107 protein-coding genes, 2 tRNA genes, 2 pseudogenes and 1 riboswitch (1 of these 112 cut by a window edge) are annotated in these 113,107 nt (G+C 62.6%); of the genes and pseudogenes, 42 read left to right on the top strand and 69 right to left on the bottom strand.

Annotation, left to right across the window (positions count from 1 at the left end; genetic code table 11):
- From CWB41_RS09325 to CWB41_RS09295, 7 genes are all read right to left on the bottom strand, one after another.
- Positions 1-737, bottom strand: partial view of a hypothetical protein gene (locus CWB41_RS09325; RefSeq protein ID WP_115836974.1) — the 5' portion only. Its footprint begins 196 nt before the window's first position; only the first 737 of its 933 coding nucleotides appear in the window; it begins with the start codon at positions 735-737; its stop codon lies beyond the left edge, outside the window.
- A gap of 139 nt (positions 738-876) precedes the next feature.
- Positions 877-2,031, bottom strand: a complete 1,155-nt coding sequence (locus CWB41_RS09320) for an alpha/beta fold hydrolase (RefSeq protein ID WP_115836975.1) — start codon at positions 2,029-2,031, stop codon at positions 877-879.
- On the bottom strand, positions 2,031-3,440 hold the full coding sequence (locus CWB41_RS09315) for a DUF4403 family protein (protein ID WP_115836976.1): 1,410 nt from the start codon (positions 3,438-3,440) through the stop codon (positions 2,031-2,033). Before CWB41_RS09315 ends, CWB41_RS09320 begins: the two co-directional genes overlap by 1 nt.
- Before the next feature lie 304 nt (positions 3,441-3,744).
- Positions 3,745-4,257, bottom strand: coding sequence for a hypothetical protein (locus CWB41_RS09310; protein WP_129396453.1), 513 nt, complete (start codon positions 4,255-4,257; stop codon positions 3,745-3,747).
- Positions 4,257-5,942 (bottom strand): phage portal protein, encoded by a 1,686-nt coding sequence (locus tag CWB41_RS09305; protein WP_115836978.1) that lies wholly within the window; start codon positions 5,940-5,942, stop codon positions 4,257-4,259. The genes CWB41_RS09310 and CWB41_RS09305 overlap by 1 nt, the downstream gene beginning before the upstream one ends.
- Before the next feature lie 81 nt (positions 5,943-6,023).
- Positions 6,024-7,325, bottom strand: coding sequence for a phage terminase large subunit (locus CWB41_RS09300; RefSeq protein WP_115836979.1), 1,302 nt, complete (start codon positions 7,323-7,325; stop codon positions 6,024-6,026).
- A gap of 472 nt (positions 7,326-7,797) precedes the next feature.
- A complete protein-coding gene (locus CWB41_RS09295) occupies positions 7,798-8,175 on the bottom strand; it encodes a hypothetical protein (RefSeq protein ID WP_181902970.1) in 378 nt (125 codons plus the stop codon).
- A gap of 103 nt (positions 8,176-8,278) precedes the next feature.
- Between CWB41_RS09295 and CWB41_RS09290 the strand changes: the two genes are divergently transcribed.
- Positions 8,279-8,965 (top strand): S24 family peptidase, encoded by a 687-nt coding sequence (locus CWB41_RS09290; protein WP_115836980.1) that lies wholly within the window; start codon positions 8,279-8,281, stop codon positions 8,963-8,965.
- Between the two features lie 63 nt (positions 8,966-9,028).
- Complete coding sequence (locus tag CWB41_RS09285) at positions 9,029-9,343, top strand: hypothetical protein (RefSeq protein WP_115836981.1); 315 nt, start codon at positions 9,029-9,031, stop codon at positions 9,341-9,343.
- On the opposite strand, the gene irrA is transcribed toward CWB41_RS09285, so the two are convergent.
- Positions 9,332-9,823, bottom strand: coding sequence for an iron response transcriptional regulator IrrA (gene irrA, locus CWB41_RS09280; protein WP_115836982.1), 492 nt, complete (start codon positions 9,821-9,823; stop codon positions 9,332-9,334). The genes CWB41_RS09285 and irrA overlap by 12 nt on opposite strands.
- 167 nt (positions 9,824-9,990) lie before the next feature.
- Between irrA and ahcY the strand changes: the two genes are divergently transcribed.
- Positions 9,991-11,397, top strand: a complete 1,407-nt coding sequence (ahcY, locus tag CWB41_RS09275) for an adenosylhomocysteinase (protein ID WP_115836983.1) — start codon at positions 9,991-9,993, stop codon at positions 11,395-11,397.
- 12 nt (positions 11,398-11,409) lie between these two features.
- Here the strand turns inward: ahcY and CWB41_RS09270 are convergent, their stop codons facing one another.
- The gene (locus CWB41_RS09270; protein WP_115836984.1) at positions 11,410-12,387 is read right to left on the bottom strand and encodes a glycosyltransferase family 8 protein; all 978 of its coding nucleotides are present in this window, start codon (positions 12,385-12,387) and stop codon (positions 11,410-11,412) included.
- A 303-nt stretch (positions 12,388-12,690) separates the two neighbouring features.
- Here CWB41_RS09270 and CWB41_RS09265 point away from each other — a divergent pair, with 303 nt between their 5' ends.
- The 3 genes from CWB41_RS09265 to CWB41_RS09255 all read left to right on the top strand — a co-directional run bounded on the left by CWB41_RS09265 (position 12,691) and on the right by CWB41_RS09255 (position 17,556).
- Positions 12,691-15,102 (top strand): sensor histidine kinase, encoded by a 2,412-nt coding sequence (locus CWB41_RS09265; protein WP_115837129.1) that lies wholly within the window; start codon positions 12,691-12,693, stop codon positions 15,100-15,102.
- 114 nt (positions 15,103-15,216) lie between these two features.
- Positions 15,217-16,770 carry a tRNA (adenosine(37)-N6)-threonylcarbamoyltransferase complex ATPase subunit type 1 TsaE gene (gene tsaE, locus CWB41_RS09260; RefSeq protein WP_181902971.1) on the top strand — a complete coding sequence of 518 codons (1,554 nt, stop codon included), beginning with the start codon at positions 15,217-15,219 and terminating at the stop codon, positions 16,768-16,770.
- Positions 16,771-16,842: 72 nt separating this feature from the next.
- Positions 16,843-17,556, top strand: a complete 714-nt coding sequence (locus CWB41_RS09255) for a nucleotidyltransferase family protein (RefSeq protein ID WP_245411301.1) — start codon at positions 16,843-16,845, stop codon at positions 17,554-17,556.
- A 261-nt stretch (positions 17,557-17,817) separates the two neighbouring features.
- On the opposite strand, the pseudogene CWB41_RS16375 reads toward CWB41_RS09255, so the two are convergent.
- From CWB41_RS16375 to CWB41_RS09235, 4 genes and pseudogenes are all read right to left on the bottom strand, one after another.
- A pseudogene (locus tag CWB41_RS16375) lies at positions 17,818-18,447 on the bottom strand (GNAT family N-acetyltransferase); the annotation flags it as partial.
- Between the two features lie 409 nt (positions 18,448-18,856).
- Positions 18,857-19,186, bottom strand: coding sequence for a divalent-cation tolerance protein CutA (gene cutA, locus CWB41_RS09245; RefSeq protein WP_181902972.1), 330 nt, complete (start codon positions 19,184-19,186; stop codon positions 18,857-18,859).
- Positions 19,183-20,199, bottom strand: a complete 1,017-nt coding sequence (locus tag CWB41_RS09240; protein WP_115836986.1) for a patatin-like phospholipase family protein — start codon at positions 20,197-20,199, stop codon at positions 19,183-19,185. Before CWB41_RS09240 ends, cutA begins: the two co-directional genes overlap by 4 nt.
- Positions 20,200-20,217: 18 nt before the next feature.
- Positions 20,218-21,003, bottom strand: a complete 786-nt coding sequence (locus CWB41_RS09235; RefSeq protein WP_115836987.1) for a 3-hydroxybutyrate dehydrogenase — start codon at positions 21,001-21,003, stop codon at positions 20,218-20,220.
- Between the two features lie 124 nt (positions 21,004-21,127).
- Here CWB41_RS09235 and CWB41_RS09230 point away from each other — a divergent pair, with 124 nt between their 5' ends.
- The 3 genes from CWB41_RS09230 (at position 21,128) to CWB41_RS09220 (ending at position 23,781) form a co-directional block, all read left to right on the top strand.
- Entirely contained in the window at positions 21,128-21,637 is a 510-nt protein-coding gene (locus tag CWB41_RS09230) for a Fur family transcriptional regulator (protein WP_342633311.1), read from the top strand.
- A gap of 143 nt (positions 21,638-21,780) precedes the next feature.
- Complete coding sequence (ispG, locus tag CWB41_RS09225; RefSeq protein WP_115836988.1) at positions 21,781-23,073, top strand: flavodoxin-dependent (E)-4-hydroxy-3-methylbut-2-enyl-diphosphate synthase; 1,293 nt, start codon at positions 21,781-21,783, stop codon at positions 23,071-23,073.
- Positions 23,074-23,256: 183 nt separating this feature from the next.
- Positions 23,257-23,781, top strand: a complete 525-nt coding sequence (locus CWB41_RS09220; RefSeq protein WP_115836989.1) for a hypothetical protein — start codon at positions 23,257-23,259, stop codon at positions 23,779-23,781.
- Positions 23,782-23,790: 9 nt separating this feature from the next.
- Here CWB41_RS09220 and CWB41_RS09215 read toward each other — a convergent pair whose 3' ends face one another.
- Positions 23,791-24,513, bottom strand: a complete 723-nt coding sequence (locus CWB41_RS09215) for a DUF1345 domain-containing protein (RefSeq protein ID WP_115836990.1) — start codon at positions 24,511-24,513, stop codon at positions 23,791-23,793.
- A complete protein-coding gene (locus tag CWB41_RS09210; protein WP_115837134.1) occupies positions 24,510-25,436 on the bottom strand; it encodes a polyprenyl synthetase family protein in 927 nt (308 codons plus the stop codon). Before CWB41_RS09210 ends, CWB41_RS09215 begins: the two co-directional genes overlap by 4 nt.
- A gap of 71 nt (positions 25,437-25,507) precedes the next feature.
- On the opposite strand from CWB41_RS09210, the gene mtgA reads away from it, so the two are divergent.
- Positions 25,508-26,206: a monofunctional biosynthetic peptidoglycan transglycosylase gene (mtgA, locus tag CWB41_RS09205; RefSeq protein ID WP_115837135.1), complete on the top strand. Its 699-nt coding sequence runs from the start codon at positions 25,508-25,510 to the stop codon at positions 26,204-26,206.
- Positions 26,207-26,369: 163 nt separating this feature from the next.
- Positions 26,370-26,558: a 50S ribosomal protein L32 gene (gene rpmF, locus CWB41_RS09200; protein ID WP_115837136.1), complete on the top strand. Its 189-nt coding sequence runs from the start codon at positions 26,370-26,372 to the stop codon at positions 26,556-26,558.
- Positions 26,559-26,608: 50 nt separating this feature from the next.
- Here the strand turns inward: rpmF and phbB are convergent, their stop codons facing one another.
- Both phbB and CWB41_RS09190 read right to left on the bottom strand, forming a co-directional pair.
- Positions 26,609-27,334 (bottom strand): acetoacetyl-CoA reductase, encoded by a 726-nt coding sequence (gene phbB / locus CWB41_RS09195; RefSeq protein ID WP_115836991.1) that lies wholly within the window; start codon positions 27,332-27,334, stop codon positions 26,609-26,611.
- 144 nt (positions 27,335-27,478) lie between these two features.
- On the bottom strand, positions 27,479-28,654 hold the full coding sequence (locus tag CWB41_RS09190) for an acetyl-CoA C-acetyltransferase (protein ID WP_115836992.1): 1,176 nt from the start codon (positions 28,652-28,654) through the stop codon (positions 27,479-27,481).
- A gap of 228 nt (positions 28,655-28,882) precedes the next feature.
- Between CWB41_RS09190 and phaR the strand changes: the two genes are divergently transcribed.
- A complete protein-coding gene (phaR, locus tag CWB41_RS09185; RefSeq protein ID WP_115836993.1) occupies positions 28,883-29,488 on the top strand; it encodes a polyhydroxyalkanoate synthesis repressor PhaR in 606 nt (201 codons plus the stop codon).
- 13 nt (positions 29,489-29,501) lie between these two features.
- On the opposite strand, the gene CWB41_RS09180 is transcribed toward phaR, so the two are convergent.
- Together CWB41_RS09180 and gloB are read right to left on the bottom strand one after the other, a co-directional pair.
- A complete protein-coding gene (locus tag CWB41_RS09180; RefSeq protein WP_115836994.1) occupies positions 29,502-31,220 on the bottom strand; it encodes a bifunctional diguanylate cyclase/phosphodiesterase in 1,719 nt (572 codons plus the stop codon).
- A gap of 110 nt (positions 31,221-31,330) precedes the next feature.
- Positions 31,331-32,101: a hydroxyacylglutathione hydrolase gene (gene gloB, locus CWB41_RS09175; protein WP_115836995.1), complete on the bottom strand. Its 771-nt coding sequence runs from the start codon at positions 32,099-32,101 to the stop codon at positions 31,331-31,333.
- A gap of 104 nt (positions 32,102-32,205) precedes the next feature.
- Here gloB and CWB41_RS09170 point away from each other — a divergent pair, with 104 nt between their 5' ends.
- Genes CWB41_RS09170 through CWB41_RS09160 form a run of 3 tightly spaced genes read left to right on the top strand, consistent with a single transcriptional unit; the run spans position 32,206 to position 33,600 of the window.
- Positions 32,206-32,946: a methyltransferase domain-containing protein gene (locus tag CWB41_RS09170; protein WP_115836996.1), complete on the top strand. Its 741-nt coding sequence runs from the start codon at positions 32,206-32,208 to the stop codon at positions 32,944-32,946.
- A 53-nt stretch (positions 32,947-32,999) separates the two neighbouring features.
- Positions 33,000-33,293: a type II toxin-antitoxin system RelE/ParE family toxin gene (locus tag CWB41_RS09165; RefSeq protein WP_115836997.1), complete on the top strand. Its 294-nt coding sequence runs from the start codon at positions 33,000-33,002 to the stop codon at positions 33,291-33,293.
- Position 33,294: 1 nt separating this feature from the next.
- Positions 33,295-33,600, top strand: a complete 306-nt coding sequence (locus CWB41_RS09160; protein ID WP_115836998.1) for an addiction module antidote protein — start codon at positions 33,295-33,297, stop codon at positions 33,598-33,600.
- 47 nt (positions 33,601-33,647) lie between these two features.
- Here the strand turns inward: CWB41_RS09160 and CWB41_RS09155 are convergent, their stop codons facing one another.
- Entirely contained in the window at positions 33,648-34,343 is a 696-nt protein-coding gene (locus CWB41_RS09155; protein ID WP_115836999.1) for an alpha/beta hydrolase, read from the bottom strand.
- A 186-nt stretch (positions 34,344-34,529) separates the two neighbouring features.
- On the opposite strand from CWB41_RS09155, the gene gluQRS reads away from it, so the two are divergent.
- The 3 genes from gluQRS (at position 34,530) to CWB41_RS16280 (ending at position 37,840) form a co-directional block, all read left to right on the top strand.
- Positions 34,530-35,426 (top strand): tRNA glutamyl-Q(34) synthetase GluQRS, encoded by an 897-nt coding sequence (gene gluQRS / locus CWB41_RS09150; protein ID WP_181902973.1) that lies wholly within the window; start codon positions 34,530-34,532, stop codon positions 35,424-35,426.
- A gap of 102 nt (positions 35,427-35,528) precedes the next feature.
- Positions 35,529-37,145: a fumarate hydratase gene (locus tag CWB41_RS09145; RefSeq protein WP_115837000.1), complete on the top strand. Its 1,617-nt coding sequence runs from the start codon at positions 35,529-35,531 to the stop codon at positions 37,143-37,145.
- A gap of 185 nt (positions 37,146-37,330) precedes the next feature.
- Entirely contained in the window at positions 37,331-37,840 is a 510-nt protein-coding gene (locus CWB41_RS16280; protein WP_115837001.1) for a hypothetical protein, read from the top strand.
- A gap of 52 nt (positions 37,841-37,892) precedes the next feature.
- Here the strand turns inward: CWB41_RS16280 and greB are convergent, their stop codons facing one another.
- Positions 37,893-38,435, bottom strand: coding sequence for a transcription elongation factor GreB (gene greB, locus CWB41_RS09135; RefSeq protein WP_115837002.1), 543 nt, complete (start codon positions 38,433-38,435; stop codon positions 37,893-37,895).
- A gap of 128 nt (positions 38,436-38,563) precedes the next feature.
- On the opposite strand from greB, the gene pheS reads away from it, so the two are divergent.
- Complete coding sequence (gene pheS, locus CWB41_RS09130) at positions 38,564-39,646, top strand: phenylalanine--tRNA ligase subunit alpha (protein WP_115837003.1); 1,083 nt, start codon at positions 38,564-38,566, stop codon at positions 39,644-39,646.
- A gap of 90 nt (positions 39,647-39,736) precedes the next feature.
- Here the strand turns inward: pheS and CWB41_RS09125 are convergent, their stop codons facing one another.
- Positions 39,737-39,940, bottom strand: coding sequence for a DUF1674 domain-containing protein (locus CWB41_RS09125; protein ID WP_115837004.1), 204 nt, complete (start codon positions 39,938-39,940; stop codon positions 39,737-39,739).
- 185 nt (positions 39,941-40,125) lie between these two features.
- Between CWB41_RS09125 and CWB41_RS09120 the strand changes: the two genes are divergently transcribed.
- On the top strand, positions 40,126-41,493 hold the full coding sequence (locus tag CWB41_RS09120; protein WP_115837005.1) for an RsmB/NOP family class I SAM-dependent RNA methyltransferase: 1,368 nt from the start codon (positions 40,126-40,128) through the stop codon (positions 41,491-41,493).
- 94 nt (positions 41,494-41,587) lie between these two features.
- Positions 41,588-43,312: a heparinase II/III family protein gene (locus CWB41_RS09115; protein WP_245411302.1), complete on the top strand. Its 1,725-nt coding sequence runs from the start codon at positions 41,588-41,590 to the stop codon at positions 43,310-43,312.
- Here CWB41_RS09115 and CWB41_RS09110 read toward each other — a convergent pair.
- The 8 genes from CWB41_RS09110 to purC form a co-directional block, all read right to left on the bottom strand.
- Positions 43,309-43,914, bottom strand: coding sequence for a thiamine phosphate synthase (locus tag CWB41_RS09110; protein ID WP_115837006.1), 606 nt, complete (start codon positions 43,912-43,914; stop codon positions 43,309-43,311). The genes CWB41_RS09115 and CWB41_RS09110 overlap by 4 nt on opposite strands.
- Positions 43,907-44,707, bottom strand: a complete 801-nt coding sequence (locus tag CWB41_RS09105) for a thiazole synthase (RefSeq protein ID WP_115837007.1) — start codon at positions 44,705-44,707, stop codon at positions 43,907-43,909. The genes CWB41_RS09110 and CWB41_RS09105 overlap by 8 nt, the downstream gene beginning before the upstream one ends.
- A gap of 133 nt (positions 44,708-44,840) precedes the next feature.
- Positions 44,841-45,038, bottom strand: coding sequence for a sulfur carrier protein ThiS (gene thiS, locus CWB41_RS09100; protein WP_115837008.1), 198 nt, complete (start codon positions 45,036-45,038; stop codon positions 44,841-44,843).
- Positions 45,007-46,032, bottom strand: a complete 1,026-nt coding sequence (locus CWB41_RS09095) for an FAD-dependent oxidoreductase (protein WP_115837139.1) — start codon at positions 46,030-46,032, stop codon at positions 45,007-45,009. Before CWB41_RS09095 ends, thiS begins: the two co-directional genes overlap by 32 nt.
- A riboswitch (TPP riboswitch) is annotated at positions 46,021-46,144 on the bottom strand. Its footprint overlaps the gene before it by 12 nt.
- Before the next feature lie 47 nt (positions 46,145-46,191).
- Entirely contained in the window at positions 46,192-47,448 is a 1,257-nt protein-coding gene (locus tag CWB41_RS09090) for an aminopeptidase (protein WP_115837140.1), read from the bottom strand.
- Positions 47,449-47,479: 31 nt separating this feature from the next.
- Positions 47,480-48,166, bottom strand: a complete 687-nt coding sequence (purQ, locus tag CWB41_RS09085) for a phosphoribosylformylglycinamidine synthase subunit PurQ (RefSeq protein WP_115837009.1) — start codon at positions 48,164-48,166, stop codon at positions 47,480-47,482.
- Positions 48,167-48,172: 6 nt separating this feature from the next.
- Entirely contained in the window at positions 48,173-48,412 is a 240-nt protein-coding gene (gene purS / locus CWB41_RS09080) for a phosphoribosylformylglycinamidine synthase subunit PurS (protein WP_115837010.1), read from the bottom strand.
- A gap of 107 nt (positions 48,413-48,519) precedes the next feature.
- Positions 48,520-49,317, bottom strand: a complete 798-nt coding sequence (gene purC / locus CWB41_RS09075) for a phosphoribosylaminoimidazolesuccinocarboxamide synthase (protein WP_115837011.1) — start codon at positions 49,315-49,317, stop codon at positions 48,520-48,522.
- Between the two features lie 401 nt (positions 49,318-49,718).
- On the opposite strand from purC, the gene CWB41_RS09070 reads away from it, so the two are divergent.
- The 3 genes from CWB41_RS09070 (at position 49,719) to CWB41_RS09060 (ending at position 51,676) form a co-directional block, all read left to right on the top strand.
- Positions 49,719-50,045, top strand: coding sequence for a DUF1476 domain-containing protein (locus tag CWB41_RS09070; protein ID WP_115837012.1), 327 nt, complete (start codon positions 49,719-49,721; stop codon positions 50,043-50,045).
- A gap of 70 nt (positions 50,046-50,115) precedes the next feature.
- On the top strand, positions 50,116-51,090 hold the full coding sequence (locus CWB41_RS09065; protein WP_115837013.1) for a tyrosine recombinase XerC: 975 nt from the start codon (positions 50,116-50,118) through the stop codon (positions 51,088-51,090).
- 82 nt (positions 51,091-51,172) lie between these two features.
- Positions 51,173-51,676, top strand: coding sequence for a ferritin-like domain-containing protein (locus CWB41_RS09060; protein ID WP_115837014.1), 504 nt, complete (start codon positions 51,173-51,175; stop codon positions 51,674-51,676).
- A gap of 6 nt (positions 51,677-51,682) precedes the next feature.
- On the opposite strand, the gene CWB41_RS09055 is transcribed toward CWB41_RS09060, so the two are convergent.
- The 5 genes from CWB41_RS09055 to gap form a co-directional block, all read right to left on the bottom strand.
- Entirely contained in the window at positions 51,683-52,627 is a 945-nt protein-coding gene (locus tag CWB41_RS09055; RefSeq protein WP_115837015.1) for a tetratricopeptide repeat protein, read from the bottom strand.
- Positions 52,624-53,244 carry a thiamine phosphate synthase gene (locus CWB41_RS09050; RefSeq protein ID WP_115837016.1) on the bottom strand — a complete coding sequence of 207 codons (621 nt, stop codon included), beginning with the start codon at positions 53,242-53,244 and terminating at the stop codon, positions 52,624-52,626. Before CWB41_RS09050 ends, CWB41_RS09055 begins: the two co-directional genes overlap by 4 nt.
- A gap of 94 nt (positions 53,245-53,338) precedes the next feature.
- Positions 53,339-54,361 (bottom strand): class I fructose-bisphosphate aldolase, encoded by a 1,023-nt coding sequence (locus CWB41_RS09045; RefSeq protein ID WP_115837017.1) that lies wholly within the window; start codon positions 54,359-54,361, stop codon positions 53,339-53,341.
- A 153-nt stretch (positions 54,362-54,514) separates the two neighbouring features.
- The gene (locus tag CWB41_RS09040; RefSeq protein WP_115837018.1) at positions 54,515-55,738 is read right to left on the bottom strand and encodes a phosphoglycerate kinase; all 1,224 of its coding nucleotides are present in this window, start codon (positions 55,736-55,738) and stop codon (positions 54,515-54,517) included.
- A complete protein-coding gene (gene gap, locus CWB41_RS09035) occupies positions 55,735-56,742 on the bottom strand; it encodes a type I glyceraldehyde-3-phosphate dehydrogenase (protein ID WP_115837019.1) in 1,008 nt (335 codons plus the stop codon). Before gap ends, CWB41_RS09040 begins: the two co-directional genes overlap by 4 nt.
- Before the next feature lie 587 nt (positions 56,743-57,329).
- On the opposite strand from gap, the gene CWB41_RS09030 reads away from it, so the two are divergent.
- The 7 genes from CWB41_RS09030 to queD all read left to right on the top strand — a co-directional run bounded on the left by CWB41_RS09030 (position 57,330) and on the right by queD (position 66,227).
- On the top strand, positions 57,330-57,611 hold the full coding sequence (locus CWB41_RS09030; RefSeq protein WP_115837020.1) for a DUF4164 family protein: 282 nt from the start codon (positions 57,330-57,332) through the stop codon (positions 57,609-57,611).
- Between the two features lie 17 nt (positions 57,612-57,628).
- Positions 57,629-57,997, top strand: a complete 369-nt coding sequence (locus tag CWB41_RS09025; RefSeq protein WP_115837021.1) for a cell division protein ZapA — start codon at positions 57,629-57,631, stop codon at positions 57,995-57,997.
- A 130-nt stretch (positions 57,998-58,127) separates the two neighbouring features.
- Positions 58,128-61,250 carry a double-strand break repair protein AddB gene (gene addB, locus CWB41_RS09020; protein WP_115837022.1) on the top strand — a complete coding sequence of 1,041 codons (3,123 nt, stop codon included), beginning with the start codon at positions 58,128-58,130 and terminating at the stop codon, positions 61,248-61,250.
- Positions 61,247-64,690 (top strand): double-strand break repair helicase AddA, encoded by a 3,444-nt coding sequence (addA, locus tag CWB41_RS09015; protein WP_115837141.1) that lies wholly within the window; start codon positions 61,247-61,249, stop codon positions 64,688-64,690. Before addB ends, addA begins: the two co-directional genes overlap by 4 nt.
- A gap of 100 nt (positions 64,691-64,790) precedes the next feature.
- Positions 64,791-65,111: a thioredoxin gene (gene trxA / locus CWB41_RS09010; protein WP_115837023.1), complete on the top strand. Its 321-nt coding sequence runs from the start codon at positions 64,791-64,793 to the stop codon at positions 65,109-65,111.
- A 79-nt stretch (positions 65,112-65,190) separates the two neighbouring features.
- Positions 65,191-65,823 carry a 7-carboxy-7-deazaguanine synthase gene (queE, locus tag CWB41_RS09005; RefSeq protein WP_115837024.1) on the top strand — a complete coding sequence of 211 codons (633 nt, stop codon included), beginning with the start codon at positions 65,191-65,193 and terminating at the stop codon, positions 65,821-65,823.
- A gap of 47 nt (positions 65,824-65,870) precedes the next feature.
- Entirely contained in the window at positions 65,871-66,227 is a 357-nt protein-coding gene (gene queD, locus CWB41_RS09000; RefSeq protein WP_115837025.1) for a 6-carboxytetrahydropterin synthase QueD, read from the top strand.
- Positions 66,228-66,229: 2 nt separating this feature from the next.
- On the opposite strand, the gene CWB41_RS08995 is transcribed toward queD, so the two are convergent.
- Entirely contained in the window at positions 66,230-67,024 is a 795-nt protein-coding gene (locus CWB41_RS08995) for an SDR family NAD(P)-dependent oxidoreductase (RefSeq protein WP_115837142.1), read from the bottom strand.
- A 102-nt stretch (positions 67,025-67,126) separates the two neighbouring features.
- On the opposite strand from CWB41_RS08995, the gene CWB41_RS08990 reads away from it, so the two are divergent.
- Positions 67,127-68,125, top strand: a complete 999-nt coding sequence (locus CWB41_RS08990; RefSeq protein WP_115837026.1) for an NAD(P)-dependent oxidoreductase — start codon at positions 67,127-67,129, stop codon at positions 68,123-68,125.
- Between the two features lie 14 nt (positions 68,126-68,139).
- Here the strand turns inward: CWB41_RS08990 and CWB41_RS08985 are convergent, their stop codons facing one another.
- The 18 genes and pseudogenes from CWB41_RS08985 to rpsA form a co-directional block, all read right to left on the bottom strand.
- A complete protein-coding gene (locus tag CWB41_RS08985) occupies positions 68,140-68,433 on the bottom strand; it encodes a hypothetical protein (RefSeq protein WP_115837027.1) in 294 nt (97 codons plus the stop codon).
- 119 nt (positions 68,434-68,552) lie between these two features.
- Positions 68,553-69,188: an RdgB/HAM1 family non-canonical purine NTP pyrophosphatase gene (gene rdgB / locus CWB41_RS08980; protein WP_115837028.1), complete on the bottom strand. Its 636-nt coding sequence runs from the start codon at positions 69,186-69,188 to the stop codon at positions 68,553-68,555.
- Position 69,189: 1 nt separating this feature from the next.
- Entirely contained in the window at positions 69,190-69,873 is a 684-nt protein-coding gene (gene rph / locus CWB41_RS08975) for a ribonuclease PH (RefSeq protein ID WP_245411313.1), read from the bottom strand.
- Positions 69,874-70,171: 298 nt separating this feature from the next.
- Positions 70,172-71,044: an SDR family oxidoreductase gene (locus CWB41_RS08970; RefSeq protein ID WP_115837030.1), complete on the bottom strand. Its 873-nt coding sequence runs from the start codon at positions 71,042-71,044 to the stop codon at positions 70,172-70,174.
- A 41-nt stretch (positions 71,045-71,085) separates the two neighbouring features.
- Positions 71,086-72,222, bottom strand: coding sequence for a pyrroloquinoline quinone biosynthesis protein PqqE (gene pqqE, locus CWB41_RS08965; protein WP_115837031.1), 1,137 nt, complete (start codon positions 72,220-72,222; stop codon positions 71,086-71,088).
- Positions 72,219-73,274: pseudogene (gene pqqC, locus CWB41_RS08960) on the bottom strand (pyrroloquinoline-quinone synthase PqqC). Before pqqC ends, pqqE begins: the two are co-directional and overlap by 4 nt.
- Complete coding sequence (gene pqqB / locus CWB41_RS08955) at positions 73,271-74,170, bottom strand: pyrroloquinoline quinone biosynthesis protein PqqB (protein ID WP_115837032.1); 900 nt, start codon at positions 74,168-74,170, stop codon at positions 73,271-73,273. Before pqqB ends, pqqC begins: the two are co-directional and overlap by 4 nt.
- A 48-nt stretch (positions 74,171-74,218) precedes the next feature.
- On the bottom strand, positions 74,219-74,308 hold the full coding sequence (gene pqqA, locus CWB41_RS08950; RefSeq protein ID WP_245441016.1) for a pyrroloquinoline quinone precursor peptide PqqA: 90 nt from the start codon (positions 74,306-74,308) through the stop codon (positions 74,219-74,221).
- Between the two features lie 191 nt (positions 74,309-74,499).
- Positions 74,500-75,843, bottom strand: coding sequence for a bifunctional folylpolyglutamate synthase/dihydrofolate synthase (locus CWB41_RS08945; RefSeq protein ID WP_115837033.1), 1,344 nt, complete (start codon positions 75,841-75,843; stop codon positions 74,500-74,502).
- Complete coding sequence (gene accD, locus CWB41_RS08940; RefSeq protein WP_115837034.1) at positions 75,840-76,709, bottom strand: acetyl-CoA carboxylase, carboxyltransferase subunit beta; 870 nt, start codon at positions 76,707-76,709, stop codon at positions 75,840-75,842. Before accD ends, CWB41_RS08945 begins: the two co-directional genes overlap by 4 nt.
- Positions 76,710-76,787: 78 nt before the next feature.
- Positions 76,788-77,624, bottom strand: a complete 837-nt coding sequence (gene trpA / locus CWB41_RS08935) for a tryptophan synthase subunit alpha (protein WP_115837035.1) — start codon at positions 77,622-77,624, stop codon at positions 76,788-76,790.
- Positions 77,624-78,835, bottom strand: a complete 1,212-nt coding sequence (trpB, locus tag CWB41_RS08930; protein WP_115837036.1) for a tryptophan synthase subunit beta — start codon at positions 78,833-78,835, stop codon at positions 77,624-77,626. Before trpB ends, trpA begins: the two co-directional genes overlap by 1 nt.
- 92 nt (positions 78,836-78,927) lie before the next feature.
- Positions 78,928-79,599: a phosphoribosylanthranilate isomerase gene (locus CWB41_RS08925; RefSeq protein ID WP_115837144.1), complete on the bottom strand. Its 672-nt coding sequence runs from the start codon at positions 79,597-79,599 to the stop codon at positions 78,928-78,930.
- A gap of 138 nt (positions 79,600-79,737) precedes the next feature.
- Positions 79,738-80,022 carry a lipopolysaccharide assembly protein LapA domain-containing protein gene (locus tag CWB41_RS08920; RefSeq protein WP_115837037.1) on the bottom strand — a complete coding sequence of 95 codons (285 nt, stop codon included), beginning with the start codon at positions 80,020-80,022 and terminating at the stop codon, positions 79,738-79,740.
- A gap of 84 nt (positions 80,023-80,106) precedes the next feature.
- Positions 80,107-80,397 (bottom strand): integration host factor subunit beta, encoded by a 291-nt coding sequence (locus CWB41_RS08915; RefSeq protein WP_115837145.1) that lies wholly within the window; start codon positions 80,395-80,397, stop codon positions 80,107-80,109.
- Between the two features lie 144 nt (positions 80,398-80,541).
- Positions 80,542-81,525 carry a signal peptide peptidase SppA gene (sppA, locus tag CWB41_RS08910; protein WP_115837038.1) on the bottom strand — a complete coding sequence of 328 codons (984 nt, stop codon included), beginning with the start codon at positions 81,523-81,525 and terminating at the stop codon, positions 80,542-80,544.
- Positions 81,526-81,556: 31 nt separating this feature from the next.
- Positions 81,557-82,870: an Hsp70 family protein gene (locus tag CWB41_RS08905; RefSeq protein WP_115837039.1), complete on the bottom strand. Its 1,314-nt coding sequence runs from the start codon at positions 82,868-82,870 to the stop codon at positions 81,557-81,559.
- A gap of 81 nt (positions 82,871-82,951) precedes the next feature.
- The gene (gene rpsA / locus CWB41_RS08900) at positions 82,952-84,706 is read right to left on the bottom strand and encodes a 30S ribosomal protein S1 (RefSeq protein WP_115837040.1); all 1,755 of its coding nucleotides are present in this window, start codon (positions 84,704-84,706) and stop codon (positions 82,952-82,954) included.
- Positions 84,707-84,985: 279 nt separating this feature from the next.
- Between rpsA and CWB41_RS08895 the strand changes: the two genes are divergently transcribed.
- Complete coding sequence (locus CWB41_RS08895) at positions 84,986-85,921, top strand: restriction endonuclease (RefSeq protein WP_115837041.1); 936 nt, start codon at positions 84,986-84,988, stop codon at positions 85,919-85,921.
- A 7-nt stretch (positions 85,922-85,928) separates the two neighbouring features.
- Here CWB41_RS08895 and cmk read toward each other — a convergent pair whose 3' ends face one another.
- Together cmk and aroA are read right to left on the bottom strand one after the other, a co-directional pair.
- A complete protein-coding gene (gene cmk / locus CWB41_RS08890) occupies positions 85,929-86,570 on the bottom strand; it encodes a (d)CMP kinase (RefSeq protein WP_115837042.1) in 642 nt (213 codons plus the stop codon).
- Positions 86,567-87,913, bottom strand: coding sequence for a 3-phosphoshikimate 1-carboxyvinyltransferase (gene aroA / locus CWB41_RS08885; protein WP_245411314.1), 1,347 nt, complete (start codon positions 87,911-87,913; stop codon positions 86,567-86,569). The genes cmk and aroA overlap by 4 nt, the downstream gene beginning before the upstream one ends.
- 294 nt (positions 87,914-88,207) lie before the next feature.
- On the opposite strand from aroA, the gene CWB41_RS08880 reads away from it, so the two are divergent.
- From CWB41_RS08880 to pdxR, 6 genes are all read left to right on the top strand, one after another.
- Positions 88,208-88,567: a TIGR02300 family protein gene (locus CWB41_RS08880; protein ID WP_115837044.1), complete on the top strand. Its 360-nt coding sequence runs from the start codon at positions 88,208-88,210 to the stop codon at positions 88,565-88,567.
- 132 nt (positions 88,568-88,699) lie between these two features.
- Positions 88,700-88,775 (top strand) — tRNA-Ala (locus CWB41_RS08875).
- A 118-nt stretch (positions 88,776-88,893) separates the two neighbouring features.
- Positions 88,894-90,240, top strand: coding sequence for an NAD(P)/FAD-dependent oxidoreductase (locus CWB41_RS08870; RefSeq protein WP_181902974.1), 1,347 nt, complete (start codon positions 88,894-88,896; stop codon positions 90,238-90,240).
- 139 nt (positions 90,241-90,379) lie between these two features.
- Positions 90,380-91,267: a DUF4436 family protein gene (locus CWB41_RS08865; RefSeq protein ID WP_115837045.1), complete on the top strand. Its 888-nt coding sequence runs from the start codon at positions 90,380-90,382 to the stop codon at positions 91,265-91,267.
- Positions 91,268-91,474: 207 nt separating this feature from the next.
- Positions 91,475-92,137: a pyridoxamine 5'-phosphate oxidase family protein gene (locus CWB41_RS08860; protein ID WP_115837046.1), complete on the top strand. Its 663-nt coding sequence runs from the start codon at positions 91,475-91,477 to the stop codon at positions 92,135-92,137.
- A 67-nt stretch (positions 92,138-92,204) separates the two neighbouring features.
- Positions 92,205-93,722: a MocR-like pyridoxine biosynthesis transcription factor PdxR gene (gene pdxR, locus CWB41_RS08855; RefSeq protein WP_115837047.1), complete on the top strand. Its 1,518-nt coding sequence runs from the start codon at positions 92,205-92,207 to the stop codon at positions 93,720-93,722.
- 72 nt (positions 93,723-93,794) lie between these two features.
- Here the strand turns inward: pdxR and CWB41_RS08850 are convergent, their stop codons facing one another.
- Both CWB41_RS08850 and bioB read right to left on the bottom strand, forming a co-directional pair.
- Entirely contained in the window at positions 93,795-94,010 is a 216-nt protein-coding gene (locus tag CWB41_RS08850; RefSeq protein ID WP_115837048.1) for a CsbD family protein, read from the bottom strand.
- 96 nt (positions 94,011-94,106) lie between these two features.
- Positions 94,107-95,108, bottom strand: coding sequence for a biotin synthase BioB (bioB, locus tag CWB41_RS08845; protein ID WP_115837049.1), 1,002 nt, complete (start codon positions 95,106-95,108; stop codon positions 94,107-94,109).
- Between the two features lie 68 nt (positions 95,109-95,176).
- Between bioB and CWB41_RS08840 the strand changes: the two genes are divergently transcribed.
- Positions 95,177-95,905 (top strand): EI24 domain-containing protein, encoded by a 729-nt coding sequence (locus CWB41_RS08840; protein WP_245411304.1) that lies wholly within the window; start codon positions 95,177-95,179, stop codon positions 95,903-95,905.
- Here CWB41_RS08840 and CWB41_RS08835 read toward each other — a convergent pair.
- Positions 95,902-96,219, bottom strand: coding sequence for a DUF167 family protein (locus CWB41_RS08835; protein ID WP_115837051.1), 318 nt, complete (start codon positions 96,217-96,219; stop codon positions 95,902-95,904). The two genes, CWB41_RS08840 and CWB41_RS08835, sit on opposite strands and share 4 nt — an antisense overlap.
- A 7-nt stretch (positions 96,220-96,226) precedes the next feature.
- Positions 96,227-96,517, bottom strand: a complete 291-nt coding sequence (locus tag CWB41_RS08830) for a YggT family protein (protein WP_115837052.1) — start codon at positions 96,515-96,517, stop codon at positions 96,227-96,229.
- A 140-nt stretch (positions 96,518-96,657) separates the two neighbouring features.
- On the opposite strand from CWB41_RS08830, the gene CWB41_RS08825 reads away from it, so the two are divergent.
- Together CWB41_RS08825 and CWB41_RS08820 are read left to right on the top strand one after the other, a co-directional pair.
- Positions 96,658-96,733: transfer RNA gene (locus tag CWB41_RS08825), tRNA-Ala, on the top strand.
- A gap of 237 nt (positions 96,734-96,970) precedes the next feature.
- On the top strand, positions 96,971-97,327 hold the full coding sequence (locus tag CWB41_RS08820; protein WP_245411305.1) for a site-specific integrase: 357 nt from the start codon (positions 96,971-96,973) through the stop codon (positions 97,325-97,327).
- An 862-nt stretch (positions 97,328-98,189) separates the two neighbouring features.
- On the opposite strand, the gene CWB41_RS08815 is transcribed toward CWB41_RS08820, so the two are convergent.
- From CWB41_RS08815 to CWB41_RS08775, 9 genes are all read right to left on the bottom strand, one after another.
- Positions 98,190-99,887, bottom strand: coding sequence for an OprO/OprP family phosphate-selective porin (locus tag CWB41_RS08815; protein WP_165204195.1), 1,698 nt, complete (start codon positions 99,885-99,887; stop codon positions 98,190-98,192).
- Between the two features lie 367 nt (positions 99,888-100,254).
- Complete coding sequence (locus CWB41_RS08810) at positions 100,255-100,737, bottom strand: hypothetical protein (protein WP_129396452.1); 483 nt, start codon at positions 100,735-100,737, stop codon at positions 100,255-100,257.
- A gap of 224 nt (positions 100,738-100,961) precedes the next feature.
- Positions 100,962-102,389 carry an efflux transporter outer membrane subunit gene (locus CWB41_RS08805; RefSeq protein ID WP_115837055.1) on the bottom strand — a complete coding sequence of 476 codons (1,428 nt, stop codon included), beginning with the start codon at positions 102,387-102,389 and terminating at the stop codon, positions 100,962-100,964.
- Positions 102,390-102,408: 19 nt separating this feature from the next.
- Positions 102,409-103,611, bottom strand: a complete 1,203-nt coding sequence (locus CWB41_RS08800) for an efflux RND transporter periplasmic adaptor subunit (RefSeq protein WP_115837056.1) — start codon at positions 103,609-103,611, stop codon at positions 102,409-102,411.
- 8 nt (positions 103,612-103,619) lie between these two features.
- Positions 103,620-106,805, bottom strand: a complete 3,186-nt coding sequence (locus tag CWB41_RS08795) for an efflux RND transporter permease subunit (RefSeq protein ID WP_115837057.1) — start codon at positions 106,803-106,805, stop codon at positions 103,620-103,622.
- A gap of 207 nt (positions 106,806-107,012) precedes the next feature.
- Entirely contained in the window at positions 107,013-108,395 is a 1,383-nt protein-coding gene (locus CWB41_RS08790; RefSeq protein WP_115837058.1) for a sensor histidine kinase, read from the bottom strand.
- Complete coding sequence (locus CWB41_RS08785) at positions 108,382-109,005, bottom strand: response regulator transcription factor (protein WP_245441014.1); 624 nt, start codon at positions 109,003-109,005, stop codon at positions 108,382-108,384. The genes CWB41_RS08790 and CWB41_RS08785 overlap by 14 nt, the downstream gene beginning before the upstream one ends.
- 405 nt (positions 109,006-109,410) lie before the next feature.
- Positions 109,411-111,171 carry a hypothetical protein gene (locus CWB41_RS08780; RefSeq protein WP_129396451.1) on the bottom strand — a complete coding sequence of 587 codons (1,761 nt, stop codon included), beginning with the start codon at positions 111,169-111,171 and terminating at the stop codon, positions 109,411-109,413.
- Positions 111,172-111,408: 237 nt separating this feature from the next.
- Positions 111,409-112,998, bottom strand: a complete 1,590-nt coding sequence (locus tag CWB41_RS08775) for a hypothetical protein (protein ID WP_115837060.1) — start codon at positions 112,996-112,998, stop codon at positions 111,409-111,411.
- Between the last annotated feature and the right edge of the window lie 109 nt (positions 112,999-113,107).

Genomic DNA, 113,107 nt, shown 5'->3' with positions numbered 1-113,107 from the left:
ATGTCGGCTGCCATTTTTTCGAGATTTTTATACCCCAGATCGAGTCCGTTCGAAAACCTTCTGTCGACCTTTAAGACAATCGTAGCTCTGAGCGCGTCAGGCGTAACATCATTCGGCTTCTCCAAAAAAGCTTTCACGAATTTTCCGACCGCTCCTATAGTTCCAGCCATTTGGGCTTTGCGAGATTCGTAATCGGCTGTCGCCTTGTAAAGCGTACCCCTGATCTCAAGCTCCTTTACCCCTTGGCTGTGAAGCAGCTTCAATTTGGTTATGTCCGCCGCCTTCATCAATTCGAACTTTGTTGAGTCACTTCTGATGCGAGCTTTCCTGAAAAGTTCACGCAGGAAATAGCCGATCGCTCCGTCACGCATTCCCGTTGTACAAAGACATACGTGGTCGTGCCGAATAAATAGCAACGCGTCGCCGTCAAGCCATTCTGCGTCTTGAGGTGGCTTTTGAACTCTTAAATCCAATTCCGCCGCGCCAGGAGCCGCCTTCGGGACAACCGAAGCAGGTTCTCCGGGCGTATCAGACGTGATGTGCAAGAATAGGCCGCCGCTGGAGCCATCTTTGTGTTTTGCGATGCGAGTGATCTGACCGCCGTTGACTATCTCCCTGTCGCTCACGGTCGGCAGCTTTTTCAGGGCGTCGCGAACACACTTTTCAAGAGTAGTGTTAGCTTCATCCAGCCACTCCGCTCGGCGATAGCTTATTGTTTTTTCGCGCTTTGCTGCCATGCCAAGTCCCGTCCGCATGCGTCAAAAAGAGCATATTACGGAACTGCAGCGTGGCTATATTGATTATCGGGCGAGATCACAAGATTTCTAGCGCCCAAAAAATTGGTAAATTATCAAGTCAATTGAATGCGTTACATGCCTATTTCCCGCAATCGCTTGGCGGCGTCTCCCCGGCAAACCGGGCCGTCATCCAGGCAATGGCTTCAAGCGCGCTCTTCATCGCCGCGCCGCCGTGGCCGACGCCCGGCATCAGGTAAAGCCGCGCCTTGCTGCCGCCCTTGCAGAGTCTGTCGAAATAATTCTGCGTCACCGCGGGCCGGATGATCGCATCATCGAGGCCTTGCGCGAGAAACACCGGAATGTCGCGCGGGACGGGCCCCGGCGTGTTCTTCGCCAAGAGATCGCGCCAGGGTTCGACGTCGGCCGGGTGCGCGACGGTCAGAAAATGCTGTTCCAGCGGCCGCGTCGTCCGGTTGCGGACCGAAATATCCCACGGCCCTTCGATACATTCCCGCGCGAGCTTGTCGATCGCCGGCATGGCGCGCGGATCGACGACTTTATCCATCGGCGCATCATAGACGCGCTGCCAGGACCACAGCGTCATCGCGGTGATGTTCTTGCCCGCAGGTGTCGAAAGATCGTCGTCCATTAAATCCGCAAGCTCGCTCGCCGGCGCGGCCGCGGCGACGCCGAGCAACGTCAGCTCCGGCGCGTAGCTCTTGGCGATGAGGCCGGTGAAGAGCGCCGCATGGCCGCCCTGCGAATGGCCCCAGACGATGAAGCGACTGCCGCCGCCCGCGCCCGGCAGGCTGCGTGCGACGCGCACGCTGTCGATGACGGCGCGGGCCTCGCTGAGCCCGACGAGATAGGGATGCGGCCCAGGCGTGCCGAGGCCGGGATAATCCGTCGCCGCGACCACATAGCCATTCCGTACCATCGTGCGCAGGCCCTGCACCTGCTGGAAGAAGAACAGCGCGAGCGAGGGCGCGCAAGGCGGCACGATGCCGGACGTCGGATGCGCCCAGGCGACGATGGGTCTACCGCCGGGCGGCGGCGCGCCTTGCGGCACGATGACGACGCCGGAAACGAGGATCGGCCTGCCGTCGAAACTCGTCGAGCGATAGAGCACGCGATAGGCGGCGGCATTAAGCGGCGCGCCTTCCATCGCCTGCGCACGCACGAGCGTGCCGGGCTTGCCGCGCGCATCGACGCGTGGCGCGTCATAGAAAGCTGTCTGCGCGGCGGCCGATACCGCGAGAAGGACAAAGGCCAGCAACCAGGCGAGCCGCATCATCACAGGCCGTAGAGAATCTTGAGGTCGCCGCTGGCGCGCAACGCGATGCTGAGGCCGTTCTGCAACAGCGCAATATGATCGAGCGTGGCCGAGTCGAGATGGCCTTCCATGCGGAAGCCGTCCTTCAAAGGCCGCGTCAGACTTTTGTTCGCGGCCGCGAGCAGCCGTTGATACGCCTCTTGATAGAGGATTTTCGCCTGCCGCAGCCGATCGATAAGATCGGCATTGCCGCTTTCTTGCGCCAGCGCCTGGGTTTTGGCAGCGAGGGTCGCGAGATCGGGAAGCTGCAAGGTCTGCGTGTCGGGATCGATCTTCGGCGTCGCGGAGAGATAATACCAGGTGCCGGCATCAGGCGCGGTCTCGGTGCTCTTCGCGATTTTCAAGCCGACGATGAGCTTGCCGTTCGACGGATAGATCTTGACATCCTCCAGCGTAAGTTTGCCCTTCAATTCCGCGGCGGCGACCTCCTTGATCTTCTGGCTCAGGAAATCATAGCCAATGTTCACCGGCAGGATGACTTCGAACTTGCCGGGCGCCTCGATATCGCGGCCGAGCGCCGGCAAAGGCGTGGCGGCAACCGGCGCCGGCGCGACGCCGACACTGGTTGCGGCATTGCCTTCAATCTGCATCACACCCCACAGCACGCGCCGGTCGGCGCGCACGCCGGCGAAGGCGGCGCTTTGCGGCGTAAGCTGCAACCAGACGGGCGGATTGTCCGCAAGCTCGATCGGCGTGAAGGCATGGCGCCAGACGGTCGCGGCCTTGTCGTGCAGATCGAGCCGGCGCACGGCCTCGGCGGCACGCACGCGCACGCGGGCGAGTTGCTCGCGGATGCGCGGTTCGACATACCGCGCGAGCTGGATGTCGCGACCGAGCACATGAAGCACCGGCGGCTCGGTCCAATGGTAGCTGTCGCTCAAACGCAGATCGAGCGACCAGTCGTGCCGGAGCATCGGCCGCGCCTCCGCCTCGACCGAGACGCCGGCCTCGGCGTTGCCGTGGATGCGCCGTGTGAACCTGTTCGCGCCCTGCCCGCTCACCGCGCCGAAGATCGGCGTCGAACCGATGAGGGCGTCACCGCGGCCGTAAAGCGAAATGGGGCCGGTGCGCTCGACATAACCTTCTATGTCGCAATTGGCCCGGACGCGAAAGAAAAGAACACGCCGGTGAACGCACTGGACGCGCTCATCAAAGGTCGCAAGCCGGCGCGGCACATCACGCTCAATGTCGCGGGCAAGCGTCGGAATGCTGAACTCGATCGTCGCCGAAACGCGGGATGGCGTGACATAGGCCGCTGCGGGCTTGTCGGGGCTGACGGGCGGCGCCTCATCGGCGCGGACGGATGGACATAAAACTGTTGCAAAGAGAAGTGCAGTCACCCCGCGAAGACACGCCGCCGCTTTACCCATCACCACGCTCCGCGCTCAACACCTCTGCAATTAATCCGGCTTAAAGGGACTGGCGTCAAGGTTGAAGGACGTTATCCTCGTCGAACTTTAGCGCCTGCTCTAGGTCGCTTTCGCAAGCATCTTTGGCGCGTCGACTATGACACCGGTGCGATTGAACTGTGCCTCATGAACTGCCATCCCCGATTCGCCTTGATAATTCGTGCCTGCGAAAGATCGAAGTCGAGGGCCGAGGCAGGAACCGCAGCATCGGGCACCTCGATTCAGACGGCCCGGGTAAGTCCTGAGAGAAGGCGACGAATGTCGATCACGGCTGATTTGAAGTTCGATTCAGCAAAGCGACGAGGTCTGCTTTCGTCAAAAACTTTCCGCCCATGGTGATGTGACGGTAATCATCCGGAATTTCGGAGAGTTTGTTCCTCACGGAACGATCGCCAGTCTTCGCGAGCAAATAGAAATAGAGGAACTTGGTATCGATCGCGAGGCCATAAAAGTCTTCCATCTCCTGTTCAATGGGTGCGCCGCTCAACTCACGCAAAGCACCTTGATCGTCGCCAATTTTATCGAGGATCTCGGCAATGATCTTGAGCGGAAGACATTGGCTATTAAAGAGCGCGCCATCTTTGCGCAAAAGATCAATTGCCTCCTGATATCGGCCCTGCTTTATGAGAGCCATCGTTCTCCAATAAATTTCGCTAGCTTTGTCTTCCTGCGTCACGGCATGGTCGCGTGCGCTGTCAAGCAATGAGTAGACGGAGGCCCAAGCCTTCTCGCGCATGAGCTTTTGAATGTTTCTAACTTCTTCGGCGCTAAATCGCATTAGACAGGATTTCCCCCGCAACGTTCGCTCACAAACCCTTTCGCGCAGCCGTCGACGGTTTTATGGCTGCCAAGCTTGGCTCGATCTGGATGAAATGGGTGCAACTCTAATAGCCTAAGACAATACTCTCGCGCGCTTTCCCATTCCTCGTCGCATCCGTCGTCATCGATAAGAGCAGTTCTCCCCGATGACGACGCCGGTTCTTTGCCATTTGGCGCAAACCGACCGCCGTGATGATCGCCTGATCCCGCAGGCCAGCGCGGATGCTGATCTTCATCCCAGCTCGCTGATTTATCAATCCTTGATACGATGGACGATTTTGAAACATCGTCGTCAGTCCCCTGTCCCAGCGCCACATAGCCGCCGCCCGTGAGCGTCATCGGCGTGCTCGCGGCGGCATCAGGAAACGGATCGCGGCCGAGCGCGGCGCGCGCCTCATTGATCGTGATGATGCCTTTCGCCGTATAGCTCGAAAGGATTGCTTCCTGCGCCTGCGGATCAATCGAGGGCTCAGCGCTCCAGGAAAATTCGAGATCGGGCGCGTCGAATTCCTGCGCGATAATCTGGTCGATGAGATCCTTCACCCAGGCGAGAATGGGGGCGAGGCCCTCCTCTTCCGCGATCTCTTTCTGCGTCTCCGCCGTGGCGCGGTTCGTCTGCTGCGTCAGCGCCTGCGGCGAGATCGAGAAGGCGAAGCAGACGATGCGCGCCAGCCATTCGTCGAACGGGCCTTTGAGATCCGGCTCCTTGGTCTGGATGAACGTTTTGGCGACGCCGCCAGGCACAAACTTGGCGCGCCGCCGGCGGCCGAGATCGCCATCGAAATAAGCGTCCCAATATTTCTGATAGGAGGCGATCTGGTCCGGCGTCCAGTTCTCCGGCACGCCGATGAGGCTGTCGGGAATATTGCCCTGCGTGAAATAGTCGAGCAGATACATCTGCCGGCGCAGCGCGATGTTGACGCTCGTGACGATCTGCTCGACCGGGCTGAAGCCATAGGCGCGATTGACGCGGACGTTGCGCGGCCGGTAGATGATGTCGCGCAGCGAATAATCGACAGCCGGGTAGCCCTTCAGCACTTGCTGATAGGCGACCGGATAGATCATCGTGCCGTCCGCGGCATAGGGCTGCGGCGTGCGGCCCCAATCGTCGATCACCGGCTTGATCGTCGCGCCGTCGAGCGGCAGCAGCGCGGCGAGGCGGCCGGCACGATCGCGTTGCAGATAGAGCGTCGGCGCGTCGATGACGAACAATTCTTCCAGCAGCAGCCGCAGCCAGTCGCCGAACGTGTGCAACCCGTCCGGCCGGGCGAAGAACTGGCGCAACGCCGCGATGCGCGGATCGGCACCGGGCTGCTTGCTGCGCGGACCGATGTTCCAGACGAGGCGCGCGACCTGATCCTTGCGCGTCTCGATCACGAGGCGCAGCAAATCATAGCCTTCGGCGAGTCCGCGCAAGGTGTGGAACGAGATAGGCTCGTAGATGCGCGGCGTCGTCGCGAGATTATAGCCGGAGGGATAATCCCACTGCCGCCCCGAGACCTCCGGCGGCGCCAGCGGCGTAATCGGCGCGAGCGGGCCGAACCAATCCGCCCCCTGCCCGGCCGCCCCGGGCTGGCCATAGCTCACGCTCACTTCATAGGGACTGAGCGGCCAGCTCCGCTGGCCTTCGCCGCGTTGACTCATGAACATTCCTTTTTGCTCCGAGCGTCCGCGCTCTTCGCGCCGGTGTTGCTGGCTTTCGTCATCTCCCGGACGACGAGAACGCTACTTTCGCGCACCGGTCGCGCGGCGATAGAATTCGATGATGCCGGTGCCGTCGGTCAGCTCGAAAAGATAGGTCAGCGCCCAGATCGCCGCATCGGCGTGATCGGGGCTGCCGGGGCCGTTAAAGCCTGCGGCGGTGAAAGCGCAGAGCTGATCCTCGAGCTTCGGAAACCGCCCGGCGTGATGGACCTGCCGCTGCGCATAACGCACCGAGATCGGTTCGGCCCGCACAGCCTTGCCGCGGCTCGCAGTGACGAGCCGCACCGGCACGCCCGGATCGGCCGCCTGGATGGTCGCGCGCACCATCTCGCCGCCGAAGTTCGATTCGGCGACAATGCAATCGGCGCGAAATTCGTGAAATGCTGTCACCGCGCGGCGGCCCCAGACCGCGGGCGCCTCGCGGCAGGAACGGTCGGCGAGAATGTAGCACTCGCCGTCCATGCCTCGCGCCGCGACGATAAGGCCGATCTCGTCGGCGCCAAGATCGTCGCGCCCCGCCGCACCGGAAGGATCGAGCGCGACGACGACGCTGGCGCGGGCCGGTTCGCAGATGTCGGCGGGATCGCAGCGCGCCGCCTCGATGATTTCATAGCTCCACAGCGCTGCCTCTATCTCGTCGAGATAGACGCCTTCATAAAAACGCTTGCGCTGGCGCTCCGGCAGATTGGCGAGGCTCTCTAGAAATTCCGGCGCGAGATTTTCGGTATTGTCGACGGGGTTGAGAAAAGAGCGCGCGTAATTCTTCGGATCTTTCAGCTTCTGCATCGAAACCGGATCGCGCTTCTCACCGAAGAGCAGATTGGTCCAGTGCGATTTCGCGACCGGGTTCAGATCGACATAAGCGCGCTGCTTCAAGCCCTCGACTTTCTGCGCCAGCCGCGTGAAGGCAACGAGTGCGGAAGCGTAGGGAATCTGCGACGCCTCGTTGAGGAAGATACTGACATATTCGAGGCCGAGAATTTTCTCGACACGTTCCTTGTCGTCGAGGCCGCCGATCCAGATGCGAGACTTGTTCGGCAGTTCGAAGAAGCCGTCCTGGCGCGCGTGCCGCAGTTTGAGTTTCGGAAAGCAAAGCCGCGCCACATTCGGCAGCGTATCGAGCGTGATCGAGGCGCGCGCGGCATTGGCGTGAAAGCGCAGAATGGCATGGCGCGAACCCGGCGCCTTCAACGCGCGGGCGAGGATGGCGCGCGTGATGAGAAAGGTCTTGCCCGAGCGCGTGCCGCCGGCAAGGCATGTATAGCGTTGCGGCCCTTCGAGGAGACGGCGCGCCGCCTCCTGCCCCGGGCTGAATGACGGCATCGATTTCCCTTGGGAATTGCTACAGGCCAAAACAAAAGGCCACCGCGTTGCGATGGCCTCGAAACTTCTTTGTGACGCGTTTTCTTTACGCGAACCGGTATCCACTTCGCTCGAAAACGCTTTCAGCAGCAGGCATAGGTCCGGCGCTGCAATGCGCGTGTTATGCCTCACAAACTGTCGCGCGGTCAATGGATCGGCGGGGTGCGGTTTTGCGAGTTCGTACAATGCTCAAGACAGGCGAAAGCCTCTCCGTCATGGCCGTGCTCGTCACGGCCATCCACGCCAAAGGCATTGTTCAAGGATGATGAAGATGCGGCAGCGTCAACACACGGATGCCGGATCAAGTCCGGCCATGACGCGCACGAAGACGTCTGCCAATCGGGAGCGAAATCAGCGCGCAGATCGGGTGCTGCAATGCGCGTGTTATCGCTCGCAAATTGTCGCGCGGTCAAGAACGGCGCGAAAGTCGATTTCAGTATTTCATACTCGCGCGCAGCGAGGAATTGTCGTCATTGCGCGCGAAGCGAAGCAATCCAGAATTGCAGCCTGGATTGCTTCGACGCTTCAGCAGCCGGATCAAGGCTTCGCGTGTGAGACCACGCTTGATGGCGGCGGCGTCGTAGCGCGCCGCGGCCTCCGGCGTCAGGCGCAGGCTGGTCGCCGTCGCGTCGCGGAAGGCAAGTCCGAAGCGCTGCGCCTGGCGATGCACATTGTTCGGCGTCGAAGCGATCAGCGGATCGTCGGCGATGCGCTTGGCGCCGAATCCCTGCCCTACGAGAAAGCCAAGCCGCGCGACGCGCGCGCTCGTCCAGGAGGTTTTTTCAGACTGAGATATTTTCTCAGATTGCATGACGGTCTTCCTCTTTGCTGAGGCAACTATTAGGTAATTATACCTTCATGTCAACGGTAAAATTACATAATGCAGATCGCAGAAAATCGGTCAATCTACCGTTATGGAACTCGAAGACATTCTGGGCCGCGTCGAGACGCGCCTGCAGGCTCTGGGGCTCTCCGCCCACGCCGCCTCGCTCGCGGCCAGGAAGCCGGATGCGATCCGCAATCTGAAGCGGGCGGTGAAGAACGGCGATCGCCGCGGCATCACGACCGAGACGCTGGCTGCCCTCGCGCCGGTGCTGAAGACGAGCGCCTCCTGGCTCCTCGAAGGCGCGAGCGCCTCCTGGCTCCTCGAAGGCGTCGGCGATCCCAATGCCGGAACTGAGGTGAAAGTCGCCGGGCGGATCGGCGCCGGCGCCGAGATCCTGCCGGAATACGAGCAAATTCCGGAGGATGGGCTTTTCGAGATCAGCGTGCCCTTCGCCACGCCGGCGGATACGATCGCCTTCGAGGTTGAAGGCGACAGTATGTGGCCCCGCTATGATTCCGGTGATGTCGTCATCTGCTGGCGGCAGAGCGAAGATGCGGAGAATGTCGTCGGCCGCGAGGCGGCGGTGCGCACGCGCGACGGCCGGCGCTATCTCAAACGGGTGCGGCGCGGCGCTGTCGCCGGCACCTACGACCTCGAAAGCCACAATGCGGCGCCGATTCGCGGCGTCGAAATCGTCTGGGCGGCGGCCATTCAGGCCGTGGTCCGGGCTGGCCAATGGCAGCGGATCGCATCAAGTGCCCGCTCCGGCATGTAAGGTAATATTACCTTTATAAGGTATAATTACCCATTACAATGCGTCTTCTTACCGGAGGACGCCATGCTCATTCCACACGACCCCGTCGAAGCCCTGCGCCTGCAAGCCCGGCGCACCGCCGCTTTTCTGGTGAAAGCCCGCGCCCGCGATTACGCGCGGCGGCCGATGCTGATGGAAATTCTGTATCCCGGGCTTGGCGCCGCCGATCCGGCGGTTCTCATCGCCGTCGCCGAACATCTGCTGCGGCGCGAGCGAAAAAATCCGCGCCGCTGGTTCGGTTTTGGTGGCGAAGTCTGCGCGCTGAACGCGAAGGCAGCTCTGCTGCTCGGCCGCACGCTGCGGCGCGCCAGCGCCGCGAACCGAATATCAGTGTGTTGAATCTTCGTCGGCAACGGCCGCCTCAACCGGCGCCTGGCCATCCCGCTTCGGCCGCAAACGCACGACGACATCCACCTTGATGACCTCGTAACCTTCCGGCGCCTCGAACTGGCCAGCGAAGTTGAGGTTCTTTGCCGCTATATCCGTCACGCGGCCGGTGTCTTCATAGTAATAATGGCAATGATCGGTCGTGTTCGTATCGAAAATCGTCTTGCCGCCCTCTACGGTGAAGCTGCGGACCAGACCCACCTCGGCGAAAAGATTGAGCACATTATAGACCGTCGCCAGCGAGGCGAACATGCGCGCTTCCTGCGCCTCGGCCGCCAGAACGTCGGCGGTGATATGGCGATTTCCCTTGCCGAACAGGAGCTTGGCCAGACCTAGGCGCTGGCGCGTGGCGCGCAGCCCGTATTTCTCCAGCAACGGGCGGATCTGGCCGTTGCCGGGTGGCGCCATCTGTTCGCGTAATTGAAATGCCATCGCAGGTCCCGATCTCCTTAAGATTTCAACTGTAACAAAAATCGCGCCAACCACGCAAGCGGCGATTCCGCACCGCACGATCACAAAATCACATAAAGACTTGCTTATATCCTTATTGCCTTGGCCGCGATGATCGGTTAGACCGACCCGGAATTCAAGGAGTATCCATGACCCATTCGATCGCCCATTCCGCCATTACTGATCTGGGGCTTGCCGCCTGGGGGCGCAAGGAGATCGACATCGCCGAAACGGAAATGCCGGGGCTGATGGCGACGCGAGCCGAATATGGTCCCTCGCAGCCGCTCGCCGGGGCGCGGATCGCCGGTTCGCTGCACATGACGGTGCAGACCGCCGTGCTGATCGAGACTCTGCGGGCGCTGGGCGCTGACCTGCGCTGGGCCTCCTGCAATATCTATTCGACGCAGGACCATGCCGCCGCGGCGATCGCCGCCGCCGGCATTCCGGTGTTCGCGCGCAAGGGCGAGAGCCTCGTCGATTACTGGGATTACACCCACCAAATCTTCGAATGGAGCGACGGCGGCGGTCCGAACCTCATCCTCGACGACGGCGGTGACGCGACCCTGCTCATCCATTTCGGCGTGCGGGCCGAGGCCGGCGACGTCGACTTCCTCGACAAGGCCACCAACGAGGAAGAGGAAGTGCTCTTCGCCGCCATCAAGCGCCGGCTCAAGGAAAATCCCGGCTGGTACGGCCGCATCGCGGCCGGCATCAAGGGCGTCAGCGAGGAGACGACGACCGGCGTGCACCGGCTCTACATCATGCACAAGGAGGGCAAGCTCCTCTGGCCGGCGATCAACGTCAACGATTCGGTGACGAAATCGAAATTCGACAATCTTTACGGCTGCCGCGAATCGCTTGTCGATGGCATCCGCCGCGGCACCGATGTGATGATGGCCGGCAAGATCGCGATGGTGGCGGGCTTCGGCGATGTCGGCAAGGGCTCCGCTGCCTCGCTGCGCAACGCCGGCTGCCGTGTCATCGTCTCCGAGGTCGATCCGATTTGCGCGCTTCAGGCGGCGATGGAAGGCTACGAAGTCACGACCATGGAAGATGCGGCGCCGCGCGCCGACATTTTCGTCACCTGCACCGGCAACATCGATGTTATCCGGCTCGAGCATATGCGGGCGATGAAGGACCGCGCCATCGTCTGCAACATCGGCCATTTCGACTCGGAGATCCAGGTCTCAGCCTTGCGCAATTTCCGCTGGAACAATGTGAAGCCGCAGGTGGATGAAATCGAGTTCTCGGACGGTAAACGGATCATCCTTCTGTCGGAAGGCCGCCTCGTCAACCTCGGCAACGCGATGGGCCATCCTTCGTTCGTGATGTCCGCCTCGTTCACCAACCAGACTTTGGCGCAGATCGAGCTGTGGACCAAGCAAGGCGAATACCAGCAGGGAGTCTACACCCTGCCCAAACATCTCGACGAGAAAGTTGCCGCCTTGCACCTCGCCAAGGTCGGCGCCAATCTGACGAAATTGACGCCGGAACAGGCCAATTATATCGGCGTGCCGCAATCCGGCCCCTTCAAGCCCGACCAGTATCGTTATTAGGGTCGGGCCGCGCTAGCGGCGCTGGACCTTGCTGCGAGGGATATTGGCTGCGCGCCGTTCGGCGAGATAATCGCTCTCGATTTTTCCCGCCAGCGGCGACTTTGCAGCAAACTCCCACCAGATGGCATCAAGCGGCGTTGCCGGATCCCTTGCGATCCAAGGCTTATTGGCGCCGGCGTAATGAATGATCCAGGGGTCGCAAAACCAGAGATCGCGGATCGCGGCCCAATCATCGACCTGCTTTTCCCCTAGTAGTTTCTTCGGCAAGAAGCGGGCGCGCCGCTTGGCGCAAGGCGCCTGCGCGTTCCAGCGCGCGTCCAGCCGGACGAAATTGCCGCTCACATAGCGATTCAAAGAATCCTGGTCCGGGTATTTGAGCCTATGCTCTGCAAGGAAACTGACCACTTGCCTGCCGAGTCCGCGTTCGCGCCATTCATCGAGATTGATGAGAAGAACCCCCGAATTCATGTAGGGAAATGAGTCGAGATTTCCGATCCCGAGAACCTCTTGGATATAGTCGCGGAAAATATAGGCTTTGCCCTCATAAACCGCACGGTAACGGTCCCATTCCCGGCTTCCCAGGAGATGCGCAAAATCCGGAACTGCGGCGAGCGGCACGCCACTCACGTCGGTATCAAACAGCGGCGACAAATCCGCGTTGATGACCGTATCGGAGTCCAGATAGACGACCTTCGTGAGATCAGGCAGAATCTCCGGCAGCCGATAGCGCAAATAGGCCGTTGCGGTGATGTTCTCGCGGATCGGAAAGTCCGCATAGGGGTTGGCGACGGGCAGGACGACGACCTCGAACGATGCCGTTTTGGACGCCCTCGCAACGCAGTGCAATTCCTCGGAATCGTAAGGCGTTACCGCGAACAGTCTGACCGGACGCGCCGCGTGGGCATGCTGCCGCAGCGAGGCGATCAGAGCCGCGGCGCCATAAAGGGCTTTTGCGTCGAAGCAAGTCGCAACGTCGATTATACCCTTCAACCTTGCCTCCCGGCTTCCCTTACGGAAGCTCGTGGGTTAGCCCGGGCCAAATCGAGGTGGGATTCACATCTGCGTCAAATCACTCAACTGTGTACCAAACGGACAAAGTATTTCGTCCGCCGCGGATGGCGGCGACATGTTGTAAATAGGTGATTCGAGCGGGGGCGTGAGCGATTCGGATGCTGCGCCCGGCGTCACGATGAGGGTGCAATGGGCGGACGAGCACGGCAGAAGGGCGGCTCAAACACGCAACATAGCGACGTCGGCGGACGCTTGCCTCTTTTGGCGTCACTCAAGCTTGCGATGGCGTGTGCCCTGGCCTGCGCCGCCACGCCGGCGCTCGCCGAGCCCGGCTATCCCGCGCTCGTGTTCGAGCATATCCAGGCCAATCAGGACATTCTCGGCCTCTCGCTGCTTGTCGGCCTCGTCATGTTCTCCGCGGTCACCGCGCTCTTGCATCTGCGCGAATCGCGCAAATGGACGAAGCAGGACGTGGCCTATTCGCTTGAACTCAACAATATGCGCGCCAAATTCGATCGCGCGCAGGTCTTTCTTGCCGCCGAGCCGCAGATCATCATCGCCTGGGACGGCCCGGACAATGAAGCTGAAATCGAGGGCGATCTGAGCCTCGTCACCGACCAGCCGATTGCGCGGCGCATTCTCGGCTTCGGTTCCTGGCTGCCGCCGGATTCAGCCCAGCACCTGGAAACCGCAGTGGAAAAATTGCGGGCGCGCGGCGAGGCTTTTCACTTCAACGTCGAAAGCCTCGCCGGCCGGACGCTCGAACTCGACGGTCGCGCGGTGAGCGGGCGCGCCGTCATGCGCATCCGCGATGTTTCCGGCGACCGCCTCGAAGCCGCGCGTCTGCGCGAACGGCTGCTGCGCTCCTACAGCGAGCTTGACGCGCTTCGCGCGCTGCTCGATTCGACGAGCTACCCGGTCTGGCTGCGCGATCGCGACGAAAAACTCGCCTGGGTCAGCGCCGCCTATGTTCGCGCCGTCGAGGCCAAGGACGCCGCCGACGCGCTTTTGCGCGGAACGGAATTGCTCGAACGCACGACGCGCGATGCCGCGATCGAGGCGCGCAAGGGCGGCACCATCTGGCGCGGCCGCGCCGCCGCTGTCGCAGCCGGGCAGCGCCGCCTCCTCGATATCATTGAAGTTCCGGTGGCGCTGGGTGCGGCCGGCATCGCCACCGATATCTCGCAGATCGAAGCGCTGCGCGGTGATATGGAGCGACAGACGAAAGCCCATGCCGCGACGCTCGACCAGCTTTCGACCGCCGTTGCCATATTCGACCGCCGCAAGCGGCTCGTCTTCCACAATTCCGCCTATCGTCAGCTCTGGTCGCTTCCGCCGGCCTATCTCGACGAACTTCCCTCGGATTCCGAAATCCTCGATCGGTTGCGCGCCGCCCGGCTTTTGCCCGAGCAAGCCGACTTCCGCGCCTGGAAAGACAGCGTTCTCTCCGCCTATCAGGCGATGGAGACGACCGGGCAGGTCTGGTATCTGCCCGACGGGCGGACGCTGCGCGTCGTCATCAATCCCAATCCGCAGGGCGGCGTCACCTATCTCTTCGACGACGTCACCGAACGCTTCCATCTCGAATCCCGCTTCAACGCGCTGACCCGTGTGCAAAGCGAGACGCTCGATACGCTGAAGGAAGGCGTCGCCGTTTTCGGCACCGACGGGCGGCTTAATTTCTTCAACCCGGCCTTCGCCCAGTTGCTCAAGCTCGATCCGGCGCAGCTCGGCGACAAACCGCATATCGACCGGATCGCCGCATCCTGCACGATCTTCGCCAAGGATGATCCCGTCTTCGCCGCGATCCGCAGCGTCGTCACCGGGCTCGACGATCAGCGCACGGGCTATCAGGGGCGGATCGCGTGCCAGGACGGCACCGTGCTCGACAGCACGGCGCAGCCGCTGCCCGACGGGGCGGCGCTGCTCACCTTCATCGACGTAACGGCGAGCGTCAACGTCGAGCGGGCGCTGACCGAACGCAACAAGGCGTTGATCGATGCCGAAAGATTGCGCAACGATTTCGTCCATCATGTTTCATATGAGTTGCGCTCGCCGCTGACCAATATCACCGGCTTCATCGAATTGCTGGGTGATCCCGCCACCGGCCCGCTCAACGCAAAGCAGAGGCAATATGCCGGCTATGTTACGAGTTCGTCCTTGGCATTGCTGGCGATCATCGACAATATTCTCGACCTCGCCTCGATCGACGCCGACGCGCTTGAGCTGAAGCCTGAGAAGGTCGACATTCGCGAAACCATCGATCTCGCGGCCAAAGGTGTGCAGGATCGGCTCGCCGAATCCTCGATCCATCTCAAGGTCGAAGCCTCAGATGATGTCGGCACGTTCGTTGCCGACGGCCAGCGTATCCGGCAAATTCTGTTCAACCTGCTTTCCAACGCCATCGGCTTCTCGCAGCCAGGCCAGACGGTCGTGCTGTCGGCCTTGCGGCGGGGCGACGAGATCATCCTCAAGGTCAGCGATCAGGGCCGCGGTATTCCGCCCGAGGTGATCGACGACGTGTTCAAACGCTTCAAGACGGATAGCCTCGGCTCGAACCATCGCGGCGTCGGCCTCGGCCTCTCGATCGTGCGCTCGCTGGTCGAATTGCACGGCGGCCGCGTCGAGATCGATTCCGCGCCCAATCGGGGCACCACCGTAATCTGCATATTTCCCGGCCAGGCCACACGTTAGCCAAAGGCGTGCGAGACAAAGCGGGGGGTATCGCACCTGCCGCGGGCGGCCAGGGTTGCATTTGCGATTAAGTTTCGCGTTGATGCAGCAATTGACCTGAGGAGTATCGTACAGATGGCGTCGAGCCTGTCGCGGCAAAAGTCTCATGCGACATGGCGGATCGCGCTTCCCGACGAGGCGCAGACCGCGACGCTCGCCGTCCAGATCGCCCACTGGCTGAAGCCGGGGGATATGGTGACCCTCAGCGGCGAACTCGGAGCCGGCAAGACGGCCTTCGCCCGCGCGCTGATCCGCAGCCTGACGGGCGACGCCGATATCGAAGTGCCAAGCCCGACCTTCACCTTGATGCAGATTTACGACGGGCTCGATTTCCCCATCGTCCATGCCGACCTTTATCGCATTCGCCACCCCGATGAATTGGAAGAGCTTGGTTGGGACGAGGCGGCGGAGGGCGCACTCGTTCTTGTTGAATGGCCGGATCGCGCCGGCGAGCGCCTGCCCCCGGACCGGCTGGATATTGCCCTGGCTCTGGATCCGGCGCAGGACGCCGGTTTCCGTAGCGCGACGCTGACCGGCTATGGCACATTCGCGGGGCGGCTCGACATTGCCCGCGCCGTCCACAACGTGCTCGCCGAATCCGGCTTCGCCGATGCCGAGCGGCAGTTCATGCAAGGCGATGCCTCGACCCGCACTTACGAACGGCTCGTCGGGGCCGACGGCGCCACCGCCGTGCTGATGATTTCGCCGCCGCGCGCGGACGGGCCGCCGATCCGCTTCGGCAAATCCTACGGCACGCTGGCGCATCTCGCCGAGAACATCCGTCCCTTCGTCGCGATCGACAAGGGCCTGCGCGCCGAAGGCTTCTCGGCGCCGGAGATTTATGCCGTCGATCTCGATGTCGGCGTCGCCGCCCTCGAAGATTTCGGCGGCGAGAGCGTCGTCGGCGACGGCGGGATCGTCACCGAGCGCTACGCCGAATCCGTCGCGCTTCTGGCGCGGCTGCATCAGATGAGTCTGCCGGAGAGCCTGCCCGTCGACGGATCGAAAGAATACAATATTCCGCCTTATGATCTTGACGCGCTATCGGTCGAAATCGAGTTGCTCCTCGATTGGTATGCGCCGCATATCGCCAAAGCCTCGCTGACCTCCGGCGCCAAGGCGAGCTTCGTCAATCTCTGGCGGCATACGCTGCGCGATATCGTCGCCGGGCCACGGACCTGGACGCTGCGCGACTTTCATTCGCCCAATATCCTCTGGCTCGGCGAGCGGCAGGGCAGCGCGAGGGTCGGCCTGATCGATTTTCAGGATTGCGTGCTGGGCCATCCCGCCTATGACGTCGTTTCGCTGCTTCAGGATGCGCGGGTCAGCGTGCCGCCGGAGGTCGAACTCAAGCTCCTCGGCCATTATGCCCAATTGCGCCGCATCGCGGACGCCGGTTTCGACATGGCCGGGTTTGCCCGCGCCTATGCGGTTCTGGGGGCCCAGCGGGCGACAAAAATCCTCGGTATTTTCGCGCGCCTCGATAAGCGCGACCACAAGCCGCAATATCTGGCACATCTGCCACGTGTAGAGGAAAATTTAGCCAAGGATCTCGCGCATCCCTTGTTGTCCGGTCTCAAGGGCTGGTATGAAACGCACCTGCCGCGCCTCTTCAATCGGAGCGCGTAGCGCGCTTTCCGATCGCCCGGCCGGGCGTATGTCAGATTTGTGCAGGTCGTCGCCTTGCCCACGAAGTCTTCAATGCCGGATAAGGCGATGGTTTTTGCGGCGGGTCGCGGCATCCGGATGCGGCCGCTGACGGAGACGATCCCGAAGCCGCTCATCAAGGTCGGTGGCAAGCCGATGATCGACCATCTTCTCGATCGGTTTGCGCTTGCCGGAGTCGGCACGGCAGTCGTGAACGTGCATCACCTGGCCGATCAGATCGAAGCCCATCTCGCCGCTCACAGCGCTCCGAAGATCGTCATCTCCGACGAGCGCGATCTGCTGCTCGATCAGGGCGGCGCGATCAAAAAGGCGCTGCCCATCTTCGGCGATGCGCCATTCTTTCTCTGCAATACCGACGCCTTCTGGGTCGAAGGCGCCAAGCCCAATCTCGACCGCCTTGCCGCGGCATGGAACCCGGACAAGATGGACGTGCTTCTGCTCGTCGCCGCGACGCCGACAAGCTCCGGCGTCGACTGGCCCGGCGACTTCACGATGGACGGGTTCGGCCGCCTGACCAAGCGCGAGGAAAGACGCGTGGCCCCCTTCGTCTATACCGGCATCGGCATCATCAAGCCGGAGCTGTTCGCGCGCGCGCCGGAGGGACCGTTCCGCCTATTGCCTTATTTCCTCAAGGCCGCCGAGACCGGACGCCTGCACGGCCTGCGGCTCGACGGCATCTGGCTGCATGTCGGCACGCCCGCGGCGATCGACGACGCTGAACGGCTGATCGCGCGTTCGGTGCTTTAGGACCTCGGCATTCTGGCCGCCACCGACACTGGCCCAAAATTTCCGCTTCAGCCGCCGCATCGTTTCGAAAAGGCGGGGATTTCGCTTGAGCGCCCGCTTGAGTCTTGACCCCTCCGTGCGGAGCGCGGCGAATAGGTGTCCGCGCAAGCGCACCGGCAGGAAAACGTCGAAAAGCTCAATTCTCCGATCGCAATATTGCAGCTTGTAGCGCTCCTCGCCCGGCCCGCAGTCGAACTGTGCGACGCCTTTCTGGCATTGCGACGCGATCAGCTTGTTGATGAGCAGAACGCCCGGGCTTGTGCGCGCGATCTCAGGATCGGTGTCGATGGAATTGACCGCGAAACTGAAACAACCGGCGTGCGTTGCCCCGGCGATGGTGGCGACGATGCGACCACCCGCCGTCAGCGCATAGAATTCGACCGCGGCGGCCGTCGCGGCGGGACGCCCGAGCCGCGTCCAGAAGGTCTGCATCGCCGGATCGGAAAAATCCGCGTCAATGTCGTGGTCGTGAAAGCGGACGATTCTTTGCGCGAAAAATGCGGTGAGGATGGCGTCGGCGCGCGCCGGCGTGTCATTGGCGATCAATTCGACCGGACCGAGCAATTCGGCGAGCCGCGCTTCCTTCACGCGCAATTGCCGGCGCGCGTTGCCGGACAATTTCGATGCGAGAAACTTTCCGCTGTCCGACTCCAGCCGCGTTGACAGGACGACGTGCGGGCTCGGCTGATGCGGCAGAAGCGCGAGCGGATTGCAAAATCCCGACCATTCGAAAGGCTGATCGCGCAGAGCGAAAACGTCCGGCGCGGCGCCGCCAAGCTTGGCGGCCGCGGCGCGCAGCAGCTCTTCGATATCCGCGCGCGTCCAGACGACGCCCGGCCGGCAGAGCGGCATGTCGAAATTGGTGGCCTTCTCGCCAAGAAAGCGTCCGATCCGCAGAGGCCCGGCCGTCTTGATGCCGAGACACAGCAGCAGGACCGGACGGCCGTCGCGATCCTTCGCCGCAATGAACAGCGGCGCGATCTTCTGCGCCGTGCCCAGGGTTTCAATCCAGGGGATGAGAAAGGCGCGCGTCTGATAGATCGAGACCGGCGCCGCGGTTTCGAGTTCCTCCCAGATGTCGTGCACCGCTGCCACGTCGCGAAAGACTTCGACGGCGGCAAACGGCCGGCTGCCGATCGCTCCAGAGTCCATTTGGCGTCAAGATTCTTGTGATCCCGGCGGATTATCGGATGACACGCATCGCGATGGGAAACAAGACGCGAAATCGCCCCGGCGGCCGCGTTGCCGCCGCTTGAAACGCTCAGCGCCGCACGGCCTCGTCGATCCAGGAAAGATAGCCGGCGAACCCCGCTGCGACGGGCAGCGCGACGATTTCCGGCGTCTCATAGTCGTGCAGCGTGAGAATTCGCTCTTCTACCGTTGCGTAATCCGCGTTCCTGATCTTGATGAGCAGAAGCACTTCCTGCGCCGTCTCGATCTCGCCTTTCCAGCGATAGGTGCTCTCGATAGGCAGCTTCTGCACACAGGCTGCAAGCCGCTCGCTGACCAGCGTCTCGGCAATCCTGCCTGCGGTCGCGGCGCCGCACGCCGTCAGGACGACGGCATAATCAACCGCCTTTACCGCGTTCACGAATAGGCCATGCGCAGGTTGAGAGTGCTCTGCTTGCCGATGTGATCGTGAGTTTCGTCGAGCCAGTGCTTGGCCGCCTTACGGCCGTACTCGAAGAAGCTGCTGATGAGCTGCCAGTTCGCATCGAGTTTCGTCGCGGCGTCATAGGGACCTAAGAGACCACAGCCGTCGATGCGATGGACGAGCGGCCGGACGTAGTCGTCCACTGAAAGCTTGCCGGCATCGATCAACCGCACGACGAAGTCGATGGCGCGCAATTCGCCCATCAGCGCGCCGTTGAAAGTGATCTCGTCGAGCCGGTTTTGAATCTCGCGCGGGCTGCGCGGAATCGAATGCCGCTCGAGCGGATTGATCTGGATGATGACAATGTCGGGTGTATTCGACCCATAGAAGAAGGGGAACAGCGCCGGGTTGCCCATGTAGCCGCCATCCCAATAAGGCTCGCCGTCGATCACGGTCGCCTGAAAAAGCGTCGGCAGGGTCGCCGAGGCCATGACGTGATCGGCCGTCAATTCCGCCCCTTTGAACACTTTGATCTTGCCAGTATGAACATTTGTCGCGGCAATGAAAATCTTGAAGCCGTCGAAGGCGCGCACTTTCTCGAAATCGATGGCGTCGAGGAGATAGTCGCGCAACGGGTTCACATCGAACGGGTTGAACTGATAAGGGCTGGCGAAATGGGTGAAGAAATCGCCCCAGAGCGACGAGAACTGACCGCTCAGCGTCTTCGGCCCAAAAAACAGATCGAAGAATTTGGCTTGCGCGGGCGATAGCGCATTTTCCGTCGAGATCGCGCGCCAGAAGCGCTGGAGAGCCTCGCGCGCGCCATCGCGGCCGTTTTCCATCCAGCCCTGAGCGAGGACGACGGCATTCATCGCCCCCGCGCTGGTGCCGCTGACCGCCGCGATGTCAAGCCGGCCGTCCTCGAGCAGATAATCGAGGACGCCCCAGGTGAAGGCGCCGTGCGAGCCGCCGCCCTGCAGCGCGAGATTGACTCTCTTGAGATTCGTCATGCGCGGCGGCTCTCCCAGTTATTCGGCGGTCCAGCCGCCGTCGATCGAGAGATTGGCGCCGGTGATCTGGCTTGCCGCATCCGTGCAGAGAAAGACGGCGAGCGCCGCCACCTGATCGACGGTGACGAATTCCTTCGTCGGCTGCGCCGCGAGCAGCACATCGTGGATCACCTGCTCGCGCGTCAGGTTGCGCGCCTTCATCGTATCGGGGATCTGCCTTTCGACGAGCGGCGTCCAGACATAGCCGGGCGAGATGCAATTGACGGTGACGCCGAAGGTGGCGAGTTCCAGCGCCGCGGTCTTGGTGAGTCCGTCGATGCCGTGCTTGGCCGAGACATAGGCCGACTTGAACGGCGAGGCGACCTTGGAATGCGCCGAGGCAGTGGAAATGATGCGCCCCCATTTGCGCGCCTTCATGCCCGGGATGACCGCGGCGATCGCGTGGAAAGCGGCGGAGAGATTGAGCGCGATGATCTTGTCCCAGAGTTCCGGCGGAAATTTCTCGATCGGATCGACATGCTGGATACCGGCGTTGTTGACGAGAATGTCGACACTGCCGAATGCCGTCTCGGCTTCGTTCACGAGGGCGCGAATCTCGTCCGGCTTGGTCAGGTCGGCGGGGGAGTAGACGCTTTTGACGCCGAAATCCTTCTCGATCTTGCTGCGCTCGGTCTCGATTGCGTCGGCGTCACCGAAGCCGTTGATGGTGACATTGGCGCCTTGTTCGGCAAAAGCCCGCGCGATGGCGAGGCCGATGCCGCTGGTCGAGCCGGTCACGATGGCATTGCGTGTCTTGAGCGTCATACATAACTCCCATGAGGTCGGGCGCGATCGGCGCCTTGTCTCAGCCAACACATTAGGCCAGCCCGAAGCTGGCTGAAAGGTGACGACTGTCGCCTTTGTGATCGCAGGCGGATATAATGGAAAAATGACTGCACAGCGCGTGCCGCAGCCGCGGCAGAAAAAATCCCAGGCCATCGCCGCCTTCCGCAGCACTATGGCCAATGCCGAGGATCTTTGCCGCCGCGAAGGGGCAAAGCTCACGCCGGCGCGGCGCCGGGTGCTGGAAATCCTGGCCGAGGAAGGCCGCCCGCTCGGGGCTTACGACATGATCGAGAAGATCGCTGTGGCGACCGGCAAGCATCCGGCTCCGGTCTCCATCTACCGGGCGCTCGATTTTCTGCTCGAGAACGGCCTCGTCCACAGGCTCGCCTCGCGCAACGCCTTTCTCGCCTGCGCCCACGGCCATAAGCATGAGGAGCCGGTGGTTTTCCTCATCTGCGAAGCCTGCGGCACGGTGACCGAGGCCACGTCCAGGGCGCTGCATCGTGAAATCGCCCTGCTCGGGGCCGAGTCGGGCTTTGCGCCTCACAGTCAAGTATTGGAAATAACTGGACTTTGTCGCTCCTGCGGGGCGCAGAAGGCGGCCGTTGGGTGATCGCGAGCATCGGGAAAATGCTCCGGTCGCCGCTTGACGGCTGCGGCAATTTTAAGCACCACTCCCGTGATCTGCCGTCACGAGGGGGTCACGTTAAGGCGCTGGGTAGATAATCGCGCCGGCAGCAAGCAAAGAAGGTTTTCATGTCCGAGACATTGACCGCGATCGATCCCTCCACCGTCCTCGCCAGCGGCCCGGCGCCGCGCCGCCATTCGGTGGGCGTCAGGGTCGGCTCGGGCAAGGGCGCGATCATCGTTGGCGGCGGTGGCCCGATCATCGTCCAGTCGATGACCAACACCGACACCGCCGATATCGCCGGGACGGTGAAGCAGGTCGCCGACCTGGCCCGTGCCGGTTCGGAGCTCGTGCGCATCACCGTCGATCGCGACGAAGCAGCGGCGGCGGTGCCGCATATCCGTGAGAAGCTCGATCGGATGGGCGTCGACGTGCCGCTCATCGGCGACTTTCATTATATCGGCCACAAGCTGCTGGCCGATCATCCCGCCTGCGCCGAGGCGCTCGCGAAATATCGCATCAATCCCGGCAATGTCGGCTTCAAGGACAAGCGCGACACCCAGTTCGCCTCGATGGTCGAATGCGCCATCGAGAACGGCAAGGCGGTGCGGATCGGCGCCAATTGGGGCTCGCTCGATCAGGAGCTGCTGACTCGGCTGATGGATGAGAACGCCAACTCGCCCCGGCCGCTCGACGCCGGCGCCGTGACGCGCGAGGCGATGGTGCAATCCGCCCTGCTCTCCGCCGCGCGGGCGGAAGAAATCGGCCTCGGCCGCGACCGCATCATCCTCTCGGCGAAGGTCTCCAACGTCCAGGATCTGATCACGGTCTATCAGATGGTCGCGCAACGCAGCGATTATGCGATCCACCTCGGCCTCACCGAGGCCGGCATGGGCTCGAAGGGCATCGTCGCCTCGTCCGCCGCGCTCGGCGTGCTGCTGCAGCAGGGCATTGGCGATACGATCCGCATCTCGCTGACGCCCGAGCCCGGCGGCGATCGCACGATTGAAGTCAAGGTCGGGCAGGAAATTCTGCAGACGATGGGTTTTCGCACCTTCGTCCCGCTCGTCGCCGCCTGCCCCGGCTGTGGTCGCACGACCTCGACCGTGTTCCAGGAGCTCGCGCGCGACATTCAGACCTATATCCGCGAGGAAATGCCCAACTGGAAGACCCGCTATCCCGGCGTCGAGACGCTCAACGTCGCGGTGATGGGCTGCATCGTCAACGGGCCGGGCGAATCCAAACATGCCGACATCGGCATTTCGCTGCCCGGCACCGGCGAGACGCCGGCCGCTCCCGTCTTCGTCGACGGCAAGAAGGTCGTGACCCTGCGCGGCGAAGGTATCGCCGCCGAATTCAAAGTCATGGTGCAGGATTATATCGAGCGCCGCTTCGGCGGCGCCAAAGACGCGGCGGAGTGAGTCGCCGCTGCGTTCCCTAAAATGCGATCAAAAAGATTTGCGCAGTTTTGCCCAGATCACGCTGTTCTGGCGCGCTTTTGATCTGGCGCATGGGCGGCAGGGGCGGGACGGAAGACTATATTAAGAGCCGGCGGAGAGATTACCGCCAGAAGCGGCCTGAATTGACCGCATGGAGTTCCGCCGATGCGCAAGGGCCTGGTTTCTTTCATTTTCGCTGGCGTCGTGACGCTGGCCTTCGGCCCTGCGGATGCCCAGACGGCAACCCGGCACCACCATCACAGCCAGCACGTCAGCCAGCATTATAGCCATCATCGCAATGTCGGCGGCATGTCGGTCGGGGTCATGGAGCCCGGCAAGGTCTATTCCAAATATGGACATTATCAGGAGCTTGTCGGCGACCCGCACGGCGGCCTCGGCTTCTATCCCCTGCCCTATCAATATCGCGTCGGCGCCTGGCACTATCACATGCGCAACGCATCGCCGCCGTGGGCCGTGCCGCCGGTCATCGCCGCAGCGCGTGACCAGGCTGTGCGCACCTATGGTTGGGAGATGGAGGCGCCGAACAACGCCTATTCCTACGGCGTCTATAATCCGGTCGACGGCGTCGGCACGCCCTTCTTCGCCGGCTATTATGGCCCGGCTGGCGATAGCGATGAGGATGACGATGATTCCGGCTTCCCCTTCGGCCATCCCTACCCGCCGCGCTAGGCCGATCGCCTAGCCCACGAGCCCCGCCGCAATATTGACGGTCAGCGCCAGAACCGCGCTGTTGAAGAAGAAGGCCAGGATGCAGTGGAGCGTCGCTGTGCGTCTGATCGTCCGCGATGTGATGTTGACGTCGGCGGTCGCGCAGGCGACGCCGATCACGAAGGAAAAATAGAAAAAATCGAAATAGTCCGGCGTCTCGTCCCCCGGAAAACGCAGTCCGCTATGTGACTTGGCTGCCGGCGAGCTTTTCAATTCACGCTCGGAAAAGCATTCGCTGGCGTAATGCAGCGCGAACATCACATGGATGAAGGCCCAGGCGCTGGTCACGGTCGCAGCGGCGAGTACGAGGTGAAACGCGCGCTGCAGCCCATGCACGTCCTTCACCAGCAGCAATTGGTAGAAGATGGCGCCGAAGGCGGCGGCGGCGGCGACGACAGTGAAAACCAATATGGTGAAGCGGCCGTCGTCCTGCTCCGCCGCGCGGCGCGCCATTGAGCTTTGATCGGCCGAGATCACCATCGCCGCGACGGCGATGAAATAGAGGAATATCGCAAAATTCCAGCTGATCAGAGCGCGGGTGATGGCGCGCCAGTCATTCGGCAGCAGCAACCCGGCCAAGATCCCGAGCGCAAGGCAGATGAACAGGCGCGGCCGCGCCCGCACGATCCGAACCGGCAACGCGATGCGGCGGCGGCGGGCTGGTGCGTCCGGGGGAGTGGGTGCGTCCGTCAATTCTTCCGCGCGACGGCAAAACGCGCCGCCTCCTTCAGGATCGCGGCTTTCTCATCCGGGAAAGAACTAAGCGCCGCGATGGCCTCTTGCGCCAGCGCGTCGCGGCGCTTGCGGGCAGCCTTGAGGCCGAGCGCGGCGACAAGCGTCGCCTTGTTGCGGCCGGCGTCCTTGCCAGCGCGCTTGCCGAGCGCTTCTTCGTCGGCTTCGACATCGAGAATATCGTCAGCGACCTGAAACGCGGCGCCAAGCGCCTTGCCATAATGCGACAGCGCCGCTTTCGCCCTGGCGTCGGCGCGCGCGAAGATCGCCCCGGCCTCGACCGCATAATGCAGCAGAGCGCCTGTCTTCATCGATTGCAGCCGAATGACGTCTTCCGCCGAATGCGGCTCGGTCGATGTCTCGGCTTCAAGGTCCATCACCTGGCCGCCGACCATGTTGCCGATGCCGGCCGCGCGGGCGAGCGCGAGCACCAGTTCGGCGCGGATCGCGGGATCGGCGTCCGTCGCCGGATCGGCGGTGACGTCGAAGGCATAGGTCAACAAAGCGTCACCGACGAGAATCGCGGTCGCCTCATCGTAGGCCTTATGGGTGGTCGGGCGGCCGCGGCGCAGGTCGTCATTGTCGAGCGCCGGCAGATCGTCGTGCACCAGTGAATAGCAATGGATCATTTCCAGAGCCGCACCGGCGCGCAGGACACCCTCGTTCTCGATCCCGAAGAGCCGCGCCGTCTCGATCAGCAAGAATGGCCGCAGCCGCTTGCCGCCGCCCAGACTCGCATAGCGCATGGCGCCGAGAAAGGCCGCGGGCCGGAAAGTCTCCCCCGGCAGCGCCCTTTCGGACAAGAGCTGGTCCAGCATCCGCTCGGTGGCATCGGCGACGTAAGACAATCGCGTTTGAAATTCCTGTGCCACCGCGTCCGTCATATTATCCCTGCCTCTGAGCCGATTGCGCCGTTCCGCTTGCCCCATTGCGGAAGATCGGTCAAGGCTCGCGGATGGCGAGAAATCCCCGTCTTTTTCAGGCCGCTGGCGCCGCCGCGCGCTGGGGCGCACGGCTGATTTTGCTGCTTCTTCTGGTCTTTGCCGGCCTCGTCATCGCCTATCGGTTCGTCAACCCCGTCTCGACCCTGATACTCGGACGGATGCTCCTGCACGAGAAGGTTGATCAGAAATGGGTGCCGCTTTCCGGCATATCGGAAGCTTTGCGCGCCGCCGTCGTCACCTCCGAGGACGCGCATTTCTGCCACCACCACGGCGTCGATTGGGGCGCCATGCGCGAGGTCATCGACGATAACGGCATCGGCGGAGCTTCCCGCGGCGCCTCGACGATCACAATGCAGGTCGCCAAGAACCTCTTTCTCTGGCCCGGGCGCTCCTACATCCGCAAGGCGCTGGAAATCCCGCTCGCGCTCGTTCTCGATTTTGTCTGGCCGAAGCGCCGCATCCTGGAAATCTACCTCAACATCGCCGAATGGGGCGACGACGGCCTCTTCGGTGCCGAGGCCGCCGCCAATTTCTATTTTCATGAGCCCGCGGCCGCGCTCGCCCTGCACCAGGCGGCGCTGCTCGCCGCCGTCCTGCCCGATCCGCATCGCCGCAAAGTGCTGAAGCCGAACCGGCATGTCGCGATCCATGCCCGCATTGTCGAGGCGCGCGTCAGGGCTGGCCAGACCAATCTCGCTTGCGTCAGGTGACGACATTGCCTCAACTACATGAATATATTAGATTATATGGAGAGATTGGGGACCGCGCGAGGCGCCGGCGATTTTGGGGATAGCCAAAACGCCAGTTTGTGTGTATCAGCCCTTCAACCCATTCGCCGGCAGCTTGCCGGCCTTATTATTTCTGGAGCTGACAATGGCCGTTCCGAAGCGGAAAACCTCCCCGATGAAGCGCGGCTTCCGCCGCTCGGCGGATGCCCTCAAGGCGCCGACCTATGTCGAGGACAAGAACTCTGGCGAGTTGCGCCGTCCGCATCACATCGATCTCAAGAGCGGCATGTATCGCGGCCGTCAGGTGCTGACGCCGAAGACGGCGGAAGAATAAGCCGCGTCGCTTTCATTCCTTCTCCCCGCTTGCGGGAGAGGGAAGTGCGGTCAGACCATGATCTGGCCGCCGTTGATGGTCAGCGTCGCGCCGGTGATAAAGCCGGCTTCATCCGCGACGAGGAAGAGCACGCCGCGCGCGATCTCCTCGACTTCGCCCAGCCGGCCGACCGGGATCTGCGGCAGGATCGTCTTTTCCAGCACGTCCTTCGGCACCGCCTTCACCATTTCCGTCGCGATATAGCCTGGCGCGATGACGTTCACGGTGATGCCCTTCTTGGCATTTTCCTGCGCCAGCGATTTGGTGAAGCCGATATCGCCCGCCTTTGAGGCCGCGTAATTCGACTGTCCCATCTGGCCCTTCTGTCCGTTGATCGAGGAAATGTTGACGATGCGGCCGAAGCCGCGCTCGCGCATACCTTCGATCACCGGCCGGGTCATGTTGAAGAGCGAATTGAGATTGGTGTTGATGACGCCATACCATTGCTCCGGCTTCATCTTGTGAAGCATGGTGTCGCGGGTGATGCCGGCATTGTTGACAAGGATTTCGACAGGGCCGAGATCGCTGGTCACTTTGGCGAGCCCGGCGGCGCAGGCCTCGTAATCCGACACATCCCATTTGTAGACGGGGATGCCGGTTTCGCTTTTGAATTTGGCGGCCGCCTCGTCATTGCCCGCGTAAACGGCGGCGACGCGATACCCCGCCTTCGCCAGCGCCTTGCTGATGGCCGCGCCGATTCCGCGCGTGCCACCACTTACCACCGCCACGCGTGCCATGTGCTTCCTTCCCTAATCGACGCCACTGAGCCGGGCGCTCTTATGAAGCCATTTTGTGAGAATTTCTTAGCTGCTTTTCGCACACTCGAATATTCTGCCTTAGGCCGCACGTGACATTGATCGAAAGCAACATTGCCCGCCCGCTCAGCGCTCAATAGCGAGAGCAATCCCCATGCCGCCGCCGATGCACAGGGTCGCGAGGCCCTTGTGGGCACCGCGCCGCTGCAATTCATGGAGCAGGGTCACGAGAATGCGCGCGCCCGAAGCGCCGATCGGATGACCGATCGCGATGGCGCCGCCATTGACGTTGACGATGGCCGGGTCCCAGCCGAGGTCCTTGTTGACGGCAAGAGCCTGAGCGGCGAAAGCTTCGTTGGCCTCGACGAGATCGAGATCCTTCACCTTCCAACCGGCCTTTTCGAGCGCCTTACGAGTGGCGGGAATCGGGCCCGAGCCCATGAGCGCTGGATCGACCCCGGCTGTCGCCCAGGAAGCGATGCGCGCCAGCGGCGTCAAGCCGCGCGCACGCGCCTCGTCCGCCGTCATGATGACCAGCGCCGCCGCACCGTCGTTGATGCCCGAGGCGTTCCCGGCCGTCACCGTCCCGTCCTTCTGGAAGGCCGGCTTTAATTTCGTGAGGCCCTCGAGCGTGGTTCCGGCGCGGATATATTCGTCGCTGTCGACGACAATATCGCCCTTGCGCGTCGACACGGTGAAGGGCGTGATCTCGTCGGCGAATTTTCCGGCCTTCTGCGCCGCCTCGGCCTTGTTCTGAGAGCCGAGCGCGAACTTGTCCTGCTCCTCGCGGCTGATCTGCCATTTGGCGGCGACGTTTTCCGCGGTGATACCCATGTGGTAATTATTGAAGACGTCGGTCAACCCGTCCTTGATCATCGAGTCGATGAACTTGACGTCGCCCATCTTCGTGCCGTTGCGCAGATGCGCGACATGCTGCGACTGCGACATGCTCTCTTGGCCGCCGGCGACAATGATCTTGGCGTCCTCGTTGGCGATCTGCTGCAATCCGAGCGCAACCGCACGCAGGCCCGAGCCGCACACCTGATTGAGTCCCCAGGCGGTCTTCTCCTTCGGCACGCCAGCCTTTATCGCCGCCTGCCGGGCCGGGTTCTGACCCTCGCCGGCCGACAGCACCTGACCGAGGATCACTTCATCGACCTCGTCCGGTGAAACCTTGGCACGCTGCAGTGCAGCAGTAATCACGGCCGCGCCAAGCTCGTGCGCCGGAATATTTGCAAAAGCGCCGTTAAAAGCTCCGACGGCGGTCCGCGCCGCTCCGACGATGACGATCTCGCGCGACATGACTAACTCTCCTCGGGCAATGCTCCGCCCTCGCTGACACGCCGGGCTCTCCGCGTGTAAACCATTCTCTGCATTTCCGGGTTGGAGCCGTCAAGAAAATCTCCGATCATCCTTTCGGCCAATGAGAATTTCGTTTTCGCAAGGCAATAAAACGCTTATGCTTCTTAGAGTGCGGCTGTTGCAGACGTGTTTGACGTTGATCTTTTTTATTGAGGGGTGGTTATCCGAATGGCTAACGACAAGCAGCCCACCACGATCAAGAAATATGCGAATCGTCGCCTCTACAATACAGGCACCAGCGCCTATGTGACGCTCGAAGACCTCGCCGAGATGGTCAAGCGGGGTGAGGATTTCGTGGTCTATGACGCCAAGACAGGCGAAGAGATCACCCGGTCGGTCCTGACCCAGATCATCTTCGAGCAAGAGGGCAAGAACGGCCAAAGCCTGCTGCCCGTCGCCTTCCTGCGCCAGCTCATCCGCTTCTATGGCGACAGCATTCAGATGCTGGTGCCGAGCTATCTCGAATTCACGATCGACAAGCTGACCAACGACCCGCATAAGTTCCGCGAGCAATTCGATAACGCGCTCGGCGTCTCACCGCTGACCGCACCGACGCGCCAGATGTTCGGTTCGCTCGAAGAGCAGACCCGCAAGAACATGGCGCTCTTCAGTCAGGCGTTGACGATGTTCTCGCCTTTCAGCGGCGCAAAGCAGCCCTTGACTGGCACGGAGCAGCCAGCGGCCGAGGGTGGCACCAAGCCCGATCTTGACGAGATGAAGCGCCAGCTCGATGAGTTGCAGCAGCGGCTGGAGAAACTTACGCCGAAAGAGTGACGCGGCGTAAGGTTCAGTTCGCTGCGGTGAGCTTCGAGAACGGGTGGAGCGCGACTTGCGGCGCACCCAGGAAAAAGCCTTGCAGGTAATCGATGCCCCATTCGGCCAGCAGCGCGGCCGATTGCGCATCTTCCACCCATTCCGCGACAGTCGGAATTTTGAGGTGGCAGGCGAGATCGATCAGCGTGCGGACGAAAAAGCGGTCATCCTCCGACGTCGCCAGATTCTGCACGAAGGCGCCGTCGATCTTCAGGAAGTCGAGCGGCAATTGCCGCAAGTTACGGAACGAGGTGTGACCCGAGCCGAAATCATCCATCGCGACTTGCGCGCCGCAACCCTTGATCAGGCCGATGATCTTGCGCGTTGCATCGAGGTCATGCACCGCACAGGTTTCAGTGATTTCGACGATCAATCGTTGCGCCGCCGATTTGTGACGGGCGCTGAGCGCCAGCAGGCGTTCCGCCCAATCCTTCCCGTGCAGCGTTTGGCCTGAGACATTGACGGCGAGGCGCAGCGCCGGGACGCTCTCCAGTTCGGCGAAGGTGAGATCGAGCATGCGCTGGTCGATGAGATGGATGAGGCCAGCTTCTTCCGCCGTCGGAATGATTGCCCCCGGCGGAATGAGAGTGCCCTCCTCGCTATCGAGCCGCGCCAGAACCTCGTAAAACCTCACCCCACCCGTCCTGGCATCGACAACCGGCTGGAGTGCCAGCAGAAGCCGCGACTGGTTGAGCGCGTCGATGATCTGTTGCGACATGCCCAGGCTCCGCGGCGCCGCTTCTGGGAGACGAAATACGGGTGCAGGCCGCGAATCGGTGGCGGCCTGGGTCGCTTCCAGCGCCCGCTCGGCGGCGCGTAGCACGGCCGCCCCGGAGCTTTCGTCCTGCGCGATCTCCAACCCGCCAATGCGGATCGCCGCCTTGATCGGGCCTTTGGTGGTCTCGACAGGCGCCGAGTCGAACGCCGCCTCGATTCGCCCCGCCGCAATCTTCATCTGCTCGGCATTGCAAGCCTCGAGCAGGACAGCGAAAATATTGCCGGAATAGCGGGCGAAAAGCTCCCTGCCGCGCAAGTTGAGGCGTAGCCGCGCCGCCACCGCGGCGATGAATTCATCCCCGAGATCATAGCCATAGACCTCGTTGAGGCGCGCAAGTTCGTCGACCGCGACCAGCAGAATCGCACGGACACGGCCCTCCTGCCCATGATCCGCCAGAATCTCCGAAAGCCTGACGACGAAATGGCCACGGCTCACTGCCCCGGTCAAGGTATCCCAGCGCGATTGCATCAGCGCCTTGCCCTCGATCTCGTCACGATCGGCCATGACGCGCACAAGCCCATGCGCATGGGCGGGGCGCCCATCGGCGCCGGCGAACCAGCGCCCCACATCTTCGATCCACACGGTCGGCATCTGGCCCCGGCCGAGTGCCTTGCTCTTCAGGCCGTAAATGACATGAAAAGCGACACCGCGGCCACTATCGCGCTCCGTCGAGCCGATGATCGCGGCAAAGCGCGAACCACCACTCTCCGGCGAGAGAAATTCGGCATAGGCCTGGCCGGTCTGCGCCTTGGCGAATTCGGCAAATTCGACGATATCCGCAGTGTTCGGCCCGAAGACCAGGCTGTCCGAGACGATATCCCAATCGTAAACGGCCTTGCCGATACGCGTCAGGATCGTGCGGGGGTCCGCTTCCGGCGCCGCCTGCGTCGTGTCCGGCTCAATTCCGTCCGCCATGACAATTTCCCCTTGCCGCGCGGCCAGCGCCAGTCGCGGAGAGCAACTTATTCGTGCCGCGTTAACGAGAGGTGCAACCCATCGCAGAGACTGGGGGGAAACAGAGCCCTTCAGGCGCGATTTTTGGCTTCCCGCAGCGCCGCGAAGGCTTCGGCGGGCGCAACATTTTTCAACCCAAGGCTTTGCTGTATGGCGGGCTCGCCGACGCGCAGGAACGGATTGGTGGCCCGTTCGAGCCCGAGCTGGGTCGGCAAGGTCAGCCGGCCCTCTGCGCGTTCCGCCGCGACGGCCTCAGCGCGGCGGCGCAAGGCGGCGTTCTCGGGATCAACGCTGAGAGCGAAGCGGGCATTGGCGAGCGTATATTCATGCCCGCAATAGATCTGCGTATCGTCCGGCAGCGATGCGAGTTTCAAAAGCGACTGGTAGAGCACCGCAGGCGGGGCCTCGAAGGCACGCCCGCAGCCCATCGCAAACAGGGTGTCGCCAGCGAACAGGAGCTTGTCCTGGGCGAACCAATAGGCGATGTGGCCGAGCGTATGGCCCGGCACGGCCAATATTTTGGCCTCATGGGTGCCGATCATCACACTGTCGCCGTCGGACAATTCCCGGTCGAGCGTGCCTATCTTTTCGGCCTCGAGCGCCGGGCCGCTGACCCGCACGTCTGGAAAGGCGGCCTTGAGCGCCGGCACGCCCTGAACATGATCGGCGTGATGATGGGTCAGCAGAATATCGGAGAGCGCCCAGTCCCGCGCTTCGAGAGCCGCGAGGATCGGCGCCGCATCCGGGGCATCGATTGCTGCAGTGGCGCCGGTCGCGGGATCGTGCACCAGCACGCCCAAATTGTCGCTGAGGCAGAGGAATTGTTCGATTTCGAGAGCCATGGAGCCTGCTTTTTAACCACGCCCCGCCATGCCGGCGAGGCAGACCCAACTTATAGCGCGAAAAGGGCTTTCCGCGAGCCGCGCCGGTATGCGAGGAAGGCCCCATGACGCTCGATGTCGTCGATCTGCGCAGCTTCTACGATTCCCCCCTCGGAAGGGCGACGCAGCGCTTTGTCGGCGAGGTGGTCCGCGCCCGTTTCGCAAGTTGCGTCGGTCAATCGATCCTCGGGGTCGGCTATGCCGCGCCCTACCTCGAAATGTTCCGCGGCGACGCCCTGCGGCTGCTGGCCTTCATGCCGGCTGAGCAAGGCGTGATAAACTGGCCTGTACCCGGCCCTTCCGCCTCGGCGCTCATCGAAACCGGTATGATGCCCCTGCCGGATTCCTGCATCGACCGGGTGCTTGTGGTCCATGCGCTCGAAACCGCCGAGCATCCGCGCGACCTGTTGGCGGAGATCTGGCGCATTCTGACGCCGGGCGGCCGGATGCTGGCCATCGCGCCGCGCCGCGCCGGCCTCTGGGCGCAGCTCGACACAACGCCCTTCGGCAACGGCCAGCCCTATTCGCGCAGCCAGTTGCGCGACCTGATGCGTGATGCCCTGTTCTCGCCGACGCAATGGGGTGAGGCGCTCTATTTCGCGCCCTTCGAGGGCAAGCTGGTTCTCCGCTCGGCGCCCTTGTTCGAGAAGATCGGCGCCAAACTCGCGTTGCCGGGCGCCGGCGTCCTCTTCGTCGAAGCCGAGAAGCAGCTCTACCGCCCCGTCGGCCTGCGCCGCGCCGCGCCTGCCTTGCAGCCGCTACCGCAGGTGCTCGGCACGCGTCCCGCCGGAATCGCGCCGGGCTAAAACCAACAAGAAAATTGACAGCGGAAGCATTGTAGCTTATAGGCTACAGATAAATGGAAATTCGGCAAACCGAGACCTACTCAGACTGGTTCGATTCGCTGAAGGATCAGCGCGCCAAAGCCCGGATCGCCATTCGCATTCGCCGATTGTCACTGGGAAATCCGGGTGATGTGAAGCCGGTGGGCCATGGCATCAGCGAACTCAGGATTTCTTATGGTCCAGGTTACCGGGTTTATTACGTTCAACGCGGCCTGGTGTTTGTTGTTTTGCTCTGCGGCGGCGACAAAAGCTCACAAGCCGCTGATATTGGAAAAGCCAAGGAGCTGGCATCGCAGCTAGAGGACTGACATGTCACTTAAAACACGCCCATGGGACGCTTCCGAACACCTCGATTCCTCTCAGGCGATCGCGGAATATCTTGAGGCCGCATTCGAGGATGGTGATCCGCAGGTTATTTCTGCTGCGCTCGGGGATGTGGCTCGGGCTCGGGGGATGACAGAACTCTCACGGGAAACTGGGCTCTCCAGAGAGAGTCTCTATCGTGCGCTCTCCCCCGACGGACACCCCGAGTTCAGCACCGTCGTCAAGGTTCTCAATGCGTTTGGCGTTCGTCTTGAAGCCAAGCCTGTCGGAAGCGAGATCGAGGCGGCGTAGCCTCCGCCCGCATTTGACCATCGAACTTCGGCGAGAGCGAAAATAGATTAGCGCCGGGGCGCGGTCGCCGGCGGCAATTTGAGGCCGAAGGATTTCGCCAGAAACAATCCGCCGTGCAGCAGGCCGCCGCCATCGATCCCGTGGCCAACCCCCGGCGCCAAATGCCATTGCACCGGGATGCCGGCTTCGGCCAATTGCTCCGCCGCGACGAACATGGCGTCGACCGGGATCACCTCGTCCTGATCGCCATGCGCCAGCAGGATCGGCGGCGGCCGGCCCTGGGCATCCCGCGCCTGCACCGTGGCCAGATGCTCGGGCCCGACGAGCAGGCCCGAATAGCCGAGGATCGCCGCCGACGCCCGTTTGCGGCGCAGACCGGCATGGAGAGCCAGCATGGTGCCCTGGCTGAAACCGACGAGCGCCAGCCGATCATCACTCAGGCCGTAGCGCGCGAGTTCCGCATCAAGAAAGGCGTCGAGAACCGGCTGGACGCGATTGACGCCGGGCCATAGCTCTTTCTCGTCGCGCATGGTGAGCGCGAACCATTGCCGTCCGATCGGCGCCTGGCCGCAGGGCTCCGGCGCATTCGGCGCGACGAATGCCGTATCGGGCAGAAAGCTTTGCCATTGCTGGCCGATGGCGATCAGGTCGCCGCCATCGGCGCCATAGCCGTGCAGGAAGACGACAAGCTGTTTTGCCCGGCCGTTGGGCGCGAGGCGGGGACCGTCGAGGGCGGCAGCCATCCGAAATTCCAATTGAGCCGGCAGCGGGCCGCGCTTTTCTGCAGAAAAGGACTGCGGATGGCAAGCCTTGCTCTGGCATCAAGTCTTGCGCGGGCATGTTGTGACCCCATTTTTGTTCTAGGGCATGTCATGCTGGTGGTGTACCAGCTAACACCATGCAGCCGCAGCGATGAGTCCCGCCGGCCGATGACACGATCCTATATCTCGCGCGCCTTCCGCTTCGCCCCGTCGCCGAATGGCTATCTGCATCTCGGCCACGGCTTCTCGGCGCTCCTGAACCACGAGATGGCCCTGGGGACGGGCGGCAAGCTTTTGCTGCGGATCGAGGATATCGATCTCGAACGCTGCCGGCCGGAGTTCGAGCAGGCGATCTACGAGGATCTCGCGTGGCTCGGCCTCAAATGGGAACAGCCGGTGCGGCGGCAGTCGGAACATTTCGACGCCTATCGTGAAGCCTTGGCGAGCCTGGAGAAGCGCGGCCTCGTCTACCCTTGCTTCTGCTCGCGCGCGGATGTTGTGACGGCCACCTCGGAGCGGGCCGATTGGCCGCGCGACCCGGACGATTCGCCGCTCTATCCCAGCACCTGCCGACACCTTTCCCGCGCGGAGCGCCAACGCCGTCTCGACGCCGGCCAACCCGCCGCCTGGCGGCTCGACATGGCACGCGCGCTGAAAGAACTGCGCCGGCCCGTCGACTGGCGTGAATATGGCGGCGGCAGCGAGCCGCGCCTCGTCACGGCGCAGCCCGCCCTGTGGGGCGACACGATTCTCTCCCGCAAGGATGTGCCCGCGAGCTATCACATCGCGGTCGTCGTGGACGACGCGCTGCAAGGTGTGACGGATGTCGTGCGCGGCGAGGATCTGTTCATGGCGACAGGTCTGCACCGCCTGCTGCAAATCCTGCTCGATCTGCCGACGCCCGACTATCACCACCACGAGCTTCTGCGCGACGCGGCCGGCCGCAAACTCTCGAAGAGCCTGCGGGCGAAATCGCTGCGCGTGCTCCGTCAGGAAGGCCTGACGCCTGGCCAGCTCAAAGCTCAACTCGGCCTCGACAAGCGCAGCTTCGCCTTCGTGCCTTGAACTTTTCCACAATGGCGCAGAATCGACGCCACGTCCGGGGGTTGGTATAGCAGCCCGAAGCGAGGCGCCCCCGCCGGTGCCGTGAGAAAACGAAAGCGCGCGATGACGTTCCACTACGCCCCGATCTTTCCCGCATCCAAGGACGAGACGCCCTATCGCAAATTGACCGACAAGGGCGTGCGCATCGAAAAGTTCGGCACGCGCGAAATGCTCGTCGTCGATCCGGAGGCGCTGCGGCTCCTCGCCGAGGCGGCGATGATCGACATCAACCATCTGCTACGGCCCGGCCATCTCGCCCAGCTCGCCAAAATCCTCGACGATCCCGAGGCCAGCGCCAACGACAAGTTCGTCGCCTATGACCTGCTGAAAAACGCCAATATCGCCGCCGGCGGTGTGCTGCCCATGTGTCAGGACACCGGCACCGCCATCGTCATGGGCAAGAAAGGGCGCCTCGTCTTCACCGAGGGCGGCGACGAGGCCGCGCTCGCCGAAGGCATCTGGAACGCCTACGAGAAGAAGAATCTGCGCTATTCGCAGCTCGCGCCGCTGTCGATGTTCGAGGAGACGAACACCAAGACCAATCTGCCGGCGCAGATCGACATTTTCAGCGAGGGCGAGGACGCCTACAAATTCCTGTTCATGGCCAAGGGCGGCGGCTCGGCCAACAAGACCTTTCTCTATCAGGGCACGCCATCGCTGCTGACGCATGACCGGCTCGTCGAATTCCTCAAAGAAAAAATCCTGACGCTCGGCACTGCCGCCTGCCCGCCTTACCATCTCGCGATCGTCATCGGCGGCACCTCGGCGGAGTTGAACCTCAAGACCGTAAAGCTCGCTTCGACGCGCTACTATGACACGCTGCCGGTCTCAGGCAGCGCCGAGGCTCACGCCTTCCGCGATCTCGAGCTCGAAGCCGAGATTTTCGCGCTCACCCAACAGCTCGGCGTCGGCGCGCAATTCGGCGGCAAATATTTCTGCCATGACGTGCGGGTGATCCGCCTGCCGCGTCACGGCGCCTCGCTGCCGATCGGCCTCGGCGTCTCCTGTTCGGCCGACCGCCAGGCGCTCGGCAAGATCACCAGGGATGGCGTGTTTCTGGAAGAACTGGAGCACGATCCTGCCAAATATCTGCCTGCGATCGCGGAAGACGACCTCGGCGGCGATGTTGTCAAAATCGACCTGACGCGGCCGATGCCGGAAATTCTCGCGACGCTGGCGCAATATCCGATCAAGACACGGCTCTCGCTCAGCGGGCCTGTGATCGTCGCGCGCGACCTCGCGCATGCCAAGCTGCGCGAACGGCTCGAACGCGGCGAGCCGCTGCCGGATTATTTCAAGGACCACCCGATCTATTACGCCGGGCCGGCGAAGACTCCGGCAGGCTATGCCTCCGGCGCCTTCGGGCCGACGACAGCGGGCCGGATGGATTCCTATGTCCATCACTTCCAGGAGGCCGGCGGCTCGATGGTGATGCTCGCCAAGGGCAACCGCTCCTCACAAGTGCGCGATGCCTGCGCCAAACACGGCGGCTTCTATCTTGGTTCGATCGGCGGTGCTGCAGCGCAACTCGCGCAGGACTGCATCACTAAAGTCGAAGTTCTCGCCTATCCGGAACTCGGCATGGAAGCGATCTGGCGGATCGAAGTAAAAGATTTTCCTGCTTTCATCGTCATCGATGACAAGGGGAATGATTTTTTCAAGGAACTTCACCTCGGCTGAAACATTGTTGTCATGTTCAAGACGTGTGGTGATGCACGGCGAAGATGCCGCATTCCACAAAAGATAGTATATCTCGCATTCAACGCTGAGATTCGGCGGCGGGATGATACCTAGTCCTTCGGCTGGATTGACCCGTCTGTAACGGCGTGTTTCGATCTGGCCTCGCTCTCCAACATGGTGGGACAATGCTTCGTTCAAAGCTTTCACTTCTCGCGGCGGTACCGTTTATCGCCGGTACGCTCTCAGTCTCTCAACCTGTTCAAGCCCAGGATGCTGGTGACGTTGCTGCCGGAATTGTCGCTGGCATCGCCGGCGCCTTTGCCTTCGGCGGCCGCAATTATTGCTGGTACGACAACGGCTGGAACGGCGGCGGCTGGTACTGGTGCGGTTATGGCTACAACGAGGGCTATGGCTGGGGTGGCGGTTACGGCTGGCACGGCTGGCGTTGGCGCGGCGGGCGTCCGCCGGGCTATCGGCCCGGCTGGCACGGCGGTCATGGCGGCGGGCGCCCGGGTGGCCGTCCGGGTGGCGGTCGTCCTGGAGGCGGTGGCGGCCACGGTCCTGGCGGCGGCCACGGCGGCGGTCGTCCCGGTGGCGGCGGTGGTCGTCCCGGGGGTGGTCATGGCGGCGGCGGTCATGGCGGCGGTGGAGGTCACGGCGGCGGTGGCCACGGCGGTGGCGGCGGCCACCACTAACCTTCTCATCAGTCAGAAAAATTCGCGGCCGGGTTTTCCCGGCCGCATCGCGTTAATAAGCGATTTTCGTGATTTCCAGCCGGTCGATGCCCTTCGGCGTGCGCACTTCGACCTCGTCGCCTTCCTCGGCCTTGAGCAGTGCCTTGGCAACGGGTGAAATCCACGAGATCTCATTGCGTTCCGAGCGGGCCTCGTCGATGCCGACGATGCGAACGGTCTTTGTCTCGCCCTCGCCGTTCAGGTAGCTGACGGTGGCGCCGAAATAGACGTGGCTCTTGTCCCTTTGCTTGGCGGGATCGACCACCTCGGCACTCTCGATGCGCTTCAGGAGAAAGCGCATCCGCCGGTCGATCTCCCTCAGGCGGCGCTTGCCGTAGATATAGTCGCCGTTCTCCGAGCGATCGCCGTTGCCGGCGGCCCATGAGACGGTCTCGACCACTTTCGGCCGCTCCTGCTGCTGCAACTGGCGAAATTCGTCCCGCAGCCGCTGCAGACCTTCCGGCGTGATGTAGTTCGGCAGGCCACTGAAAACGTCGAGGCCTTCATCCTCGAAGTCCGTCTCGGCGTCGTCTTCCTTGGTGAAAGCTTTGCTCATACAGGGATAGTTGGCGCAAACCCCGGCTCTGACAAGGGCGATCCATAAGGGCTTGGCGATCCATGACGTTTCTAGACTTCGCCGCCCCCGCATGGCAAAAGCGCCGCATCCGCAACCAACGATGTGCCATGTCCGATATTTCAGCGCTCGAACAGGAAATTCTCGCGGCGGTCGCGGCCGCCGCCGATGAGCCCGCGCTCGAAGCCGTGCGCGTCGGCGCCCTCGGCAAGAAGGGCTCGATCTCGGCCCTCCTGGCCGGGCTCGGCAAAATGGCGCCGGACGAGCGCAAGGCGCAGGGCGCCGTCATCAATGCCGTGAAGGACAAAGTAAGTGGCGCGCTCGCCGAGCGCCGTGCCGTGCTCAAGGAAGCCGCGCTCGAAACGCGCCTCGCCAGCGAAACACTCGACGTCACCCTGCCGGCGCATACGAGCCCGCTCGATCTCGGCCGTCTTCACCCGATCTCGCAGGTCACGGACGAACTCGCGGCCATTTTCGCCGACCTCGGCTTCGCCATCGCCGAAGGGCCGGACATCGAGACGGACGACTATAATTTCACCAAGCTGAATTTTCAGCCGGATCATCCCGCGCGCGAGATGCACGACACGTTCTTCCTGAAACCGGATGCGACGGGCGAGCGCAAATTGCTGCGCACGCATACAAGCCCGGTGCAGGTACGCACCATGCTGACTCAGCGCCCGCCGATCCGCGTCATCTGCCCCGGCCGCACCTATCGCTGCGATTCCGACCAGACGCATACGCCGATGTTCCATCAGGTCGAGGGGCTCGTCATCGACAAGCAGGCCAATCTCGGCAATCTGAAATGGGTGCTGAGCGAATTCTGCAAGGCGTTCTTCGAAGTGCCGAACGTGAAGATGCGCTTCCGGCCGAGCTATTTCCCCTTCACCGAGCCGTCGATGGAAGTCGACATTCAGTGCGCGCGCAAGGCGGGCGAAATCCGCTTCGGCGAGGGCGAGGATTGGCTCGAGATTCTCGGCTGCGGCATGGTGCATCCGAATGTGCTGCGCAATTGCGGCCTCGATCCTGAAGTCTATCAGGGTTTTGCCTGGGGCATCGGCATCGATCGCATCGCCATGCTGAAATACGGGATGCCGGATCTGCGCGCTTTCTTCGACGCCGATGTGCGCTGGCTGCAGCATTATGGCTTCCGGCCGCTCGATATTCCCTCGCTGCTTGGCGGCCTGTCAAATTGACCGGAGCTGTCAGGCGCGTCATTGCGAAGCGACGAAGCAATCCAGCCTTTGCCCTTGATTGCTTCGCCTTGCTCGCAATGACGGCGTCTCTCAAAAATCGCTGGCGATCCCTTTGACTTCCCAATCGCCATAGCGAACGGGATCGGGGCCGTCGCGGCCGCCAACTTCGCGGGGCTTTGCTTTCGACTCCGCCTCTGCCTTGCGGCGCGCCTGTGCCTCCGCCAAAGCACGTTGCGCGGCGGGGCTGATTTGGCGAGTATCAAGCGCAGTTGATTTCGGCTCGTCGTCTTGCACGCAAATCTCCTTGCACCCCGATCATTTCAAATCTTTAGCGCGTCGCAGCGGCAAAACCATGACTTGTTCGAGGTCCGATTTCCGTCACAGGTCCCCGCGATGGTAGACTGCAACGAATCACCTGCGCCGGCCCACAGCAAGGTCGCGCATTGTGCCAGCGTAACGGCAAGCCAAAGGCGCCCTTGATGAGAAAGCCGCCGCGTACGGCCGCTGCCGAGCTTGCCAAGCAGGAAGCTCTGAAAGTGCCCGGCCTCGCGGCACGGCTCGCTGCGGCTGCCATTCTGCGCGATGTTCTCGTCGGCGGCCACACGCTCGACGAACTTTTTTCGGCGCCTCTGGGTCTCTCGCGGCTTGCGGGGCTCGCGCCGCGCGATGTCGCCTTCACCCGTTCGATCGTCACCGTCGCCTTGCGCCGGCTCGGCACCATTCGTCATGCCTTGACCGAGCTGCTGGAAAACGGCTTCCCGCGCACCGTGCCGCAGCTTGAATTGTATCTGACGGTCGCCACCGCGCAAATTCTGTTTCTCGACGTGCCCGATCATGCCGCCGTCGATCTTGCGGTGCGCATGACGCGGCTCGATCCAAAAGGTGTGCCCTACGCCGCGCTCGTCAACGGCGTCTGCCGCAATCTCATTCGCCGGCGCGAGGAGATGCTTGCCGCCGCCGCTGCGCTCGATGGTGACACGCCCGCCTGGCTCGCCACGCGCTGGCGCAAGGCCTATGGCGACGCGCTCGCGCAAGAGATCGCTGCGACCAACCGCCTTGAGCCGACACTGGATGTCAGCGTGAAAGCCGACCCCGCGCTCTGGGCGGAAAAACTCGATGCGATCGTCCTGCCGACCGGCTCCCTGCGGCTCAAGACTCATGCGAGCGTTCAAGACTTGCCCGGCTATGCAGAGGGCGCGTGGTGGATACAGGACGCTGCCGCTGCATTGCCGGCGCAATTGCTCAAGATCGCGCCCGGCACGCATGTCGGCGATCTCTGTTCCGCGCCCGGCGGCAAGGCAGCGCAGCTCGCGGTGCGCGGCGCGCGCGTCACCGCCGTCGACCGCTCGGCCGAACGTCTCAAAATCCTCGCCGCCAATTTTCAACGTCTGCGGCTCGAGGCCGAGGTGGTCGTCGCCGATGTGACATCGCTCAGCGGCTACGCTTTCGATGCCATCCTGCTCGATGCGCCTTGCACCGGGACGGGCACGATCCGCCGCCATCCCGATATTGCCTGGATCAAGAAGACGGGCGATATCGCCAAGCTCGCCACGTTGCAAACGCGGATGCTCGACAAAGCCTTCGAACTCGTCAAACCGGGCGGAATGATCGTCTATTGCGTTTGCTCGATCGAGCCCGAAGAAAGCGAACAGCAGATCGCCAATTTCTTGCGCCGCAACCCGGATGTGAGCCGCGTGCCGATTGCCGCTGAGGAAATCGGCGGCCGTGCCGACTTTATCAATCCGCAAGGTGAATTACGCACGCTGCCGCCTTATCTGCCGGCCGAAGACCCGCGGCTCAGCGGAATTGACGGCTTCTTTGCTGCAAGAGTTGTGCGTCACGCCTAGTGCAAGACCCACGATCTCTGGACCCGCAAAGCATTTTAGCCGAAGTTGATAAACTGCTGGCCGTGCAAGAGCCGGATCAGGGGCCCTGACGCGCGTGAAATTCGGAGACAAGCTCCATATCGGCCGCCGTGTCGCCGGACGTGCCGGACGCGTCGCGCGCCGGATCGTGACCGCGCCAGGCGCCGCGCTGTCTTCTCTGCGCGCCCCGGTGCCGGAGCGGCTTTTGATCGCGCCGCAAGATTTGCGCACCACCGATGCGTCGATCGCCAGCGAAATCTATTCCGGCTATTTCGCGCTGGCTGGCAGGGTCGTGAATCTGCGCGGCGCTTCGCCCTTCGAGGCGGCGGCGCCCTCCCCCGGTTGGGCGCGGGCGCTCGCGAGCTTCGGCTGGCTGCGCCACTTGCGCGCCGCCGACACGGCGCTGGCGCGTGCCAATGCGCGTGCCCTGGTCGACGATTTTCTCAGCCACAGCGAAAAGCCGGATCGCACCCCCGCCTGGGAGGTACGCGTCGCCGTGCGGCGTATGCTTTCATTTCTGTCGCAGTCGCCGATCATTCTGGAGAACGCCGACCGCGCCTTCTACCGCCGCTTCATGCGTGCGCTGATGCGCCTGCAATATTTTCTGGAACGCCAGATCGCCGTGGGCGCGGTGCGTGGCGAGGAGCGTCTCTTCGCCGCGATCAGCCTCGCGGAACTCGGCCTCTGTGCCAAGGTCGGCAACAATTTTCAGCGCCGCAGCACGCGGCTGCTCGCCGAGGAGCTGAGCCGCCAAATTCGCCCCGACGGCGGCCACGCCAGCCGCAGCGCCGATACGCTGATCCGGCTGTTGCTCGATCTACTGCCGTTGCGGCAGGCTTATGCCGCACGTTCGCTGCCGCCGCCGCCGGAATTGCTCAATGCGATCGACCGCATGTTGCCGATGTTGCGTCTGCTGCGCCACGGCGACGGCTCGATCGCCTTGTTTAATGGCATGGGCGTGACGCCTGTCGATGTTCTCACGACCGTGCTGGCTTACGAAGATCCGCGCGCCAAGCCGATGTTCAATGCGCCCTACACCGGCTACCAGCGGGTCGAGGCGAGCGACAGCATCCTGATCGTTGACACCGGCCGCCCGCCGCCGCCGGAATTCTCGACCAGAGCCCATGCCGGCACGCTCTCGTTCGAATTCTCAATCGGGCCGCAAAGACTCATCGTCAATTGCGGCGCGCCGGACAGCGAGCTCTCCCCCGCGCGGGGCGCGGCGCGCGCCACCGCCGCGCATTCCACGCTCGTCGTCGACGATACATCGTCGAGCCATTTCGCCTCCGGCAAGGGTCTGGAGAAATGGCTCGGCGGCGAGATCATCTCCGGTCCGCGACAGGTGGCGGTCGAGCGCCTCAATCAGCCCGGCGCGACGCGCCTCGTCATGGCGCACGACGGCTATCGGGCGCAGTTCGACGTGCTCCACGAGCGGCGGCTGACCCTCAGCGCCGACGGTCTGCGCCTCGATGGCGAGGACCGGCTCAAATCCGTCGCCGCGAAACCGCGGACCTATCCTTTCGCGATCCGCTTCCACGTTCATCCGAGCGTGCAACTGCACAGCGTGCTCGAAGGCGAAGCCGCGCTGCTCGACCTGCCGGACGGCACGCGCTGGATTCTGAGCACGCAAGAAGCGCCGATCGAAATCGAGGAGAGCATTTTTTTCGCCGCGCCCGACGGCCCACGCGCCAGCCAGCAACTCGTCATCTATCGCAGCGCGGCGGACCCTCCCCACGTCGCTTGGACGCTGCGCGCACTGGGGCACGAAAATCGCGATGACGCGGCGTTTGAAGACGGCTAAGCGACGGCCGGCCGCGTCGCCGCGACCCAGGCGCGGGCGCGCGCTTCAGGATCGGCGTTCAGGCTGATATCGGTGACTGCCGAAACGATGTCGGCGCCCGCTGCAAAGACGCCCGGCGCACGCTCAAGCGTGATGCCACCGATGGCGACAAGCGGAATCGCGCCAATCTTCTTTTTCCATTCCCCGATGCGATCGAGACCCTGCGGTCCGAATGCCATCTTCTTGAGGATCGTCGGGTAGATCGGCCCGAGGGCGAGATAATCGGGCGCGAACGCGAGCGCGCGGTCAAGCTCGGCCTCGTCATGCGTCGAAATGCCGATCTTGATCCCGGCGCCGCGAATGGCGGCGATATCGGCGGTATCGAGATCCTCTTGGCCGAGATGGACGAAGTTGCAGCCGAGATCGATCGCCTCGCGCCAATAATCATTGACGATGAGCTGCGCGCCGGAGCTATCGCAGAGCGTGCGCGCGGTTCTGATCTCGCGCCGGATGTCCTCCGCCGGCCGGTCCTTCACCCGCAATTGCACGAACTTGACGCCGCAGGGCAGCAGCCGCGCCAGCCAGGCGGCGCTATCGACAATCGGGTAAAACGGGTCAAGCACGTTTCGACAAGTCCGAAAAGGCGCGGCCGATCTGCGGCGTCGACGGCTCCGCCATCTCGCGCGGCGGGATCGGATCGGCGCAATAGCCAAGCCGCCCCGCCTCGATAGCGTGGGCGAAGGCGCGCGCCATCATCACCGGATCGCCGGCCTTGGCAATCGCCGTATTGAGCAGCACCGCATCATAGCCAAGCTCCATCGCCGCCGCCGCATGCGCCGGCGTGCCGATACCGGCATCGACGATCAGCGGCACGGAGGGGAAATGTTTACGCAGAGCCTGCAGGCCAAAGACATTGTTGAGGCCGCGTCCCGAGCCGATCGGCGCGCCCCAAGGCATCAGCACTTCGCAGCCGGCGCCGACTAGTTTCTCAGCGACCAGCAAATCCTCGGTCGTGTAGGGAAACACCTTGAAGCCCGCGCGCGAAAGAACCGCCGCCGCCTCGACGAGGCCGAACACATCCGGCTGCAACAAATCGTCGTCGCCGATGACTTCAAGCTTGATCCAATCGGTCGCAAAAACCTCGCGCGCCATCTCGGCCGTTGTGACGGCTTCCGCGACGCTGCGGCAGCCCGCCGTATTCGGCAACACCTTGACGCCAAGATCGCGCACCAGGTTCCAGAAACTTTCGCCGGCGCGGCTCTTGCCCGCCTCGCGCCGCAGCGAGACGGTAACGACGTCGGCGCCCGACGCCTTGACCGCCTCGGCGAGAACGGCGGGCGAGGAATATTGCGCCGTGCCGATCAGCAGCCGCGAGGCGAGCACCGTGCCGTAAACTTCAAAAGGCGTGTCCTGCATTCGTTCAGTCTCTGTCAGTAGCCGTCATTGCGAGCAACGCGAAGAAATCCAGAAATATATCGCCTTCCAGTTTCCTGGATTGCTTCGTCGCCGTCGCTCCTCGCAATGACGACGGAAGCCTTGGCGCATTGGTTCACCCTCCCTGCCGCGGCACGAGAATCTCGACCGCGTCGTCGGGGTTGAGCTTTGTCGTCGGCCGGTCAACGGCGCGGACGAAACTCTGGTTCACCGCGGTCGCAACCAGTTTGTCCTGATAATCGAGTTCGGCAAGCAGCGCGGCGAGCGTCGTCGCCGAAACTTCATGCGCTTTGCCGTTGACGCGGATTTGCATCCATCACCTCCGGAAATATTTCGCCCTTGAGCGCCACCGCAACGGCACGGCGCGCCAGCGGCGGCGCGAGAAGATAGCCGTGTCGATAAAGCCCGTTGATAAAGATCGTGCGCCCCTCGCGCCGGATGCGCGGCAGATTGTCGGGAAATGTCGGGCGCAGATCGGCACCGGTCTCGATGATCTCGGCCTCGCCAAAGGCCGGGTGCAACGCGTAGACGGCGCTCAAAAGCTCAAGCATCGAGCGCGCCGTGATACGCGGACTCTCCTCATTCTCGACCGCCGTCGCGCCGACCATGAAGCGGCCATCGCCGCGCGGCACGACATAAACGGGATGACGCGGATGCAGCAATTGCACCGGCCGCTGGAAGGAAATCTCGTCGGTTTTGACGACGAGCATTTCGCCTTTGACACCGCGCAGATCCGGCAATGCGTCACGCGCGGCAAAGCCGCGGCAATCGATCGTCCAGTCGGCTGGGCTTTTCACGTCCTCGGCCGAGGTGTTGAAGCGGAAGGCGACATTCGGAAATTCGCGTAGCCGCGCCGTCAGCGCCGCCATTGCCGCGCGCGGATCGAGATGCGCCTCGGCGGGATAAAAGAGCGCGCGATCGAAACGACCGGCGAGGTGCGGCTCGCGCGCGGCGATCGCCTCGACATCGAGCCATTCGAAGCCGGATGTACGGCGCGAGAAGCGCAGAAGATCGGCCCTGTCCCGGGCCGGCGCAACGAGCAGGCTGCCATTGGCCTTCGCGAGCTTGAGCGTCTCGGTCCAGAAGGCCAGACCCTCAAGTCCCCATTCGAAAACCAGCGGCGGCGCGCTCTCGCTCTCGCACCAGGGCGCGAGCATGCCGCCGGCGAAATAGGAGCAACCGAGTCCCGGCCCGGACTTGCGGTCGACGATCTCGACCGCCTGGCCAGCCGTGGCAAATTCATAGGCCGCCGTCAGCCCGACGACACCGGCACCAAGGATACGTATTTTTTGCGGAAGCGCGTTCATGACCATCCCTACGCCAGTACAAACTGGATCAGGTTCGAAGGGTCGCCGGGCCGCTTCATCCGAAGCGCTGCCAGCCTCTCAGCCCCCTGACGGGGATCCCCTAGGTACGGAAGTTAAATAAGCCTCGCAGGCGCGCGCGTCAACACGGCACGCCAGCGCCTACGCCCATTCGCCCTTGCGGAAAACCGGCACGCGCGTGCCGTCGGCCTTGATGCCGTCAATATCGATCTTGTCCGAGCCGATCATCCAGTCGATATGGATCAGGCTCTTGTTGCCGCCGCGCGCCGCGACCTCTTCGGGCGTCAGCTTGTCGCCATTGACGAAACATTTCGCATAGCACTGGCCGAGCGCGATATGGCTGGCAGCGTTCTCGTCGAACAACGTATTGAAGAAAAGCAGCCCGCTCGCCGAGATCGGCGAGGAATGCGGCACCAGCGCAACTTCACCGAGGCGGCGCGCGCCCTCGTCCGTCTCCAGCACCTTGCGCAGCACATCCTGGCCATGCGCCGCCGTCGCCTCGACAATGCGCCCCGCCTCGAAGCGCACGGCGATGCGATCGATCAGCGTGCCCTGATAGGACAGCGGCTTGGTGCTGACCACGCGGCCCTCGACGCGGTGCGCGTGCGGCGTGGTGAAAACTTCCTCGGTCGGAATATTGGCGTTGCAGGTGACGCCATTCTTGGCGGTCGAGGCGCCACCTTCCCATTCGTGCTCGTCCGCGAGGCCGATGGTGAGATCGGTGCCCGGCCCGGTATAATGCAAGGCGGAAAAGCGATGGCCGTTGAGCCATTGGGTGCGGCTGCGCAACGCCGCGTTATGCGCGGTCCAGGCCGCGATCGGATCGGCGGTATCGACGCGCGAGGCGGCAAAAATCGCGTCACCGAGTTTCGCTACGGCAACGTCCGGCTCGTCATGCGGAAAGACCTGATGCGCCCAGGCGGCGCCTGGATAAGCGATGATGTTCCAATTGATGTCGAAGCCCGCGATCTTCTCCAGCGCCGGCTTGTAGGCGATGGAATTGGCGCGGTTGGCGCGCGCGACCTTGGCCGAATCCTCGCCCGAGAGCAGCATCGGATTGTCGCCGACGATGGCAAGGCGCGCCGTGTTCGCGGCGAAAGCCTGAGCGACGCCTTCATAGAGCCACCCCGGCGCACGATCGAAGCTCGCATCGCTGCCGAAGCGGAAGCGTGCCAGCGTGAGTTCCTCATCGGAGAGGATCGGCGTCACGAGGCCGGCGCCGGCCTTGTAGGCATGTTCGGCGATCCGCCGCACCAGAGGCAGCGCCGCGACCGGCGCGGTGAGGAAAATATCCTGGCCCGGCTGGAGATTGAGCCCGACTTTGACCGCAACCTCGGCCAATTTGTCGAGCTTGGCCGGATCGATGGCGGCGGCGATTTTGCGCTCATGCGTGGTCATCGGCATCCAGGGTTGGAGAAAAGCTCGGCGTTCAAGCCGCAAGAAGGCTTTCGAAAAGCGCCCGCCCGTCGGTGCCGCCGACGAGCGGATCGATCAGATTCTCAGGGTGCGGCATCAGTCCGAGAACCTTGAGATTCCCGGAATAGATTCCGGCGATATCGTTGGCCGAGCCGTTGGGATTGGCGGCGCCCCCGACATGCCCGTTCGCATCGCTATAGCGGAACGCGACGCGGCCTTCGCCTTCAAGCCGCGCCAGCGTTTCGTCATCGGCCGTATAATTGCCCTCGCCGTGCGCGATCGCGACCTTGATCACCTGATGTTTCTGATAGTGCGAGGTGTAGGCCGTGTCGGCGCGTTCCACCCGTAAATGCTGCATATGGCAGGCAAAGCGCAGGTTCTTGTTGCGCATCAGAACGCCGGGCAGAAGCCCCGCCTCGCAAGCGATCTGGAATCCGTTGCAGATGCCAAGCACGCGGCCGCCGCGCCCAGCATGTGCGCGCACCGCATCCATCACCGGCGAACGCGCCGCGATGGCGCCGCAGCGCAGATAATCGCCGTAGGAGAAGCCGCCGGGCAAAACGACAAGATCGGTGCTTGCCGGCAATTCGGGCTCGCCGTGCCAGACGATCGCCGGTGTGTGGCCGGTCACGCTGGCAAGCGCGCGATGCACGTCGCCTTCACGATTGGAGCCCGGAAAAAGAATGATCGCTGTGCGCATGCGGCCTCAGGCAAGCTCGATGCGATAATTTTCGACGATCGTATTGGCGAGCAGCTTTTCACACGCCGCCTTCAGCAGCGCCTGCGCCTTGGCTTTATCCTGTTCGGCGAGTTCGACCTCGAAAATCTTACCCTGACGAACGCTTTCGACGCCGGGAATGTCGAGCGACTTCAGCGCGCCTTCGATCGCCTTGCCTTGCGGGTCGAGCAGGCCGTTTTTCAAAGTGACGATGATATTGGCTTTCAAGTCTCGATCCCCTTCCCGGATTCTCGTCGCATTATATCGGCAGGGCCAGACAAAACAAAACCCCGCCGCGAGCGCGACGGGGTCAATTCTTTAGCCGGGCGCGGCCTTTACGATTGGACGAGCTTCGGCCCACTTGCACGCGGCTGCTCGTTATCCTGCAGGATGCCGAGGCGGCGCGCCACTTCCGTATAAGCTTCGACGAGCCCGCCCATATCGCGGCGGAACCTGTCCTTGTCGAGCTTGTCGTTCGACTTGATGTCCCACAGCCGGCACGAATCAGGAGAGATTTCGTCGGCGACGACGATGCGCATCGTGTCGCCTTCCCACAGCCGTCCGCATTCCATCTTGAAATCGACGAGGCGGATGCCGACGCCGAGGAAAAGCCCGCTGAGGAAATCGTTGACACGAATGGCGAGCGCCATGATGTCGTCGATCTCTTGCGGCGTCGCCCAGCCGAAAGCGGTGATGTGCTCTTCCGAAACCATCGGATCGTTGAGTTCGTCGTTTTTGTAATAGAACTCGATGATCGAGCGCGGCAGTTGCGTGCCTTCCTCGAGGCCGAGACGGGTCGAGAGCGATCCCGCCGCGACATTGCGCACGACGACCTCGAGCGGCACGATCTCGACCTCGCGGATCAACTGCTCGCGCATGTTGAGCCGGCGGATGAAGTGCGTCGGAACGCCGATGTCGTTCAGATTCTGGAAGACGAATTCGGAGATACGGTTGTTGAGCACGCCCTTGCCGTCGATCACCTCATGCTTCTTCGCATTGAAGGCGGTCGCGTCGTCCTTGAAATGTTGAATAAGCGTACCCGGTTCGGGTCCTTCATAGAGAACCTTTGCCTTACCCTCGTAAATGCGGCGGCGGCGATTCATGGGGATTAACCGTGGCTTGAGGTGGTCCATGGGCTGGCCCTGGCTCCTTTCAGGAATGTCCCGGCCTGGCTTTGAGCGACAAGGCAGGGGCAGGCATATCAGGCGGTGCGGCGCCGCGGGGTCCGAAATGGTCCTAGCTTTTTCGGGCGCCTAATACAAGCATATTGCATCGCGACAGCGGACGTTCGCGATGCCCAAGCTAGAACTTTACAATTCCGATTCCCGACCAAAAAACAATATCTTGCGGCCAGCGGCCCAAGCACATTGCCGACGCGGAGAGGCTCTCTCCAGCCGTCTATATGGTTATTCCCGCAGCCGAAATGAAGTAGCGCCCCCGGCGCAACTCGTGGCCGAGAGGGCTATGGCCAGCCGCGTTATTCCGGGCTAGGTTCCGCCCGTTTCTGCGGCACGCATTTTTTAAGAGGCGGCAAATGACGACGTTCGATGAGCGCGAAAAAGGCTACGAAGCCAAGCTCGCGCATGACGAGGAATTGAAATTCAGGGCTTACGCTCGCCGCAACAAATTGCTCGGACTTTGGGCTGCCGCGAAATTGGGCAAATCCGGCCAGGCGGCCGAGGATTACGCCAGCGGGCTGGTCAATGCCCAAATCGGGGGCAACGGCGACGAAGCTGTTTCCACCAAGCTGCACGCCGACTTCACCGCGGCGGGCCTTGGCATTTCGGAACATCAAATCCAGCGCGAGATGACCGAGCTTCTCGCCAAGGCGACGCTCGACGTGACCGGCGGGGCGCACTGACCCACGCCCAAGCTCCCAAGACGCGGGAGCGCAACGCTTCCTTTAGCGGCGCGGGCCTATATGATTCTGCATGGCCCGTGCCTCCCAAGCCAATTCCTGCGCCCTCGCCTTCGGCGGCGCAGCAGCGCCTCTCGTCGAAGCGGCGCGCGACTGGCTCGCCGAGCTCGCCGGTGAACGGCGTGTCTCCCCCCATACGCTAGACGCCTATCGCCGCGACCTGACACAATTTTTCGACTTTTTGCGCACCCATTTCGGGGCCTCGCCGCAGCTCGCGACGCTGCGCGACATCAAGCCGGCGGATTTGCGCAGCTTTCTCGCCAGCCGGCGCGGCGCGGGGGCCGGCAGCCGCTCGCTCATGCGCCAGCTTTCGGGCCTGCGTTCCTTCGCCAAACATCTCGAACGCCAGGGGCTCGGCAATGTCGCCGCCTTTTCCGCCCTGCGCAGCCCCAAGGTCGCCCGCAGCCTGCCGAAGGCCCTGCCGGCGCGGGCGGCGCGGGCCGTCGTCGATGTCGAATCGCGCGCCGGCGATTCGCGCCCGGATTGGATTCTGGCGCGGGACGCCGCCGTGCTCAGCCTGCTCTACGGCGCTGGCCTGCGTATCTCCGAGGCGTTGTCGATCAAGCGCCAGGATGCGCCCCTCGACGGCGTTGATACGCTGACCGTCATCGGCAAGGGCCGCAAGACCCGCAGCGTGCCGGTGATCGCGCCCGCGCAACGGGCGGTCGCGACGTATCTTGAACTCTGCCCTTACACGCTGCCGGCGGACGGGCCGCTTTTCATCGGCGCCAAAGGCGGCCCGCTATCGGCGCGGGTGATCCAGCTTGCGGTCGCGGAATTGCGCGGCGCGCTCGGCCTGCCGCAAACGGCAACACCACACGCGCTGCGCCACTCCTTCGCCACGCATCTTCTCGGCAAGGGCGGCGATCTGCGCACGATCCAGGAACTGCTCGGTCACGCATCGCTCTCGACGACGCAGATCTATACGGCGATCGATTCGACGCGGCTGCTGGAAGCCTATCGCGGCGCCCACCCCCGCGCGCGCTGATTGCATCCAAGCGGAACAATATCGCCCCGGTTACGTTACCCCACCGTCTTTTGGGAAAGTTGCGAGCCAGCAGGAGCGAGCCATGCGCGTCTTGAAAGCGAAAGCCGATACCGGATCGTCTCAATCGAAATCGAGCGAGGTGCAAATCACCCGCGATCGCCTGGCGGAACTCCTGAACGAGGATCTTGCGCGCGAATATCAGGCGATCATCGCCTATGTCGTCTACTCGCAGGTTTTGACGGGCGCGGAATATATGAACATCGCCGACCAGCTCGAATTGCACGCCAAGCAAGAGCTCGATCACGCCCTGACGCTCTCGCGGCTCATCGATTATCTCGGCAAAATGCCGACCGTAACGCCGAAGCCGGTACGCACGTCCGAGAAAGCCAAGGAGATGTTGCGCTTCGATCTCGACAACGAAAACGAAACGATCAGAAACTACCGCCAGCGCGTGCGCCAATGCGAACAGCTCGGTGAATTCGCCATCGCCGAGCAGATTCGCGAAATTCTGGTGCAGGAGCAGGATCACCAGATCGATTTGGCAACCGCCCTGGGCGAGGACGTGCCGAAGCTCGACACCATCTAGGCGAAATCAGCGACCCAGCGCGCGGCGCACAGCGGCATCGACTTCGACCCTTTGCGCCGGCGTGAGCTGGTTGAGAAGGGCCTCGAGCCAGGGGTCGTTTTCGCCCGCCGCGCTCGCGAGCAAATGCCACTTCATCGCCTCAACCATATTCTTCGGCACGCCGCGGCCGAGCGCCAGCAGCCGCGCCGCGCGATCCTGAGCGACGACATTCTGTTCCTGCGCCGCCTTCAGGAAGAGCTTCGCAGCCGCGCGCTCATCCTTGGCGACGCCGACACCGTTGAAGAGCATGATCGCATATTCGACCTCGGCAGAGACCTGATCCTCATCCGCGGCGAGCTTCATCCACCGGGCCGCAATGGCGTCGTCCTGCGGCACGCCCCTGCCCTGCCGGTAGCAAAGCGCCAGCGCGTAAGCGGCATCGGGATAGCCAAGCTCGGCGGCGCGGCGAAAGTAGCCCGCAGCCTTGGGAAAGTCGGGCGCGACGCCATTGTTCTCCACCGCGATCACGCCGAGATTGTAAAGCGCGCCGGGATGGTTCATCGCCGCGGCCTTGGTGAAGAGAGCAGCGGCGCCATCGCGATCCCTCGGCACGCCTTTGCCCTGCAGCTTGGCGAGCGCATAGAGGAAAATCCCCTGCTCGTCGCCATGCGCCGCCGCGTCCCTGTACCAGCGCGCCGCCGTGGCAAAGTCCTGCCCGACGCCGAGACCTTGCTCGTAGAGCTGACCGATCAGCGTCATCGCGACGCCGTCGTTCGGATCGGCGGCGAGCCGCGTTTTCGCTTCATTCATCGCCGTCAGATAGAGGCCGCGCTGATAGGCGCCGTAGGCGAAATCGGCATCCGTGGCGGGTTTCACGGCGCTGGCCGCGGCCGCGGGCGGCGTGCCCGCCAAAGCCGCGCCGGTCCACGACGCCAGCAATATGCAGCAAAGCCAGGAGATGGCGTGCTTCATGCGCCGATGCGCCTCGGCGCGAGTGCATGATCGGCTTCGGCGACGGCCGCGGCGGCGCCGCGCGGATCGTCCCAGACCGCAGCTTCGAGCGCGACGAAATCGGCTCCAACCTCGACAAGCGGGGCAACCTCTTCGAGCCGATGCGCATAGCCGATGCAGGCGAGATTGAAAATCTCCGACCACCAGGCGACGCGCTCGCGAATCTGCGGAAAGGTCAGCGCCTCATCCGGGCCGCCGAACGACAGATAATCGACGCCGGTCTCGCCCGCCTGCATGGCATCGTCGCGGCTCACGCCGCCGCCGGTGCCGACAATATGCTTGGGTTTCATCGCCTTGAGAGCGGCATCCAGCGCCGCGCCCGGCGCCGCGATATGGGCGCCATCGGCCCCCGCTCGCACCGCCAATTGCGTATCCTCGATCAGGCAGGCGACGCCACGCTCCTGCGCGAGCGGCACCAGATGTTTCGCAATGGCCTTGGCATCCGCCGTCGGCGCGAAGCGCAGCAGGACGCAGGCGACATCGCCCGCCTCCAGCGCCGCGACGAAGGCCGCGGAAAAACCAGCCGCATCGTCGAGCAGCGGCGTAATCAGATAAAGGCGCGGATCGTCCTCGGACATAACGGGAGTCTAGCCCTCAAGCGCGCGCCGCAAAAGCCGCAGCGCGCGGAAACTCCTCGCCAGAAATTGGGGCGAAAGCGCGATGCGCGCGCTTTCAGGCCGCCGCCTTTTCCAGCGGCTCGGACCATTGGCCGAGCGAGGCCAGGCTGTTCATCTGCGCGCGATGCGCGAAAGCCGCCTGCGCCGCAGCGACATTCGCCGCCTTGCCGGACCAGGCCTTCTGCGGCGCCGCCTGCAGGGCGCGGCCGTAGGAGAAGGTGACAGCCCAAGGCGGCGACAACCGGGCGATGGCGTCGAGATTGGCCGTAGCCTCGAAGTCGGACTGACCGCCGGAGAGGAAGGCGATGCCCGGCACCGCGACCGGCACCGTATTTTTGAACAGCCTAACAGACGCCGCCGCCACCTCCGCCGGGCTTGCCTGGTGCGGCGATTTCTTGCCCGCAACCGCCATATTGGGCTTCAGCACAATGCCTTCGAGGAAGACGCGCTGCTCGTAGAGCGCGGTGAAGACCGCACGCAGCACGACCTCGCTCACCTCATAGCAGCGCTGGAGCGCGTGGCCGCCGTCCATCAGCACTTCCGGCTCGACGATCGGCACGATATTGGCTTCCTGGCAGAGCGCCGCGTAGCGCGCCAGCGCTTCGGCGTTGGCGAGGATCGCGCCGCGCGTCGGAATGCCGTCCGCAATATCGATGACCGCGCGCCACTTCGCGAACCGCGCGCCGAGGTCGTAATAGTCCTTCAGACGGCCGGCGAGGCCGTCGAGCCCTTCGGTGATCGTCTCGCCGGGAAAGCCCGGCAGCGGCTTGGCGCCGGCATCGACCTTGATGCCGGGAATCGACCCCGCCTTTTCGATGAGACTCACGAGCGGGGTGCCATCGGCCGCCTTCTGCCGGACGGTCTCGTCGTAGAGGATCACGCCGGAGATATATTTCTGCATGGCCGGCGTGGTGCGGAACAGCAATTCGCGATAATCGCGGCGCGCAGCCTCGGTCGACTCGACGCCGATGGCCGCGAATCTCTTGGCGATGGTGGACGAACTCTCATCCGCCGCCAAAATACCCCGGCCGGGGGCCACCAGAGCTTGCGCGACCTGCGCGAGTTGATCTTTGCTCACCGCTCTTCCCTATTCGTTAGCGCGTTTTCACGCGAAGTGGATACCGGTTCGCGTCATGAAAACGCGCTCATTCGAATGATGAGACCGCTTTCGGACGGGAAACCGGTTTCCACTTTTCCTGAACGCGGTCTGTGTTGCAAATCAAGCGACAAATCAGGCCCGTCGCGCGTTCAGCCGCAGCGCCTCGACGCCCGGCAGCTTCTTGCCTTCGAGCCACTCGAGAAAAGCGCCGCCAGCGGTCGAAATATAGGTGAAATCCTTCGCGGCGTCGGCCTTGTTCAGGGCCGCGATCGTATCCCCGCCGCCGGCGATGCTCTCGAGCTGGCCGGACCTGGTGAGACGCGCTGCGACCGCCGCGATTTCTGTCGTGCCCTTGTCGAACGGTGAAATCTCGAAGGCGCCGAAGGGGCCGTTCCAGACCAGCGTGCGCGCCTTCTCCAGCAGTAGCTCGACCCGCGCCGCCGACTTCGGTCCGATGTCGAGGATCATGTCCTCGTCGCCGACCTCGTCCACCGAAATAACGCGCGAGGGCGCGCCGGCGGCGAATTTCTGCGCGACCACGACATCGACCGGCAGGACAAGCTCGCAATTCTCGGCCGCCGCTTCAGCCATGATCTGCCGTGCGACATCGGCAAGCTCCATCTCGCAGATCGACTTGCCGATCTTCTTGCCTTGCGCGGCGAGGAAGGTATTGGCCATGCCGCCGCCGATGACAAGAATGTCGACGCGGCGCATCAGATTGCCGAGCAGTTCGAGCTTGGTCGAGACTTTCGCACCGCCGACAACGGCCATGACCGGCCGCACCGGATGCGAGAGAAGATTGGTCAAAATCTCCAGTTCGACCTGCATCGAGCGGCCGGCGAAGGATGGCAGCCGCCGCGCCAGTCCCTCGGTCGAAGCATGGGCGCGATGCGCGCAGGAGAAAGCGTCATTGACATAAACATCGCCGAGCACGGCGAGCTGATCGATGAAAGCTTCCCCGTTCTTTTCTTCCCCGGCGTGGAAACGGGTGTTTTCGAGGAGCAGGAAATCGCCGTCGCGCATCGCCGCGACCGCTTTGGTCGCCTCTTCGTCGATGCAATCCGCGGCGAAAGCCACCGGCTTGCCGAGCCGCGCCGACAATTCGGCGACGACCGGGCGCAGCGAATATTTTTCCTCACGGCCCTTGGGACGGCCGAGATGCGAGAGGATGATGACCTTCGCGCCCTTGGCGGCAATCTCCTGCAGATTGGGCAGTATACGATCGATACGTGTCGCGTCCGTCACCTTCGCGCCATCCATCGGCACGTTGAGGTCGACGCGGATCAGCACCCTTTTACCGGCGAGCTGGGCGTCGTCCAGGATTGGAAAGGGCGCGAGCGGCGCTGTCCGTGTCATCCAAGTTTCCCCATCGCAACTGCCGTATCCGCCATCCGGTTGGAGAAGCCCCATTCGTTGTCGTACCAGGATACGACGCGCACGAGCGTGCCGTCGATGACCCGGGTTTGATCGACATGGAAGACGGACGAATGCGGATCATGATTGAAATCGATCGAGACATTCGGGCTGTCGGTATAGCTCAGAATGCCTTTGAGCTCTTGCGCGGCGGCGCGTTTGATCGCATCGGTGATTTCGGCCGGATTGGTGGCACGCTTGGCGACGAATTTGAAATCGATGAGCGAGACATTTGGCGTCGGCACGCGGATCGCCGAGCCGTCGAGCTTGCCCTTGAGTTCCGGCAGAACCAGACCGACGGCTTTCGCCGCGCCGGTCGATGTCGGGATCAGGGATAAAGCCGCCGCGCGGGCGCGATACAGGTCCTTGTGCATCGTATCGAGCGTCGGCTGGTCGCCGGTATAGGAATGGATCGTCGTCATGAAGCCATGCTCGATACCGATCGTGTCGTTGAGCACCTTGGCAACCGGCGCGAGGCAATTGGTCGTGCAGGAGGCATTCGAAACGACCCGATGCTCGGGCAAAAGCTTGTCGTGATTGACGCCATACACCACCGTCAGATCCGCCTCGTCGGCCGGCGCTGAAACGAGCACACGCTTGGCTCCGGCCTTGAGATGCGCCGAAGCCTTCGCCTTCGAGGTGAAGACGCCGGAACATTCAAGCGCGATCTCGACGCCGAGCGCGGCGTGCGGCAGTTCCGCCGGGTCGCGCAGGGCCGTCACCTTGATCGGACCGAGGCCGACGTCGATCGTGTCGCCGTCGACTTTCACTTCCCCCGGAAAGCGGCCATGCACGGAGTCGAAACGCAGAAGATGGGCATTGGTTTCGACGGGGCCGAGATCGTTGATGGCGACGACGTTAATATCCCGACGGCCGGACTCGACAATCGCGCGCAAAACATTGCGCCCGATGCGTCCAAAGCCGTTGATTGCAACATTCACCGCCATAAACCTCAGCCTCCTCTAGATGCACGGCGCATAAGCCCGGATCGAGCCGCACCTGTTAGGCATCCACTTTTTCGGAAGTCAATTTGACTAACGGCCGGCGCTACCCTCGTATACAGGTCGCGCACCGCCGCGATTTCCCATGCCACTCATTCTTAGATATGTTAACTATTTCAGAATGTTAGATGCAAAATCCATCAGCCGGCCATACTCCCCCGATTTCGCGTCCGCCTGCGCCAAGCTCAACCCTTCCGCTCGGCAGCGGACGCCGAGCCCCCTAGCTTGACCCGCGCCGAGGCTTATCGGCAATCGCGGTTTTGGTGAAGTCCTTAATTGGCCGCGCCAAGAGGTGATTCCCATAATTTCCCCGCCCCAAAAGACATTCCGCGCAATCCGGCAAGAATTGCCGTCGCCGTTATTGCGCTGCACGCAAACCAAATCTGCCGCGACGGAACCGGAGAAACCCATCCAAATGCTACGATTAAGTATCGGAGCCGCCACATGAATTGACTGTGAATAGTGGATAGGTGTGGCGTTGACGGCCCGGCGGAAGCAGCGCCTAATCGACAAGTCTTTGAGTTGCGACCGAAATGACAACCGCCAATCGACTAGACAATGCGCTAAAACGCCTCGCGGTTGCGCTCGATCAACTTGAGGCGGCTTCCGAGCGCCGTCTGAAAGTCGCCGAGCAGCGCAGCGACGTGGAAGAAGAATTCGCGGTGTTGCAGGATGATCGGGCACGCCTGGCGGTGGAACTCGACGGCGCGGTCGCCCGCACGCAATCGCTGGAACTGGCGAACAATGAAGTTGCCCGCCGGCTCGCCAAGGCGCGGGAAGCAATCGAAGAAATGATGTCGCACGTTGTGATGTAGCGTGAGGGGGTCGCGCCATGGCGCAAGTGACAGTCACCATCGCAAATCACGTCTATCGCGTCGCCTGTGGCGACGGAGAAGAAGCGCATCTGCGGGGCCTCGCCCGGCAGCTCGATCAGCGGATCGAAAAACTGAAAAGCGACTTCGGCGAGATCGGAGACCAGCGGCTGACCATCATGGCGGCCATCACGGTCGCCGACGAACTGGCCGAGGCGCGGCGGCGCATCGCCGAACTTGAAGTCGAGGTCGTCAACCTCAACTCGAAAGAGACCAATCTGGCGAGCGAGCAGGACGAATGGGCCGACAAGCTTGCCGATACGCTTGGCGAGGCGGCGGCGCGGATCGAACGTTTAGCCGGGAACCTCAATGGCGTCAGTCGCGGCTAGAGCCAGTTTCGGGCTGAACGCCTCAGATTTCTAAAGACCTGATCGATTTCTAAAGACTTAGAGCGGGATTTCCGCGAAAACGCGGGATGCCCTTTTCGCATTCCGCGCCGGGCGCCGCGCGACCCTGACTATGCCCCGAAAAAACGTCTTCACCATCGCGCCGGGCGCGCCCTTTCTCGAATGTTTCTCCGCCGCGCTGCTCGACGGCCGCATCGTGCCGGGTTTTTCGCGTGCATGCGGCGCCTTGGACATGGCGGACGCGACGATTTATGTGCCGACGCAGCGCGCCGCGCGCGCGCTGGGCGAGGAATTCGCCCGCGCCCTCGGGCGGCCGGCGACCCTCCTGCCCCGCATCCTGCCGCTCGGCGGCCTCGAGGCAACGGAAACGGATCTGCTTTTCGCCGCTCCCGGTTTCGATGCGCCGGGCACCGCGCTGCCGCAAGCGGCGGGTGATATCTGGCGGCGGATGCAGCTTGGCCGCCTCGTCCATATCTGGGCCAAGGCACTGCACGGCGCCATCGTCTCGATCGGCGCGGATGGCAAACACATCACCGATTCGCGCGAGCCATGTCTTGTCGGCACATCGACCACCGACGCCTGGCATCTGGCAGGCGAGCTTGCCGGCCTGATCGACGAACTGATCATCGAGGATGTCGCCTGGGAAAAGCTCGATCCGCTGGTTCTGCCGGAGTTCGACCGCTATTGGCGCGTGACGCTCGACTTTCTCAACATCGCCATCGCTCAATGGCCGTCGATTCTCGCCAAACATAATCTCGTCGATGCCGCGCGGCGGCATGTTCTGCTCATTACGGCGCAGATCGCGGAGATCGCGACCGGGCGAAGTAAAGGCCCGGTGATCGCCATCGGCTCGACCGGCACCAATCGCGCCACCGCGAAACTGCTTGCGGCGCTGGCCGGGGCGCCGCAAGGCGCTGTCGTCCTGCCGGGGCTCGATCTCGACCTCGACGAACGCGCCTGGGCGCGGGTCAACACCGAGGATGCGGGCGATCCCGGCTTCAGCCATCCGCAAGCGGCGCTGCGCCGGCTGCTGCCGGTTCTTGGCGTCTCACGCGCCGAGGTGACGGAACTCGCCGCACCGCCGGCACATCTCGTCAGCCGCGCGCGCGTTCTTTCCGAGGCCCTACGTCCCGCCGACACGACCGAGGAATGGCAGGCCTTTCGCGACGATCCCGCTTTCGCAGAAATCGGCCCGGCGCTCGCCGACGTCAGCCTGATCGAAGCGGCCGACGAGCGCGAAGAGGCGCTGGCGCTCGCCATCGCCCTGCGCGAGGTTCTGGAGACGCCGGGCGCAACGGCGGCGCTGGTAACGCCCGACCGCGACCTTGCCCGCCGCGTCGGCGCGGAACTGACCCGCTTCGGCATCGAGATCGACGATTCCGCTGGCGAACCTCTCAGCGCCACCGCCGCCGGCACACTGGCATTACGCGCCGCCGAAGCTGCCAAGGCGGAAGATGCGGCAAGCCTTGTCGCTTTGCTTGCGCATCCAGCCGCTCGCTTCGGCCTGTCGCGCGCGGAGATTCTGGAACGCGCGCCGCTTTTTGAGATCGGGCTTTTGCGGCAGGAAACGCCTTTGTCGAGCTATGCGACACGCGCCGCCGCTGTCGCCGGCGCACGCGAGGCGGCCAAAGACCGTTTCGCCCATCCGGCGCAAAAGGCGCTTGGCGATGCGGATTGGGCCGGGATTGCCGATCTTCTCGACCGGCTCGACGCGGCGCTGGCGCCTTTGAAAGCAATCGCGGGTTCGCGCGACTTGCAGCCCTGGATCGCGGCGCATCGGGCCGCGCTCGCCGAGATCACGCGCAGCGAAGACGCTGCGCTCAGCGAAGACGCCGTGGCGCTCGATGATCTTTTCGACGCGCTTCTGCAAGCCAATCAACCGGACCTTCTTTTCGACGCGGAAGGCTATGCGATCTTTCTTGCCGAGGTGATGGGCGAGAAGGTACTGCGGCGGGCGCGGCGAACACATCCGCGCCTCAAGATTTTCGGCTTGCTCGAAGCCCGGCTCATGCCTGCGGATGTAATGCTGCTTGGCGGGCTCGACGAAGGCGTCTGGCCGCCGCAGGCGCAGAGTGATGCCTTTCTGAACCGGCCGATGCGCCATGCGCTGGGTCTGACGCCGCCCGAGCGCCGCATCGGCCAGACGGCGCATGATTTCGTGATGGCTCTCGGCCATAAGCGCGTGATCCTGAGCCGTGCCCGCAAACGCGACGGCACTCCGATGGTCGAATCGCGCTTTGTGCAGCGCCTCACCGCGCTGGCGGGCAACGCATTCAAGAACTGCCGCGAACGCGGCGAATATTATCTGCATCTCGCCCGCGCCATCGACAGGCCGGGCGAGGCGCGCCCGCCCATCGGCCGGCCCGAACCGAAACCACCGCTGGCGCTCCGCCCGCAACGGCTCAGCGTGACACGGATCGAAACCCTGCGGCGCGATCCCTATTCGATTTACGCCGAATATTGCCTGAACCTGAGGGAGCTGCCGCAGCCGGCCGAGATCGGCGAACGGCGCAACATAGGCTCCTTGCTGCACGCGGTGCTGGAAAAATTCGGGGAACGCTTCCCGAGCGGAGCCTTGCCGGCGGATGCCGCGGCGGTTTTTTCCGCGCTGCTTGAAGACAGCTTCGCGAGCGAGCGCGCCGATCCCGATTTCAGTGCCTTCGCCTGGCCGCGCCTCAAGGAAGCGGCGCGCTTCTATCTCGACTTCGAGCACCGCCGCCGTGCGGACCTCGTCCGGCTCGATGTCGAGCGCAACGGCAAGATTGCGATCCCGCTTGACGATGGCACGACATTCACCCTGTCCGCCACGGCCGACCGGATCGAGCATCATTCCGATGGCCGCGTAAGCCTTGTCGATTACAAGACTGGCAAGCCGCCCGGCATCGAGGAAGTGCGCGTCGGCTTCGCACCGCAATTGACGCTCGAGGCGGCGATGGTCGCGCGGGGCGGCTTCGACTTGCCCCTCGGCACCAATGTCGCCGAAGCGATCTATGTGAAGCTCTTTGATAAGAACGGCGGCGACGAACGCCCGCTGCTTTTCAAGAAGAGCGGCGAAACGCTGAGCGAAGTCTCGGAAAAGCACTTCGTCGAACTCGTCACGCTGCTCAATCAGTTTCGCGATGCGAATACCTGCTATCCATCGCGGCCCTATCCGAAATTCGCCGTGCGCTACAGCGCCTACGATCACCTTGCCCGCGTCAAGGAATGGGCGGCCGGCCGCGAGGATGGCGCATGAGCACCATCCCGAAACATGTCACCGACCAGCAGCGCAAGGCGTCCGATCCGGCGAAATCCGTCTGGGTTTCGGCCAATGCCGGCTCCGGCAAGACGCATGTGCTGGCGCAGCGCGTGCTGCGGCTTCTGCTCGCGGGCGTACCCCCGGCGAAAATCCTCTGCCTCACCTTCACCAAGGCGGCGGCCGCCAATATGGCCGGGCGCGTTTTCAAGACTCTTTCGGAATGGACGGCGCTCGATGATGCCGCGCTCGCCGCAAAGCTGTCCGAGACCGGCGCGCCGAAAGTCGATGCGAAAACGCTCGTCTTCGCCCGCCGCCTTTTCGCCCGCACGGTCGAGACGCCGGGCGGACTCAAGATTCATACGATCCACGGCTTCTGCGAACGGCTGCTGCATCTTTTCCCCTTCGAGGCCAATGTGCCGGGCCGTTTCGAAGTGCTCGACGATCTCGGCCATGCGGAATTGCTTGCCTTGGCGCGGCGCGACGCCTTGGCCACGGCCGAACAGGATAAAGGCGCGCTGGGCGAAGCGCTGCGCACGCTCGCCGCCGAAACCTCGCAGGACGATTTCTCCACGCTCCTTCAAGAGGCGACCAAACATCGCGCGCTGCTGCACCATTACGACGCCGAAGAGGCCGCGCGCGACCTCGGCTGCGCGTTGGAACTGCCGGACGGCACCACGATCGAAACGATCGAAACGGATATGATCGAGGGCGGCGTCGGCCCGGCGCGCTGGCGAGACTTCGCCGAATTTCTCGGGGTGGGTCTCAAGACGGACGGCGACAGAGCCGCCTTGTTTCGTCTTGCGGCTGAAGCGCATAAACGCGGCGCGCAAGGCCGCGCCGATTGTCTCGAAGCCTATTCCGAGATTTTCTTCACCGCCAAAGGTGAGATGCGCAAGACGCTTGTCACCAAGGCACTCGCCGCCAAGCGTCCTGATCTCGTCGAAGAGCTGCAGCAGGAGCAGGTGCGCCTCGATGGCCTTCGTGCGCTGCGCAAGGCCGCCGAATGTCTCGAAAAGTCGCTCGCGCTGACGACGCTCGTCGCGGCGATCTTCGCCCGTTACGAGGCGCTGAAGGCGATGCGGGGAAAGCTCGATTTCGACGATCTGATTGATCGCACGCTGGCGCTCTTCGAGCGTTCGGATGCAAGCTGGGTGCTTTATAAACTCGATTCCGGCATCGATCATATCCTCGTCGATGAAGCGCAGGATACAAGCCCGGCGCAATGGCGCATCCTCGAACATCTCGCGAGCGAGTTTTACGCCGGCGCTGGCGCGAGCGACAAGGTGCGCACCTTCTTCGCCGTCGGTGACGAGAAGCAGTCGATCTTCTCCTTCCAGGGCGCCGCGCCGGAGATGTTCCACGAAATGCACCGCCGGTTCGCGCTGAAGTTCTCGCAGGCGGGACAGACGTTCGAGTCCGTGCCGCTGAAGACCTCGTTCCGCTCGGTGCCAGCGGTGCTCGGAACAGTCGATCAGGTCTTTTCCGCGCCGGCGCATCAGCGCGGCCTTGTCTCCGATGATACGTGGATGGGGCATGAGGCACTGAAGGAGAACCTGCCGGGCCTGATAGAGATCTGGGCGCCGGTGTCGGCCGCCGAAGGCCCGGAGGCGGACGGCGACAGTTGGAAATTGCCGCTCGATCTCATCGACGAGAGCGACCCCGCGAACATCCTCGCCCAGCGTGTCGCCAAGAAGATCGCGGCGCTCGTCGCGCCCGCCTCCGGCGAGCTTGTCTATGATGGCGAGGCCAAACATTTCCGCCCGATCAGCGCCGGGGATATTCTTATCCTGGTGCGGACGCGCAACGCCTTTTTCGACGCGATCATCCGCGCCTTGAAACAGGTGCGCGTGCCGGTCGCGGGCGCCGACCGGCTCGATCTCCTCGCTCATATCGCGGTGATGGATTTGATCGCCGCCGGTCATGCGGCGCTGCTGCCGCAAGACGATCTGACCTTGGCGGCGGTCCTGAAATCGCCGCTCATCGGTTTCGATGACGACGATCTGCTGCGGTTGGCGCCGGGCCGTGCGGGCTCGCTCTTTGCCGCGCTCGCCTCTTCGGATGAGGCGAAGGACAAAGCCGCCACCGCGACGCTGCTGCGCTGGCGCGCGCGGGCGCCCGGCTCCGCCTTCGAATTCTATGCCCGCCTGCTGAGCGAGGACGGCGGGCGGCGGATGATGGAGGCGCGGCTGGGGCCCGAAGCCTGCGATGCGATGGACGAATTCCTGCGCCTCGCGCTGCGCGCCGAAAAGGAAGGCACGCGCGCGCTGTCCAGCTTCCTTGCCGAGATCGAAAGCCTCGAACTCTCGATCAAGCGCGACATGGAATCGGCGGCCGACGCCGTGCGCGTAATGACGGTCCATGCCGCCAAAGGACTCGAGGCCAAGGTCGTCTTCCTGCCCGACACCTGCGGCGCGCCGGGCGGCCGGCACGATTCCAGGCTGCATGTGCTCGATGGCCGCAAGCCAGGTTCCAAAGTGTTCGCGTGGTCGCCGCGCCAGGGCGACGATCCCGAGGCGGTGGCGCGGGCCCGGCAAGCGGCGCGCGATGCGGCGGAAGACGAGCATCGCCGCCTGCTCTATGTGGCAATGACCCGCGCCGAGGAGCGGCTCTATATCAGCGGCTTCTTCAACAAGACCGAACCGAACGAGCGCGCTTGGGCGCGGATGATCGCCGCCGTGCGGGACGACAAATTCGTCGAAGTCCCGGCCTTCTGGGACGAGAAGAACGAGACGATCTGGCGCTACGCCGCACCCGGTACGGTCGAACGCGTTGTCGCGGACGCGCGACCAGCCACCGCGGCCGACACCGCTTTACCGGCGTGGCTCTCGAAACCCGCGCCGCGCGAGGCTGCCCCCTTGCCGCCGCTGCGGCCCTCGAACGCCCTCGCCGCCGGAGAACCCGAAGTGCCGCCGCCGAGCGCACAACGCCGCGCCGCGCTTCAGCGTGGGCGGCTGGTGCATACGCTCTTGCAATATCTGCCGGAGGTTGAAGCCGGGCAGCGCCGCGCGGCGGCCAAAGCCTTTCTGGACGTGCGGGCGCCGGATTATGCCGATGCCGGAGAGTTGATCGCGACGGTTCTGGGCGTGCTCGAAGCACCGGCCCTCGCCGGACTCTTCGGCCCGCACGCCCGCGCCGAGGCGGCGGTGGCCGGGACCGTGACCTTGCCGAACGGCGCGACCCGCGACGTCCTCGGCCAGATCGACCGCATCGCCGAATCGGAGCGCGAGGTAATCCTCGCCGACTACAAGACCGGCGCGCCGGTGGCCGGTGCCGCGACACCCGAATCCTATATCGCCCAGATGGCGCTTTACCGCGCCCTGCTTGCCCCGCTCTGGCCGGACAAGCACTTGCGCTGCCTGCTGATTTGGACGACGGAGGCGGAAATCGCCGAGCTTTCCGCGGCGCAGCTCGATGCGGCGCTGGCAAGGCTCGTCTGACAAGCGGGCGCGTCGGCTTGACGGTAGGAACCCTGCTTCCTACTTTGAAACAAGATATCTTCGGGAAAATGGTCCCCCGGCAAGAGCTCAAGAGGCACTTATGGCCACTGTTAAAGTTACCGATGCCACATTCAAGACTGAGGTCGAGGGCGCCAAGGAACCCGTCGTTGTCGATTTCTGGGCGGAATGGTGCGGCCCCTGCAAGATGATCGGCCCCTCGCTTGAGGAGATCGCCGACGAGCTAAAGGGCCAGGTGAAGATCGTGAAGCTGAATGTCGACGAGAACCCCGGCGTCGCCGGCGCCTTCGGCATCCGCAGCATCCCGACTCTGCTTCTGTTCAAGGACGGCAAGCTCGCCCAGCAGAAGGTCGGCGCCGCGCCCAAGGGCGAATTGAAAAAATGGATTTCGGCGGCGCTCTGACGCCCAACGGCTCACGCCAGATCAGGCAAAGGACCTCGCGAGGGGTCCTTTTTGCTTTTTGGCTTCCCGGATCGCGCCGATGACCTATTCCGTCAAGGAAATCTACCACACGCTGCAAGGCGAAGGCGCGCAGGCCGGGCGCGCCGCCGTCTTCTGCCGCTTCGCCGGCTGCAATCTCTGGTCCGGCCGCGAGGCCGACCGCGCGGCGGCGCAGTGCGATTTCTGCGATACGGATTTTATCGGGACGGACGGCCCCGGCGGCGGCAAGTTTGCCGGGCCGGGCGAGCTTGCCGAGGCCATCGCGGCGCAATGGCAGGGCGAGACGGCGCAGGCGCTGGTCGTCTTCACCGGCGGCGAGCCGCTGCTGCAACTCGACGCGGCTTTGCTCGCCGCGCTCCATGCGAAGGGCTTTTCCTGCGCGGTCGAGACCAACGGCACGCTGGCCCCGCCCGAAGGCCTCGACTGGATTTGCGTCAGCCCGAAGGCCGGGACGCCGCTGGTTCTCACGAGCGGGGACGAGTTGAAGCTCGTCTTTCCGCAAGCGGGACAGAACCCGGAAAGCTTTTCAGGGCTTGCCTTCCGGCACTTCTTCCTGCAACCGATGGACGGCCCGGCGCAGGCCGCCAACACCGCCCAGGCGGCAGCCTATTGCCTGGCGCATCCGCGCTGGCGGCTGAGCCTGCAAACCCACAAGCTGATCGGCTTGCCGTGAAGGCGAATGCGATGTTTCGCATCTGCACGACTTGAAGATTGACCCAGATGAAGATCACCCAGGCTTTCACGTTCGAGGCGGCGCATTTCCTGCCGAAGGTTGCGCCGAGCCATCGCTGCCGCAATCTGCACGGCCATTCCTATCGCGTCGAACTCCGGCTCGAAGGTCCGGTCGATTCCGGGACCGGCTTCGTCATTGATTTCTTCGACATCGAGAAAGCCTTCGCGCCGCTCCACGCACAGCTCGATCATCATTGCCTCAACGAGATCGCGGGCCTCGAAAATCCAACAGCCGAAAACATCGCCGTCTGGATCTACGAGAAGATCAGGCCGGCGCTGCCGCAGCTCGCCGCCGTCACAGTCTTCGAGACGCGCGACTGCTACGCGGAATACGAGGGGCGTTAAGACTACACGATCGAGTCGACCACGCCGCCATCGACGCGCAAGGCCGCTCCAGTCGTCGCCGAGGCTTGCGGCGAGGCAACATAGACAACGAGATTGGCGACCTCCTCGACGCTCGCGGCGCGCTGGATGATCGAGCTCGGCCGGTGCTGCCTGACGAACGCGGCGGCGGTTTCTTCCAATGACGCTCCCTTCTCCGAGGGCATTTTCTCGAGGAAATCGACAACACCGTCGGACAGAGTCGGCCCCGGCAGGACGGAATTGACCGTCACGCCCGTGCCGGCGGCGCGCTTGGCGATGCCCCGCGCGATCGAGATCTGCGCCGTCTTGGTGAAGCCGTAATGGATCATCTCAACCGGGATGTTCAGCCCCGATTCCGAAGAGATGAAGATCACCCGCCCCCATTTGCGGTCGATCATCCCCGGAAGATAAGCGCGCGTCAGCCGCACGCCGGACATCACGTTGACCTCGAAAAAGCGCTGCCATTCGGAATCCGGGATTTCGAAGAAATCCTGCGGATTGAAGATGCCGACATTGTTGACGAGGATATCCGTCGTGGGCACGGCCTTGACCAGGGCTTCGCACCCCGCCTCTGTCGCGAGATCGGCGGCGACGCCCTGAAGCTGCGCCTTCGGCAGGGCCTTCTTCAGCTCTGCGACCGCCTCATCGACCGCCTTCTGGCCGCGGCCGTTGACGACCACCCGTGCGCCCGATTCCGCCAGACCCTTGGCGACGGCAAAGCCGATGCCGCGTGTCGAGCCGGTCACGACCGCGCTCTTGCCGGAAAGATCGATCAGCATTGCCTTCTCCATTGCTTCGCCCGTTGCGGATTTATCCCTGACTTATCTGGTGCGCTATAGTGGCTGACGCAAACGTGTCCCAAAGAGTGTTTCAAGGGCCGCATGACCGACAAACCCGAGCCGCGCCCGCCGATGCGGGGGCTGGCCAGCCTGCCCATATTCTTCGACCTTGCCGGCAAGCGCGTGCTGCTCGCCGGCGGGACGCCGGAGGCCGCGTGGAAAGCCGAACTGCTGCAAGCGGCCGGCGCGAACGTCGATGTCTTAAGCGCCGCGCCGGGCGATGCGATGCGGGCATTGGCCGCGCAAACCCCAAAGGTCACGCTAGCCGGGCGCGATTGGGCCGAGAGCGATTTCGACGGCGCGGCGCTGGCAGTCGGCGATTGCACAAGCGAGAAAGACGCCGCGCGCTTTTCCGCGGCGGCGCACCGCGCGAGCGTGCCCGTCAATGTCATCGACAAGCCGCTGTATTGCGATTTCCAGTTCGGGACGATCGTCGATCGCTCGCCGCTCGTCATCGCCATCTCGACGTCCGGCGCCGCGCCGGTTTTCGCTCTCGCCTTGCGCGGCCGGCTTGAAGCATTGTTGCCCGCCAGTCTCAAGCGCTGGGCGGAAGCGGCGAAAGCGTGGCGGCCCAAGCTGACGGATGCGCCCTCGCGGCGGCGCTTCTGGGAATTATTCACCACGCGCGCCCTGACGTCGCCGGGACCGGACACCGATGAGCTGGAGACATTGCTCGCGGGCGCGCAGCGGGAGACGGACGAATCACCGCGTGGCGCGATCACCCTTCTCGGCATCACCAGCACCGATCCGGAGCACTTGACCCTCAAGGCCCTGCGGCTTCTGCAAGCCGCGGATGTCGTCTTCCACGACAAAGCCGTGGCCCCGTCGATCGTCGAAATCGCACGGCGCGAGTCCGCCAGGATCATCGTTAACGCGGAAGACGACATTGCCGCGCGGATCACTGCGCGCGCACATGAAGGTGCGCGCATCGCGTGGCTCATCGCGGGCGACGTGGCGCACGTTGATACGAAAGCGCTCTACGCGGCAGGCTTCGCCATCGAGATCGTCCCCGGCGCGAGCGCACGAGGCGTCGAGCCCTAAGGATGGCGACGAAATTAGACGCTGGTGGGGCGCAACCGGCGCGAGGGCTTGCGCTCGACGATCACGGTGCGAACGGTCCCTTCCCGGCTCGGGGCGATGACGACGCGGGCGGGCTTGGCAGGCTTCGCGGCTTTCAACACTTCCGCGCGCACGACATCGGCCGGCATGGACATGAAGCCCGCCGCAATCTCGATCTGCTCCTCGATCTCGTCCGACAGACCTTGCGCCGCGGCAATCGCTTCTTCGAGCGTCGGCGGGTCGTGCCGCACGCGGCGCAAACCGAATTTCGTTTCCCAAGTCTGCGTCATGGACTTCCCGGACATTCCAAGCCTCTCACGATCTGTATTATCGCCGGTTTACCGCAGAGCAACAAGACATTGTGTCGCGAGCATGGGTGACATCGCGCACAGGCCGAAATTTTGAAGCTTTAAAGACAGGCGCGGGCGAAGACCTGAAAGCCGCGCGCACGATGCGACAGCGCCGGCGAGCCATCCGGCGGAATGGCCTGCTTCTCGTCCATCATCATCTCGCCGAAGGTGCGCGAGAGCCCGTCCGGCAGGAAGATCGGATCATAGCCGAAGCCCTTCGTGCCGCGCGGCGGAAAGACAAGCGTACCGTGTACTTTGCCTTCGAAAACCTGCGTCGTGCCGTCCGGCCAGGCGAGCGCGAGGGCGGAGACGAAATGCGCGCGATAGGGCGGCGCCGCTCCCGTTTCCCGCAAGGCCCGCTCGACCCTCTCGATCGCGGCGGCGAAATCGCGCGCGCCACCGGGCGCAAGCTCCGCCCAGCGTGCCGAATGAAGCCCCGGCGCGCCATCGAGCGCGTCAACGCAGAGACCGGAATCATCGGCCAAAGCCGGAAGCCGCGCGGCTTGCGCCGCAACGCGCGCCTTCAATTCCGCGTTGGCGATGAAGGTCGCGCCGGTTTCTTCCGGTTCAGGCAGGCCGAGTTCGCCGGCGGAAACCGCCTCGATTCCATATGGCTTGAGCAGCGCCTGCATTTCCCACAGCTTGCCGCGGTTATGCGTGGCGATAATGAGCCGGCCGGTCAGGCGTCTTACCATATCAGGCGAGGGCCTGCTTCTGGAGCGCGACGAGTTCGGCAATGCCTTTGCGCGCCAGCGCCAGCATGGCGTTGAACTCGGTTTCGCTGAAGACAGCAGCTTCGGCGCTCGCCTGGATTTCGACCAATGCGCCAGCGCCCGTGATTACGAAATTCGCATCCGTCTGCGCCGCGCTGTCCTCGACATAATCGAGGTCGAGCACAGCCTCACCATTAGACATTCCGCAGGAGATTGCGGCGACGTGATCGCGCAACGGAATATCCTTGAGAATCGAGCGGGAGTGCATCCACTTGAGGCATTCGCTCAACGCGACCCAGCCACCCGTAATCGCCGCGGTGCGCGTGCCGCCATCGGCCTGCAGCACATCGCAATCGATGGTGATCTGCCGCTCGCCAAGAGCTTGCAGATCGGTGACGGCGCGCAGGCTGCGGCCGATCAGGCGCTGAATCTCCTGCGTGCGGCCGGAGGGTCGCCCGGAGGCGATCTCGCGCCGCGTGCGCACCTGGGTAGCGCGCGGCAGCATCGCATATTCGGCCGTTACCCAGCCCCGGCCTTGTCCGCGCAGCCATTGCGGCGGCTTGTCCTCAAGCGAGGCCGTGCAGAGCACATGCGTCTCGCCGAATTTGATGAGGCAGGAACCCTCAGCATAACGCGCCACCCTGCGCTCAATTACCACCTGCCGCATTTCGTCCGGCGCGCGTTTGGAAGGTCGTGTCAAATTTTTCAACCCAAGTGTTGGCAACAAACGTTGGCACAAAATAGCCCCTGCCCGGCGCGCTTCCCGACCAGAAACATCCGACCGATGAGCAATCGCGCCAAGTCAGACTGGGGCGTCTACTGACCGGAAAAGTCACTCAACTTTTCCGCAACACGCTCTAAGGGGTTCGGCCCTTCTATGCAACTGCCGCGCGCCGGAGCCATCACCAAGCGCGGCAGCAATCGGAATGACGACCGCCGCCGGATTGGAACATGCGTGTGGTGGTTTAAGAGGCCGCGCGAAGCGCCGCCGGCTCCGGCCAGTCGACGCCGGTAAGCTCGACTGTCTTCTTCCACAATCCAGCCGCGAGTGCCGTGTCGCTCGCAGTAGGCGAGGTTTTGGCGATCTTGTTCTTGTAGAAATATTCGCCGCTGACATTCGCGACCTCGGGCGAAGAGGCGAGATAGACGATGGTCTCGGCGCCCTTTTCCGGTGAAATCGCAAAAATCTGCACGGCCTTCAAAAGCGGCTGGATGACTCCCCCGCTCGAATGGCCGAAACGTGTCGCGACGACCCCGGGATGCAGGCAATTGGCGGTGACTCCAGTGCCGCGCAGGCGCCGCGCCAGTTCGCGCGTGAAGAGAATGTTTTCGAGCTTCGAGCGGCCATAGGCCTTAATGCTCGTATAACTTTTCGCCGTCTGCAGATCGTCGAGATCGACTTTCATGCCGCGATGGGCATCCGACGACGTGCTGACGATCCGTGCCGGTGTCGAGCCAAGCAACCGTTCCCGCAACCCTGCCGTGATGACGAAATACGAAAGATGGTTGAGCGCGAAGGTCAGCTCGAATCCATCCGCCGTGAGTTGCCGCTGCGCAAAGGCGGCGCCGGCATTGTTGATCAACACATCGACGCGCGGCTCGGCGGCGGCGATCTCGGCGGCGACGCGCTTCTGCTCCGCCAGCAGCGACAGATCGGCATAATGAACTTTATGCGAAAGCCCGGGCGCCTTGGCGTTGAGCTTGGCGAGCGTCGCCTCGCCGCGCTTGCGGTCGCGGGCGACGAAGACAATCCGCGCTCCCTTGGCTGCCAGATCGATCGCCGCGATCTCGCCGATGCCGGAAGTCGCACCCGTGATAACTACAGTTTTACCTTGCATGATCGCACCTCGGGAATAGAGCGCTTTCAAGCGACCGGCGGTCACGCCGCCGGGGCCGGCGCCTTCAGAGTGCGATAGACATAGTCTCCGACCGGGACATTTGCATCGACTTCCTCGAAAGTCGCGGCAATCGCGGCCACTTTGTCATGGAAGGGCGACAGGTGGCAGATGGGGTCGGCATTGCGCGCATCGCCCGTCAGCGCCATCGCCTGGCAGCGGCAGCCACCGTGATCCTGGCTCTTGCGCGGGCAGGAACGGCACGGCTCGACCATCCAGTCCTCGCCACGGAAGGCGTTGAAAGCCGGGGCATTGAACCAGATGTCGCTGATCGAATGATCACGCACATTCCAGAACTCGAGACCCGGAATGGTCTCGGCGGCATGACAGGGCAAAGCTTTGCCGTGGGGGGTGACGTTCAGCGTCCGCTTGGCCCAGCCGCCCATGCAGGCCTTGGGATATTTGGCATAATAATCCGGCACGACATGATCGATGACGATCTTGCCGGCATAGACCTTCCGCAAAGCCTCGACCTCGGCCACAGCCTTCTCGGTCTGGGCGCGCGAGGGCATCAGCGCCTGCCGGTTGAGATAGGCCCAGGCGTAATATTGCGTATGCGCGATCTCGACGCGGCGGGCGCCAAGCTCATAGGCGAATTCGACCATCCGGCCGGCGCGGGCGATATTGGCTCGATGGATGACGGCATTGACGGTCAGCGGAATGCCGACCTCGTTCACCCATTTGGCGACGTCCATCTTGCGGGCGAAGCCGCCCTTGTAGCCGCCGATTCGATCCGCCGATTCGGCCTCCGCGTCCTGGATCGAAAGCTGGACGTGATCGAGTCCCGCATCGGCAAGCTCGTGCATCCGCGCTTCATTAATGCCGACGCCCGAGGTGATCAGGTTCGTATAGAGGCCGACAGCGTGGCAATGCTTGACAATCTCGGTGAGATCGCGGCGCGAGGCCGGCTCGCCGCCGGAAAGATGCGCGTGCAGAACGCCGGCCGCCGCCGATTCCGAGAAGACGCGCTTCCACGTCTCCGTATCGAGTTCGCCCTCGCGCGTGTCGAGTTCGACCGGGTTCGAGCAATAAGGACAGGCGAGCGGGCAGCGGTGCGTCAGCTCGGCCAGAATGCCGACCGGCGCGGGGATTGCCTCGGGAATCTTCTGTGGCGCGTTCATAGGTCCACCATCCGTTTGGCGGCGAGCTCCGCAAGCAGAGCCCGCACATCAGTTTCGATCCGCTCCCTCTCCGCCGCGAAAGCGACGGCGAGCTGATCGATGATTTCCCCCAATGTGGCCTTGCCGTCGCAGCGCTTCAAGATTTCGACCGCGACAGGATTGAGTTTCAACACACGCTCGGGCGCCATCAGCAGCCACTCGTCACGCGTCGCATCGTGTTTCAGATGCATGCCGCGCGGCAAATGCGGCTTCGACTCTGTGCTGATGGCGACCGCTTCGCTCATATCGTCTCGCTATGCCGCTTTGCTGCGCGGGGCCGCGATCGTACCGGGAACCCAGGCATCCGGCGGCAGGTAATGATCGACATAGGCGCTCCACAGCGCATCGAGCTGCGCCCAGAGCACATTGCACTTGAACTTGAGCGCGTTGATGACGGCCTGCTGCTGCTCTACGGTCGTCGCGTGCGACTTGACGTAATCGAGCGCCCAATCGGCGTCGCGCTTGGCCTGCGTCGGCCGATAAGAGAAATAGGCCAGCGTGTCCTTGCTGACGTAGTCGTAATTCGCCAGCATGCCGGACATGCGCTCGCCGATGATGTTCGGCGAGAACAACTCGGTCAGCGACGAGGCGACCGCTTCCAGCGGGCTGCGATCGCGGACCAGGGTGACATAGGCATCGACCGCGAACCGCGTCGCCGGCAGAATGCCAGCCGTCGATTCCACATAGTCGCGCGGAAAGCCGAGGCTATCGGTGAGTTTCAGCCAGCGTTCGATGCCGCCGTCGCCCGGCTTCAGCCCGTCATGATCCTCGATGCGCTTGCGCCACTGACGGCGATCCTCCGCATCCGTGAACCGCGTCAGCACGATCGCATCCTTGATGGGGATCATCGACTGATAATAATAGCGGTTAAGCGCCCAGGCTTGGATTTCCTCGAAGCTGCACTTGCCGCTGTATTGGCGGGCGTGGAAACGATGCTTGTTGTGATAACGCTCGGCGCCGACATTGCGCAGCGCCGCCTCCAAATCCTCGGGGCTTAAAAGCGTCTGGCTCATAGACTAACCTCCATCCCATCGTAAGAAACTTCCCATCCCGCCGCCGCGGCCTTGGCGCGCTCCGGCGAATCCTCGATCAGGACGGGATTTGTATTGTTGATATGGACGAAAATCTTGCGGCGGATACCAATGTCCGACAGCCGCACCAGCGAGCCCTTCTCGCCGGTCATCGCGACATGGCCCATGCGCCACGCCGTCTTGTTGGACAGGCCCAGCGCGACCATTTCGTCGTCGGTGAAGGTCGTGCCGTCGAAAAAAAGCAGATCGGCATTGCGCAAGCGTTCCTGCACTTTCGGCGTCACCTCGGCGCAGCCGGGAATGTAGAACAGCGTCTTGCTACCGTCGGTGATCTCGAGCCCAACGGTCGTCTCGCTCTCGGCACCGATGGCGAGCGATGCAGTCTCAAGATAGAGCGGCACCTTGCCCGGCACGGCAAAGGGCGTGACGCGCAGCCCGAGCCCGGTATCGACCTGCTCGCCGAGTTCAACCTCGTTGAACGACACAAGCTCGCGGTTGAGTACACCAAAAATATTGGCGCCAGTCACTTCCGCCAAAGTCGTCTTGCTGCCGTAGACCGCGAAGCTCTGCTGCTCGCGCAAGGTCAGCAATCCGGTCAGATGATCGACGTCGCCATTGGTGACGAAGACCGCGTTGATCGGCGACTGGCGGCTGGCACCATGCGGGTGCAATTGCCGCGTCGCGATGATCTGCTGGCGCAAGTCGGGCGAAGCGTTGAGCAAAAGCCAGCGTTCACCGTCCGCGCTCACCGCCAGACTCGATTGCGTCCGCGGTTTAACGCGTTTGTCGCCGTTCCAGGCGAGTTGGCAGACGGGGCAAAGGCAATTCCATTGCGGGAAGCCTCCCCCGGCTGCCGAGCCAAGGACGATAATTTGCATCAGGCCCTCAGCCTATTGTTGAGAAACCAGCACTGGTTTCAGACCGAATTAGATTTCGGCCGACTCGTAGCTGGTGATTTCCATGCCGACGCAAACTTCGACGGCGACCGGAGCGGTCCAGGCCATGATTTCCTCCATTAGGTTTTCCATTGGACAGACCTAACTGTCCAAGTGGCGTGTGACATAAAATAATGCGCCACGCCACGGGAAGTTAGCCCGCGTCTTTCTTTCTTACAGATGTATTACAATCAAGCGTTTACGAGGCTTTTTCGCCGCCGGTTTCTGAGACTTTCCTGACATCGAACAGCGCGTGCGCTGCGGCGGCGGAGCTATTGCGGCGGCGTGCCGTTGAGGCGCAACACCTCGCCCGCGAGATAAAGCGAGCCCGCGATCAATACGCGCGGCGGCAGCGCCCATTTGCGCGCCGTCAGAAAGCGCAAAGCCGATTCGACGCTCTCGCAGGCGACAGCCGGCACGCCTTCGGCATTGGCGAGCGCCGCAACATCGGCCGGCGTACGGGCCGCATGTTCGCCATGCACCGGAACGGCGAGCACCTCCTGCGCCAACCCCTTGAAGGCGCGCAGAACCGCACCCGTGTCCTTCGCCGCCAAGGTGCCAGTGACAAGCACGAGCGGGCGCGGCGCCTTTTCCTCGCGGTCAGCCATCGCCTGCGCGAGGACACGGGCGCCATCCTCGTTATGCGCGCCGTCGAGCCAGATTTCCGTCCCCGCCGGCGCCAGAGCCACGAGATTACCCTTGCTCAGGCGCTGCAGGCGCGCCGGCCAGTCCGTGGTCGCGAGGCCCGTTTCAAGCGCGCTCGGCCCCAGGTCCGGCTCGACAAGGCGCAACGTGGCGATGGCCCCGGCGGCATTCTGATGCTGATGCCGCCCGGCAAGACGCGGCAAAGGCAGATCGATCAGCCCACGCTCGTCCTCGTAGATCAGGCGCCCGTGTTCCTCGCGGATGAAAAAATCTTGGCCCGCGATCTGCAAGGGGGCACCGACTTCCGTAGCCCGCGCTTCCAGAACCTTCAGCGCCTCCGGCTGCTGGAAGCCGAGCACGGCCGGGACGCCGTGCTTCAGAATCCCGGCCTTCTCGCGGGCGATCTCGGGGACTGTCGCGCCGAGAAATTCCGGATGGTCCATCGACACCGGGGTGATAAGGCACGCCGCCGGCCGGTCGATGACATTGGTCGCATCGACACGGCCGCCAAGGCCGACTTCGAGCAAAAGATAATCGGCTGGATTGCGGGAAAAGAGTACGAAGGCCGCCGCCGTCGTGATCTCGAAAAAGGTGATCGGCGCGCCGGCATTGACCTTTTCACAGAGGCTCAGTGCCGCGGCAAGATCGGCGTCATCAACAAGCCTGCCGCCGCCTTTTTGGCCGAGCCGGATGCGCTCGTGAAAGCGCACGAGATGCGGCGAGGTGTAGACATGCACACTCTTGCCCGCCGCCTCCAGGATGGCGCGCATGAAGGCGATGCTTGAGCCCTTGCCGTTCGTGCCGGCGACATGGATCACCGGCGGCAGATGCTCCTGCGGCGCGCCCAAAGCGCGGAGCAGCCGCTCAAGGCGGCCGAGCGACAGGTCGATCTTCTTCGGATGCAGGTCGAGCAGGCGTTCGAGGATCAGATCCGACTGCTCGTTCGCACCCTCGGAGGGCAGCAAGCTCATGCGGCTTCCTGTTCGAATGCGGGACGATGGGTCAGCAGGCCGCAGAGCCGCGCCAAAGTGGCGCGCATGTCCTGGCGGCGCACGACCATGTCCACCATGCCGTGGACCTGGAGATATTCGGCGCGCTGGAAGCCCTCCGGCAGGCGCTCGCGGATCGTCTGCTCGATCACCCGCGCGCCGGCGAAGCCGATGACGGCGCCGGGCTCGGCGATCTGAATATCGCCCAGCATCGCATAAGAGGCGGTGACGCCGCCGGTCGTCGGGTTGGTAAGCACGACGATATAGGGCAGCTTCGCCGCGCGCAGGCGCTGCACGGCAACGGTCGTGCGCGGCATCTGCATCAGCGAGAACATGCCCTCCTGCATCCGCGCGCCGCCCGAGGCGGTGAAGATGATGAAGGGCGTCTGCGTCGCGACGGCGTGCAGAAGACCGGTGACGATCGCCTCGCCCGCCGCCATGCCGAGCGAGCCGCCGAGAAATTCAAAGTCCTGCACCGCGACCGTGACATCGAGGCCTTCGATCTGTCCGGTGCAGATTTTCACCGCATCGGCCGCGCCGGTCTTCAGCCGGTTTTCCTTCAGCCGATCGACATAGCGCTTCACATCGCGGAACTTGAGCGGATCGAGCGGCACGTCCGGCGTCGGCAAGGTCTCGTAGACGGCGTTGTCGAACAGGGAATCGAGCCGCGCCTTGACCGGCATCTTCATGTGATAGCCGGAGCCCGGCACGACATAGAGATTGGACTCAAGGTCCTTGTGGAAGATCAGCTCACCGCTGTCGGGGCATTTGACCCAGAGGTTTTCCGGCGTCTCGCGACGCAGGAAGGAACGGATTTTCGGGGGGACGACGTTGGAGATCCAGTTCATGCCAGTCCTTCACCAGAAACGCGCGGGGGGCGCGACAGACCGGGCAGTCTATCCGTTTGATTTTCCGGACGCAAAGACTCAGGCTGGCTGGTGCGCCGCCGAGCGCACGCCCGCGGCAATCTCGCGCACGAGATCAGTCACCGCCGCAACGCTGCCTGCCGTCGCATGGCCGTTGGCGTCGAGAGATTTGCGCAGCGCATCGACCAGCGCCGAGCCGACGACGACGCCATCCGCAACTTTCGCGATAGCGGCCGCGTTTTCGGCATTCTTGACGCCGAAGCCGACCGCGACAGGCAGAGCAGTGTGCCGTTTCAGCCGCGCGACGGCAGCGGCGACTTTGCTGTAATCGGGCGTCGCCGCGCCGGTGATGCCGGTGATCGAGACGTAATAGACAAAGCCCGCAGTATGGGCGAGGACGGTCGGCAGCCGCGCATCGTCCGTCGTCGGTGTTGCCAGGCGAATGAAGGCGAGCCCCGCCTCCTGCGCCGGCAGGCAAAGCTCGCTGTCCTCCTCCGGGGGCAGATCAACGACGATCACGCCATCGACGCCCGCCGCCTTCGCATCGGTGAGAAAGCGCGGCACGCCATAGACATAGATCGGATTGTAATAGCCCATGAGGATGAGCGGCGTCGCCGTGTCGGCTTTGCGGAATTCGGCGGCGAGTTTGAGCACCTTGGCGAGTGTCGTATGGGTCGCAAGCGCGCGCAGGCCCGCCGCCTGGATCGCCGGCCCGTCGGCCATCGGATCGGTGAAGGGCATACCAAGCTCGATGACGTCAGCCCCCGCCGCCGGCAGCGCCTTCAGCAACGCGAGCGTCGTCTCAAGATCGGGATCGCCGCCCATGATGAAAGTCACCAGCGCGGCGCGGCCCTCGCGGGCGAGTTCGGCGAAACGGGAGTCGATGCGTGTTGTCATCACATCCCGCCCAAATGTTCGGCGACGGTGAAAATGTCCTTGTCGCCGCGGCCAGAGATGTTGACGACCAGCAGATGCTCGCGCGGCTTCGTCGGCGCGATCTCGATGACCCTGGCGAGCGCATGGGCAGGCTCCAGCGCCGGGATGATGCCCTCCTGCCGCGCGCAGAGCTGAAAGGCGGCGAGCGCCTCGTCGTCCGTCGCGGAGAGATACGTCACGCGGCCAGTCTCCTTCAGCCAGGAATGTTCCGGCCCGATGCCGGGATAATCGAGCCCGGCCGAGATCGAATGGCCCTCCTCGATCTGCCCGTCGGCATCCATGAGCAGATAGGTGCGATTGCCGTGCAGCACGCCGGGGCGGCCACCGGCGAGCGAGGCGGCATGGGCCTTGTCGAGGCCATAGCCCGCAGCCTCGACGCCGTAGATTTCGATCTGCCGGTCATCGAGAAACGGATGGAACAGGCCGATCGCATTCGAGCCGCCGCCGATGCAGGCGAAGAGCGAATCCGGCAGACGGCCTTCCGCTGCCAGCATCTGCTTGCGCGTCTCTTCACCGATGATGCATTGGAAATCCCGCACCATCGCCGGATAGGGATGCGGCCCCGCAGCCGTGCCGATACAATAGAACGTATCCTCGACATTGGTGACCCAGTCACGCAAAGCTTCGTTCATCGCGTCCTTCAAGGTGCGCGCGCCGGATTGGACCGGCACTACTTTCGCGCCGAGCATGTTCATGCGGAAGACATTGGGTTTCTGCCGTTCGACATCGACGGCGCCCATATAGACGATGCACTCAAGCCCGAAGCGGGCGCAGGCCGTCGCCGTCGCAACGCCATGCTGGCCGGCGCCGGTCTCCGCAATAATCCGCGTCTTGCCCATGCGCCGCGCCAGCAGGATCTGGCCGAGCACATTGTTGATCTTGTGTGCGCCGGTGTGGTTCAGCTCCTCGCGCTTGAAATAGATTTTGGCGCCACCGAGATATTCGGTCAGCCGCTCGGCGAAATAGAGCGGGCTCGGCCGGCCGACATAATGGGTGAGCAGATTGTTGAGTTCGGCGTGGAAGGCCGGGTCTTTCTTCGCCGCCTCATAATGACGCTCGAGGTCGAGAATGAGCGGCATCAGCGTTTCGGCGACGAAACGGCCGCCGAAAATGCCAAAATGCCCGCGCTCGTCCGGGCCGGTGCGGAAGGAATTGGGGTTTTCCAGTTTCAAGTCGCTCTCGCTTTTGCTCTGCGCCCTGCTCTTAGTCGTTTCGCCGCATCGGATTTGTCCGAAAACCGCTGCGCACTTTTCGGTCCGATGCTCTATCCGCTCTCGGCCAGGGAACCAAGCTTTTCCGCCGCCCGCGCCGCCGCGATGAAACTGGCAATTTTGCCAATATCCTTGACGCCGCGCGCGCTTTCGACGCCGGACGAGACGTCGACTCCCGAGGCGCCAGTCGCGCGAATCGCCTCCCCGACAGTCTCCGCCGTCAGGCCGCCGCCGATCAGCCAGGGCTTGGCAAAACGGCGCCCGCGCAGCAGCGCCCAATCGAAGGCCCGGCCGTTGCCCCCCGGCAGCGCCGTGACGTCGGCGGGGAGGGCATCGAACAGCAGCAGGTCCGCGACCGCCTCATAATCCGCAATACCGGCGACGTCGGCGGCGCTGGCGAGGCCGATCGCCTTCATCACCGGGCGGCCGAATTTCGCCCGCAGGGCGGCGACCCGCGCCGGCGGCTCGTGCCCATGCAATTGCAGAATATCCGGCTCAAAAGCGGCAATAGCCGCGGCGAGCAGGTCGTCGCCGGCATCGACCGTCAGCAGCACCTTCCGCGCCCGGCCCGCAACCCCGCCAGCCAGCGCCGCCGCGGCCGCCAGAGGCACATGCCGCGGGCTTTTCGGAAAATGGACGAAGCCAACCATATCGGCGCCTGCCGCGAGCGCGGCGCCCAGCGTCTCCGGCGTCGAAAGTCCGCAGATTTTGACGATCATGCCCATGCGGCGGCTTTTACACGCTGCCGCGGCGAAAAACGAGGGCCGGAGCGTTTTCGAGCGAAGTGGGAACCGGTTCGCGTCAAGAAAACGCGTCAGAAACAAAACCTGAAGCTTCGGTTCTGCTCCGTCCGAACCGAAGCTTTAGGAATGGCCCGCCTGGCTGCGCAGCCGTGCGGCCTCGGCGCGGCTCTCGCGCAAGGCCCGGCGATGCTTACCCTGCGACAGCCAGGTAAAGAAGCCGCCGAGGAGAACGCCAATGACGATCGCGACGATCAATACGACGAACAGCGGCACCTCGATCGCGCCGGCGGCTGTCGAGGTGAAGGGATCGAAGGACACCGTCACGGCATGCCTGTTCGCGACGGCCAAGGCGAGGCCGATGATCGCGAGCGGCAATAGAATGAGCACTTCCAAAAAGCGTTTCATCCGCAATCCCGCGGCTGCAACGGCAGGCGTACAAAGCGCATCGCGCCGTTCACGTCTCGCACCGGAATTTGTCCGATGCTCCGGTTACCCTGCATAGCCGTCGTTAAGCCGTTCGCGCATTTCCTTGCCGGTCTTGAAGAACGGCACAGCCTTTTCGTCGACAGAAACATGCGCGCCGGTGCGCGGGTTTCGACCGAGGCGCGCATCGCGGTGCTTGACCGAAAAGGCGCCGAAACCACGCAATTCCACCCGGTCGCCGCGCGCCAGGGCATTGACGATTTCGTCGAGGATGGCGTTCACAATCTTTTCCACGTCGCGCAGATAGAGATGCGGGTTGCGGTCAGCAATCCGCTGCACGAGTTCCGATTTGATCATATTCCGCCCCTTGCCGCTCGTCACTGAACCGCGCTCCGACCCCGTTGAAGCCGCAGCCGGCGTGCCCTACCCCCAGAGCACACCCGTTCGCGCCAACCCCTGTCCATGCTCAAAGCTGATCGCCAAGCCGAAGATGCTTGGCCGCTAATTGGTTGGATCAACCTGCCAAATCGCTACAAGACCGTCAAGTAATTGTCCTTGCGCATAAGTTTCTGTATGCTCAAGCACACGCGCGAGAGAAGAAAAGCCCAAAACATCGGCAACTTTCGCCGCGCTGCTCAATATGCCGAGGCGCTGCAGGCTGCTCTTTGAGCTCCAATCGTGGACCGGCAGCCCGTGCGGGACTTTTTTGACCCGTTCAAGCCAGGCAATCGCCTGCGGTTCCTCGCCGATCTCGTCCACGAGCTTCAGCCCGATAGCCTGCCGGCCGGTGAACACGCGCCCGTCGTCCACGGCCGCCAGTTGGGCGTCGGTGAGCCCGCGGCGGTCTTTTACGAGGCCTTTGAACCAGCCGTAGCTGTCGGCCACAAGCGAAGCGAGGGCGGCGCGAACCTCGGGCGTGGTCGGCTCGAAGCCACTGGGCTCCGCCTTGAGCGGCGAGGATTTCACCGTATCCATTTTCACCCCGACCTTATCGAGAAGGCCCGAGACGTCGGGATATTGAAACAGCACGCCGATGGAACCGACCAGCGCATTGCCGGGCGAGACGATGTGATCCGCGCCGATCGCGGCGATATAGGCGCCCGAGGCGGCCAGGGTGCCGACAACCGCGACAGTTGGCTTTTTCGCCGCGAGCTGACGCAAGGCAATGAAGAGCTGTTCCGCGCCCGTCGTCGTGCCACCGGGGCTGTCGATCGACAGAATCACCCCCTTGGTATTCGGCGCGTCGGCGACCTCGTGGATGAGCTTCAGCGTCGCGCGGTCGCCGGTGATCAGCCCCGTGATCGTAACCCGTGCGATCTGCGGCGCGGCGGAGCCGAAGCCCAGCCCGCTGCGACCGGATATTTTCAGGCCGGCGAGCAAAAGCCCGATGATGAGCAGCAGGATCGAAGCAACCCGCCAGAACGACAATTTCCGCTGCAACTGCCGCCGATCGACGATGTAATCGGCGGGGGATGTGTTCGACATGTCTTGTTCCTCGGCCAAAGCCGCACGGACCCTAAGACGCGTGGCAGGGCGGCGCAAGCCCACGCCCTTCCGTGCCCGGTCGCGCTTGATCGAGCGCCATCAGAGCGAGACCCGCAGCGACCGACTGGAAGGCATCACCGAGATGCACGCGCTCCGCGTGGAAGCGGTTTTGAAAGAGTGCGCGAACGGCGGGCACGAACGATGTGCCGCCTGTGAGGAAAACCGCGTCTATATCCCCAAATTCCAGACCAGCTTGAGCGACGGCACGCTCCATCGCCTCCGCGAGCTTTGCGAGATCAGGCGCGATCCAGGCCTCGAAATCGCGCCGCGTTATCTCGCTTTCGATCACAATGCCTTCGCGATCGAAGCGGAAGGTCACCGTATCGGCATCCGACAAAGCGGCTTTCACACCGTTGACGACGCGATAAAGATCGAACCCCAAATCCATCTCGATCATCGTGCGAAGATCTTCAAGCATCCGCGGCGCTTCGGCGACGGCGATGAGCTTGCCCAATTCGGTGAGCGCCGCGCCGGATTTCAGCCACGACAACTGGTGCCATTGCGCGAAAGCCGAATAAAAATAAGCGGGGATGGGCAGAAGCTTGCCGAATGATCGATAGGACGTTCCCTTGCCGAGCTGCGGCGCCACCACATTCGTAACGATGCGATAATCGAACGTATCTCCGGCAACGCCGACGCCCGTATGAGCCAGTGGCTCTGCGACGAAAGCCTTACCATTGCGTCGAAAGCGCAGGACGGAGAAATCGCTGGTGCCACCACCGAAATCGGCGACGAGCACGGTTTCGTCACGCGTCAACCCGCGCGCGTACCAATAGGCTGCGCCCACAGGCTCATAGGCCAGCGCAACCTGCGGCAAGCCCGCATCGGCATAAGCTTTGGTGAGTCGGCCGATCGCCAGCGCCTCGTCCGGCCGTTCGCCAGCAAAGACCACGGGTCGACCGCTGAAAATTGGCAGCGTCCGCACCTGATCGCGACCATCGAGCAAATGATTCAGAAAGGTAGAAACGAGGCGCTCTATCGTGAAACGCTCACCATAAAGCCATGTCTCGCTGAAGAACGGACTCGCCAGATAGGTCTTGATCGACTGGATGAAGCGCTGCTCGTCTTCGGCGGCGATCGCGCGTTGCAAGGCCGCCGGACCCGCGACGTGCTTGAGCGAACGGCCCTCGCGCCAGAACATCAAAGCCGTGCGGAACGTGTGCGTCGGGCCGCCGAAACTTGGCCAACTCAAAGTCTCGACCTGCCCCCTTCGGTCGGCGATGGCGACAACGGAATTCGTCGTGCCAAAATCGATGCCGACAGCGCAGATATCTCCGTCATTCATTGGCATATCTGAAATTGAGCACAAAGAAGCCCGCGCGGATTGCGCCGCGCGGGCCCGGATCGATAAATTTCGAGGAAACTTTTATTCCTCGTCGGTTTTCTTCTTGGCGCTCTTCTTGCCCTCGGAATCGCGCGCCTTCAGCGCGGCGCCGAGAATGTCGCCGAGCACCGCGCCCGAATCGGCCGAGCCGAACTGGGCGATGGCTTCCTTCTCTTCAGCGACTTCGAGCGCCTTGATCGAAACCGCGACCTTGCGGGCGCGGCGATCGAACTGGGTGATGCGCGCATCGACCTTTTCGCCGACGGCGAAACGATCGGGACGCTGATCGGCGCGATCGCGTGCCAGTTCCGCGCGCTTGATGAAAGCGACGAAATCGGTGCCGGCGATTTTGACGTCGATGCCGCCTTCTTTGACCTCGATCACCTCACAGGTGACGATCGCACCCTTCTTGTAGTCGGGTCCGCTTTCGTCGGCCGGCGCTGCGGCAAACGGATCGGAGGCGAGCTGCTTGATGCCAAGCGAGATCCGCTCCTTCTCCTGATCGACGTCGAGCACCTTCGCCTTGACGATGTCGCCCTTCTTGTATTCCTCGATCGCCTGCTCCCCCGGCTTGTTCCAGTCGAGATCGGACAAGTGGACCATGCCGTCCACATCGCCCTCGAGGCCAACGAACAGGCCAAACTCGGTCTTGTTCTTGACCTCGCCCTCGACCTCGCTGCCAATCGGATGCTTGGCGGCGAAATCTTCCCAGGGATTGGTGAGCGTCTGCTTGAGGCCGAGCGAAATGCGGCGCTTGACCGGATCGACTTCCAGAACCTGGACATCGACTTCCTGGCTCGTCGCGACGATCTTGCCGGGATGGACGTTCTTCTTGGTCCACGACATTTCCGAGACGTGGATCAGGCCTTCGATGCCCGGCTCCAGTTCGACGAACGCGCCGTAATCCGTGATGTTCGTCACGCGGCCGTGGATGCGGGCGTTGACCGGATATTTGGCTTCGATTCCCTGCCACGGATCGTCGAGCAATTGCTTCATGCCGAGCGAAATGCGGTGGGTCTCGTGGTTGATCTTGATGATCTTGACCTTCACCGTCTGACCGATGGCGAGGACCTCGCTCGGATGGTTGACGCGGCGCCAGGCGATGTCGGTGACATGCAGGAGGCCGTCGATGCCGCCGAGATCGACGAACGCACCGTAATCGGTGATGTTCTTGACCACGCCGTCGATGACCTGCCCCTCTTCGAGGTTGGCGACGATCTCGTGGCGCTGCTCGGCCCGGCTCTCCTCGAGCACGGTGCGGCGGGAGACGACGATATTGCCGCGGCGGCGATCCATCTTGAGGATCTGGAACGGCTGCGTCACATGCATCAGCGGCGCGACATCGCGGATCGGGCGGATATCGACCTGGCTGCGCGGCAGGAAGGCCACGGCGCCGTCGAGATCGACGGTGAAGCCGCCCTTGACCTGATTGAAGATGACGCCTTCGACCTTTTCCTGCTTCTCGAAAGCTTTTTCGAGCCGCACCCAGCTCTCTTCGCGGCGTGCCTTGTCGCGCGAGATCACGGCCTCGCCGAGCGCGTTCTCGATCCGCTCGAGATAGACTTCGACTTCATCGCCGACCTTCGGCGCGCCTTCGCGGCCCGGTCCCTGAAATTCCTTGAGGGCGACGCGGCCTTCGGTCTTCAGACCGACGTCGATGACGGCAACATCTTTTTCGATGGCGACGACAATGCCCTTGATAACCGCGCCCTCGAGAGCTTCGTTTTCGCCATAGCTCTCATCGAGAAGCGCCGCAAAATCCTCGCGCGAAGGCGCGTAGGTGGTGGTTGATGTCATAAGTTCTCCTGAAAAGCCCAATTGGGCTGAACGCCGGGGGTTAAGGGTTGAAGGAGCTTTTTGCCTCCGTGGCCTGCCAGAGGGCAGGATCACCCGCATCAAAAAGGCGGGCCGGCGTCGGACGGTGCAAAAAACCAGGTTCGGGCGGCTATGTAGCAAGCGCGGCGGCCCTCGGCAAGGGCAAGCTGCTCCATTGCGGCGCACAAACTCGATATATTGCAGACGATTCCGATTCCCGGATACGTTCGACCCGGATTCTCAATTGATCGAGTAATTATATTGCCGATTCCCGATTATCAGACGCTTATGCTTCCTGTTCTAAAGTTGGCGGCACGTGGCGAAACGAGCGTTCCCGAAATAACGGGCGAACTCGTGGCCCAGTTTGGTTTGACAAAGGAGGAACGCGACCAAGTTCTCCCGAGCGGCCGTCAAACCGTCCTGCATAATCGCATCCATTGGGCCAAATTTTATATGAGTAAGGCCGGTTTGATCACATCGCCGCGCCGTGGTCGGTTTATCGCCAGCGAGATTGGACGCGACCTTATTGCCAAAAACCCTGGTCAGATAAACGTAGATCTTTTGCTTAAAAATCCGGCATTTAAGGAATTTTATCGCGGGTCGGGCGGCGCCGATTCCGTTAATTCCATGAGCCCGGCGAACGCCTCATCCGCAGGTCTCGCGGCCACCGTCACTCCAGAAGAACAGATCGAAGCCGCTTATCTTGCCGTTCATTCGGCCCTTCAGACCGATCTATTGCAGAGGATGCTTCAGAACAGCCCCAGCTTTTTTGAACAGGTCATTGTTAGTCTTCTTGTCGCAATGGGATATGGCGGAAACTATCGCGACGCAACTCGGCGGCTTGGTCGCTCAGGTGACGGTGGCGTTGATGGAATTATAAATGAAGACCGGCTGGGATTGGATCGTGTCTACGTTCAGGCAAAGCGATACACTCCCGGCAACACTGTCGGACGACCCGAGGTGCAGTCTTTCGTCGGTAGCTTAGTAGGCCTTGGCGCAGCTAAGGGCGTTTTTGTGACAACGTCCACCTTTAGCCAACAGGCATCAGATTATGCCAGAAATCTACCCCAGCGGGTGATCTTGATCGACGGGAAAACCCTGACGAGCCTGATGATTGAACATAAGGTAGGCGTGCGTGTCAGCCGGGCGCTTGAGTTTAGTCGTCTGGACGAAGATTTTTTCTCCGAAGAAGAATAGCTATCTTCTAAGGTCGTGCCGCGGCTTTTGATCTCTTTCCTTCGACAATGCTGAGTGCGGTCCGAAAGGCGGCCTCGATATCGAGATCCGTCGTGTCGAGCTCGACCGCATCCTCGGCCAACCGGAGCGGCGCCAGAGCGCGGGAGGCATCCCGGGCGTCACGGCGCCGGATTTCCTCCAGAACCGCTTGATAATCGACGGCCTCGCCTTGACCCTTAAGCTCCAGCGCGCGGCGGCTGGCGCGAGTTTCGGGGCTCGCCGTCACATAGATCTTCGCCTCGGCCTGCGGACAGATGACCGTGCCGATATCGCGCCCGTCGAGGACGGCGCCGCCGGGCCGCGCGGCGAAGCTGCGCTGCATGTCGACGAGCGCTTGGCGCACCTCGGGGATGGCGGCGACGATCGAGGCCGCCTCACCCATGTCGCGGCCGCGCAGTTCCTTGGTATCGAAATCGGTCAGCGAAAGGCCGCGCGCCGCCGCGACGGCGGCATGGACATCGGAAAGATTCTGCCCATGCTCGATGAGCGTGCGGGCAGTGGCGCGATAAAGCAGCCCGGTATCGAGATGCGGCAGGTTGAGATAGTCCGCAAGGCGGCGCGCCAGAGTGCCCTTACCCGAGGCCGCGGGCCCGTCGATCGCCACGATCATGAGAAGTGCGCCCCAAGCCCCGCCAGCGCCGCCTGAAAGGTCGGGAAGCTGGTCGCGATCATCGCCGCATCGTCGATCGCCATGCCGCGCTTCGCCGCAAGCCCGAGGCAGAGGAAGCTCATGGCGATGCGATGGTCGAGATGCGTCACCGCAACGCCGCCGCCCGGCACGCCCCTGTCATGGCCGCGTCCCGCAACAATCAGATCGTCCCCCTCGATGATGCTCTCGACCCCGGCGGCCGCGAGCCCATCTGCGACCGCCACGAGACGGTCGGATTCCTTGACCCTGAGCTCGCTCAAGCCGCGCATCCGCGTTTCGCCGGTGGCGAAGGCCGCAGCGACCGCAAGGATCGGATATTCGTCGATCATCGCCGGGGCCCGCTCGGCCGGAACATCGACGCCGCGCAGATCCGAGGCGCGCACGTGCAGATCGGCGACGCTTTCACCGCCTTCGTCACGTTGGTTGATCAGCTCGATTTGCGCACCCATTTCGAGGAGCGTTTGCAGCAGGCCGACGCGCAGCGGATTCATCATCATGCCTTCGATGACGATATCCGAGCCCGGCACGATGAGCGCCGCGACCAGGGGAAACGCCGCCGAGGACGGATCGGCTGGCACTTTGATCTCCGCTGGGTGCAGGGCCGGCCGGCCTTCGAGCGTGATTCTGCGGCCATGGGCCTCGAACGGCTCGCTGGCGACCGTCGCACCGAAATGCGCCAGCATCTTTTCCGTATGGTCACGGCTTGCCTGCGGCTCGATCACCACCGTGCGGCCCGGCGAATTGAGCCCGGCGAGCAATACGGCCGATTTGATCTGCGCCGAGGCGACCTTGGTGCGATATTCGATCGGCAAGGGCTCCGGCGTGCCCTTCAGCCGGATTGGGCAACGGCCGCCCTCGTCCTGCGACAGAACCTGCGCGCCCATCAGGACCAAAGGATCGAGCACGCGGCGCATCGGCCGCTTCCGCAACGAGGCGTCGCCGTCGAACGCGGCGGTGATTCCATGGCCGCCGACGACACCCATCATTAGCCGCACGCCAGTGCCAGCGTTGCCGAAATCAAGTGTCTCGCGGGGCTCCAGCAGCGTGCCGATGCCGATTCCATCGACCTGCCAGAAGCCCTCGCCGAGGCGTTCGATTCGCGCGCCCAGCGCCCGGCAGGCCGCGCCGGTGTGGAGCACATCCTCCCCCTCCAGCAGGCCACGGATCTCCGTCCGGCCGACCGTCAGCAGGCCGAGGATAAAGGCGCGATGCGAGATGGATTTATCCCCAGGCGGACGCAGCCGGCCTTTCAGCGGGCCGCCCGGCGCCGTGCTTAAGGCCGCGCCCGGGGGCGAAATGCTTATCGAAACAGCCAAAATCCCTCCACGCCCGGCAAATTCGCTGCGCTGCTCGTAGCATGCGAGTTGGGGAAAAGTCATGGGCCAATCAGCCCGGCTATCCCGCCATTTTTAGCAGCGGGCCAGACACGATCTCTTGGGGACGACCCCGTGAAGTTCCAATTGACACGCGCCTTAGGGCTTACTAACGGGAGCCTTAAGCGCGCCAATGTGGCGGGGACGCGACATTCGCTTGCCGGGCGCAAGCGAAGATGGGCGGCGTCCCTGCCGAGGTGTTCAACGATCCTTAGAGGCCAAACCGTGGCGAAACTCGAGCTCGGTAACAAGCGTACCTGCCAGCAATGCGGCACGAAGTTCTTTGACCTGAACAAGAACCCGGTCATCTGTCCCAAGTGCGGTGCCGTTCAGCAGACCGTCGCCCGCGCGAGCCGTGCGGCGGCCGTCGCGAAAGATGAGGAAGAGCCTGAAACGGGCGTAGAGCTGGTTTCGCTCGACGAGGTCGAGGCGGGAGAAGCCGCGCTCGAAACCGTTGCCGAGGACGATGTCGAGATCGAAGACGAGGGCGGCGACGACGACACCTTCCTCGAAGAGGAAGAGGAAGACAGCGACGACGTCACCGGCCTGATCGATGGCGATATCGCGCCGGACGAGGAGCCGTAGCTCACAAGAAAGAGCCGGTCCGCCGCGCGGAATGGCGGCTTGTCGCGGTAGGCTATTATGTCTATATAGCCGCTCCGCGCCGGCCCGGTCTGGCCACAAATCCACCCAAAGATTTGCGTGGCGCGAAAGCGTGGGGTCATAGCTCAGTTGGGAGAGCGCTTCAATGGCATTGAAGAGGTCGTCGGTTCGATTCCGTCTGGCTCCACCATTCAAATCAAAGGCTTGATCGTATCGGCGCTGAGCACCGGCGAAGCCTCGGCACAACCGAAGCCTCCGGTCATCGTCGCGCGGGAAAGACCCGAAATCGAAACCCGCGGGGCCGCAAGGTGACTCCCGATCGAGCCGATGTTCCGACCCTGCGCGAACTCGCGGGCGGTCGCTGGCGAAAGGCCATCGGAAACATCCCCTATTGGTGGGAAGCCGCGCCGCCGGAAAACGGAAAAGACACGCCGCTTCCCCAAAAAGTCGATGTCGTCATCGCCGGCTCCGGCTTTACCGGCCTTTCGGCGGCTCTGACGCTGGCGCGCGAAGGACGCCGCGTTGTTGTGGTCGATGCCGGAGTGCCGGGCTTTGGCGCGAGCACGCGCAATGGCGGCCAGGTTGGCAGCGGAAATCAGAAATTCCGGGTCAAGACGCTCATTGCAATGAAGGGCGAGCGCAAGGCGGTCGAGCTGCTTCACGAGGGCGTCGAAATGCTTGACGGCATCGAACGCCTCATTCAGCGCGAACATATCGACTGCGACTTCACGCGGTGCGGACGCTTTCGCGGTGCGATGCGGCCCGAGCACTATGAAGCCATGGCACGGGACATGAAGGATTTACGCCGCTACGCCGATGTCGAATCCGAAATGATCCCGCGGGCCGAGCAGCGAAAAGAGATCGGCACCGATTTATTTTATGGCGGATCATTGCTGCCGCAGGATGCCTCCCTGCATCCGGGGCGCTATCACGCGGGGCTTTTGGCGCGCGTGCGGGACGTTGGCGGCCTTGTGCGCGCAAACGCAGCGGTCAAAGACATCGTTTCCGAGAAAAACCGGCACCTTGTCCGTTTTGACGGATTTGACGTCGAGGCGCGAGACGTCATCGTCGCGACGAACGGCTACACGAAAAATGTCGGTCCATTCTTCGCCAAGCGCATCGTCCCCGTTGTATCCGCGCAGATCGCGACAGGCCCTATTCCGCCCGAACTCTTCGACACCCTCTTCCCGAAGCGGCGAGTCTTCGGAAATTCGAATCGCGTCTTCTTCTATTTTCGTCCCGCGCCCGGCGAATATCGGCTGATCTGGGGTGGACGCTCCAGTCATATTGCGCGCCGGGGTTCAGCCGCGGCCTACGCACATCTTGCAAGCGACCTCCTCCGCGCCTTTCCGGAACTTGGCGAGATAAAATTGAGCCATGCCTGGGATGGGACGATAGGATATACATTCGACGAATTTCCGCATCTCGGCCGCACGGTCGATGGCATCCATTACGCTATGGGCTATTGCGGCACGGGCGTTTCGCGAGCCACCCATTTCGGCCGCAAGATCGCTCTCCAATTGCTCGGAAAGCCCGAAGGCGAAAGTGCCTTTAGCGACCTCTCGTTTCCGAGCCATCCCCTGCATTTTGCGGCGAAGCGGGCGGTGCCACTCATCGAGACCTGGTATCGCCTTCGAGATACCGGCAACTTCTAACGAACCCTCGCCATTTCCTCCGCTCAAAACGAACAGACGCAAGATCGGTGGCATCTCGCACGCGGAAACCGGGGCGCATTGTCAATCGGCCATCTCGCCTGTAAAGCTCCAGATTATCCATTATTAGATCACGGTCAGCGTGTCCGATAAAGAAAGCCCGGAGGGGCAAATCTCCTCCACCTTGCGTCGCGCCATTCTCCTGGCGCTCTTCATCATCTTCTGTCTGGTCGCCTATGGCGTCATGCTGACGCGGTTCAATATGGCGAAAGCGCCCGTTGAAGCCGAACTCGGTGCGCCGCCCAGCGAGGCACAGGTCCGGCTTTACCTGCAGCCCACGCATATCGATCCGGTCAACCATGCGATCCAGGTACGGATCAATCTTCTGCCGGGGTCTACGGCGGCCGGCGCAACAATGATCGCAGATCGAAACTACGTTCTGAGAATCCAGCACAGCGAGCAGACCGAGCAGATCAATGTGAAGGCCGGACAGCCCTTGCCGGAAGCGACGTTCGAGTTTTCCCTCGAAGACGGAAATGTCCGCGATTACCCGTTCGACCGTTATGTTTCTTCGACAGTGCTTTCCGCGAGCGCGTTGACACAGGACGGCTCGGTTCGCCCCCTAGCGATCGGGGTTACGGCATGGGAGGGGCTTTTTGGATTCGTCGTGGAGGCCGCAGAGCGCCCCGCTCCGGCGCCGGGCGCGCTGGCGCTCGAATTCGTCTTCAGCCGCACAAGCGCCGTCGCATTCTTCAGCCTCGCCATCTACGGCGCGATGTTCTTCGTGGCGATTTGCGCGCTGATGATCGGCGGCCTGGTTTTCATCGGTCTGCGCAAGATCGAGGTGCCGTTCGTCGGCGCGCTCGGCGCAATGATTTTCGCCCTGCCGGTCCTGCGCAACGCCCTGCCCGGCACACCGCCGCTCGGCGTGCGGGCCGACGCCCTTATCTTTTTCTGGGCGGAACTCAGCGCGATCGTCGGGCTTTGCCTTTTCATTTTCGCCTGGGTACGCAGCGGCGCCAAACCCTGACGGAGCAAGCCGTGACGGAGATCGGCCCGTCCGCCGCCGCGGCTGCCGTTTCTGGACCCATGAGTTTCTCCTGCCCCGGTTCTTTTCAGGGGCTCCCCGGCTGTCCACGATCGCGCCATCGACGCGCCGCCATGCCGGGCGCGACGTCGGCCGCCGGGGGGACGCCCACCGGCGAGACTTACAGCCACGGCAAAGAGGTTCCCGAGAATGACCGAGGCTTCGTCACCCGTCTCCGACCGCACGCGCCTGCGCCGCTATCATTGGCTCGGCAAATACGATCGCCAGACCATCTATGACATTATCGACGCCGGCATCATCTGCCAGATCGGCTATATCTTCGACGGCAAGCCCTATGTGACACCGACGAGCCATTGGCGCATCGATGATTATGTCTATTGGCACGGCTCGTCGGCGAGCCGGATGCTCAAGACGCAGCAAACGGGCATCCCGGTCTGCTTCACCGTCACCCATCTCGATGGCATCGTTTTTGCGCGGGCGGCGATGAACCACAATGTGCAATTCCGCTCGGTCATGGCCTTCGGCAATGCCGAGTTTGTGGAGGAGGACAAGAAGCGCGAGGCGCTCGCCGCGTTCACCGACAAGCTTGCGCCGGGGCTCTGGGATTATGCCCGCCCGCCGAACGAACAGGAATGGCTGGCGACGAAAGTCATCCGCCTGCGCCTCGATGAAGCCTCGGCGAAGGTCAACGATCTCTTCGCCGGCGACGAGGAGGAGGATCTGGCCTCCGACCGCTGGTCGGGCGCGGTTCCGCTCTACGTGGCGCAGCGCGACGTCATCCCCGACCCGAAATTGGCGGCGAACATTGCCATGCCGGATTTCGCGCGGTTATTTAGATATACGAAAAAATAGCCAGGCTCGAGCAGGCGCCATTCTGGCCGGCAAGCCTTCTTGACCGGCTAGATTTGGAGAACCGACCGTGCTCATCGAGCTTGGATTGGTGCGCGAGACCGGCGCGAGTCTGCAAGCGCAGATCGTCGATCAGTTGCGCGGACAGATCGTCAGCGGACGGCTGCCGCCCGGCTTCGCACTGCCGCCCTCGCGTGAACTCGCGCGGCAATACAATGTTTCGCGAAATACCGTCATTCACGCCTACGAACGCCTGGCCAGCGAAGGCTATCTCTCCGCCATCAAGGGTGTAAGAACCGTCGTCGCGGATACGATCCCCGAGGCATGCCTTCTGGTTGGCAAGATGACGGACGCGGGTCCGGATCTCGCCCGTCCCACGGCGCGGGCGCCGGTTGTCTTCAAGGGCGAGGCGCTTGCGGTGACCCCGCAAGCTCCAAACGCGAAACCCGTCGTGGACTTTTGGCCCGGGCGCGTGAACCGGACGCTGTTTCCGATCACGACATGGCGCAAACTGGCCGATGATGCACTGAGCTCACTTGCCAGCGAATTGACGGACTATGGCGACCCCGCCGGGTTACCCGCCTTGCGGGAAGCGATCGCTCATCACGTCTCGCTCTCACGCGGCGTCACATGCTCCGCCGAGTCCGTGATCGTCACCGCCGGCACGCAGGAAGCAATCAACCTCATTGCGCGTATGCTGGTCACGACCGGCACCGGCGTCGTGGTCGAAGATCCATGCTATGGGAGCCCCGCGCATACATTCCGCAGCTATGGCGCGCGCCTCTGCCCTGTTCCCGTCGATCGCGACGGACTGATAACCGACCTTTTGCCCGAACGGGATGTGAGCTTCGCCTATGTGACGCCATCGCATCAGTTCCCGACGGGCGCGACGCTCACGCCCACGCGGCGGCGGGCCCTCCTCGACTGGGCGCATCGCAGCGGCGCTTATATCGTCGAAGATGATTACGACAGCGACTATATTTTCGACGGGCCGCCGATGCTCTCGATCGCCGGCGCGGATGCTGGAAACTGCGTTATCTACGTCGGCACCTTTTCCAAATCGCTCGGTGCCGGCGTACGCACCGGTTATCTCATCGTCCCGCCGCAACTCATCTCCGTCGCCCGCAAGGTCAAGACGATGGGCAATTACGGGCATCCCTGGCTCGAACAGGCCATTCTGGAGAGCTTCATCAACAGCGGCGGCTATCAGCGCCATCTGCGCACCATTCGCAAGGCCAGTTCCGAGACGCTCAATTGCCTGACATCACGGCTGCAAACATCTTTCGGTCCGCTCGAAATCTGGGGGATCAACGGCGGCATGCATGTCATGTGGCTTCTGCCGGACTGGATGCCCGCACCGGAAGACTTCAGGACACGCCTCGCTGCGCACGGCGTCAGCGTTCATACGCTCGAATCCGGCGGCGCCTATTGCCCCTCCGGCTTTTACCGCGACCGCGCCATTCTGCTGGGCTATGCCGCGCTCGGGCAGCGCGAGATTATTCGCGCGGTCGATATCATGGCGCGTGTATTCGCCGACGAACTCCGTACGCACACGCCGAACAATGTGCGGCCTGCCTTCGCCGATTGAGCGAACTCGGCGACAGACACGCAAATGGGGCGCCCGATCCGGACGCCCCATTTCTTCGAAATGCGGAAAGTTTTAGGTGTTTTTATGGATCTGGTGCGATGCCTTGTCGGCGGCATCCTTCACCGCCGATTTCGCGTCGCCCACGGCCTTTTGCACATGGCCCTTGAGCTCCTGCGCCGCACCTTCGGCCTGAAGTTTTTCGGAACCGACGGCCTTGCCGACGCCGCGCTTCACTTCGCCCGCAACTTCATTGGCAACGCCTTTGATCTTGTCCGTCGAGCTGCTCATAATCTCGAACTCCCTGATTGACGTGGGACCGAGAAACGGCTCAGGACAAGAAGGGTTCCGGAAATTCGCGCACGCCGGTTGAAGGTTACGAAGATTTCACGCGAGCGTAAGCGTCGCCGGCGTCTCCTGCGCGACCTCGCGCACGATCGGCTCCAGGGCCGCGAAAAGCGCTTCATCTTCCGGCACGGCCGCGTTCGGCGCCGTCAGCAGGGTTTCGCCATAGAAGAGCGAATTGGCGCCGGCGACCATGGAAAGGATTTGCGCTTCGCGGCTGAGGCTTCCTCGCCCGGCCGAAAGCCGGACGACGCTGCGGGGCATGACAATGCGCGCCGTCGCGATCATCCGCACGAACTCGAGCGGATCGACCTTCTTGCGGCCGGCGAGCGGCGTTCCGTCGATCGCCGCCAGAGCATTGATCGGCACGCTTTCGGGATGCGGATCGAACGCCGCGAGCACGGCGAGCATGGCGGCGCGATCGCGCACGCTTTCGCCCATGCCGATGATGCCGCCGCAGCACATTTCGATGCCGGCGTCCCGCACCGCCTGCAAGGTGGCGAGTCTGTCATCATAGGTGCGGGTCGAGACGATCTGCGAATAATAGTCCGGGCCGGTGTCGAGGTTGTGGTTATAGGCGGTAAGGCCAGCCTCTTTGAGCCGCTCGGCCTGCGGCTCGGTCAACATGCCGAGCGTCACACAGGCTTCCATCCCCAGCGCGCGGACGCCGCGCACCATCTCCAGCACCGAGTCAAATTCCGCTCCGTCGCGCACCTCGCGCCAGGCGGCGCCCATGCAGAACCGATCGGCCCCCGCGTCGCACGCACGTTTGGCGAGCGTCAGAACCTCGGCAACTGGCATAAGCGGCGAACGGGAGAGCTTGACCTCGCGATGATGCGCGGATTGGGCGCAATAACCGCAATCCTCCGGGCAGCCGCCGGTCTTGACGCTGAGCAGACTCGCCTTCTGCACGTAATTGGCTGGCTGATAGGCCCGGTGGAGGCGGTTGGCCTCGCCGATCAATTCGAGCAAGGGGCGATCATGAACGGCGAGAATCTCATCGACCGTCCAATCGTGGCGGATATCCCGGGAAGAAGCGTCCATCGGTGCAGGTCTAAGGGGAAACCGGCGCAAACACAAGAACGCAGCGAAAACAGATATATGATCCCTATTTGACGATAGAAATTGTCGCGCCGCCCGCGCCGTCCTATCTAAAGCCCATGCTCCTTTCCCTGGCGCTCGATGCCTTCGCCGAAATCTTCACACCGCCGTTCCGGCGCGTCCTTTACAAGACGCTCGCCCTGACCGCGCTGCTGCTTGTCTTCGTCTTCGCCGCGGCGGAAACGACGCTGACGCATTTCCTCGTCCTGCCCTATCACTGGCTCACGACGGGCGTGACGCTCATCGCCGCTCTGGCGCTGCTGATCGGCTTCGCCTTCGCGATCACGCCGGTCTCCTTCGTCGTCGCGGGCTTCTTCTTCGACGAGCTTGCGGCCAAGGTCGAAGCGGATATCGACCCGAAACATCCAGGCGCGACACCGCTGCTCGGCGCACAGATCCGGGTTACCGCCGTCTTTGCGGCCTTGGCGCTCGCGCTCAATATCGTCGCGCTGCTGCTGCTTCTGGTGCCGGGCGTGAACGCGGTGATTTTTCTTATCGTCAACGCCTATCTGCTCGGCCGCGGCTATTTCGAACTCGCCGCCCTGCGCTACAGCCGGATCGAGGACGTCGCCCGCATCCGCCGTGCCAATGAATGGCAGATTTTCCTCGCGGGGCTGTTCATCGCGGCGCTCGCGGCTGTGCCGCTCGTCAACCTGCTGACGCCGCTCTTCGGCGCCTCGCTGATGGTGCGCCTTCACAACAAGCTCGCCGCAGCCTCCGCTATTCCGGCGAAGTCCTAGCGGGCAAGTCCAGCCAGTTTGGTCGCGAGCGCGGCGGCGTCACCGGCGAGATGCACGGATTTCAGCCGGCTCGAGCCGCCCGATTCGAGGTGCAGGCTGCTCGGCGCGACGCCGAGAGACTTGGCCAACAGGCGAATCAGCGCTTCGTTGGCCGCGCCCGCCTCGGGCAGCGCGCGGACACGCACTTTGAGAACCGCGCGGCCATCCGCCAGGGCCTCGACCCCGACGATCTCGTCGCGCGAGGATTTAGGCGTCAGCCGCACAGCGAGCGCCAGGCCATCCTTTCGCGCCGTCCAGGGCCGTCCCTCCGGCATTGGGGGACTAAATGACGTTGGGATAGATGTAGCGCTCGATAATGTCCTGGATGAGGAAGATCAGCAGCAGCAGGATGACCGGCGAAATGTCGAGGCCGCCCAGCGCCGGCAGGACATTGCGGATGGGCCTCAATAACGGCTCGGTCACCGCATTCAGCGCATTCCAGATCGAGCGTACGAAGTCGTTGTGTACATTGATCACGTTGAAGGCGATGAGCCACGACAGGATCGCCACGATGATGATCACATACGTATAAAGCTGCAGAACCAGCAGAAGAACGTCGAGAATCGCGCGCATAACGGCTCCGGAACCCGCAGGGAACTCCCGTTTAGCCGGGAGCGGGCCGAGGGGCAAGCCAAGCTCTTGCACGCCCCGGCGCAGCCACTTCTCAGCGCATTGACAGTCGCGGCATGAGGGACGTAAACAGCGCGCTGGCCGGGGCTGTAGCTCAGATGGGAGAGCGCTGCAATCGCACTGCAGAGGTCGTGAGTTCGAATCTCATCAGCTCCACCAATAAAATCAGTAAGATACGTCATCGTCATATTCGATTTTTCGGCGCTAGCTACAGAGCGAACGAGACTTGTTCGCCGGGAACGAGCCAGCCCAGCTCGTCGATTCTCGCCAATCTGTTGCCACCGACTGCATTCCCTCCGTCGCGGCACCGACTTTACCGCCCGTGACCGCGTCGTCATTCTTCTTTCCGTAAAAGCAGGCCTGTGCGCCTGCGAGATTGCTCGTCTCGACTGGTCAATGGTGCTCGATGCCCATGGCCAACTCAGCGGCTTTATCGAAGTCAGAGACGCAATCGCTAAAAAGCGTGGCGGCCGCCGTATTCCGATGCATGCCCACCTAAAAAGCGCGCTGGTCACGCTGAAAGGCCGACGCGTCGCGGCCGGCCCTGTTATCCGCTCAACTCGCGGCGGTTCCATGCGGCCAAATAGTCTCGTCAACTGGTTCGTCACACTGTTCAAAGCGCTTGAGTTCAGCGGTTGCTCTTCGCACTCCGGCCGGCGCACATTTATAACGAACGCCGCGCGCAATGCGCATCGCACGGGCTGCAGCCTGCGAGATGTTCAGTTATTGGCGGCCACAAGTCGATCGAAGTGACGCAAGCCTATATCGACGGCCATACAAACAGCCAGCGCCGGCTCGTAGCGCTGAGCTGATTCTCTTGAACTCTGATTACGAATGACGGCGTTCAATCACCTATGAGGTCAAGGGCAAGCAGTATGTGTTCGTGCTCTCCGATATCGGCGGCAGGTTGAGGGACGCTATGCGAGGCCGATCACAAAATTCTTTTTAATATTTTTCCCGATCAACCCCCTGCACACTACCGGCAACCAACGTGAGATCAGCGTTGCGGAGCTTCGTCGCGGCTTCATTCAAGGCCGAGACATCGCAGGAGACGATGATTAAACTCAATCAACCGGCTGCCCTCGCGGCGCTGCTTTCATTCTGGGTGTCTGGCGGCGCATTAGCGGAGGCGGCACACAGCAATTTGCATCATTGGCGTCCCGCGTATCACCGGTGGCACAACACGACACAGTGGATCTATTCTGGGCGAGTGCGCGACGGGCGTTATGGGAGCGTACCCGACGCCGATCCATACGATGGGAGTCGCTACGGAACTGCGCCGGGCGGTGATCCATACGACGGTGGGCCGCCTCCGTGACTGAGCCAAAGGCCGCCCAAGGCCAGCACATCATTTGAAGGATATTGCGCGCCTTGACGGCTTTGCGTCGAGCGTGAAAAGCCCCCGTCATGCGGTGGCCAATGTCTTGAGTGAGGTATACCCAATGGGCTGGTCAACGACACTATCGTCGGGCTGGGGCGCACCGCGAGCATGCGGCGTTACGGTGCCGCCCTCCAATAGGGCCCATCGCCTTCAGCGTTCTCGCAATGACGCTCACGCAAAGAAAAACCCCGGAAGACATTGTCTCCGGGGTTTTGTGATTCGCTGATCGAACGATCAGAAGACGAACTGCGAACGCGCTGCGATCCAGTCGACCGTGCCGCCGTAATGGTTCGGGCCGCCCAGATAGGCCGGGACGTTTACGACCACATGCTCGTAATCGAGCATGAAGCGGAGATTGTTATTCGGATACCAGGTTGCGCCAGCGCCATAAGACGTCTGTTCGCCGCCAAGGATCGCCGCACCAGCGCCAGTGCCGGTGGCGTTGCCACCGTTGTAGTATGGCGCGGCTGCATTCAGATCGACGATGTCGAAGCGTCCGGCGAGTTCAAGAGCGCCCCAATAGCCGGTGCCGAGAACGAACGGATGATCTGGAATCACGCCCGAATAAGCACCAGTTCCCGGCACATAATAACGCCGGCCACCAAAGGTGTAGCTGCCCTGGACATAGCCGCCATTGAAAGCGACCGCCGGCCCATTGGTCGCCTCATAAACGGCGCCCGCTGCCCCCTGATTCCTCGTGTCGATAATGTAGTGATAATATTCACCCTGGATGAAGGCGTTTTGGTAGGTCGCCGCCGCCTCGGCGCCGAACACCTGGCCACCGTGCGCGGCGATGGTGTTGGTGCCGATCAACTGGGTCGGATCGATACGCAGCTCCGGACGATCACTCAGGCTGATCCCCTCGACGCTGGCGCTGCTGCTATTGACGCGCGGCAGGAAGGTGTCGGCGAAGTTGAAGCCGACATGCAGCGTGGCATTGTTCGCCTTGTCCTGAAAGATATTGTAGCTCGCGCGGAACAGACCGGCATATTGCGGCCCGATACCCGTGCCATACGGCGCACCCGTAGCCGGGTTGTAAGAGGTATAGGCATTATTCGAATGCAACTGGCCAGTCGTCGGTCCAGTCAGGAAGCCACCGACCCAGAGCCGATCCGTATTCGAGTGGAAGCCTAAGGCCGTGCGATTATCGCCGCCGCCGAATGCCGTGGCGATAACCTGCGAGCTCGCGCGCTCCATGAAGAGGATGTTCGGCGATCCAACCGGCTCGTCGAGAGTCCATGGCACGTCGATCGCGCCGATGGTGAACTCGGTCGGCAGCGGGCCGCCGTGCTTGTAGAGACCGTCATAGCTGATGAACGCGTTTTCGATACCAGATGCAGCACCGTTATTGGTGATACCGGTCGCGGCATTCGAATAGCCGTCAGACGTGCCGCCCAGATCGTACTGAATGCGGTAGGCCCAATCGCCGAGGAAAACGCCTTGTACGCCGATGCGGGCGCGGCGGAAATTGATGCCGCTGGCGAGACCTGCGTTCCCAAGTCCCGCCTTGCCGGGCGGGGTAAGGCCGGGGCTGACCTGATGATAACCGACATAGCCGCCGGTATCGATGTTCAATTGGCCGGTCAGCTCGACCGTGTTTTGAGCGTCGGCATCGGCGAAGCCGAAGTGCACCGGGCCCTTCGAGCTCTCGATCACATGCGGGCCGAGCAACGGCGGCGGTTCAGCGTCCTTGGTGGCGTAGATCGGGCCGCCGTGGCGCTTCAGATGATGGATTTCGGCACGCAGGGCGCCGATCTCGGCCTGCTGGCGTGCCTCGATCCTGTGGATCTCGGCTTGCAGCTTGGCGATCTGCGCGTCGTCTGCGAAAGCCTGGCTTCCCCAGACTGCGAGAAGGCTCGACGAGGCGAGGAAGACGAGGAATTTGCTTTTGCGAGCGCTGCGGATGCGGCCCGAGGTCAGTTCGTTTGTCATTGCACCCCCCAAAGGATGCATAAACTTAAATTTATAAAGCCCCTTTTAGTCAACCGCGCTCCGGCAATACGGCGCGACTAATCATACTGTGTGGGATTTAGACCACAGCTAAGCAGGACTAAATGTAGAAAAAGAAGGGTTTTCTATAGCATAGGCTCATCGAAGAATTATTTTCGCAGCATACATAGCGCCGTCATGAAAGTGTAATATGAGCGTTATATTGGCTTTGAACTGGTTACAAGCTGCCGGTGGAAAATATAACATTTGGCGTGCGGCTATACCGACTCAATCCTGAACAATTCACGGCAACAATCAAGCCGAGCGCTGGGCCCGGCTTGATCATTTGTGAGTCGATTATCGGCGCGAATCAGTAGCCGTTGGCATCCATGTCTTCGTCGTTGATGGTCATGTTGAGGTTTCCGACGCAGGTCTGAAACCCCTGCGTGCCCGGCGCCGTACCCATCTGCGCACAAGCGCGCCGAACTGACGTCATTTGATCGCCGCGCTGATACGAATCGGAGAAGGCAGCGGTCGGGCTAGCCTGCGCGACGCGAGACAATGCTGGAACGCCGAAGGGCTCGGCTTGCTCCGGCGCAGCCGCATCCTCGCGGTCCAGTACGCACAGAGCAAAAGCGCTCGTGCCCGGACGATAGCCATGCCGCCGACAAACAGCCTGCTCACGCGCTGTGCGCTGCGCTTCGTTCATTGAGATCGCGGTTTTCGCCAAGCTGCGCTCGCAGGCGACATAAGTCGACACCGCCGGATCGATACCCATGCTGGCGCAGGCGTTAGCGATCGCGGTCCGCTGGCTGGGACTTTGCGCGTTGGCGCCGAGCGGCGCGAGCGTCAAGGCCGCGAGAAGAAACGATGACAAGACGACAAGTATTTTCATGCTCATTTACCTCAATAAGCCCCGAGCTAAAATACCTGTGCCGAGCACATTACTGTAGTAAAAAACGATTTATTCGATTCTATTCTTATAAAACATGCTTCATGAACTATATTTTATTATCCGGTCTCGGCAGCAATGCGCCACCGAGATCGAAACCAGGGCGCGAAACAGGCTGGGATTGCTCAAGGATCGCTGGCGACGCCAAGTTCTTCCGCCGACCAGCCGCCGCCAAGCGCCATCAGTAAAGCCGTGCTCGACTGCAGGCGGCGCGTATCAACATGCAGAACCGCCCTCTGCGCCTCGAGCGCCGCGGTTTGTGCGATGATGACGTCAAGGTAGTTCGTCGCGCCGCCGCGATAGGAGGCGAGCGCAAGGTCGGACGCGCGTTTCGCTGCGATCGCCGAGGCCTGCACATCCCGCGCCTCGTTCCTCAGCGCATGAAGCAAGGCAAGATCGTCTTCGACTTCCTGAATGGCCTTCAAAACGGTGCCGCGATAATGCGCGACCGTTTGCAGATAGGCGGCCTCGGTTGCCGCCAGTTCCGCGCGCCGCAGCCCGGCATCGAACAACGGCAGATAGACAGTCGGCCCGACCGACCAGATGCTGTTCGAAAGGCTGAGCAGATTGATGCCCGTGTCCTGCTCGCCGGCAAGCAAATTGATCGTAAACCGTGGAAAGAAAGCAGAGCGCGCAATCCCGATCGATTGATTGGCGGCGGCCGTCTCGCGCTCGGCGGCGGCGATGTCCGGACGCCGTTCCAGCAATGTTGAAGGCACACCATGTGGGATCACCGGCAATGCCGCTTTGCGGACTTCGGACGGAATCGAAAAATCCGACGCCGGACGCCCGACGAGCGTTGCGATCGCGTGTTCATAGAGCGCTCGCGGTCCCGCGATGTCGGCCAATAGCGCCTTGGCGTTTTCAAACTGTACTTGCGCCCGCGCCACGTCAATCGGCGCACCAATCTTGCCGCTCAACCGCTGCTGCGTGAGATTCAGCGCGTCGCGATAGGCCGCCACCGTATCACGCAGCAGCGTGGCCTCGCGATCGAGTCCCCGGAGGCCAAAATAATCGCGCGCCAGGTCGGCCTGCAAACCGAGACGCGCCGCCGAAAGATCGGCCAGGCTCGCCTGCGCCTGCGCCTTGTGGGCGGCGATATCGTCCTTGATCCGGCCCCAGAGATCGACCTCGTAGGAAGCCTCGCCTTGAACAGTGTTGGCGCCGTAATAATCCGGCTCGCCCGAACCGCGCAGAGGACGATTGTTCGATTGCCTGTTGTAAGAGAAGCTCGCCTCGCTGCCGATGTGTGGATAAAGCGCGGATTGCGCTTCCGCTACATAATCGCGTGCCTGCAGATAGGCGGCGACCGCCTCCGCGAGGTCCTGATTGGCCGTCTCGACCTGCGGCTCGAGCGCGTCGAGTTCGGGATCGTCGAAGGAGCGCCACCAGTCGCCGCGCGGCGCCTCGTCACTCGGCTGCGCCGGCTTCCAGTCCCCTGCTTCCTTGAACTTCGCTGGCACGCTGACGGCCGGCGGCCGATAGGCCGGAGCAAGATCGCAGGCCGCCAGCAGAAATGCCGGCGCCAGCGCCAGAAGAGCCGAATATCTCATGCCGCCCCCTCTGCCCCGGCTATCGCGCGCTGAGCTCAGTTGCGGCCCGCTGGCCCGCGACGCGCACCTGATCCCCCGCGGCAATCGAATCCGACGGGCTCCTGATGATGCGATCGCCGGGCGACAACCCTGACTTGATCTCGACCTCCTGACCGAGATCGCGGCCGACGACCACGGGCTTGAGCACCACCTTGTCATTTGCATCGACCGTCGCGACCTCGGGGCCGAGCCGGCGGAAGATCAACGCGCTTGCCGGAATCCGCAGGGCATTGGGATCGGGCGGCAGATCGAACTCGACCTCGACAAAGGCGCCCGGCTGCAACAAGCCATCCTTGTTATCGCGCCGCAGTTCGACCAGAAGCGAACGCGAGCGCTGCGAGATCGCATCAGAGGTCGTGGCGACCGTCGCATCGAAACTCCGATTGGGAAATTGCGGAAGTTTCAACTGCGCCGTCATGCCGACATGAACCTGCGCGCTGAAGGCCTGCGGGACGTCGACATAAATCCGCATCTCATGCACGTCGGCAACGTCGAAGAGATCGGGCGCATTGCCCGGCGTGGAGCTGACCAGGGCGCCGACATCGATCTTGCGCGCGGTGACGACACCGTCGAACGGCGCGGTGATCTTCTTGAAGCCTTCCATTGCCGCCAGCCGCGCGACATCCGCGGACGCAGCGGCGACCTCCGCCTTTTTGGCGTTGTAATCGCCGGCTTTTTCATCCGCCGTCTGCTGCGAAACCGCGTCGGTGACGCGCATCGCCTGCCAGCGCTTGGCGGTCAGTTCCGCCAGCGCCGCATTGGCTTGGGCCTTGGCGAGTTCGCCTTTTGCCTCTTCATACTGCTGGTCGAGATCGGGCGTATCGATCTCCGCGAGAACCTCGCCGACTTTCACCTTGGCGCCGATGTCCTTGTACCACATTTTGACGTAGCCGCTGACGCGGGCATAGATCGGGGCGCTGAACCAGGCCTCGACTTCGCCGGGCAAAACCAGATGCTGTGCGCTGCTGCCGCGCGAAGGGCTCACGAGTTCGACCGTCGGGATCGCCTCCGTCTGCGTCAGGCGGATTAGATCGCTCTCCTCTCTTTCGCGGCTCGAAATGCCGACGAACGCGACGCCCACGGCGACCACGCCAATCAGCGCAAGACGCCACAGGACTTTCCGCCCAAGCGTATTGCCCGCCTCGCCGCGATCCTTCGTCCGCTTGCTGACCTGGTCGTGCATCGGGTTTCCTAGCTATGGACCAAATGTTCGCTTCGCGCGCGGCTGCGCGAGGGCGGCACCGCGCGGCTGTGAACCGCGGCAAACAGCACCGGCACGAAAACGAGTGTCGCGCAGGTTGCGCAGATGAGCCCGCCGATGACGGCACGGCCAAGCGGTGCATTCTGCTCGGCGCTCAGCGCCATCGGCAGCATGCCGATGATCATTGCCAGCGCCGTCATCAGTACAGGACGGAAACGGGTCACACCCGCGTCGAGCGCCGCAGCCGTCGCATCCGCGCCCTCCGCGAGCTTTTCGCGTGCGAAACTGACAACGAGGATACTGTTCGCGGTCGCGACACCCATGCACAGGATCGCACCAGTAAGTGCGGGGACCGAAAGCGTCGTATAGGTCGCAAACAACATCCAGACGATGCCGGCAAGGGCCGATGGCAACGCGCTGACAATGACGAAGGGATCTATCCAGGACTGGAAATTGACGACGATCAGCAGATAGATCAGCACGATCGCCAGAGCGAGGCCGCCGAAGAGCTGGCCATAGGCCTCTTTCATCGTGCTCACCTGCCCGCGCAGCACGACGGTCGATCCGGGTGGTGCTTCCTTCGCAGTCTCGTCCAGAATCTTCTGAATGTCGGTGGCGACGCTGCCGAGATCGCGGCCGTACGTCGTCGCGTAAATATCGACGACAGGCTGAACGTTGTAGTGCGAGACGACGGCGCTGCTGAAACCGCGGCGGATCGTGGCGACGCCGCCGAGCAGTTGCGAAGCGTTCGCCGCTGTAACTGGGACATTCGCCAGATCGCCGAGCGAATCCTCCCAATATTGCGGCGACTGGACGACGATCGGATAGGACACACCGTTCTTGGGATTGAGCCAGAAGGTCGGCGCGCTCTGCACGCTGCCGGCAAGTGTGTCCTGAACGGAACTCGCGATGTCCTTTTCGGTGAGGCCGGTCGTATCTGCCAGCGAGCGATTGACATCGATGAACAGCGTCGGCGCATTGAACGCCTGCTGGATACGCGGATCGGCAATGCCGGAGACCTTGGCGATGCGGCCAAAGATTTTTTCGGCATAGGCGCGATCGGCCTCGATGTCATGCCCGATAACCTGCACGTCGATCGGCGCCGGTAGGCCAAAATTGAGGATCTGACTTACCATATCCGCCGGCAGGAAGGCGAAGGTCGTTCCGGGATAAAGCTGCGGCAGCTTCTGCCGAAGCCTCTCGACCAGATGACCTGACTTCTCCGCCTGCGCCGGCTTGAGCGAAATGAGAATGTCGGCATCCGCCGCGCCGATACTGCCGGAATTGGCATAAGCCATGTTGATGCCGCTGATCGGCAGGCCGATATTGTCGACGATCGAAGCGACGCCTCCGGGAAGCAGTCCACGGATCGACGTCTCGATCTTGTCGCAAAGCGCCGCGGTTTCCTCGATCCGCGTTCCAGTTTGCGCACGGACATGCAGCTTGATTTGCTCCGACGTCACCGACGGAAAGAAGTTCTGGCCGAGGAACGGCACAAGCCCGAAGGAGACAAGAACGACGCAAAGGAATCCGGCGAGGAAAACGCGTCGCCGTGCCAGCGCGAGCTCGAGTACGCGACGATAGCCGCTGCGAAAATTCTCGAACCGATGCTCGAAGCCACGCTGAAACCGCACCAGCGGATTGTGACTGTGCGGCGTGCCGGCGAGATGCTCTTCCAGATGTTCCTGGGCAGAGTGCGTCGCAAGGAGGAAGCGCGCCAGCGTGTTCACCAGAGTACGCGAAAGGAGATACGAAAAGCAGAGCGCGAAAACGACGGCCTTGGCCATCGGCCGGAAGAGATAGCCGGAGACGCCACCCAATCCGAACATCGGCACGAAGACGATACAGATGCAGAGCAGCGAGACGGTCGCCGGCACGACGATCTGTCGGGCGCCGTCGAGAATGGCGAGTTCGATCTCCTTGCCGTGCTCCAGATGCCAGTTGATATTCTCGATCGTTACCGTCGCATCGTCGACGAGAATACCGACGGCGAGCGCCAGTCCGCCCAGCGTCATGACATTGATCGTCTCGCCGGTGGCGGACAGCGCCGCGATCGCACCGAGGATCGCGAGCGGAATCGAGACGAGGATGATCAGGGTCGAACGCCAACTGCCGAGAAAGAGGAGGATCATCAGGCCTGTCAGCGCCGCCGCGATGACACCCTCGCGCAAAACCGCATCGACGGACGATTCGACGAAACTCGACTGATCGCCGACCGCTTTGATCTCGAGGTCCGGGGGCAGCGAGGCGCGGATCTTGGGCAACAGGGCCTTCACACCGTTGATGACATCGAGCGTCGAGGCCGCGCCGGCTTTCTGGATCGTCATCAGAACCGCGTGCGCGCCGTCGACGCGCACGACATTTATCTGCGGCGGCGCACCGTCATGAACGAAAGCAACGTCGCTCATATAGACGATACTGTTGCCCGTTGCCTTGATCGGCAGCCGGTTGAGCTCGGCGATCGACTCCGGCGCGTCGTTCATCGCGACGACATATTCAAATCGGCCGATCTTCTGCGTTCCCATTGGGATGATCAGATTCTGTGCCGCGAGCGCGTTGACCACGTCCTGCGCGGAAAGCCCATAGGATTGCAGTTTCTGCTGGTCGATATCGACCTGCACCTGACGGACCTTGCCGCCATAGGGTGAGGGAATGGCGGCGCCAGCGACGGTCGCGAGCTGCGGCCTGATGAAATTCTGCGCGTAGTCGAAGAGCTGCGATTGGGAAAGCGTCGTGCTCGAAAGCGCAAGTTGCAGGACCGGCACGCTGGAGGCATTGAACAACAACACATAAGGCGGCGTGATGCCCGGAGGCAGGAACTTGAGCACCGTCTGCGAGGCCGCAGTAACCTGCGCGATCGCAGTGTTGATATTTACGCTTGGCTGAAAGAAGACTTTCACGATGCCGTAGCCGGTCAGCGACTGGGATTCGATATGCTGGATGTCGTTGACCTGAGAGCTCAGCGTGCGCTCATAATAATAGATGACGCGGCCTGACATATCATCCGGCGGCAGGCCGTTATAGGTCCACACCACGCTGACAACAGGGATGCCGATGTCAGGAAAGACATCGGTCGGCGTTCTGGTCCATGCCATAATCCCGAAAATCAGGATCAGCATCGCCATGACGACGAATGTATAAGGACGCTGCAGCGCGATCCTGACAATGCCGATCATGTCGTTTGGGCAACTCCCATCGCCGCGAAGGTTGCGCTCGGCCCGAAGGCACGACGTCGCGACTGGCAAAACGAATGCGACGCGCCAAGTCGTCCAAGCACGCGCTGCGCACCCTAGGGCGGTGCAGAAGGCCTTGGTATTAAATAAAAATTTGGAGACACGGGGAGCGTATTTCGCGCCGGTCAGGCTTCACACGTCTGATATAGCCTAAGGCTTGGCCGCCCCGCCCTTTCCTGCGCGTCCATCCTGGCGGGTCGGCCCGATTTCGAAGCAGGCACCGGAAACGGAGTCATCGAGCCGGAGAGTCAATCCATGTAATTCCGCGATCGTCGCCGCCATGCTTAAACCAAGGCCATTGCCGCGTACGTCATCGGTTGCGGCGCTGCGATAGAAGCGCTTGAAGATCTTGTCGCGATCGGTCGGCAGGATACCTGGGCCGCTGTCGCAGATGCGGACACACGGCCCCTCCGCCGTGGCTTGCACGGAAATCTGCACGCTTCCGTTCTGCGGCGTGAACTTGATGGCGTTGTCGACAAGGTTCGTCAAAGCCTCGCGTAAAAGATCACCGTCGCCGATGAAGGTAACTTTGTTTTGCAGATCGAGCTTCATGGCGATCGACTTTGCCTCCGCTATCGGCTCGTAGAAATCATAAACATCATAGCAGAGCGCTGCGACGTCGATCGGCGCGAAGGCGCTGCGCCGCAGCCCACTTTCAAGTTCGGAGATGCGCAGCAGCGCCGTGACGGTGGTCAGTGCGCGATCGAGATTGCCAAGAATCTGCCGCGCGGTCTCGCGAAGTTCCTCTTCCGGCTCATTCAGGGCACGCTCAAGCCGGATGTGCGCCACGGTAAGAGGCGTCCGCAGATCGTGGGCTATATTATCGCCAACCTGTTTGAGCTGGTTCACGAGCCGGGTTATTTCGTCAAGCATCTGGTTAACGGAGCGGACAACCTCGTCGATGCCGTCAGGAATCTGGTTCGCCGGTAGCCGCTCGTGAAGATTGCCCTGAATCACGCGATCGATGGCGAGATGGATGTCGCGCAGCCGGCGCGAGGCGCGCAAGCTCAGAATGATCCCCGCCAGGAGGGCGAGAAGAATGGTCGGTCCGATGCCAATCACCAAAGCGCGCAAGACCGACTGCTGCAGCGCCCGGATCTCGTAGAGACCCCGGCCCAGCACCAACGTGCTGCCATCGAGGCGCTTGCGGCCGGCGAAGAACGCCGACTCCGTGCCGACGCCGTCCGGCCGCGTCGTTTCGATAATATGCGTCTCTCCGTCGAGAGGTATCGCCGGAATTTCCTGCACATTGCCGTAGACATGATCGCCGGCTGCGTCGAAGAGACCGACATATTCGATCTGCCGCAAATCGCGCGTCAGCCGCCTTCTCAATTCCGGCTGGAGTTGGGCGGTCGGTTCGACAGCCGCTTTAGTGACCTCGTCCGCAAGAGAGATTTTGGCCCGCATCATGTCGGCATCGGCAACGCGCCAGTAGACGAAGGCGAATACCGCGGCGGTCGACAACGTTACGACGACGGCGAAAACAACCGCCAGCCGAAAAGCCGTCGAACGAAGAAGGTCAGCGATCCCCATGCAATATGAATCCCGTCGCCCGGACGGTTTCTATCATTGGAATTTCGCCCGGCCCGTCGACCTTGCGGCGCAGCTTGCCGATATGCACGTCGACGACATTGGTCTGCGGCAAAGTACGAAAATGCCAGACGTCGGTCAGCAGCATCGCCCTGGTTATGGTCTGGTTCGGATGGCGCATGAAATATTCGAGCAGGTTGAACTCGCGCGGCAGCAATTCGAGCTTCCGGTCTCCGCGGTGCACACTGCGCTCGATCAAATCCATCGCCAGCGGCCCGACGCGCAGAAGCGAGACCCGCGAGTCATTTGCGCGACGGCGCAACACTTCGACGCGTGCAACAAGCTCGTCAATCGCGAAGGGCTTGACGAGATAATCGTCGCCGCCGGCTCTGAGCCCACGGATGCGATCGTCGATTGAGGACAGCGCGCTGACGACAAGCACAGGCACGCGATTGCCTTCCTCGCGCCAGGCTTCAATCATCGCGATTGAATCGGTGCCATGTAGCATCCGGTCTATAATCATCACCGCGGGCATGTGGATGCGGATTGCATCGGAAACCTGTTGCAACGAATCCGCGATGCGCACGGCGTAGCCCTCCCGCTCGAGGGCCAACGAAATTTCCTGCGCTGTTTCGAATTCGTCTTCGACCAACAAAACCGCCGGACGATCGGAGGGCTCAAAGGCGCCGGCGGCCATCACACTCATTCCATCAAACATTCGAAAAACAAGCTCCGCGCGTTCGCAGCTCTCGCAAGGCGCGGCGATGAATAAATTCAGCCTCGCCGAGAGAAAAAACATCTAATCAATGCGTAGACAATGAAAATATGTCCTTCCTGAGCACAATAAAAAAGTATTTAGCTTCTCCCGATAAGTTCTTCGTGAGCGATATAAAAAAGTATTTAATAGTGACAATTTAGAGAACTCAACTCGCGGAAGGCGAACCCCCGTCTCGCATGTCAGAGAAGAAAAAAGCGGGCCGAAAGGCCCGCTTTCCATATTCTAGATCGCTTATGTCGATCAATACTTGGTGACCAACGCCGGTGCTGGCGGCGCTGGATCGAACGGATAAAAGCGCAGCGAAGCGAAGACTTCCTGGTCGTTAAAGTGCACGTTCGATTGGGCCGGATGGCCCGCGGAAGCGCCGGAGCCATTGAAGATGTCGTCCTGGATATAGGCATACTGGAGGCCGACACGGACCGATCCGAAGGCACCCTGATAAACCTTGTCCCAGAAACCGCCGGTCAACTCCCAAGTGTCGCGCACGTTGCCTGCGCAGCCAGCAGGACTGGCTGCGGCGGCTTGAAGGAAGTAGCACTGGGAGTTGTTAGCCGTCGGGCTGCCAAAGCTAGACACCGAGCTAGAGTCAGCCGACAGGAGCCGCTCCTCGCCGCCGTAGGCGTAGAGGTCGAGGCTTGGGGTCGCATGAACCACCGCACCACCAAGGAACATCAGTTCCGGCAAAGCAGTCAGCGATCCGTTCGGCGCGTATACAGCGGACTGAAGCGATCCAGAGCCGTAACGACCAATACCGCGGCCGATCATTGCCGAACCCTGGAGGTCTATCCAGTGCGGCAACAAACCGAGGGTGACACTGCCGCCGCCACCCCAACCGGCTGTGTCATTATGGTTTCCATACAAATAGCCGCCAGGTCCCGTGTACTCAGCGTAATCATACAGGTCCGTGTACAGGCCAAAGCCCTCGACGTGCAACGAGTGGCCGGCGATATTGCCTTCGTAGGCCGCTTTGGCAACGAAGTCGGGGATGTGATTGAGCGAATATTTGTACTGCGTGTTGTAGGCGCTCGTGCCACCGCCCGTGGTCGTCGAGCACCAGACCGAGTAAACGCCCGCCGTGGTCGGCCCAGGCGTTGCACCGGTCGCATTGCCACCCGAACAGGGGGTGCCCGTCTGTGGCGTTTCAGCCGAAGCTGCAACCCAGAACCCGTTGCCGAAATCCTTGACAAGGCGGATTTGCGGCTGACGTGCCCAGGTGAAGCCCGAGACGTACATTCCGTCGATCGTCAGCGGAATATCTTCGTTACGCGGCGTTATGCCCTTCTGGTTCAGGGTCACCAGGGACCACGTCTGACCGGCGAGCAAGTGTAGGCCTTCGCCCGCCCAATCGATGGTGGTGTAGAGGTGACGAATACGCGGCGTGTAAGAGTTGCTCTCTGTTGAGTTCGCTGTCGTGGAAGCGCCGAGGAAGTCGAACTCGCCGTAGCCTGAGATCAGCGTATCAGGGTTATAATTACCCTGGACCAATAGCGAGAAGCGTGATTGCTGCGCGCTGCCGCGGATTTCATTGTTATGGGCAAGAGGATTCCAATAGCCTGGCAGTGAGCCAAAGCTCGGGCTGAAAATGCCGCCCGTGTCGCGGGTGCGGTACACACCTTCCATCGCGATGAAGCCGCCGGGCGTGATCGTGATGCCATCCAGGTGGAACTTCTTGTCCCACGGGACCGGCGGCTCGTAAGCGCCGGGCGCGGTCGCCTGATAGGACGTCGTCTTCACCTGAACGGCATGGATTTGCACGCTGTGCTTGTCGACGCGAGCCTCGAGGTGCCGGAGCTGCGCCCTCAAGGCATGGATCTCGGCGGCGAGTTCGGCGTTCGAATCGTCCGCCTTGGCAGCGACGCTTCCGGTGGTAACGAGAGCGGCGAGTGCGGCGCCGCTCAAGAGTTGACGGCCGAAGCCGCGGCGACGAACAGCCGCTCTGGCTGCGGCCGCGCAGGGCGCTCGCACAGAAGCGTCGTCGCAAGACGTTGCGATGTTTTTCACTGGATTAACCCCCGAAAGTTACGAGCTCGATTCTTTCCGTCAGCTCGGTTCAACCCTTCAGGTGGTTAGGGTTCGCAGACTGGAGTTTTGTGACGATTTGGTACTGCGTATTTAAATTATAATTTATAAATCAATGCACTATGTATCTAGCTGCTTGTCAGGAAACGGCTTTTAAAATCAAACGCGCGGCAACGCTCATGTCGTTTGCCGCGCGTTGTAGCCATGATGTAACAGCGCTTACTGGAACGGATAATACCGCAAGCTGGTGAGCAGAATATTGTCGTTTGTCTTGGCGCCAAGCGGCGCCGATCCGGCCGGCAATCCGCCGCTTCCCGCAAAGAGTTCACGCTGCGTATAGGAATATTGAAGGCCGACACGCAAACTGCCGAAATCACCCTGATAGACGCGATCCCAGACGCCGCCGGTCAACTGCCAAATATCTTTGGTGATGCCGTTGCACGTCGAAGCCGCGGCTGTTTCGATGTTGCATCCCGTGTTGTTGGCGAGCGGCGAGCCCGGGCCGTTGACAGTCCCGCCAAGGAAGTAGTCGCCATACTCGTGCTCGATACCGGCGGCGGCCCACAGATCGATCTGCGGCGTCGCATGCAAAGTGAGGAAGGCGAGCGCGATCGTCTCGGGGATCGGGGACAGCGAGCCATCAGGATTGAAAGTCGCCGTCGGCAGCGTGCTGACGCCGTAGCGGCCGATACCACGGCCGGTCATGGCATTGGCCTGGAAATCAAGCCATTTCGGTAGGATCGGAACAATCACGCTGCCGCCGACACCCCAGCCCGTCGTGTCCTTGCTCGCAAAATTATTGCCGGCATATTCGACGCGGTCATAGAGATCGCTGTAGAGGCCGAACGCCTCGAAGTGCATGTTGCGGTCGGCAATCCTCGGATCCCAGGCGACCTTGGCGAGAATATCGGGGATACGGTTCAGCGAATAATTCGTCGCGCCGTTGAAGAAGTGCGTGCCGGCCTGCTGGCAATAGACACTGACGCCGTTTCCGATCGATCCATAGGTGCCGATGCCGGGACAGGCGGGCGCGAACGTCGTCTCTGGCTGCTCGGCCGAGACCGCGGCGGTGAACTCGCCGAAAGTCTTGGTGACGCGAACGCCCGGCTGACGCGCCCAGACCGAACCGGGGATAAAGTTGGCGTCGATGAACGGCGCAAAAATCTCCGTCCGCGGCTTGATGCCTTCGCCGTTGGTCGTGGCCAGCGTCCAAGATTGGCCGGCAAGCAGGCTCCAACCCGTGTCCATCCAGTCCGCAGTCACATAGAGATTGCGAACGCGCGGCGTATAGGAATTGCTGTCGGTCTGGTTGGCGGTTCCCGCCGCTGCAAGAAAGTCGAACTCGCTGTAACCGGAGATCAGCAGCGCCGGATTGACGTTGCCTTGCGCCAGCAGCGAGAAACGGCTTTGACGCGCATCGAAGCGGAGTTCATTCGTATGCGAAAGGGGCAGATTGCCCATCGGAATGCCATTCCAATTGGTATCGAGGCCCGTCGAATCGCCGCGCGAACGCCAGACGCCCGCTGCTTCAATGAAGCCGCCGGGCGTCAGCGTGATGCCGAACAGATGAAACTTCTTGTCCCAGGGTTGCGGCGGCACATAGGGACCAGGGCCTTTTACGACCGGCCCGGCGAGGACGGGCGCCGTTTCGGCCATGCGGACATGTGCGAGCACATGCTGCGTCTGGCGCTTCTGCGCGCGCATCTCCTGCTTGAGTTCCGCGACTTCGTTCATCAGCGCATCGAGCCGCGCTTCCATGCGCTGCTCGCTGGCGGATTGGGCCTGCGCCGGGCTGGCGACATTCAGCATCGCGAGCGCGAATATAGAAGCGCCCGCAAATAAAACGCCGCGCCTCACCTTGCACCGGCCATCCTCGCCAGCGGCAACCGATCGACATGATTTGGGATTCGATTCATTC

This window comes from Methylovirgula ligni (genome assembly GCF_004135935.1).
GTDB lineage: Bacteria > Pseudomonadota > Alphaproteobacteria > Rhizobiales > Beijerinckiaceae > Methylovirgula > Methylovirgula ligni.
Note: the sequence above shows the minus strand (reverse complement) of the source record. Positions and strands in the feature narration are given on the sequence as shown.

What these genes read in the sequence shown, in the direction of transcription:
- CWB41_RS09210 (WP_115837134.1), bottom strand. Translation starts at nt 25,436, where the DNA reads ATGACGGACGCGGTGGCACAGGAATTTCAAACGCGATTGTCTTACGTC.
- CWB41_RS09190 (WP_115836992.1), bottom strand. Translation starts at nt 28,654, where the DNA reads ATGTCGCGCGAGATCGTCATCGTCGGAGCGGCGCGGACCGCCGTCGGA.
- tsaE (WP_181902971.1), top strand. Translation starts at nt 15,217, where the DNA reads ATGGCGTCGAGCCTGTCGCGGCAAAAGTCTCATGCGACATGGCGGATC.
- irrA (WP_115836982.1), bottom strand. Translation starts at nt 9,823, where the DNA reads ATGGCATTTCAATTACGCGAACAGATGGCGCCACCCGGCAACGGCCAG.
- purQ (WP_115837009.1), bottom strand. Translation starts at nt 48,166, where the DNA reads ATGCGCACAGCGATCATTCTTTTTCCGGGCTCCAATCGTGAAGGCGAC.
- CWB41_RS09060 (WP_115837014.1), top strand. Translation starts at nt 51,173, where the DNA reads ATGCGCGTCTTGAAAGCGAAAGCCGATACCGGATCGTCTCAATCGAAA.
- CWB41_RS08860 (WP_115837046.1), top strand. Translation starts at nt 91,475, where the DNA reads ATGACCGAGGCTTCGTCACCCGTCTCCGACCGCACGCGCCTGCGCCGC.
- trpA (WP_115837035.1), bottom strand. Translation starts at nt 77,624, where the DNA reads ATGACAACACGCATCGACTCCCGTTTCGCCGAACTCGCCCGCGAGGGC.
- CWB41_RS09170 (WP_115836996.1), top strand. Translation starts at nt 32,206, where the DNA reads ATGACGCTCGATGTCGTCGATCTGCGCAGCTTCTACGATTCCCCCCTC.
- gap (WP_115837019.1), bottom strand. Translation starts at nt 56,742, where the DNA reads ATGGCGGTGAATGTTGCAATCAACGGCTTTGGACGCATCGGGCGCAAT.
- rdgB (WP_115837028.1), bottom strand. Translation starts at nt 69,188, where the DNA reads ATGGTAAGACGCCTGACCGGCCGGCTCATTATCGCCACGCATAACCGC.
- CWB41_RS08990 (WP_115837026.1), top strand. Translation starts at nt 67,127, where the DNA reads ATGACCGACAAACCCGAGCCGCGCCCGCCGATGCGGGGGCTGGCCAGC.
- CWB41_RS08790 (WP_115837058.1), bottom strand. Translation starts at nt 108,395, where the DNA reads ATGGGGATCGCTGACCTTCTTCGTTCGACGGCTTTTCGGCTGGCGGTT.
- queE (WP_115837024.1), top strand. Translation starts at nt 65,191, where the DNA reads ATGACCTATTCCGTCAAGGAAATCTACCACACGCTGCAAGGCGAAGGC.
- CWB41_RS09255 (WP_245411301.1), top strand. Translation starts at nt 16,843, where the DNA reads ATGCCGGATAAGGCGATGGTTTTTGCGGCGGGTCGCGGCATCCGGATG.
- CWB41_RS09305 (WP_115836978.1), bottom strand. Translation starts at nt 5,942, where the DNA reads ATGAGTCAACGCGGCGAAGGCCAGCGGAGCTGGCCGCTCAGTCCCTAT.
- CWB41_RS09145 (WP_115837000.1), top strand. Translation starts at nt 35,529, where the DNA reads ATGACGTTCCACTACGCCCCGATCTTTCCCGCATCCAAGGACGAGACG.
- CWB41_RS08905 (WP_115837039.1), bottom strand. Translation starts at nt 82,870, where the DNA reads ATGAATGACGGAGATATCTGCGCTGTCGGCATCGATTTTGGCACGACG.
- CWB41_RS09285 (WP_115836981.1), top strand. Translation starts at nt 9,029, where the DNA reads ATGCTCATTCCACACGACCCCGTCGAAGCCCTGCGCCTGCAAGCCCGG.
- cmk (WP_115837042.1), bottom strand. Translation starts at nt 86,570, where the DNA reads ATGATCGTGGCGATCGACGGGCCCGCGGCCTCGGGTAAGGGCACTCTG.
- CWB41_RS09120 (WP_115837005.1), top strand. Translation starts at nt 40,126, where the DNA reads ATGAGAAAGCCGCCGCGTACGGCCGCTGCCGAGCTTGCCAAGCAGGAA.
- CWB41_RS09220 (WP_115836989.1), top strand. Translation starts at nt 23,257, where the DNA reads ATGCGCAAGGGCCTGGTTTCTTTCATTTTCGCTGGCGTCGTGACGCTG.
- CWB41_RS09290 (WP_115836980.1), top strand. Translation starts at nt 8,279, where the DNA reads ATGGAACTCGAAGACATTCTGGGCCGCGTCGAGACGCGCCTGCAGGCT.
- greB (WP_115837002.1), bottom strand. Translation starts at nt 38,435, where the DNA reads ATGAGCAAAGCTTTCACCAAGGAAGACGACGCCGAGACGGACTTCGAG.
- CWB41_RS09310 (WP_129396453.1), bottom strand. Translation starts at nt 4,257, where the DNA reads ATGCGATTTAGCGCCGAAGAAGTTAGAAACATTCAAAAGCTCATGCGC.
- CWB41_RS08835 (WP_115837051.1), bottom strand. Translation starts at nt 96,219, where the DNA reads ATGCCGGAGGGACGGCCCTGGACGGCGCGAAAGGATGGCCTGGCGCTC.
- CWB41_RS09025 (WP_115837021.1), top strand. Translation starts at nt 57,629, where the DNA reads ATGGCGCAAGTGACAGTCACCATCGCAAATCACGTCTATCGCGTCGCC.
- CWB41_RS09040 (WP_115837018.1), bottom strand. Translation starts at nt 55,738, where the DNA reads ATGACACGGACAGCGCCGCTCGCGCCCTTTCCAATCCTGGACGACGCC.
- ispG (WP_115836988.1), top strand. Translation starts at nt 21,781, where the DNA reads ATGTCCGAGACATTGACCGCGATCGATCCCTCCACCGTCCTCGCCAGC.
- pqqB (WP_115837032.1), bottom strand. Translation starts at nt 74,170, where the DNA reads ATGCAAATTATCGTCCTTGGCTCGGCAGCCGGGGGAGGCTTCCCGCAA.
- CWB41_RS09090 (WP_115837140.1), bottom strand. Translation starts at nt 47,448, where the DNA reads ATGACCACGCATGAGCGCAAAATCGCCGCCGCCATCGATCCGGCCAAG.
- CWB41_RS09055 (WP_115837015.1), bottom strand. Translation starts at nt 52,627, where the DNA reads ATGAAGCACGCCATCTCCTGGCTTTGCTGCATATTGCTGGCGTCGTGG.
- CWB41_RS09070 (WP_115837012.1), top strand. Translation starts at nt 49,719, where the DNA reads ATGACGACGTTCGATGAGCGCGAAAAAGGCTACGAAGCCAAGCTCGCG.
- CWB41_RS09240 (WP_115836986.1), bottom strand. Translation starts at nt 20,199, where the DNA reads ATGACGAATCTCAAGAGAGTCAATCTCGCGCTGCAGGGCGGCGGCTCG.
- purC (WP_115837011.1), bottom strand. Translation starts at nt 49,317, where the DNA reads ATGGACCACCTCAAGCCACGGTTAATCCCCATGAATCGCCGCCGCCGC.
- thiS (WP_115837008.1), bottom strand. Translation starts at nt 45,038, where the DNA reads ATGCAAATCCGCGTCAACGGCAAAGCGCATGAAGTTTCGGCGACGACG.
- CWB41_RS08775 (WP_115837060.1), bottom strand. Translation starts at nt 112,998, where the DNA reads ATGCTGAATGTCGCCAGCCCGGCGCAGGCCCAATCCGCCAGCGAGCAG.
- CWB41_RS09095 (WP_115837139.1), bottom strand. Translation starts at nt 46,032, where the DNA reads ATGAACGCGCTTCCGCAAAAAATACGTATCCTTGGTGCCGGTGTCGTC.
- bioB (WP_115837049.1), bottom strand. Translation starts at nt 95,108, where the DNA reads ATGGACGCTTCTTCCCGGGATATCCGCCACGATTGGACGGTCGATGAG.
- CWB41_RS09160 (WP_115836998.1), top strand. Translation starts at nt 33,295, where the DNA reads ATGTCACTTAAAACACGCCCATGGGACGCTTCCGAACACCTCGATTCC.
- mtgA (WP_115837135.1), top strand. Translation starts at nt 25,508, where the DNA reads ATGGCGAGAAATCCCCGTCTTTTTCAGGCCGCTGGCGCCGCCGCGCGC.
- gluQRS (WP_181902973.1), top strand. Translation starts at nt 34,530, where the DNA reads ATGACACGATCCTATATCTCGCGCGCCTTCCGCTTCGCCCCGTCGCCG.
- CWB41_RS09065 (WP_115837013.1), top strand. Translation starts at nt 50,116, where the DNA reads ATGGCCCGTGCCTCCCAAGCCAATTCCTGCGCCCTCGCCTTCGGCGGC.
- CWB41_RS09320 (WP_115836975.1), bottom strand. Translation starts at nt 2,031, where the DNA reads ATGATGCGGCTCGCCTGGTTGCTGGCCTTTGTCCTTCTCGCGGTATCG.
- CWB41_RS08820 (WP_245411305.1), top strand. Translation starts at nt 96,971, where the DNA reads ATGGTGCTCGATGCCCATGGCCAACTCAGCGGCTTTATCGAAGTCAGA.
- CWB41_RS08945 (WP_115837033.1), bottom strand. Translation starts at nt 75,843, where the DNA reads ATGAGCTTGCTGCCCTCCGAGGGTGCGAACGAGCAGTCGGATCTGATC.
- CWB41_RS08850 (WP_115837048.1), bottom strand. Translation starts at nt 94,010, where the DNA reads ATGAGCAGCTCGACGGACAAGATCAAAGGCGTTGCCAATGAAGTTGCG.
- pqqE (WP_115837031.1), bottom strand. Translation starts at nt 72,222, where the DNA reads ATGAACGCGCCACAGAAGATTCCCGAGGCAATCCCCGCGCCGGTCGGC.
- CWB41_RS16280 (WP_115837001.1), top strand. Translation starts at nt 37,331, where the DNA reads ATGCTTCGTTCAAAGCTTTCACTTCTCGCGGCGGTACCGTTTATCGCC.
- CWB41_RS09165 (WP_115836997.1), top strand. Translation starts at nt 33,000, where the DNA reads ATGGAAATTCGGCAAACCGAGACCTACTCAGACTGGTTCGATTCGCTG.
- pqqA (WP_245441016.1), bottom strand. Translation starts at nt 74,308, where the DNA reads ATGGAGGAAATCATGGCCTGGACCGCTCCGGTCGCCGTCGAAGTTTGC.
- CWB41_RS08995 (WP_115837142.1), bottom strand. Translation starts at nt 67,024, where the DNA reads ATGCTGATCGATCTTTCCGGCAAGAGCGCGGTCGTGACCGGCTCGACA.
- CWB41_RS08800 (WP_115837056.1), bottom strand. Translation starts at nt 103,611, where the DNA reads ATGCACGACCAGGTCAGCAAGCGGACGAAGGATCGCGGCGAGGCGGGC.
- rph (WP_245411313.1), bottom strand. Translation starts at nt 69,873, where the DNA reads ATGCGGCAGGTGGTAATTGAGCGCAGGGTGGCGCGTTATGCTGAGGGT.
- CWB41_RS09230 (WP_342633311.1), top strand. Translation starts at nt 21,128, where the DNA reads ATGACTGCACAGCGCGTGCCGCAGCCGCGGCAGAAAAAATCCCAGGCC.
- accD (WP_115837034.1), bottom strand. Translation starts at nt 76,709, where the DNA reads ATGAACTGGATCTCCAACGTCGTCCCCCCGAAAATCCGTTCCTTCCTG.
- CWB41_RS08830 (WP_115837052.1), bottom strand. Translation starts at nt 96,517, where the DNA reads ATGCGCGCGATTCTCGACGTTCTTCTGCTGGTTCTGCAGCTTTATACG.
- CWB41_RS08915 (WP_115837145.1), bottom strand. Translation starts at nt 80,397, where the DNA reads ATGATCAAATCGGAACTCGTGCAGCGGATTGCTGACCGCAACCCGCAT.
- addA (WP_115837141.1), top strand. Translation starts at nt 61,247, where the DNA reads ATGAGCACCATCCCGAAACATGTCACCGACCAGCAGCGCAAGGCGTCC.
- CWB41_RS09180 (WP_115836994.1), bottom strand. Translation starts at nt 31,220, where the DNA reads ATGGCGGACGGAATTGAGCCGGACACGACGCAGGCGGCGCCGGAAGCG.
- rpmF (WP_115837136.1), top strand. Translation starts at nt 26,370, where the DNA reads ATGGCCGTTCCGAAGCGGAAAACCTCCCCGATGAAGCGCGGCTTCCGC.
- CWB41_RS08795 (WP_115837057.1), bottom strand. Translation starts at nt 106,805, where the DNA reads ATGATCGGCATTGTCAGGATCGCGCTGCAGCGTCCTTATACATTCGTC.
- CWB41_RS09315 (WP_115836976.1), bottom strand. Translation starts at nt 3,440, where the DNA reads ATGGGTAAAGCGGCGGCGTGTCTTCGCGGGGTGACTGCACTTCTCTTT.
- queD (WP_115837025.1), top strand. Translation starts at nt 65,871, where the DNA reads ATGAAGATCACCCAGGCTTTCACGTTCGAGGCGGCGCATTTCCTGCCG.
- CWB41_RS08970 (WP_115837030.1), bottom strand. Translation starts at nt 71,044, where the DNA reads ATGCAAGGTAAAACTGTAGTTATCACGGGTGCGACTTCCGGCATCGGC.
- rpsA (WP_115837040.1), bottom strand. Translation starts at nt 84,706, where the DNA reads ATGACATCAACCACCACCTACGCGCCTTCGCGCGAGGATTTTGCGGCG.
- CWB41_RS09295 (WP_181902970.1), bottom strand. Translation starts at nt 8,175, where the DNA reads ATGCAATCTGAGAAAATATCTCAGTCTGAAAAAACCTCCTGGACGAGC.
- phaR (WP_115836993.1), top strand. Translation starts at nt 28,883, where the DNA reads ATGGCTAACGACAAGCAGCCCACCACGATCAAGAAATATGCGAATCGT.
- CWB41_RS09265 (WP_115837129.1), top strand. Translation starts at nt 12,691, where the DNA reads ATGGCGTGTGCCCTGGCCTGCGCCGCCACGCCGGCGCTCGCCGAGCCC.
- CWB41_RS09030 (WP_115837020.1), top strand. Translation starts at nt 57,330, where the DNA reads ATGACAACCGCCAATCGACTAGACAATGCGCTAAAACGCCTCGCGGTT.
- CWB41_RS08805 (WP_115837055.1), bottom strand. Translation starts at nt 102,389, where the DNA reads ATGAGATATTCGGCTCTTCTGGCGCTGGCGCCGGCATTTCTGCTGGCG.
- ahcY (WP_115836983.1), top strand. Translation starts at nt 9,991, where the DNA reads ATGACCCATTCGATCGCCCATTCCGCCATTACTGATCTGGGGCTTGCC.
- trxA (WP_115837023.1), top strand. Translation starts at nt 64,791, where the DNA reads ATGGCCACTGTTAAAGTTACCGATGCCACATTCAAGACTGAGGTCGAG.
- addB (WP_115837022.1), top strand. Translation starts at nt 58,128, where the DNA reads ATGCCCCGAAAAAACGTCTTCACCATCGCGCCGGGCGCGCCCTTTCTC.
- CWB41_RS09050 (WP_115837016.1), bottom strand. Translation starts at nt 53,244, where the DNA reads ATGTCCGAGGACGATCCGCGCCTTTATCTGATTACGCCGCTGCTCGAC.
- CWB41_RS09235 (WP_115836987.1), bottom strand. Translation starts at nt 21,003, where the DNA reads ATGACGCTCAAGACACGCAATGCCATCGTGACCGGCTCGACCAGCGGC.
- CWB41_RS08985 (WP_115837027.1), bottom strand. Translation starts at nt 68,433, where the DNA reads ATGACGCAGACTTGGGAAACGAAATTCGGTTTGCGCCGCGTGCGGCAC.
- CWB41_RS08925 (WP_115837144.1), bottom strand. Translation starts at nt 79,599, where the DNA reads ATGGGCATGATCGTCAAAATCTGCGGACTTTCGACGCCGGAGACGCTG.
- sppA (WP_115837038.1), bottom strand. Translation starts at nt 81,525, where the DNA reads ATGTCGAACACATCCCCCGCCGATTACATCGTCGATCGGCGGCAGTTG.
- CWB41_RS09300 (WP_115836979.1), bottom strand. Translation starts at nt 7,325, where the DNA reads ATGCCGTCATTCAGCCCGGGGCAGGAGGCGGCGCGCCGTCTCCTCGAA.
- CWB41_RS08920 (WP_115837037.1), bottom strand. Translation starts at nt 80,022, where the DNA reads ATGAAACGCTTTTTGGAAGTGCTCATTCTATTGCCGCTCGCGATCATC.
- CWB41_RS08815 (WP_165204195.1), bottom strand. Translation starts at nt 99,887, where the DNA reads ATGACAAACGAACTGACCTCGGGCCGCATCCGCAGCGCTCGCAAAAGC.
- pheS (WP_115837003.1), top strand. Translation starts at nt 38,564, where the DNA reads ATGTCCGATATTTCAGCGCTCGAACAGGAAATTCTCGCGGCGGTCGCG.
- phbB (WP_115836991.1), bottom strand. Translation starts at nt 27,334, where the DNA reads ATGGCACGCGTGGCGGTGGTAAGTGGTGGCACGCGCGGAATCGGCGCG.
- CWB41_RS09105 (WP_115837007.1), bottom strand. Translation starts at nt 44,707, where the DNA reads ATGCAGGACACGCCTTTTGAAGTTTACGGCACGGTGCTCGCCTCGCGG.
- CWB41_RS09155 (WP_115836999.1), bottom strand. Translation starts at nt 34,343, where the DNA reads ATGGCTGCCGCCCTCGACGGTCCCCGCCTCGCGCCCAACGGCCGGGCA.
- gloB (WP_115836995.1), bottom strand. Translation starts at nt 32,101, where the DNA reads ATGGCTCTCGAAATCGAACAATTCCTCTGCCTCAGCGACAATTTGGGC.